The sequence below is a fragment of the Umezawaea sp. genome (assembly GCF_036375055.1).
GTDB lineage: Bacteria > Actinomycetota > Actinomycetes > Mycobacteriales > Pseudonocardiaceae > Umezawaea.
This window is the reverse complement of sequence record NZ_DASUSQ010000146.1, coordinates 1-95,731: the sequence shown is the minus strand read 5'-3', so window position 1 is coordinate 95,731 and position 95,731 is coordinate 1. Positions and strand designations below refer to the sequence as shown.

101 protein-coding genes and 1 pseudogene are annotated in these 95,731 nt (G+C 73.0%); 45 read left to right on the top strand and 57 right to left on the bottom strand.

Annotated elements, in window-relative coordinates; all coding sequences use genetic code 11:
- Positions 1-253 precede the first annotated feature (253 nt).
- The 10 genes from VFZ92_RS36215 to VFZ92_RS36170 all read right to left on the bottom strand — a co-directional run bounded on the left by VFZ92_RS36215 (position 254) and on the right by VFZ92_RS36170 (position 7,973).
- Positions 254-937: a hypothetical protein gene (locus VFZ92_RS36215; RefSeq protein WP_330881464.1), complete on the bottom strand. Its 684-nt coding sequence runs from the start codon at positions 935-937 to the stop codon at positions 254-256.
- Positions 938-1,000: 63 nt separating this feature from the next.
- The gene (locus tag VFZ92_RS36210) at positions 1,001-1,747 is read right to left on the bottom strand and encodes a type 1 glutamine amidotransferase domain-containing protein (RefSeq protein ID WP_330881462.1); all 747 of its coding nucleotides are present in this window, start codon (positions 1,745-1,747) and stop codon (positions 1,001-1,003) included.
- A 29-nt stretch (positions 1,748-1,776) separates the two neighbouring features.
- Positions 1,777-2,502 carry a dihydrofolate reductase family protein gene (locus VFZ92_RS36205; RefSeq protein ID WP_330881460.1) on the bottom strand — a complete coding sequence of 242 codons (726 nt, stop codon included), beginning with the start codon at positions 2,500-2,502 and terminating at the stop codon, positions 1,777-1,779.
- A 68-nt stretch (positions 2,503-2,570) separates the two neighbouring features.
- Positions 2,571-3,800 (bottom strand): RNA polymerase sigma factor, encoded by a 1,230-nt coding sequence (locus VFZ92_RS36200; protein ID WP_330881459.1) that lies wholly within the window; start codon positions 3,798-3,800, stop codon positions 2,571-2,573.
- Positions 3,797-4,159, bottom strand: a complete 363-nt coding sequence (locus VFZ92_RS36195) for a YciI family protein (RefSeq protein WP_330881456.1) — start codon at positions 4,157-4,159, stop codon at positions 3,797-3,799. Before VFZ92_RS36195 ends, VFZ92_RS36200 begins: the two co-directional genes overlap by 4 nt.
- The gene (locus VFZ92_RS36190) at positions 4,156-4,308 is read right to left on the bottom strand and encodes a hypothetical protein (RefSeq protein WP_330881454.1); all 153 of its coding nucleotides are present in this window, start codon (positions 4,306-4,308) and stop codon (positions 4,156-4,158) included. Before VFZ92_RS36190 ends, VFZ92_RS36195 begins: the two co-directional genes overlap by 4 nt.
- On the bottom strand, positions 4,305-5,645 hold the full coding sequence (locus VFZ92_RS36185; RefSeq protein WP_330881452.1) for an NtaA/DmoA family FMN-dependent monooxygenase: 1,341 nt from the start codon (positions 5,643-5,645) through the stop codon (positions 4,305-4,307). The genes VFZ92_RS36190 and VFZ92_RS36185 overlap by 4 nt, the downstream gene beginning before the upstream one ends.
- Positions 5,646-5,652: 7 nt before the next feature.
- Complete coding sequence (locus VFZ92_RS36180; RefSeq protein ID WP_330881450.1) at positions 5,653-6,813, bottom strand: LLM class flavin-dependent oxidoreductase; 1,161 nt, start codon at positions 6,811-6,813, stop codon at positions 5,653-5,655.
- 98 nt (positions 6,814-6,911) lie between these two features.
- On the bottom strand, positions 6,912-7,310 hold the full coding sequence (locus VFZ92_RS36175; RefSeq protein ID WP_330881470.1) for an SRPBCC family protein: 399 nt from the start codon (positions 7,308-7,310) through the stop codon (positions 6,912-6,914).
- Between the two features lie 51 nt (positions 7,311-7,361).
- Positions 7,362-7,973 carry a TetR/AcrR family transcriptional regulator gene (locus VFZ92_RS36170; protein WP_330881448.1) on the bottom strand — a complete coding sequence of 204 codons (612 nt, stop codon included), beginning with the start codon at positions 7,971-7,973 and terminating at the stop codon, positions 7,362-7,364.
- Positions 7,974-8,158: 185 nt separating this feature from the next.
- Here VFZ92_RS36170 and VFZ92_RS36165 point away from each other — a divergent pair, with 185 nt between their 5' ends.
- On the top strand, positions 8,159-8,320 hold the full coding sequence (locus VFZ92_RS36165; protein ID WP_330881446.1) for a hypothetical protein: 162 nt from the start codon (positions 8,159-8,161) through the stop codon (positions 8,318-8,320).
- Here VFZ92_RS36165 and VFZ92_RS36160 read toward each other — a convergent pair.
- Together VFZ92_RS36160 and VFZ92_RS36155 are read right to left on the bottom strand one after the other, a co-directional pair.
- Positions 8,284-9,495 carry an RNA polymerase sigma factor gene (locus tag VFZ92_RS36160; RefSeq protein WP_330881444.1) on the bottom strand — a complete coding sequence of 404 codons (1,212 nt, stop codon included), beginning with the start codon at positions 9,493-9,495 and terminating at the stop codon, positions 8,284-8,286. The genes VFZ92_RS36165 and VFZ92_RS36160 overlap by 37 nt on opposite strands.
- The gene (locus VFZ92_RS36155; protein WP_330881442.1) at positions 9,492-9,863 is read right to left on the bottom strand and encodes a YciI family protein; all 372 of its coding nucleotides are present in this window, start codon (positions 9,861-9,863) and stop codon (positions 9,492-9,494) included. Before VFZ92_RS36155 ends, VFZ92_RS36160 begins: the two co-directional genes overlap by 4 nt.
- A 109-nt stretch (positions 9,864-9,972) precedes the next feature.
- On the opposite strand from VFZ92_RS36155, the gene VFZ92_RS36150 reads away from it, so the two are divergent.
- Entirely contained in the window at positions 9,973-10,410 is a 438-nt protein-coding gene (locus VFZ92_RS36150) for an SgcJ/EcaC family oxidoreductase (protein ID WP_330881440.1), read from the top strand.
- A gap of 51 nt (positions 10,411-10,461) precedes the next feature.
- Here VFZ92_RS36150 and VFZ92_RS36145 read toward each other — a convergent pair whose 3' ends face one another.
- The 5 genes from VFZ92_RS36145 to VFZ92_RS36125 form a co-directional block, all read right to left on the bottom strand.
- On the bottom strand, positions 10,462-11,235 hold the full coding sequence (locus VFZ92_RS36145) for an ATP-binding cassette domain-containing protein (protein ID WP_330881438.1): 774 nt from the start codon (positions 11,233-11,235) through the stop codon (positions 10,462-10,464).
- A complete protein-coding gene (locus tag VFZ92_RS36140; protein ID WP_330881436.1) occupies positions 11,232-12,251 on the bottom strand; it encodes an ABC transporter permease in 1,020 nt (339 codons plus the stop codon). Before VFZ92_RS36140 ends, VFZ92_RS36145 begins: the two co-directional genes overlap by 4 nt.
- Before the next feature lie 5 nt (positions 12,252-12,256).
- Positions 12,257-13,297: a substrate-binding domain-containing protein gene (locus tag VFZ92_RS36135; protein ID WP_330881434.1), complete on the bottom strand. Its 1,041-nt coding sequence runs from the start codon at positions 13,295-13,297 to the stop codon at positions 12,257-12,259.
- Positions 13,298-13,829: 532 nt separating this feature from the next.
- The gene (locus VFZ92_RS36130; RefSeq protein ID WP_330881432.1) at positions 13,830-14,672 is read right to left on the bottom strand and encodes an oxygenase MpaB family protein; all 843 of its coding nucleotides are present in this window, start codon (positions 14,670-14,672) and stop codon (positions 13,830-13,832) included.
- A gap of 42 nt (positions 14,673-14,714) precedes the next feature.
- Entirely contained in the window at positions 14,715-15,962 is a 1,248-nt protein-coding gene (locus VFZ92_RS36125; protein ID WP_330881430.1) for an SLC13 family permease, read from the bottom strand.
- Between the two features lie 145 nt (positions 15,963-16,107).
- Between VFZ92_RS36125 and VFZ92_RS36120 the strand changes: the two genes are divergently transcribed.
- Positions 16,108-17,358, top strand: coding sequence for a cation:proton antiporter (locus VFZ92_RS36120; RefSeq protein WP_330881428.1), 1,251 nt, complete (start codon positions 16,108-16,110; stop codon positions 17,356-17,358).
- Here the strand turns inward: VFZ92_RS36120 and VFZ92_RS36115 are convergent.
- Entirely contained in the window at positions 17,345-18,286 is a 942-nt protein-coding gene (locus VFZ92_RS36115) for an isopenicillin N synthase family dioxygenase (protein ID WP_330881426.1), read from the bottom strand. The genes VFZ92_RS36120 and VFZ92_RS36115 overlap by 14 nt on opposite strands.
- Before the next feature lie 176 nt (positions 18,287-18,462).
- Here VFZ92_RS36115 and VFZ92_RS36110 point away from each other — a divergent pair, with 176 nt between their 5' ends.
- Positions 18,463-20,403: a S8 family serine peptidase gene (locus VFZ92_RS36110; protein ID WP_330881424.1), complete on the top strand. Its 1,941-nt coding sequence runs from the start codon at positions 18,463-18,465 to the stop codon at positions 20,401-20,403.
- A 166-nt stretch (positions 20,404-20,569) separates the two neighbouring features.
- Positions 20,570-20,848, top strand: a complete 279-nt coding sequence (locus VFZ92_RS36105; protein ID WP_330881422.1) for an isoamylase — start codon at positions 20,570-20,572, stop codon at positions 20,846-20,848.
- 7 nt (positions 20,849-20,855) lie between these two features.
- On the opposite strand, the gene VFZ92_RS36100 is transcribed toward VFZ92_RS36105, so the two are convergent.
- Complete coding sequence (locus tag VFZ92_RS36100; RefSeq protein ID WP_330881420.1) at positions 20,856-21,305, bottom strand: STAS domain-containing protein; 450 nt, start codon at positions 21,303-21,305, stop codon at positions 20,856-20,858.
- Between the two features lie 262 nt (positions 21,306-21,567).
- Between VFZ92_RS36100 and VFZ92_RS36095 the strand changes: the two genes are divergently transcribed.
- Entirely contained in the window at positions 21,568-22,206 is a 639-nt protein-coding gene (locus VFZ92_RS36095) for a MerR family transcriptional regulator (RefSeq protein ID WP_330881417.1), read from the top strand.
- Here the strand turns inward: VFZ92_RS36095 and VFZ92_RS36090 are convergent, their stop codons facing one another.
- On the bottom strand, positions 22,207-23,022 hold the full coding sequence (locus tag VFZ92_RS36090; RefSeq protein WP_330881415.1) for a pentapeptide repeat-containing protein: 816 nt from the start codon (positions 23,020-23,022) through the stop codon (positions 22,207-22,209).
- A 102-nt stretch (positions 23,023-23,124) separates the two neighbouring features.
- Positions 23,125-24,066, bottom strand: a complete 942-nt coding sequence (locus tag VFZ92_RS36085) for an alpha/beta hydrolase (RefSeq protein WP_330881413.1) — start codon at positions 24,064-24,066, stop codon at positions 23,125-23,127.
- 140 nt (positions 24,067-24,206) lie between these two features.
- Here VFZ92_RS36085 and VFZ92_RS36080 point away from each other — a divergent pair, with 140 nt between their 5' ends.
- Complete coding sequence (locus VFZ92_RS36080; RefSeq protein WP_330881411.1) at positions 24,207-25,505, top strand: NAD(P)/FAD-dependent oxidoreductase; 1,299 nt, start codon at positions 24,207-24,209, stop codon at positions 25,503-25,505.
- A gap of 52 nt (positions 25,506-25,557) precedes the next feature.
- Positions 25,558-26,664: a M20 family metallopeptidase gene (locus VFZ92_RS36075; RefSeq protein ID WP_330881409.1), complete on the top strand. Its 1,107-nt coding sequence runs from the start codon at positions 25,558-25,560 to the stop codon at positions 26,662-26,664.
- A 6-nt stretch (positions 26,665-26,670) separates the two neighbouring features.
- Here the strand turns inward: VFZ92_RS36075 and VFZ92_RS36070 are convergent, their stop codons facing one another.
- From VFZ92_RS36070 to VFZ92_RS36035, 8 genes are all read right to left on the bottom strand, one after another.
- The gene (locus VFZ92_RS36070; RefSeq protein WP_330881407.1) at positions 26,671-27,135 is read right to left on the bottom strand and encodes a MarR family transcriptional regulator; all 465 of its coding nucleotides are present in this window, start codon (positions 27,133-27,135) and stop codon (positions 26,671-26,673) included.
- A gap of 216 nt (positions 27,136-27,351) precedes the next feature.
- A complete protein-coding gene (locus VFZ92_RS36065; RefSeq protein ID WP_330881405.1) occupies positions 27,352-28,257 on the bottom strand; it encodes an ornithine cyclodeaminase family protein in 906 nt (301 codons plus the stop codon).
- Between the two features lie 4 nt (positions 28,258-28,261).
- Positions 28,262-29,338: an alanine racemase gene (locus VFZ92_RS36060; RefSeq protein WP_330881403.1), complete on the bottom strand. Its 1,077-nt coding sequence runs from the start codon at positions 29,336-29,338 to the stop codon at positions 28,262-28,264.
- Positions 29,335-29,955: a helix-turn-helix transcriptional regulator gene (locus VFZ92_RS36055; RefSeq protein WP_330881401.1), complete on the bottom strand. Its 621-nt coding sequence runs from the start codon at positions 29,953-29,955 to the stop codon at positions 29,335-29,337. The genes VFZ92_RS36060 and VFZ92_RS36055 overlap by 4 nt, the downstream gene beginning before the upstream one ends.
- Entirely contained in the window at positions 29,952-31,058 is a 1,107-nt protein-coding gene (locus tag VFZ92_RS36050) for a threonine synthase (RefSeq protein WP_330881399.1), read from the bottom strand. Before VFZ92_RS36050 ends, VFZ92_RS36055 begins: the two co-directional genes overlap by 4 nt.
- A gap of 52 nt (positions 31,059-31,110) precedes the next feature.
- Positions 31,111-31,854 carry an SDR family NAD(P)-dependent oxidoreductase gene (locus VFZ92_RS36045; protein WP_330881397.1) on the bottom strand — a complete coding sequence of 248 codons (744 nt, stop codon included), beginning with the start codon at positions 31,852-31,854 and terminating at the stop codon, positions 31,111-31,113.
- Between the two features lie 61 nt (positions 31,855-31,915).
- A complete protein-coding gene (locus VFZ92_RS36040; RefSeq protein WP_330881395.1) occupies positions 31,916-32,794 on the bottom strand; it encodes an alpha/beta hydrolase in 879 nt (292 codons plus the stop codon).
- Positions 32,791-33,777 (bottom strand): hypothetical protein, encoded by a 987-nt coding sequence (locus tag VFZ92_RS36035; RefSeq protein ID WP_330881393.1) that lies wholly within the window; start codon positions 33,775-33,777, stop codon positions 32,791-32,793. Before VFZ92_RS36035 ends, VFZ92_RS36040 begins: the two co-directional genes overlap by 4 nt.
- Before the next feature lie 105 nt (positions 33,778-33,882).
- On the opposite strand from VFZ92_RS36035, the gene VFZ92_RS36030 reads away from it, so the two are divergent.
- The 3 genes from VFZ92_RS36030 to VFZ92_RS36020 are packed head-to-tail and all read left to right on the top strand — an operon-like array spanning position 33,883 to position 36,879.
- Positions 33,883-34,353, top strand: a complete 471-nt coding sequence (locus VFZ92_RS36030) for a (2Fe-2S)-binding protein (protein ID WP_330881391.1) — start codon at positions 33,883-33,885, stop codon at positions 34,351-34,353.
- The gene (locus tag VFZ92_RS36025) at positions 34,353-36,377 is read left to right on the top strand and encodes a xanthine dehydrogenase family protein molybdopterin-binding subunit (RefSeq protein WP_330881389.1); all 2,025 of its coding nucleotides are present in this window, start codon (positions 34,353-34,355) and stop codon (positions 36,375-36,377) included. The genes VFZ92_RS36030 and VFZ92_RS36025 overlap by 1 nt, the downstream gene beginning before the upstream one ends.
- A gap of 34 nt (positions 36,378-36,411) precedes the next feature.
- Entirely contained in the window at positions 36,412-36,879 is a 468-nt protein-coding gene (locus VFZ92_RS36020; RefSeq protein WP_330881387.1) for a MarR family winged helix-turn-helix transcriptional regulator, read from the top strand.
- Positions 36,880-37,035: 156 nt separating this feature from the next.
- Here VFZ92_RS36020 and VFZ92_RS36015 read toward each other — a convergent pair whose 3' ends face one another.
- Positions 37,036-38,055 carry an AraC family transcriptional regulator gene (locus VFZ92_RS36015; RefSeq protein WP_330881385.1) on the bottom strand — a complete coding sequence of 340 codons (1,020 nt, stop codon included), beginning with the start codon at positions 38,053-38,055 and terminating at the stop codon, positions 37,036-37,038.
- A 47-nt stretch (positions 38,056-38,102) separates the two neighbouring features.
- On the opposite strand from VFZ92_RS36015, the gene VFZ92_RS36010 reads away from it, so the two are divergent.
- The 3 genes from VFZ92_RS36010 to VFZ92_RS36000 are packed head-to-tail and all read left to right on the top strand — an operon-like array spanning position 38,103 to position 41,863.
- A complete protein-coding gene (locus VFZ92_RS36010; protein ID WP_330881383.1) occupies positions 38,103-39,575 on the top strand; it encodes an NAD(P)/FAD-dependent oxidoreductase in 1,473 nt (490 codons plus the stop codon).
- Positions 39,575-41,245 carry a GMC family oxidoreductase gene (locus VFZ92_RS36005; protein ID WP_330881381.1) on the top strand — a complete coding sequence of 557 codons (1,671 nt, stop codon included), beginning with the start codon at positions 39,575-39,577 and terminating at the stop codon, positions 41,243-41,245. The genes VFZ92_RS36010 and VFZ92_RS36005 overlap by 1 nt, the downstream gene beginning before the upstream one ends.
- Before the next feature lie 9 nt (positions 41,246-41,254).
- Positions 41,255-41,863 (top strand): acetoacetate decarboxylase family protein, encoded by a 609-nt coding sequence (locus VFZ92_RS36000; protein WP_330881379.1) that lies wholly within the window; start codon positions 41,255-41,257, stop codon positions 41,861-41,863.
- Positions 41,864-41,920: 57 nt separating this feature from the next.
- On the opposite strand, the gene VFZ92_RS35995 is transcribed toward VFZ92_RS36000, so the two are convergent.
- Positions 41,921-44,506: a glycoside hydrolase family 9 protein gene (locus VFZ92_RS35995; protein WP_330881376.1), complete on the bottom strand. Its 2,586-nt coding sequence runs from the start codon at positions 44,504-44,506 to the stop codon at positions 41,921-41,923.
- A gap of 192 nt (positions 44,507-44,698) precedes the next feature.
- On the opposite strand from VFZ92_RS35995, the gene VFZ92_RS35990 reads away from it, so the two are divergent.
- Positions 44,699-45,583: a nucleoside hydrolase gene (locus VFZ92_RS35990; RefSeq protein ID WP_330881374.1), complete on the top strand. Its 885-nt coding sequence runs from the start codon at positions 44,699-44,701 to the stop codon at positions 45,581-45,583.
- A gap of 28 nt (positions 45,584-45,611) precedes the next feature.
- On the opposite strand, the gene VFZ92_RS35985 is transcribed toward VFZ92_RS35990, so the two are convergent.
- The 7 genes from VFZ92_RS35985 to VFZ92_RS35955 form a co-directional block, all read right to left on the bottom strand.
- Entirely contained in the window at positions 45,612-45,974 is a 363-nt protein-coding gene (locus tag VFZ92_RS35985) for an Asp23/Gls24 family envelope stress response protein (protein WP_330881372.1), read from the bottom strand.
- Positions 45,971-46,147: a hypothetical protein gene (locus tag VFZ92_RS35980; RefSeq protein WP_330881370.1), complete on the bottom strand. Its 177-nt coding sequence runs from the start codon at positions 46,145-46,147 to the stop codon at positions 45,971-45,973. Before VFZ92_RS35980 ends, VFZ92_RS35985 begins: the two co-directional genes overlap by 4 nt.
- Positions 46,148-46,201: 54 nt before the next feature.
- Positions 46,202-46,663, bottom strand: coding sequence for an Asp23/Gls24 family envelope stress response protein (locus tag VFZ92_RS35975; RefSeq protein WP_330881368.1), 462 nt, complete (start codon positions 46,661-46,663; stop codon positions 46,202-46,204).
- 61 nt (positions 46,664-46,724) lie between these two features.
- On the bottom strand, positions 46,725-47,057 hold the full coding sequence (locus VFZ92_RS35970; RefSeq protein WP_330881366.1) for a hypothetical protein: 333 nt from the start codon (positions 47,055-47,057) through the stop codon (positions 46,725-46,727).
- Positions 47,054-47,407 (bottom strand): Asp23/Gls24 family envelope stress response protein, encoded by a 354-nt coding sequence (locus VFZ92_RS35965; protein WP_330881364.1) that lies wholly within the window; start codon positions 47,405-47,407, stop codon positions 47,054-47,056. The genes VFZ92_RS35970 and VFZ92_RS35965 overlap by 4 nt, the downstream gene beginning before the upstream one ends.
- Positions 47,408-47,419: 12 nt before the next feature.
- On the bottom strand, positions 47,420-47,953 hold the full coding sequence (locus VFZ92_RS35960; RefSeq protein ID WP_414720103.1) for an Asp23/Gls24 family envelope stress response protein: 534 nt from the start codon (positions 47,951-47,953) through the stop codon (positions 47,420-47,422).
- The gene (locus VFZ92_RS35955) at positions 47,950-48,507 is read right to left on the bottom strand and encodes an RNA polymerase sigma factor (RefSeq protein WP_330881360.1); all 558 of its coding nucleotides are present in this window, start codon (positions 48,505-48,507) and stop codon (positions 47,950-47,952) included. The genes VFZ92_RS35960 and VFZ92_RS35955 overlap by 4 nt, the downstream gene beginning before the upstream one ends.
- A 219-nt stretch (positions 48,508-48,726) precedes the next feature.
- Here VFZ92_RS35955 and VFZ92_RS35950 point away from each other — a divergent pair, with 219 nt between their 5' ends.
- A complete protein-coding gene (locus VFZ92_RS35950) occupies positions 48,727-48,933 on the top strand; it encodes a CsbD family protein (RefSeq protein WP_330881358.1) in 207 nt (68 codons plus the stop codon).
- Between the two features lie 282 nt (positions 48,934-49,215).
- On the opposite strand, the gene VFZ92_RS35945 is transcribed toward VFZ92_RS35950, so the two are convergent.
- Entirely contained in the window at positions 49,216-49,692 is a 477-nt protein-coding gene (locus tag VFZ92_RS35945; protein ID WP_330881468.1) for a CGNR zinc finger domain-containing protein, read from the bottom strand.
- 109 nt (positions 49,693-49,801) lie between these two features.
- On the opposite strand from VFZ92_RS35945, the gene VFZ92_RS35940 reads away from it, so the two are divergent.
- On the top strand, positions 49,802-50,665 hold the full coding sequence (locus tag VFZ92_RS35940) for an alpha/beta hydrolase (protein ID WP_330881356.1): 864 nt from the start codon (positions 49,802-49,804) through the stop codon (positions 50,663-50,665).
- On the opposite strand, the gene VFZ92_RS35935 is transcribed toward VFZ92_RS35940, so the two are convergent.
- Entirely contained in the window at positions 50,662-51,291 is a 630-nt protein-coding gene (locus VFZ92_RS35935; protein ID WP_330881466.1) for a TetR/AcrR family transcriptional regulator, read from the bottom strand. The two genes, VFZ92_RS35940 and VFZ92_RS35935, sit on opposite strands and share 4 nt — an antisense overlap.
- 97 nt (positions 51,292-51,388) lie before the next feature.
- Here VFZ92_RS35935 and VFZ92_RS35930 point away from each other — a divergent pair, with 97 nt between their 5' ends.
- From VFZ92_RS35930 to VFZ92_RS35905, 6 genes and pseudogenes are all read left to right on the top strand, one after another.
- Positions 51,389-52,135: an enoyl-CoA hydratase/isomerase family protein gene (locus VFZ92_RS35930; RefSeq protein ID WP_330881354.1), complete on the top strand. Its 747-nt coding sequence runs from the start codon at positions 51,389-51,391 to the stop codon at positions 52,133-52,135.
- On the top strand, positions 52,128-53,531 hold the full coding sequence (locus tag VFZ92_RS35925; RefSeq protein ID WP_330881352.1) for an AMP-binding protein: 1,404 nt from the start codon (positions 52,128-52,130) through the stop codon (positions 53,529-53,531). Before VFZ92_RS35930 ends, VFZ92_RS35925 begins: the two co-directional genes overlap by 8 nt.
- Positions 53,528-53,935 (top strand): thioesterase family protein, encoded by a 408-nt coding sequence (locus VFZ92_RS35920; protein ID WP_330881350.1) that lies wholly within the window; start codon positions 53,528-53,530, stop codon positions 53,933-53,935. Before VFZ92_RS35925 ends, VFZ92_RS35920 begins: the two co-directional genes overlap by 4 nt.
- A complete protein-coding gene (locus VFZ92_RS35915; protein WP_330881348.1) occupies positions 53,932-55,518 on the top strand; it encodes an amidohydrolase in 1,587 nt (528 codons plus the stop codon). Before VFZ92_RS35920 ends, VFZ92_RS35915 begins: the two co-directional genes overlap by 4 nt.
- Entirely contained in the window at positions 55,506-56,111 is a 606-nt protein-coding gene (locus VFZ92_RS35910) for a GNAT family N-acetyltransferase (RefSeq protein ID WP_330881346.1), read from the top strand. Before VFZ92_RS35915 ends, VFZ92_RS35910 begins: the two co-directional genes overlap by 13 nt.
- Before the next feature lie 303 nt (positions 56,112-56,414).
- A pseudogene (locus tag VFZ92_RS35905) lies at positions 56,415-56,504 on the top strand (IS5/IS1182 family transposase); the annotation flags it as partial.
- A gap of 111 nt (positions 56,505-56,615) precedes the next feature.
- On the opposite strand, the gene VFZ92_RS35900 reads toward VFZ92_RS35905, so the two are convergent.
- The 4 genes from VFZ92_RS35900 to VFZ92_RS35885 all read right to left on the bottom strand — a co-directional run bounded on the left by VFZ92_RS35900 (position 56,616) and on the right by VFZ92_RS35885 (position 60,113).
- Positions 56,616-57,251, bottom strand: coding sequence for a transposase (locus VFZ92_RS35900; RefSeq protein ID WP_330881344.1), 636 nt, complete (start codon positions 57,249-57,251; stop codon positions 56,616-56,618).
- Between the two features lie 24 nt (positions 57,252-57,275).
- Positions 57,276-58,022 carry a phosphotransferase family protein gene (locus tag VFZ92_RS35895; RefSeq protein ID WP_330881342.1) on the bottom strand — a complete coding sequence of 249 codons (747 nt, stop codon included), beginning with the start codon at positions 58,020-58,022 and terminating at the stop codon, positions 57,276-57,278.
- A gap of 188 nt (positions 58,023-58,210) precedes the next feature.
- A complete protein-coding gene (locus tag VFZ92_RS35890) occupies positions 58,211-59,080 on the bottom strand; it encodes a hypothetical protein (RefSeq protein ID WP_330881340.1) in 870 nt (289 codons plus the stop codon).
- A gap of 130 nt (positions 59,081-59,210) precedes the next feature.
- Positions 59,211-60,113 carry an AraC family transcriptional regulator gene (locus VFZ92_RS35885; protein WP_330881338.1) on the bottom strand — a complete coding sequence of 301 codons (903 nt, stop codon included), beginning with the start codon at positions 60,111-60,113 and terminating at the stop codon, positions 59,211-59,213.
- Between the two features lie 129 nt (positions 60,114-60,242).
- Here VFZ92_RS35885 and VFZ92_RS35880 point away from each other — a divergent pair, with 129 nt between their 5' ends.
- From VFZ92_RS35880 to VFZ92_RS35870, 3 genes are read left to right on the top strand one after another with little or no spacing between them, the layout of a single operon-like run.
- Positions 60,243-60,719 (top strand): (2Fe-2S)-binding protein, encoded by a 477-nt coding sequence (locus VFZ92_RS35880; RefSeq protein ID WP_330881336.1) that lies wholly within the window; start codon positions 60,243-60,245, stop codon positions 60,717-60,719.
- On the top strand, positions 60,716-61,708 hold the full coding sequence (locus VFZ92_RS35875; RefSeq protein WP_330881334.1) for a xanthine dehydrogenase family protein subunit M: 993 nt from the start codon (positions 60,716-60,718) through the stop codon (positions 61,706-61,708). The genes VFZ92_RS35880 and VFZ92_RS35875 overlap by 4 nt, the downstream gene beginning before the upstream one ends.
- The gene (locus VFZ92_RS35870; protein WP_330881332.1) at positions 61,705-63,903 is read left to right on the top strand and encodes a xanthine dehydrogenase family protein molybdopterin-binding subunit; all 2,199 of its coding nucleotides are present in this window, start codon (positions 61,705-61,707) and stop codon (positions 63,901-63,903) included. Before VFZ92_RS35875 ends, VFZ92_RS35870 begins: the two co-directional genes overlap by 4 nt.
- A 40-nt stretch (positions 63,904-63,943) precedes the next feature.
- Here VFZ92_RS35870 and VFZ92_RS35865 read toward each other — a convergent pair whose 3' ends face one another.
- Complete coding sequence (locus VFZ92_RS35865) at positions 63,944-66,070, bottom strand: heavy metal translocating P-type ATPase (protein ID WP_330881330.1); 2,127 nt, start codon at positions 66,068-66,070, stop codon at positions 63,944-63,946.
- Positions 66,071-66,200: 130 nt separating this feature from the next.
- Here VFZ92_RS35865 and VFZ92_RS35860 point away from each other — a divergent pair, with 130 nt between their 5' ends.
- Entirely contained in the window at positions 66,201-66,986 is a 786-nt protein-coding gene (locus VFZ92_RS35860; RefSeq protein ID WP_330881328.1) for a DsbA family protein, read from the top strand.
- 16 nt (positions 66,987-67,002) lie between these two features.
- On the opposite strand, the gene VFZ92_RS35855 is transcribed toward VFZ92_RS35860, so the two are convergent.
- Complete coding sequence (locus VFZ92_RS35855; protein WP_330881326.1) at positions 67,003-68,886, bottom strand: cytochrome c oxidase assembly protein; 1,884 nt, start codon at positions 68,884-68,886, stop codon at positions 67,003-67,005.
- Between the two features lie 80 nt (positions 68,887-68,966).
- On the opposite strand from VFZ92_RS35855, the gene VFZ92_RS35850 reads away from it, so the two are divergent.
- Positions 68,967-69,773, top strand: a complete 807-nt coding sequence (locus tag VFZ92_RS35850; protein WP_330881324.1) for an alpha/beta hydrolase — start codon at positions 68,967-68,969, stop codon at positions 69,771-69,773.
- Positions 69,770-70,951 carry a PP2C family protein-serine/threonine phosphatase gene (locus VFZ92_RS35845; RefSeq protein WP_330881322.1) on the top strand — a complete coding sequence of 394 codons (1,182 nt, stop codon included), beginning with the start codon at positions 69,770-69,772 and terminating at the stop codon, positions 70,949-70,951. Before VFZ92_RS35850 ends, VFZ92_RS35845 begins: the two co-directional genes overlap by 4 nt.
- On the opposite strand, the gene VFZ92_RS35840 is transcribed toward VFZ92_RS35845, so the two are convergent.
- Positions 70,938-71,411, bottom strand: a complete 474-nt coding sequence (locus VFZ92_RS35840) for a hypothetical protein (protein WP_330881320.1) — start codon at positions 71,409-71,411, stop codon at positions 70,938-70,940. The two genes, VFZ92_RS35845 and VFZ92_RS35840, sit on opposite strands and share 14 nt — an antisense overlap.
- 92 nt (positions 71,412-71,503) lie before the next feature.
- On the opposite strand from VFZ92_RS35840, the gene VFZ92_RS35835 reads away from it, so the two are divergent.
- The 5 genes from VFZ92_RS35835 to VFZ92_RS35815 all read left to right on the top strand — a co-directional run bounded on the left by VFZ92_RS35835 (position 71,504) and on the right by VFZ92_RS35815 (position 76,627).
- Positions 71,504-72,187 carry a response regulator transcription factor gene (locus tag VFZ92_RS35835; RefSeq protein WP_330881317.1) on the top strand — a complete coding sequence of 228 codons (684 nt, stop codon included), beginning with the start codon at positions 71,504-71,506 and terminating at the stop codon, positions 72,185-72,187.
- 6 nt (positions 72,188-72,193) lie between these two features.
- Entirely contained in the window at positions 72,194-73,453 is a 1,260-nt protein-coding gene (locus VFZ92_RS35830) for a HAMP domain-containing sensor histidine kinase (RefSeq protein ID WP_330881315.1), read from the top strand.
- A gap of 86 nt (positions 73,454-73,539) precedes the next feature.
- Entirely contained in the window at positions 73,540-73,992 is a 453-nt protein-coding gene (locus tag VFZ92_RS35825; RefSeq protein ID WP_330881314.1) for a PepSY domain-containing protein, read from the top strand.
- A gap of 211 nt (positions 73,993-74,203) precedes the next feature.
- Positions 74,204-76,303, top strand: coding sequence for a putative bifunctional diguanylate cyclase/phosphodiesterase (locus tag VFZ92_RS35820; protein ID WP_330881312.1), 2,100 nt, complete (start codon positions 74,204-74,206; stop codon positions 76,301-76,303).
- 54 nt (positions 76,304-76,357) lie between these two features.
- On the top strand, positions 76,358-76,627 hold the full coding sequence (locus VFZ92_RS35815) for a hypothetical protein (protein ID WP_330881310.1): 270 nt from the start codon (positions 76,358-76,360) through the stop codon (positions 76,625-76,627).
- Here the strand turns inward: VFZ92_RS35815 and VFZ92_RS35810 are convergent.
- Both VFZ92_RS35810 and VFZ92_RS35805 read right to left on the bottom strand, forming a co-directional pair.
- Positions 76,579-77,031 (bottom strand): response regulator, encoded by a 453-nt coding sequence (locus tag VFZ92_RS35810; protein WP_330881308.1) that lies wholly within the window; start codon positions 77,029-77,031, stop codon positions 76,579-76,581. The genes VFZ92_RS35815 and VFZ92_RS35810 overlap by 49 nt on opposite strands.
- Before the next feature lie 67 nt (positions 77,032-77,098).
- The gene (locus tag VFZ92_RS35805) at positions 77,099-77,443 is read right to left on the bottom strand and encodes a MerR family transcriptional regulator (RefSeq protein ID WP_330881306.1); all 345 of its coding nucleotides are present in this window, start codon (positions 77,441-77,443) and stop codon (positions 77,099-77,101) included.
- 141 nt (positions 77,444-77,584) lie between these two features.
- Between VFZ92_RS35805 and VFZ92_RS35800 the strand changes: the two genes are divergently transcribed.
- The 3 genes from VFZ92_RS35800 (at position 77,585) to VFZ92_RS35790 (ending at position 81,867) form a co-directional block, all read left to right on the top strand.
- The gene (locus VFZ92_RS35800) at positions 77,585-77,953 is read left to right on the top strand and encodes an STAS domain-containing protein (protein ID WP_330881304.1); all 369 of its coding nucleotides are present in this window, start codon (positions 77,585-77,587) and stop codon (positions 77,951-77,953) included.
- 258 nt (positions 77,954-78,211) lie between these two features.
- Positions 78,212-81,067, top strand: coding sequence for an AfsR/SARP family transcriptional regulator (locus VFZ92_RS35795; protein ID WP_330881302.1), 2,856 nt, complete (start codon positions 78,212-78,214; stop codon positions 81,065-81,067).
- A gap of 101 nt (positions 81,068-81,168) precedes the next feature.
- Positions 81,169-81,867 carry an SDR family oxidoreductase gene (locus tag VFZ92_RS35790; RefSeq protein ID WP_330881299.1) on the top strand — a complete coding sequence of 233 codons (699 nt, stop codon included), beginning with the start codon at positions 81,169-81,171 and terminating at the stop codon, positions 81,865-81,867.
- On the opposite strand, the gene VFZ92_RS35785 is transcribed toward VFZ92_RS35790, so the two are convergent.
- Positions 81,849-82,226 (bottom strand): helix-turn-helix domain-containing protein, encoded by a 378-nt coding sequence (locus tag VFZ92_RS35785; protein WP_330881297.1) that lies wholly within the window; start codon positions 82,224-82,226, stop codon positions 81,849-81,851. The genes VFZ92_RS35790 and VFZ92_RS35785 overlap by 19 nt on opposite strands.
- An 87-nt stretch (positions 82,227-82,313) precedes the next feature.
- Here VFZ92_RS35785 and VFZ92_RS35780 point away from each other — a divergent pair, with 87 nt between their 5' ends.
- The 3 genes from VFZ92_RS35780 (at position 82,314) to VFZ92_RS35770 (ending at position 84,492) form a co-directional block, all read left to right on the top strand.
- Positions 82,314-82,709 (top strand): nuclear transport factor 2 family protein, encoded by a 396-nt coding sequence (locus tag VFZ92_RS35780; RefSeq protein WP_330881296.1) that lies wholly within the window; start codon positions 82,314-82,316, stop codon positions 82,707-82,709.
- Positions 82,710-82,775: 66 nt separating this feature from the next.
- On the top strand, positions 82,776-84,008 hold the full coding sequence (locus VFZ92_RS35775) for an SLC13 family permease (RefSeq protein ID WP_330881295.1): 1,233 nt from the start codon (positions 82,776-82,778) through the stop codon (positions 84,006-84,008).
- Between the two features lies 1 nt (position 84,009).
- Positions 84,010-84,492, top strand: coding sequence for a universal stress protein (locus tag VFZ92_RS35770; RefSeq protein WP_330881294.1), 483 nt, complete (start codon positions 84,010-84,012; stop codon positions 84,490-84,492).
- Here the strand turns inward: VFZ92_RS35770 and VFZ92_RS35765 are convergent.
- On the bottom strand, positions 84,390-85,010 hold the full coding sequence (locus VFZ92_RS35765) for a hypothetical protein (RefSeq protein ID WP_330881293.1): 621 nt from the start codon (positions 85,008-85,010) through the stop codon (positions 84,390-84,392). The genes VFZ92_RS35770 and VFZ92_RS35765 overlap by 103 nt on opposite strands.
- A gap of 163 nt (positions 85,011-85,173) precedes the next feature.
- On the opposite strand from VFZ92_RS35765, the gene VFZ92_RS35760 reads away from it, so the two are divergent.
- On the top strand, positions 85,174-86,325 hold the full coding sequence (locus tag VFZ92_RS35760; RefSeq protein ID WP_330881292.1) for a hypothetical protein: 1,152 nt from the start codon (positions 85,174-85,176) through the stop codon (positions 86,323-86,325).
- Here VFZ92_RS35760 and VFZ92_RS35755 read toward each other — a convergent pair.
- From VFZ92_RS35755 to VFZ92_RS35730, 6 genes are all read right to left on the bottom strand, one after another.
- A complete protein-coding gene (locus VFZ92_RS35755; protein ID WP_330881291.1) occupies positions 86,309-86,860 on the bottom strand; it encodes a hypothetical protein in 552 nt (183 codons plus the stop codon). The genes VFZ92_RS35760 and VFZ92_RS35755 overlap by 17 nt on opposite strands.
- Positions 86,857-88,200 (bottom strand): hypothetical protein, encoded by a 1,344-nt coding sequence (locus VFZ92_RS35750; protein ID WP_330881290.1) that lies wholly within the window; start codon positions 88,198-88,200, stop codon positions 86,857-86,859. Before VFZ92_RS35750 ends, VFZ92_RS35755 begins: the two co-directional genes overlap by 4 nt.
- Entirely contained in the window at positions 88,197-88,988 is a 792-nt protein-coding gene (locus VFZ92_RS35745; protein ID WP_330881289.1) for an ABC transporter ATP-binding protein, read from the bottom strand. The genes VFZ92_RS35750 and VFZ92_RS35745 overlap by 4 nt, the downstream gene beginning before the upstream one ends.
- An 11-nt stretch (positions 88,989-88,999) precedes the next feature.
- Positions 89,000-89,812: a zf-HC2 domain-containing protein gene (locus VFZ92_RS35740; RefSeq protein WP_330881287.1), complete on the bottom strand. Its 813-nt coding sequence runs from the start codon at positions 89,810-89,812 to the stop codon at positions 89,000-89,002.
- Positions 89,809-90,363, bottom strand: a complete 555-nt coding sequence (locus VFZ92_RS35735; protein ID WP_330881285.1) for an RNA polymerase sigma factor — start codon at positions 90,361-90,363, stop codon at positions 89,809-89,811. Before VFZ92_RS35735 ends, VFZ92_RS35740 begins: the two co-directional genes overlap by 4 nt.
- Positions 90,364-90,577: 214 nt before the next feature.
- Positions 90,578-91,576, bottom strand: a complete 999-nt coding sequence (locus VFZ92_RS35730; protein ID WP_330881283.1) for a LacI family DNA-binding transcriptional regulator — start codon at positions 91,574-91,576, stop codon at positions 90,578-90,580.
- Between the two features lie 145 nt (positions 91,577-91,721).
- Between VFZ92_RS35730 and VFZ92_RS35725 the strand changes: the two genes are divergently transcribed.
- The 4 genes from VFZ92_RS35725 to VFZ92_RS35710 all read left to right on the top strand — a co-directional run.
- Positions 91,722-92,801, top strand: coding sequence for an ABC transporter substrate-binding protein (locus VFZ92_RS35725; RefSeq protein ID WP_330881281.1), 1,080 nt, complete (start codon positions 91,722-91,724; stop codon positions 92,799-92,801).
- A 1-nt stretch (position 92,802) separates the two neighbouring features.
- Positions 92,803-94,314: a sugar ABC transporter ATP-binding protein gene (locus VFZ92_RS35720; RefSeq protein WP_330881279.1), complete on the top strand. Its 1,512-nt coding sequence runs from the start codon at positions 92,803-92,805 to the stop codon at positions 94,312-94,314.
- Positions 94,311-95,276: an ABC transporter permease gene (locus VFZ92_RS35715; RefSeq protein WP_330881277.1), complete on the top strand. Its 966-nt coding sequence runs from the start codon at positions 94,311-94,313 to the stop codon at positions 95,274-95,276. The genes VFZ92_RS35720 and VFZ92_RS35715 overlap by 4 nt, the downstream gene beginning before the upstream one ends.
- Positions 95,277-95,332: 56 nt before the next feature.
- Positions 95,333-95,731, top strand: a 399-nt coding sequence (locus tag VFZ92_RS35710) for an ABC transporter permease (protein WP_414720104.1), incomplete at its 3' end; no start/stop codon positions are given.

The window sequence follows — 95,731 nt, the reverse complement described above, 5'->3', positions numbered from 1 at the left end:
GGCCTGGCTTCCGTGACAGCCGGGATGCCGCGACAGCCGGGCTTCCTCGGCAGCCGGGCTTCCTCGGCAGCCGGAATGCCTCAGCGACCGGAATGCCTCAGCGTCCGGCGTTCCGGGGCTTCTGGGGTTCCGCGGCGGTCGGGCAGGCACACCACCGGCATCCCGGCTCGGGCTGCCTCCCGTCAGCACCGCCCGCGCGTTTCACCGGGCACGGAGTCGAACCCCTGCGCGCCGGGGAGTCTCCGGGCAGGTGTCACGGGCGGGGGAGCAGTGCGGCCACCTCCGCCACGGCGTCGAGCACGTCCGGTGCCACCGCGCCGGTCGCCGTTTCGGCTTCCGCGATGGTGATCTCCTTCCCCTTGACGTCGGACCCGTAGTTGAGCCCGGTGAACCGGATGTCCGCCACGTCCAGCAGCGAACCCGCGAGCGGGCGGATGTCCCCGCTGCCCGGTCTGTCGATCACGGACTTGAAGTCCGACACCTCGCGTCTCGTGCGGAAACCCACCCACGCCACCGAGACGACCGCGCTGTTGCCCACGCCGTCGAGCACGGTGAACAGCACGCGGTCCAGCGACGTGCAGGGCGTGTGCAGGAAGAACTCCCGCACCTCGCCGTGCGACGCGACGAGGCACTCCGCGTCCTGCCTCACCGCCCTCTTCCCCTCGCGCAGACCCATCCGCCGCCAGGCCGCCCCGGAATCGCCCTTGCGCGCGGCCTTCCCGCTCTCCGCCTTGCGCACCACGAGGCTCTCACCGGCGGACGCTCCGCCGCCCGCCGCTCCGCCGCCGCCCGCCGAGGTCAGCACGCCCGTGCTGGTGCCCGTCGCGCCGGCACCGAACACACCCAGCGCCACCACCGCCACGCCCACCGGCGCCAGCCCGCTGCCTGCCTTGTCCGAACCGCCCCCGGCACCACCGATCCTGCGTCTGTTCGCCATGCGTCGATGGTCGCGACGAGCACCGACAAGAAAACGCGATTCGGCGGGTACCAACCCCCGGATTCACTCGTTCGGGTCGAGGAGTTCGAGGAAGCGGCGGCTGAACAGGTACGCGTCGCCCGGCCAGCGGGCCGACACGTAGTTGCCGTCGCGCACCGCGAACGCCGGGCCGTCGTCGGTCGCGGTGCCGCGCTCGGCCAGCGCCAGCGGGCCGCGGTCGAACCGGGTCGGCGAGTCCAGCGCCGCGACGACCTCGTCCTGCACGTACGCCGGGTACGTCCGGTAGTAGCGGCCACGCCGCCACGCGGTCAGGTAGTAGGCCGTGCGCTCCAGGTACTTCGGCAGGCACGTCGTGCGCCGGTCGGCGATCACCGACCGGCCGGTCGCCGGGTCGATCGTGCGGGCGAGCACGAGGACGCCGTGGCAGATGGCCCCGACCGGGCGGCCGAGGCGCCAGAACGCCAGCACGTGCGCCCGCAGCTCGGCGCTGCCGAGGTACTGCCGCATCCCCGGCGCGTGCCCGCCGGGGAGCAGCAGGCCGTCGTGGGCGTCGGGTTCGAGGTCGGACCACCTCACCGGGCTCCGGTAGGCCTCGTCGTCGAGCAGTTCCCGGTAGAACCGCCGCGGCTCCGGTTCCGCGCCGAGCTGACCGAACAGGACGCCGGTGAGCAGCAGCGGGTCGGCGGCCGGGGTCGTGCCGCGCTCGGTGGCGAACACGACCTCGTGGCCCGCGTCGCGCAGCAGCCGCCACGGCACGGCCACCTCGGTCACGTCGAAGTCGCGGTCGGGCAGCGGAACGAGGACTCGCATGGTGGTTGTCTACCAAACCCGCGCCGTCGTCAGGCGCGTGGAGCGGGGTCGGTCGTCGCAACGACCTCGACGGGACCGCCGCCGCGACCGCGGTCGTCGAGCACCAGCGGCGCGCGACCGCGCACCGAGTAGCGCAGGTGCGTGACCCGCGGGGTGTGGACGACCCTGGTGGGCACGAGTTCGACGGCCTCCTTGGACGGCAGGTCGAGGACGTCCAGCAGGCGCAGGCCCCTGCCGAGCACGACCGGCACCACGTGCAGTTCCAGCTCGTCCAGCAGACCGGCGTCGAGCACCTGCCGCACGAGGTCGCCGCCGCCCGCGACGGCGACGTCCTTGCCGTTCGCCGCGGCACGGGCCCGCTCCACCGCGGCGGCGACGCCGTCGGTCACGTAGGTGAAGCTGGTGCCGCCCCGCCGCCGCAGCACCGGGCGGGGCCGGTGGGTCACGACGAAGACCGGCGCGCGGAACGGGGGTTCGTCGCCCCACGGCCCCTCGCCGCCGTCGGCCATGCGCCGCCCCATCACGTACGCGCCCGCCGACGCGAAGGTCTCCGCGATGATGTCGGAGTTCACGTCCGGCTCGCCGCCCGCGAAGCCCTGGCGTTCGCGCCACGCCGACGCCTCGGCCGCCCAGCGCGTGACGCGGAAGAAGCCCGCGGCCTCCTCCGAGGCCAGCCAGTCACCCCCGCCGTCGTGCCTCGGTCCGGCGTAGAAGCCGTCCAGCGACACGGACACCTGCGCTGTCACCCTGGTCATGTCGAACTCCTCGGTCCACGGCGCCCGGTGGGCGCGTTCGCAGTGGATCGGAGCCGTCGCGGCGACTTCTACGTCCGGTTCGTCAGGACTTCCTCGGCCCGTCCCAGCAGGAACCGCCGCTCGGGGTGGCTGCCCGCCAACCGGGCCGCCTCCTGGAAGCACGCGGAGGCCGCGGACCGGTCCCCGGCCTGGTCGAGCAGGTGGGCGCGAACGGCCAGCAGGCGGTGGTTGCCCGCGAGGACCCCGGTCTCCAGGTCGCGGACGGCCTCCAGCCCCGCCGCGGGGCCGTGGACCATCCCGAGCGCGACGGCCCGGTTGAGCGACGCGACCGGGTTGGGCGCCAGTCGGTCCAGCAGGTCGTACAGGGCGAGGACCTGCGGCCAGTCGGTGGTCTCGACGGAGTCCGCCTCGTCGTGCAGCGCGGCGATGGCCGCCTGCACCTGGTACGGGCCGAGCGGGAGCGTCGCCAGGCTGTGGTGCAGCAGCGCCGTCGCCTCGGCGATGGCCGTGCGGTCCCAGAGCGACCGGTCCTGCTCGGCCAGCGGGACCAGGACGCCGTCCGGCCCCGTGCGAGCCCGGCCGCGCGCCTCGGTGAGCCGCATCAACGCGAGCAGGCCCGCGGTCTCGCCGGAGTCGGGGAGGCGGTCGCGCAGGTCGCGGGTGAGCCGGAGGGCCTGCCGGGTGAGGTCGACCCGGTGCAGGTCGGGACCGGCGCTGGCGCTGTAGCCCTCGTTGAACACCAGGTACAGCACGTGCAGCACGACCCGCAGCCGAGGCTCGGGTTCCGGCGGCAGCTCGAACCGGGCCCCCACCTCGCGGAGGCGCTGCTTCGCGCGGGAGATCCGCTGGCCCATGGTCTTCTCGGGCACGAGGAACGCCGCCGCGATCTCCGGCGTGGTGAGCCCGCCGACGGCCCGCAGCGTCAGCGCCACCTGCGACGGCTCCGTCAACGCGGGGTGGCAGCACAGGAACAGCAGTTCGAGCAGGTCGTCGCGCACCGGTTCCGCGTCCGCGGGCGCGGCGACCAGCGCGTCGCGCGGGGTGGCGTCCAGCACCGCCAGCTCACGCCGTTCGCGCGCGGCGTCACCGCGCACCTGGTCGACGTACCGCCGCTGGGCGACCGTGGTGAGCCAGCCCCGCGGGTGTTCGGGCGCACCGGCCCGCGTCCACGCCTCCGAGGCGGCGATCAGCGCCTCCTGCACGGCGTCCTCGCAGCGGGCGAAGTCGCGGTGGCGGCGCACGAGCGTGCCGAGCACGCGGGGGGCGAGGTCCCGCAGGAGGTCCTCGACCGCGGTCACCGGCCGCGCACCATCAGCGGCCACACCTCCAGGCCGCCGCCGACCCCCTCGGCGAAGCGGATCCCCGGATAGGACTTCGCGATCTCCAGCGCGCGGTCCTCGCTCTCGACGTCGACCACGAACATCGAGCCGACGTACTCCTTCGCCTCCAGGTACGGGCCGTCGGTGACGACCGGCGCGCCCGCCCCCGTCCGCACGGAGCGCGCCCGCGGGACGAGGCCCTCGGCCATGACCAGCTCGCCCGACTCGCGCAGCTCCTGGTTGAACGCGTCGACGCGGTCGATGAGCGCCGCGAGGTCGGCGGGCGGGAGGCTGTTCCAGACGGTCTCGTTGCCGTAGATCAGCATGAGGTACTTCACGGCCCCATCGTGCCGGCGCGGGCGTGGACGGGCGCGGCGGCACCCGGTGTGCGGGCGATGACGAACGCCCGGCCCCCGGACTCCGCGAGGTGGGCGTGGGCGCCGGTCAGCGAGTCCAGGACCGCGTCCTCGGGTGGTAGCGGCGTCACGGGCGCAGACCGAGGTGCGACCGCAGGGTGGTGCCCTCGTACTCGGTGCGGAACACGCCGCGCTCCTGGAGCAGCGGCACGACCTTGTCGGCGAACTCGTCCAGCCCGCCGGGGGTGATGTGCGGGACCAGGATCACGCCGTCGGAGGCGTCCTCCTGCACCGCGCGGTTGATCGTCTCGGCGACGGTCGCCGGTGAGCCGATGAAGGTCTGCTCGCCGGACACGTGGATGGCGAGGTCGCGGATGGACAGACCCTTGGCCTCGGCCAGTTCCCGCCACTGCCGGGCGACCGCGAACGGGTCGCGGTGCTGCCGCACGCTCGCCCTGCCCTTCACGACGGTGTTCTCGCCCGCGACCGGGTCGACGTCGGGCAGCGGGCCGTCCGGGTCGTAGCCGCTGAGGTCGCGGTTCCACACCTCCTCCAGCAGGCGGATCGCGGTGGGGCCGCTGGTCTGCTGCCGCCGCACCTCGGCCGCGAGGTCCTGGGCCTCGGCGTCCGTGTCGCCCAGCACGAAGGTCGCGGCGGGCAGCACCAGCAGGTCCTCGTGCTCGCGCCCGTACCTGGCCAGCCTGCCCTTGACGTCGGCGTAGAACGCCTGGCCAGCGGTGAACTCGCCGTGCCTGCTGAAGATCGCGTCCGCGGTGGCGGCGGCGAACTCGCGGCCGCCGTCGGAGTCACCGGCCTGGAAGATCACCGGACGGCCCTGGGGGCTGGTGGGGACGGCGAAGCGCCCCTCGATGGCGAAGTGGTCGTCGTGGTGGGTGAACGCCCCGGCGGCGGGATCGCTCACGAACCGGCCGCTCTCCCGGTCGGCGAGCACCTCCACGCCGTTCCACGAGTCGAACAGCTCCCACGCCGTGCGCATGAACCGCTCGGCCCGCTCGTAGCGCTGGTCGGCGGGCAGGAACCCGCCGCGGCGGAAGTTCTCGCCGGTGAACGCGTCCCACGACGTCACGACGTTCCACGCCGCCCGCCCGTCGGACAGGTGGTCGAGCGTCGCGAACTGCCGGGCCACCTCGTAGGGCTCGTTGAACGTGGAGTTGATCGTCCCGGCCAGCCCGAGCCGGTCGGTCACGGCGGCGAGCGCGGCCAGCACGGTGAACGTGTCGGGCCGCCCGACCACGTCCAGGTCGTGGATCCGGCCCGCGTACTCGCGCAGCCGCAGCCCCTCGGCCAGGAACAGGAAGTCGAACTTGGCGCGCTCCGCGGTCTTCGCGAGGTGTTCGAACGAGCTGAAGTCGATGTGGCTGCCCGACCGCGGGTCGCTCCACACCGTCGTGTTGTTCACGCCGGGGAAGTGCACGGCCAGGTGGACCTGCTTGCGCGGCTTGGTCATGTCGTCCTCACGCGGGGGCGTAGCGGTTGGCGGGGCGGGGCAGGCCGAGCAGCCCGCGCAGGGTGCCGGCCTCGTACTCCGTGCGGAAGGCGCCGCGGCGCTGGAGCTCCGGCACCAGCGCGCGGGTGATCGCCTCCAGGTCGTGCGGCACGGCGCCGGGCCGCAGCCGGTACCCGGTCAGCCCCGCCTCCCGCCACCCGAGCAGCAGGTCCGCGAGTTCGCCCGCCGTGCCGGTGAACACCAGCGCGTCGGAGGTGAAGTCCTGGCCCGCCAGGGAGTCCAGCCGCTCCTTGCGCGACGCCGCCGCGCCCGGCACGTCGTCCAGGAACACCACCAGTTCGCCGAACACGTGCGACACCCCCGCCACCTCGGCGAGGATCCGGTGCACGTCGGCGGTCTCGAACGGCGTCACGTGCACGACGTCGGCCGCCCGGACCGCCAGCCGGTAGGCCGGACCGGCGTGCGCCAGCACGCTCACGACCGGCTGCCCCTGCGGTGGCCTCGGGGTGATCGACGGACCGCGCACGGAGAACCAGCGGCCCTCGAAGTCGATCCGGTGCAGCTTCTCCCGGTCCACGAACCGCCCGGTGGCGGTGTCGCGGATCTCGGCGTCGTCCTCCCAGCTGTCCCACAGCCGCCGGACGACCTCGACGTGGTCGGCCGCCTCCTCGAACAGGTCCACGAGCAGGGGGTCGGTCGGGTCGACGCCCTCCAGCACCGGCACGTCGCGGCGGCCGAAGTGCCTGGCGTCGCTGGACCTCGCGGACACCACGGGCCGGAACCCGGCCCGCCCGAGGCTCACGTGGTCCACGGTCGCGACGGCCTTCGACAGGTGGAACGGCTCGGTGTGCGTCACGACCGCCGACGGCACGAGTCCGATGCGGCTGGTCCTCGGCGCGACGCGCGCGGCGATCAGCACCGCGTCCAGCCGTCCGCGCACCTGGTCGACCCGGTCGTCGTGCCCGTCGAGCAGCGTCGACTGCGGGCCGAGGGAGTCCTCGATCGTCACGAAGTCGAGCAGCCCCCGCTCGGCTTCCCCGACGAGGTCCGTCCAGTACCGCCCGGAGAACAGCTCCCGCGGCCTCGCGTCGGCCTCGCGCCAGGCGGCCGGGTGCCAGCCCGCGCCGTCGAGCGCTACCGCGAGGTGCAGTGGTGACCTGCCTGGCATGCCGACCCTCTTCTCACCCGAACTCGCCGTCCCCGCCAGGGTCGCAGCGAGGAGGGGGATCGCGCTGCGACGTCCGGGATGCGGGAGACCTGGTCGGGTCAGACTTTTCGTGCTAGCGCCAGCGCCATGACCTGCGAGCCGCGTTCGACGCGCAGCCGGACCTCGGGCGCGCGGTCGTCCGGCAGCACGTCGGTGGTCCACACGACCAGGCTGCCGCCCGGCCCGTCGGCGAACACCTCGAACGAGGCGTGGTGGTGCTCCAGCTCCGGCCGGGAACCCTCGACGACGGCGTACGCGAGCCGTCGCGCCCGGTCGTCCACGGTGACGATCAGCTCGTGCACGACCCAGCCGTCGGCCATCGTCAGGTACCGGTGCGAGCCCTCGACCCTGGTCGCCGTCACGTAGCCGGGGATGAGCCGCTCGTGCACCGCCCCCACCTCGCGCAGGCCCGCCCACACGTGCTTCGGGTGGGCGTCGACCGTGAACGACTGGCGGATGGTGGCGATGCGGTCAGCCTACCGGTCCTCCGCGAGGGGCCGGGCGCCGCGTCACGGCCGCTTGAGCTGCTTGCGGTTGGCCGCCAGGACCTCGTCGGACAGCGCGGGGTCGTCCTCGGCGACGGCGCGGGAGACCACCATCGCGCCGACCATCTGGCAGAACAGGGCCACCGCCTGCTCGCGCGCCTCCGCGGGGGTCGGCTCGGCGCCGGACTGGCGCGCGCGATCGAGCACCATCTCGGTGATGCCGCTGAAGTACCCGTCCAGCCCGCGTCGGTACTCGGCCTGGAACGCGGCGCCGTGGCGGCCCGCGTCGGCGGCCAGGGCGGCCGAGGGGCAGCTGGTCTCCGGGTGGTCGCGGTGGTCGGCCGTCAGGTACCCGTCGACCAGGTCGTTCAGGGCCGCCCGCGCGGAGCGGGGGTGTGCCCCGCGGACGGCGGCGAGCGCGGCGAGCGAGTCGGCGAAGCCCTGGCGGTAGACCTCCAGGGCGAGGTCCTCCTTCGAGGAGAAGTGGTTGTAGAAACCCCCGTGCGTCATGCCGGCGGCCTTCATCAGCTCCTCGATGCCGATCCCGTCGACGCCGCGCAGCCGGAAGCCCTCGCCCGCGGCCCGGACGATCTTCTCGCGGTTGAGCTTCTTCTGCTCCTGGGTGATGCGTGGCACCTCGGACACCTCCTCGACAAGACGGCACCGCCGCGCGCCGGGGTCGGCTTCCGGCCCGTCGCGATGATATCCGACATCAAAAGGGGCGCTCCTGCTCGACTGGCAATGAGGTAAGGCAACATCAAAGAGCGAATCGGCGGCCCGTCCCCGGCCCCGGACGCCCTCGAACACGGCAGGAGAAGCACGTGAAGGCCCTCGCCTGCGCGAAGGTCCACCCGCCCGACGCGTTCGCCGGGCTCGGAGGGGTCGACCTGGTGCTGTCCACGGCGGGGACCGTCGGCGACGCCGGGAAGACCGTGATCACCGTCCGCTACCGGGGGCGCGAGCGGGCCCTGACCTCCAGGTAGCGCCGCTCCGGGAGGCTCGACGTCGTCCGCGCCGCCCTGAGGTAGTGCTCCCGCGCCGCGCCGTGGTCGCCCGCCAGGTCGAGCAGGTGGGCGCGCACCGCGTGCACGCGGTGGTGGCCCGCCAGCGCCCGGTCGGCCTCGGCAGCGGCCAGCAGCGCCAGCGCGGGCAGCGGGCCGTGGACCATGGCGTGGGCCACGACGCGGTTGAGGGTGACCATCGGGCCGGGAGCCGCCGCGTCGAGGAGGTGGTAGAGGCCCAGGATCTGGCGCCAGTCCGTGTCCTCCGCGCGCTCGGCCTCGTCGTGCACGGCGGCTATCGCGGCCTGGAGCTGGTACGGGCCGACGGGCGCGGAGGCGAGCGAGGCCGTGATCAGCTCCACGCCCTCGGCGATGGCCCCGGCGTCCCACCTGCCGCGGTCCTGCTCGGCCAGCGGCACCAGCGCGCCGTCGTCGAGCGTCCTGGCCGGACGGCGGGCGTCGGTGAGCAGCATCAGGGCGAGCAGGCCGGTCACCTCGCCGTCGTCCGGCAGCCGGGCGTGGAGCTGCCTGGTCAGCCTGATCGCCTCGGACGTGAGGTCGACGCGGTTGAGGGACGGCCCGGAACTGGCGGTGTAGCCCTCGTTGAAGACCAGGTAGAGCACCTGGAGCACGGCCGAGACCCGGTCGGGGAACTCCTCCGGCGGCAGGTGGAACCGGGCGCCGCTCGACCTGATCCGCTGCTTGGCCCGGCTGATCCGCTGGCCCACGGTCGACTCCGGCACGAGCAGCGCGCGGGCGATCTCGGCGGTGGTGAGCCCGCCGACCGCGCGCAGGGTCAGCGCCACCTGCGACGCCCCGGTCAGCGACGGGTGGCAGCACAGCAGCAGGAGCGCCAGGGTGTCGTCCACGGCGGGCGGCGGCTCCGGGTCGGGGACGGCCCGCGCGGCCACCGCCTCCTCGCGGCGCCTGCGGGCGCTCTCGGAACGCCACAGCTCCGTCCGGCGGCGGGACGCGACGGTGACCAGCCACGCCCTCGGGTTGTCCGGGACGCCCTCGACTGGCCACTGGAGCGCCGCCGCGAGCAGCGCTTCCTGCACGGCGTCCTCGCACGTGTCGAACCCGCCGTAGCGGCGGACGAGCGCCCCGAGGACCTGGGGCGCGAGGTCGCGCACCAGGTCCTCGAACGGTGTCCTCACAGGTCCCAGGCGCTCATGTCGAGCACCGGCCGCACCTCGACCGCGCCGGTGGCCGCGTCCGGCGTGCGGGCGGCGATCTCGACGGCGCGCTCGTAGCTCTCGACGTCGACCAGGTAGAAGCCCGCCAGGTGCTCCTTGGCCTCGGCGAACGGTCCGTCGCTGGTCAGGGTCTCGCCGCCGCGCACCGACACCGTCCTCGCCAGTTCCACGTCGGCCAGGCCCTCCGACACGACCAGCTCGCCGGACTCGGCCAGCGCCTCCGTCAGCTCCAGGTGCCCCTTGCCGAGGGCGTACCGCTGGTCGTCGTCCATGGTCTCCCAGAGCGCCCTGGACCTCGGGTTGCTGTGGATCAGGATCAGGTACTTCACGGCTGCCTCCGACGCGGTTCGAGGATGTCCTCCACCCGTTGTGTCGAAGCCGGGCGGCTCGCTTCGACGTCTCCGGTGACATCGATCCGGACGACCCGAGGAGCACATCATGACCAGCGACGTCGAGCAGATCCAGACCGTGGTGAAGGCCGTGGAGGCCGCGATGGAGGCGAAGGACGTGGACCGCCTGCTGGCCCGCTACACCGCCGACGCCGTCACGTTCGACCTGGCGCCGCCGCTGCGCCGCGTCGGGCAGGAGGCGCTCGACGCCGAGGGCCTGGCCGCGTGGTTCGCGGGGTTCGACGGCCCGGTCCACTACGCGGTGGTCGACCTGGAGGTCACCGCGGGGGAGGACGTGGCGTTCTGCCACGCGCTCAACCGGATGGCGTCCACGCCGAACGGGTCGCCGGAGGGGTTCGTGATGTGGTTCCGGATGACCGCGGGCCTGCGCAAGGAGGACGGCCGGTGGCGCATCGCCCACGAGCACACGTCCACGCCGTTCCACATGGACGGGTCCTTCCGGGCCGCCACCGACCTGGAGCCGTAGGCGGGGGTCCGTTCGGGACCGCCGCGCGCGGTCCCGAACGGGGTCGGGCCGTCAGCTCGCCCCGTCCTCGACCTCCACCGCCCCGGTCATGATCGCCACCGCGTCGGACATGGAGATCGACCGCGGGTCCACCACGGCCTTGCGGCGGCCGAGCCGCTGGATGTGGACGCGGTCGGCGACCTCGAACACGTGCGGCATGTTGTGGCTGATCAGGATCACCGGCAGGCCGCGGTCGCGCACCTGGAGGATCAGGTCCAGCACCGCCCGCGACTCCCGCACGCCGAGGGCGGCCGTGGGCTCGTCCATGATCACGACGCGGCTGCCGAACGCCGCCGCGCGGGCGACGGCGACGGCCTGGCGCTGACCGCCGGACAGGGTCTCCACGGCCTGACCGGGGTTCTGGATGGTCATGATGCCGAGCGCGTCGAGCTGCCGCTTGGCCTCCTCGCGCATCCCGCCGCGGTCGAGCATCCGGAACACCGAGCCGAGCACACCGGGACGGCGGCGTTCGCGGCCGAGGAACAGGTTCGCGGCGATGTCCAGCGACGGCGCGACCGCGAGGCTCTGGTGCACCGTCTCGATGCCCGCGGCCCGCGCGTCGACGGGGTTGGCGAACGACACGGGCTCGCCGTCGAGCAGGATCGTGCCCTCGTCCGGCACGACCGCCCCGCACAGCGCCTTGATGAGGCTCGACTTCCCGGCGCCGTTGTCGCCGATGACGGCGAGGATCTCGCCCTGCTCCAGGTCCAGGTCGGCGCCCGCCAGCGCGGTGACCCTCCCGTACCGCTTGACCAGTCCCCGTGCCCGCAGGATCGGCGTGGTCATGGCTTCACCTTCCGGATCCACTGGTCGATCGAGACCGCGGCGATGATCAGGACGCCGACCGCGAACGTCTGCCACAGCACGTCCACACCCGCCAGCGCCAGGCCGTTGCGGAACACGCCGACGATCAGCGCGCCGATCAGCGACCCGACGATCGCGCCGCGCCCGCCGAACAGGCTGGTGCCGCCGATGACGACCGCCGTGATGGAGTCGAGGTTCTCGAACTGGCCCGCCTGCGGGCTCGCGGAGGCGATGCGCCCGATGAGGATCCACGCGCCCAGCGCGTAGATCGCGCCCGCCGTGGCGTACACGCTGAGCAGCACGCGCGTGGTGCGGATGCCGGACAGGCGCGAGGCCTCCGGGTCGTCGCCGGTCGCGTAGACGTGCCTGCCCCACGAGGTGTTCGTCAGCACGAACGCCATCGCCGCCACCAGGAGCACCATGATGACCGACCCGTGGGTGATCCGGGTCGTGCCGACGCTGAACGTCTCACCGGTCCACAGCAGCAGCGACGGCATGTCGCCGCCGCGGATCGTCGCGCTCTCGGAGTACCAGAGGTTCAGCGCGAAGAACACGTTGAGCGTGCCGAGGGTGACGATGAACGGCGGCAGCGCGAGCCGCGTGACGAGCAGGCCGTTGACCAGACCGCACACGGTGCCGAGCACGAAGCCCAGCAGCAGCGCGGGAAGGCCGGGCAGCCCGGTCTCGGCGGCGACCTTCGCCATCACGATCGACGTGAGGACCATGATCGCCCCGCAGGACAGGTCGATGCCCGCGGTGAGGATGACGACGGTCTGGCCCACGGCGAGGGTGCCGACGACCGCGACCTGTTGCAGGATCAGGGAGATGTTGGCCGGCTGGAGGAACCGCTCGGACAGCAGGGCGAACACGACGATCGCGATCAGCAGGACGACCGCCGGGCCGATGGTGGCCCTGGCGTGCAGGAGGTGTTGCAGGCGCGACAGCGGCGACCGCGAGGTCCGCTCGTCGCCGGTCGGCGCGGGTGCGGTGGTGGTCATGGCGGTCAGCCCCAGCAGTTCTGCAGGCCCCAGGCGGAGTCCTTCGACTCCACGCCGGGGACGGGGTGGTCGGTGATGAGCGTGACGCCGGTGTCGACGAAGGCCTTGCCCGCCGTGTTCTCCGGTTTCGTCCCGTCCTCCGCGAACCTCGACACCGCCTCGACGCCCATCTGCGCCATCTTCACCGGGTACTGCTGCGAGGTCGCGCCGATGATCCCGTCCTCGACGTCGCCGACACCGGGGCAGCCGCCGTCGACGGACACGATGACGACGTCCTTCTCCTTGCCCGCCGCCTTGAGCGCCTCGTACGCGCCCGCCGCCGCGGGCTCGTTGATCGTGTAGACGAGCGTGATGCCCGCGTCCTTCTGGAGCAGGTTCTCCATCGCGGTGCGCCCGCCCTCGGGGGCGCCGTCGGTGACGTCGTGGCCGACGATCCTCGGGTCGGACTCGTCGCCGATCCGGCCCTTGTCCTTCACGTCGACGCCGAAGCCCTCCAGGAAGCCCTGGTCCCGCTGCACGTCGACGGACACCTGGTTCGGGCTCAGGTCGAGCAGCGCGATCCTCACCGGCTTGCCCGACCGCTCGAACGTCGTCTTCGCCCACCTCCCGATCAGCAGGCCCGCCTGGTAGTTGTCGGTGGCGAACGTGGCGTCGGCGGCGTCGGCGGGCTCCAGCTGCGTGTCCAGCGCGATGACCAGCAGTCCGGCCTGGCGGGCCTTGTCCACCGACGGCACGATGCCCTTGGAGTCGTTCGGCGTGATGAGCAGGCCCTTGGCGCCCGCGCCGATCAGGTTCTCGATCGCGTCCACCTGGGACTGGTTGTCGCCGTCCTGCCTGCCCGCGAACGCCTGGAGCTTCGCGCCCGTCGTGCCCGCGGCCTGCTCGGCGCCGTCCTTCATCTTGACGAAGAACGGGTTGGTGTCGGTCTTGGTGACGAGCCCGACCAGGACCTCGCCGCCGGAGGAACCACCGCCGCACCCCGCTGTCGGCAGCAGCAGCGCGGACAGCGCCACCACCGCCGCGGACGCCCGCCCGTTCTTGGTCATCTTCGCCTCCCGAACGTTGTCGACGGCACCGTCGATGAATCGGTCAACCAGGCGTGTTCGAGCCGATCCCGATGTTTCGCGCATTGACGACTTCGTGACAAGCGCGGCTTTTTAACAGTGCGAATTCGGCTGTTCAGCGGTACGGAACGGTGAATCGGCCCGGCCGAAGTGAATTGCGGGTCATGAGCGGACAAGAACCGCCGCACGTCTTGCCCGAGTTCGCCGCCGACCGGTAGTCACAGGGGGGAACCCCGCCACCGGTCGGACGGAGGTCAGCCCGTGACCGCTGCTCAGCGCATCCGAGGCGTCCTGGTGGCGATCACCGCGGCCGCCACCCTCGCCACCGGGTCGTCCACCGCTCCCGCCCCGGAGGCGGTGCGATCGGAATTCCCCTCTCCGCCGACGTTCCGCGGCGGGTTCACCGCGGACTGGCTGTTCGAGTGCCCCGACCTCGCGGTACCCGGCGGGCCGCTTCGGCCTCAACGCCCACGCGTCCACCGCGCTGTTCCAGGGCGTCCGCCTGTGCTGAGCCTCAGGTCGCCAGCGTCCACCGCAGCCCGCGGACCAGCCCGTGGCCCGCGACCCGGATCGCGGTGGCCTCGGTCAGCGGGAGGTAGGGCAGGCGCAGCGGGAGCCGGGCCCACGGCGGGAGCATGGCGATGGCCGTCGCCGCCAGCACGGCGTAGGGGGGCCGGGCCACGAGGGGGAGCGGGGCCTTGAGGACGAGGAAGCGGGCGGCCTCGCGGGCCTCCGCGGTGCCGCGCAGCTCCGGGCGGTAGGCGGCGATGCGGTCCGCCAGCTCCGCGGTGGTGCGGGGCGGGTCGGGGACGCCGAGGGCCTCGGCGACGCGGGCGGTGTCGGCCACGTAGCCGTCCCGACCCTCCTGGTCCAGCGGCGCGCGGCCGTAGGTCTGGTGCGCCAGCAGGAAGCTGTCCACCTCGGCGATGTGGACCCAGGTGAGCAGGTGGGGGTCGTCGGCCCGGTACTCGCGGCCGTCGGGCGCGGTGCCGCGGACCCGGCGGTGGATGCCGCGGACCCGGTCGACCGCGCGCTGGGCGTCGGGCGCGGCGCCGAAGGTGGTCATGGCCAGGAAGGTGCTGGTGCGCTGGAGCCTGCCCCACGGGTCGCCGCGGTAGTCGGAGTGGCCCGCCACGCCCGCCATGGCGAGCGGGTGCAGCGACTGGAGCAGCAGCGCCCGCAGCCCGCCGACGAACAGGGACGCGTCGGCGTGGACGCGGCGGATCGGCCGGTCCTCGGCGAACCAGCGGGGGCCGGGGGTGTCGTGGACCCTGGAGCGGATCTCACGGGCGTTCGGGCCCGCGACCCTGGCGAACAGGTTCGACGCCACCCTGGTCCGCGCGGTGTTGAGGTCCATGGTTCCCATGGTGCCCCCGCCGGGCCCGGTCCACCTGACGGGTCAGCCGAGGTTCGGCACGACGAACAGCAGCCACACCACCGGCGGCGCCACCGCGACGACCAGACCGCCGTAGACCAGGAGCTGCTTGAAGAACCGGTCGCGGTCCACGTCCTTCGCGTTCGCCAGCACCAGCGCGCCGTTGGTGGAGAACGGGCTCACGTCCACCACCGTCGCGGACACCGCCACCGCCGCGACCATGCCGATCGGGCCGACGGTGCCGAGCGCGAGGAACGGCACGGCGAGCGGGATGAGCGCCCCCATCAGGCCGACGGAGGAGGCGAACGCCGACACGATCGCGCCGATGTAGCAGAGCAGCAGCGCCGCCAGGACCGGGACGCCGACGCCGGTGACCGCGTTGCCGACGAAGTCGATCGTGCCCATCGCCTGGAGCACCGCGACGTAGGTCAGCACGCCGCAGATCAGCAGCACGGTGGGCCAGGTGATCTCGCCGACGGCCTGGCGGCTGCTCTCCGGCCAGACCAGGCTCAGCACGGCGGCGAGCGTCAGCGCGGTGAGGCCCACGTCCAGGTCGAACACCAGCGTACCGACGACCAGGGCCACCAGGCCGACCAGCGTGGCGATCCTCGGCGGGTCGAGCCGGGGGGAGTCGTCCGGCTCCTCCGGGGCGGTGGCCCCCGCGGCGAGGGCGAGCTGCCGGCCGCCCAGGACGAGGAACAGCACCACGGCGATGGCCAGGTTCACCCCGAGGCTCGCCAGGAACAGCACGAGCGGGTCGCCGGGGATGTCGTTGCGCTCGACGAGGCCGTTGACGATCGACCCGTACACGCTGATCGGCGAGAACCCGCCCGCCTGCGCCCCGTGGACGACCATCGCGCCCATCAGCAGCGGGTTGATCCCGTAGCGGGCGGCGAACCCCAGCGCGATCGGCGCGACGATGGCCACGGCCGCCGGGCTGACGGCGCCGATCGACGTCAGCACGCCGGTGATCACGAACATCACCCACGGGATCAGCGCGATCCGGCCCCCGACGGCCCGCACGGCCGCCGACACCAGCCAGTCGGTCGTCCCGTTGGCCCTGGCCAGCGCGAACAGGTACGTGACGCCGACCAGGACGACGAAGATGTCGCCGGGGAACTTCGCGAAGATGCCCTTGGCGTCCAGCCCGCCCGCCAGGGTGCCGACCAGGAACGCGGCGGCGAACGCCAGCGCCCCCATGTTGGTCGACCGGGTGGTCGCCAGCACGAAGACGAGCGCCAGCACGACGATCGAGATGACCTGCGCCGTCATCGGAGTCCCCTCGACAGGCCGAACGCGCCGACTCCTCACCTTCGAGGTGATCAGTGATCCGTGTCAACCCGACCACCCCGGACGTTTCGCCGAGCGTCGAACGGGCTAACCGGACAGAATTCCTCCACACGGCGAAAGGGGCTTCGTGGCAGACGCGGGCCCGGTGGTCTTCGCGGCGGCAGGCGTTGCGACGCTCGCCGCCGCCCTGCTGCCGAGAGTGTTGAGCAAGGCGCCCATCTCGATGCCCATGGTGTTCCTGGGAGCGGGTGCGCTGTCCTTCACGGTCATCGACCCGCTGCCAGACCCGGACCCCGTGGCGCACTCCTCGGTGGTGCTGCACCTGACCGAGATCTGCGTGATCATCTCGCTGATGGGCGCCGGTCTCGCCCTGAACCGACCGCCGGGGCTGCGCCGGTGGGCGACCACGTGGCGGCTGCTGGGCATCACCATGCCCCTGACGATGATCGCCGTGGCGGTCCTCGGGTGGACGGTGCTCGGGTTCGGCGCGGCCGGGGCGGTGCTGCTCGCCGCCGCGCTCGCGCCCACCGACCCGGTCCTCGCGACCGAGGTGCAGGTCGCCGAACCCGTGGAGGACCCCGAGGAAGACAGCGACGACGAGGCGCGGTTCGCGCTGACGTCGGAGGCCGGGCTCAACGACGGCCTGGCGTTCCCGTTCACCTACCTGGCCATCGGCCTCGCCGCGACCCCCGACGACTGGCTGCCGCACTGGCTCGCGGTGGACGTCGTGTGGCGGCTGGCCGCGGGCGTGGCGATCGGGCTCGGCGCGGGGTGGCTGCTGCGCAAGCTGTTCTTCGCCCCGGAGTCGGAGAAGTTCCGGCTGGCCCACCACGCCGAGGGGTTCGTCGCGCTGGCGGCCACGTTCCTCGCCTACGGCGTCGCCGAGCTCGCGCACGGGTACGGCTTCGTCGCCGTGTTCGTCTGCGCCTGCACGATCCGTTCCGCCGAGCGGTCCGACGGCTACCACCGCGTGCTGCACCAGTACGTCGAGCAGATCGAGCGCCTGCTCACCGTGGTGATCATCTTCCTGCTCGGCGGCGCCGTGGCGACCGGTCTGTTCGCGGGCGTGCACTGGCGCGAGATCCTGGTGGCGCTGCTGGTCCTGCTCGTCGTGCGGCCCGCGGCGGGCCTGATCGGACTGGCACGGGGCCGCACGGGGCCGCGGGAACGGGTGGTGGTGTCGTTCTTCGGCGTGCGCGGTGTCGGCTCGGTGTTCTACGTCGCGTACGCCCTGGAGGCCGCGAAGTTCCTGGAGGAGGGCGCGGTGTGGCGGGTGGTCGGCCTGGTCGTGGTCGGCTCGATCGTCGTCCACGGCATCACGGCCACCCCGGTCATGCGCTTCCTGGACCGCAAGCGCGAGGACGTCACGTCACCGTGATCGCGTCCAGCTTCTCCTTCAGGTACTCCGACGCCACGACCTCCGGGTGGCTGCCGTCCAGGGCCGCGATCCGGGCGTCGTGGTCGCACTCGTAGAAGAAGATCAGCGACACCAGGTCCTCGTCCGGCGCGGAGGCGGCGGGCGGCAGGACCCGGTGGCGGGTCGAGCGCCAGCGGTCGCCGGTCCAGCGGGCCATGAGGTCGCCGATGTTGATCGTGAACGCGGCCGGGTCGAACGGCGCGTCCTCCCACTCGCCGTCGGGGGTGAACACCTGGAGCCCGCCGACGCCCACCTGGCGGTCCAGGACCGTGACGGTGCCGAAGTCGGTGTGCGGCCCGATGCGGAACTGGCCGTCCTCCGGCTCGCCGACCACCGCGATCGGCGGGTACCAGTTGATGTTGAACGTGTACGTCGGATGTCCGGTGTGGTCGGTGAAGAAGCCCTCCGGCAGGCCCAGCGCCACGGCGAAGATCGTCAGCAGCTCGTCGGACAGCCCGCGCATCCGCGCCACGTACTCGATCGAGGCCTCGGCGAACCCCGGCACCTCGTCCGGCCACCGGTTGGGCTGGAACCAGAAGCCGTCGACCTCCGGGTCGCCGACGGGGGCGTCCGCGCCGACCGAGTACGACTCCTTGAGGTCCGGGGGCGTCTCGGTGCCCTCGGCGCAGGCGTTCGCCTCCGCGCCGGGCGGCAGCCAGCCGCGCCCGCCGACCGCGACCGCGTACCGCTGCTTGACCGCTCGCGGCAGCGCGAAGAACCGGCGGGACAGCGCACGGGTGCGGGCCCGCAGCTCGTCCGGGACGCCGTGCCCGGTGACCAGCAGGAAACCCGAGTCGCGCAGCGCCGCGTCGATCCGCGCCGCCACGGCGGCGCGGCCGTCCGGCGTGCCCTCGAACCACGGGGTCAGATCCACCAGCGGAACCGTCATGGGGTCCATGAAACCGCATCCGGGACCGGACTTCGCGCCGAGTTCCGCCCGGCCTCACTGAGACGCGCACCCGTCGTTCGGCGGATGACCCGCCTGATATCCGTCCGATACGTTCGGATCACGTGCCCTGGTCCACCCTCCGGTCAGGGCAACCCCTGCCGTACTGGAGGTTGTTGATGCTGCGCACAAAACGCGGCCTGCTCGCGGGTGCGTTCTTCGCGGTGCTGCTCGTCGCCGCGGGAGGTGTGACCGGGGCGCGGTCCGCTCCGGCTCCCGCCGACGGCGGCCCCCAGTTCATCAGGCTGGCCGGTCGCACGTTCGACCCGCTCACCGCGCAGAGCACGGCGGCGAGCGTCGGCAACGGCGCGTACCTGGTGCAGTTCAAGGGAAGCCTGACCGACGCGCAGCGGCGCAAGCTGCGGACGATGGGGGCGAGGATCGGCACGTACGTGCCCGACCTCGCCTACGTCGTGCGGATGAACGACCGCACCCGCGCGCAGGTCGCGAAGCTGCCGTTCGTCCGCGCCACGGCGGACTTCCTGCCGTCGGACAAGGTCGACGTGACGACCGCCGCCGCCGGGCGGTACCTCGTGACGCTGGCCGAGCAGGACGTGCGGGACCAGAAGGCCGTCGCCGACCGGATCACCGCGCTCGGCGGCGCGGTGGAGGACGTCTCGGTGAGCGGCCAGCACCTCACGGCGGTGCTCGGCGCCGACCAGGTCACGGCCGTCGCCGGACTGCCCGAGGTGATCGCGGTCGGCGCGGAGTCCGCTCCCGAGACCGACATGGCCATCGCGCGGGAGACCAGCGGTGCCAACGCGATCCAGACCGCGGGCGGCTACACCGGCCGCGGCGTGCGGGGCGAGGTGATGGACGGCGGCCTGCGCGTCACGCACCAGGAGTTCGCGGCCCAGCCGCCGGTCGCGCACGGGCCGAACTCGACCGACACCAGCCACGGCACGTCGACCTACGGCGAGATCTTCGCCTCCGGCGTCAGCGCGGCGCACCGGGGCATGCTGCCCGACGCGCAGGGCATCTTCGCCACCTACTCGGGCAAGGACCGCTACGCGCACACCAAGGAGCTGGTCGACCCGGCCGGGCCGTACCGCGCGGTGTTCCAGAGCAACAGCTGGGGCGACGCGCTCACGACGTCCTACACGTCGATCTCCGCGCAGATGGACAAGATCGTGTTCGACCACGACCTGCTGATCTGCCAGTCGCAGAGCAACGCGGGCACCCGCAGCTCCCGGCCGCAGGCGTGGGCGAAGAACGTGCTGTCGGTGGGCGGGCAGTACCACTTCAACACCGCCGACCGGGCCGACGACAAGTGGAACGGCGGTGCCAGCATCGGTCCCGCCGCCGACGGCCGGATCAAGCCGGACATCTCCAACTACTACGACCGCATCGACACGACCTCGTCGAGCAGCAACACCTCCTACACCTCGTCGTTCGGCGGCACGAGCGGCGCGACGCCGATCACCTGCGGCAACGCGGGGCTGCTGTTCCAGATGTGGGCCGACGGCGTGTTCTCCGGCGGTCCGGGCAAGGCCGGTGACGTGTTCGCCTCCCGCCCGCACGCGGCCACGGCGAAGGCTCTGCTCGTCAACACCGCCAACCAGTACGCGTTCAGCGGGACCGCGCACGACATGACCCGCACCCACCAGGGCTGGGGTTCGGCGAGCGTCGGCAACCTGCACGAGCGGGCGAGGGCGAACGGCTGGGCGCTGCCGGTGCTGGTCGACGAGACCGACCTGCTGGCCACCGGGGAGAGCAAGCGGTACACCGTCGACTCCGACGGCAGCGCGCCGCTGCGCGCCACGCTCGCCTACACCGACCCGGCGGGCACTCCCGGCGCGGCGCAGGCGACGGTCAACGACCTGACGCTGAAGGTCACCGCGCCCGACGGCACGGTCTACTTCGGCAACAACGGTCTGTCCACGGGGGTCTGGTCCACGCCGGGCGGCGCGGCCAACACCGTCGACAACGTGGAGAACGTCTTCGTGGACGCTGCCGCCGCGGGCACGTGGACGGTGGAGGTGGTCGCGACGCAGGTCAACGCCGACGGCCACGTCGAGACGGCCGCCACGGACGCGGACTACGCGCTCGTCGTGTCGTAGCGGGACGGTCGGGCTCCCCGTCGCGACGCGGTCGCGGCGGGGAGCCCAACCGTGGAACACCACTCCGCCGTGGTCGGCCGGTCCCACGTCCGGGTGAGCCGTGTGGCGGCGTCCGCCGGGCCGGGGCAGGGTGGTCGGTGACTTCGACACAGGAGGAAACCGCCGCATGATCCGCGTCAAGCCCTCGACCGGCGGCCAGGTCAACATCACGTTCGTGCTGTCCGATCCCCCGCCGGGGCACACCAGTGTCGTGGGGTGCTTCAACAACTGGACGCCGGGCAGGCACCGGCTGGTCAGGCGCTCCAACGGCACGTGGTCCACCGCGGTCAGGGTCGAAACCGGAGCGACGCTGTGCTTCCGCTACCTGGCCAGCGACGGCGTGTGGTTCGACGACCGCGACACCGAACTCGCCCGTGACGACCGGGGGCAGCTGATCTCGGTCTAGGGCTCGGTCAGGCCCGGTGGGTCCCGGCGGCGCGCGGTGCGGTTCCGGGGCTCGCCGTGCTCGCGGTGCTCGCCGCGAAGTCCAGCGACACGCCCGCGGCGAGCGCCAGGAACGTCGACCGGTGCAGTTCCCAGCGGTTCTCCAGGCCGCAGGTCGTGAGCACCTTGAGCACCGCGGGGGAGCAGACCAGCGCCTGCGGGTCTCCGGCGACCAGGGCGTCGATCCCGGCCGCGGCGAAGAACGTGATCCCGCTGAGGTCGACCACGACCGAGGTGAACCACAGCCTCGCGTGGGCGATCCGGTCGGCCAGGAGCCCGGCCGACGTCGCGTCCACCTCGCCCCGCGCGGTCACCACACCGGCATTGGCGGGCGGAGCGGGGTGGATGGTGACGGAGAGGCCCCTGAAGGGCGGGATCCGGGACGTCGCCGACGGCCCGGCCGCGAATTCCAAGCTCATGTGCGTGCCAACTCGGGTTTTCGCCGCCGTGTTCCCGAATGAGACGACTTCGTCGAACCTGGACAACGGTCCCAGTTTATCGTTTCGTGATGTGATTGGCAATGCGCTTCTCGGTCACTGAATCGTCAGGTGGTGGGAGTACGACGCATTTCTCCGGCGAATTGGCGGACGGTTCCGCAGGGTGTGCGTAAAACGGATAGCTTGACTATCCGTAATCGGCGATACACTGTGCACCGGGTGAGAACTCGAAAGGGAGGCCCGGATGCGCATGGCCGAACTGAGCGCCGAGTCAGGTGTTCCAGTCGCCACGATCAAGTACTACCTGCGTGAGGGCCTCGTGCCCGCCGGTGAGCTGACCAGCCCCAACCAGGCCCAGTACCAGGCGAAGCACCTCCAGCGCCTCAAGCTGGTGCGCGCGCTGCTGGAGGTGGGCGGCCTGTCGATCGTCGACGTCCGCGACGTCGTGCGCGCCATAGACGACCGGGCTCCGACGCACGAACTGCTCGGCGTCGCCCAGCACGGCCTGTTCGTCCGGAAGAACGAGGTCGACGAGGAGAGCCGCGCGTGGGCGCAGGGGCTCATCGACGAGATCGCGGCCCAGCGCCAGTGGCGGCTCGAACCCGACGACCCGTACGCCAAGTCGTTGGTGAGCCTGCTGTGCACGTTCCGCGACCTCGGCCACGCGCACCTGCTCGGGATCTTCCCGCACTACGCCGAGATCGCCGACGCCGTCGCCCAGGTCGACCTCGAAGCCATCGGCGACCTGCCGACGCCCGAGCAGATGGTGGAGAGCGCCGTCGTCGGCACCATCCTGGGCGACGCCGTCTTCATCGCGCTGCGCCGGATCGCCCAGCAGTTCGCCTCGCGCAAGATGTTCGGCGACGGGGACGCGCCCGCGTGATCACCAGTGCGCCGGCCTGCTCAGCGCGGGCGGCAGTGCCGTGCGCGCGTCGCCCCTCGCGGCGTTCACCTGCGCCTGGGTGAGGAAGATGCTGCCGGTCAGGTCCGCGCCGCGCAGGTCGGCGTCGCGGAAGTCGGCCCCGATCAGGTCGGCCAGGCGGAGGTTCGCGCCCCGCAGGTCGGCGCCGATCAGGTAGGCGCCGCGCAGGTTCGCGCCCCGCAGGTCCGCTCCCGACAGCTTCGCGCCGATCAGGTCCGCGCCGCGGCGGACCTTCCGGTTCTTCGGCTTCGGCGCGCCCGCCCGCACGAGTTCGCTGGCGCGCAGCAGGAGCGCGTTCACGCCCTCGCGGTGGCCCGGCACGTCCAGCGCGCCGAACGCGTCGGGGCTCGTGAGGGTCATCCGCTCGGTCTCGTCGAGCGCCGCCCGCAGGTCGGCGTGCAGCGGCTCGGCCGCGCGCAGCGCCAACGCCTCGGTGAGGTAGAAGAGCAGCTCGTGCAACTGGCGCATCACCGGGAACACCGCGAACATCCGCTTCGCCGTGTCCGTCGAGTCCCGCCAGCTCTCGCCGCCGAACGTGACCCGCGAGGTCTTCTGCCCGGCGCCGAAGCAGTCGAACACGGTGCAGCCGGTGAAGCCCCTCGGCCGCAGGTCGGTGTGGATGGCGCAGCGGTGGTCGGCGAGGAGGTTGCGGCACGGGTCGCCTGCGTCCTTGTCGACGGCGAAGTCCGCCGACTTCGCGAAGGCCAGTGCGACGCAGCAGAGGCCGAAGCAGTTCGAGCAGTCGGCGCGGAGATCGGACGGGGTGGGCTCGGACAACGGGCTCTGGTCTCCTGGGAGGACGTGCCTACGGTGTTCCCAGGGTAGGTGAACGCCGGGGCCGCCCGGCCGACGGCCGGGCGGTGGGCGGGCGTCGTCGGCTCAGAGGGCGGCCTTGAGGAAGGCGATGGCCTGGGCGATGGCGGCCCTGGCGGCGTGGGTCCCGCTCAGCGCGTTCAGCATCACGAAGTCGTGGATGATGCCCTGGTAGCGGACCGCGGTGACCGGCACGCCCGCGGCGCGCAGCTTGGTCGCGTAGGCCTCGCCCTCGTCGCGCAGCACGTCGGCCTCGCCGGTGATGACCAGTGCGGCCGGCAGTCCCGCGAGCTGCTCGGTGGTCGCGCGCAGCGGCGACGCGGTGATCTCGGCGCGCTGCGCCGGGTCGGTCGTGTACTGGTCCCAGAACCACTGCATGGCGTCGCGGCGCAGGAAGTAGCCCTCGGCGAACTCGTGGTAGGACGGGGTGTCGAACGCGGCGTCGGTCACCGGGTAGAACAGCACCTGCCCGGTGAACGCCACGTCGCCGCGCTCCTTGGCGAGCAGCGTGAGCGCGGCGGTCATGTTGCCGCCGACCGAGTCGCCCGCGATGGCGACGCGGGTGCCGTCGAGGTCCTTGCCCGCGCCGTGGGTGCCGATCCACCGGGCGACGGCGTAGTTCTCCTCGATGGCGACCGGGTAGCGGGCCTCGGGGGAGAGGCTGTACTCCGGGAACACGACGGCCGCGTTGGCGCCGACCGCGAGTTCGCGGACCAGGCGGTCGTGGGTGTGGGCGTTGCCGAACACCCAGCCCGCGCCGTGGATGTAGAGGATGACCGGCAGCACGCCCGTGACGCCCTCGGGGCGCACGATCCGCACCTTCACCTCGCCGGACGGTCCGCCCTCGACGACCAGGTCCTCGATGTCGACACCCGGCTTGGCGACCTCGCCGGACTGCACCTCGTCCACCGTCGTGCGGCCCTTTTCGGGGCCGAGGTCGAAGAGGTACGGCGGCTTGGCGGTGGCGTCCGCGAAGTCCTGCGCGGCCTGCTCCAGTACGACGGTCATGGCTGGCTCCCTCACTCGCTGCTCGAAGCTGACGTGGTGAACACTAGTCAGCAACTAACTCGTGCACAACTAAAACGTGCACAATGTGTCTCGGATCTCGCCGAGCTGCGGTCGACCTCCGGGTAGGCCAAGGTGAACCCATGGCTGAGTCGACCCGTGTCGTGATCGTCGGCGGCGGATTCGCCGGATTCCAGGCTGCCCGCTCGCTCTCCCGCGCCCTGCCGAAGGACGCGCCCGTGGAGATCGTGCTGGTGAACCGCACGGACTACTTCCTCTACCTCCCGCTGCTCCCGGAGGTCGCCGCCGCCGTCGTCGACCCCAGGCGCGTCACCGTGTCCCTGCCCGCCGCGCTCCCGCGCGTGCGGCTCGCGCTCGGCGAGGTCACCAGCGTTTCGCTGGAGGACCGCACGGTCGACTACACCGATCCCGAGGGCGGGACCCACGACCTGTCCTACGACCGGTTGATCTTCGCGTCGGGCAGCGCGAACAAGCTGCTGCCCATCCCCGGCGTCGCCGAGCACGCCCACGGCTTCCGCGGCGTGGCCGAGGCGCTCTACCTGCGCGACCACGTCATCCGGCAGGTCGAGCTGGCCGCCGCCACCGACGACCGGGCCGAGCGCGACGCCCGCTGCACGTTCGTCGTCGTCGGCGCCGGCTACACCGGCACCGAGGTCGCCGCGCAGGGGCCGCTGTTCACCAGCGCGATCGTCAAGCGGCACAAGGAACTCCGCGACCAGAAGATGCGCTGGATCCTGCTCGACATCGCGCCGAAGGTGCTCCCCGAACTCGACCCGAGGCTGTCCCGCGCCGCTGACAAGGTGCTGCGCAAGCGCGGCGTCGAGGTCGGCACGGGCACCTCGGTCAAGGAGGCGACCCGCGAGGGCGTCCTGCTCACCAGCGGCGAGTTCGTCGCCACCCGCACGCTCGCCTGGTGCGTCGGCGTCCGCCCCGACCCCGTCGCCGAGGCCACCGGGCTGCGCACCGAGAAGGGGAGGCTCTGCGTCGAGCCGAACCTCAGGGTCCCCGGCCACCCCGAGGTCTTCGCCTGCGGCGACGCCGCCGCGGTCCCCGACCTGACCCGTCCGGGAGAGGTGACGGCGATGACCGCCCAGCACGCCGCCCGCCAGGGCACGCTCGCGGGCAAGAACGTCGCCGCCTCCCTCGGCTACGGCGCGCTGCTGCGCGACTACAAGCACCACGACCTCGGCTTCGTCGTCGACCTCGGCGGCCTCGACGCCGCGGCCAACCCCCTGCGCATCCCGCTGTCCGGTTTCCCGGCGAAGGTCGTCACCCGCGGCTACCACCTGCTCGCCATGCCGGGCAACCGCATCCGCACGGCGGTCGACTGGGCGCTCGACGCGGTGCTCGGCCGCCAGTCCGTCCAACTCGGCCTGGTCCGCTCGGATGCGGTGCCGCTGGAAACCGCGAAGCCCCGCTAGGCGGCCGCGCGTTCTCGGCCGTCCGCCGGGTCGTTCGATTAGCCTGGGCCGCATGGACTACGTGCGTGCGTTGCCGGACCTGGTGGACGACATCGAGGAACTGGTGACGTGCGAGTCGCCGTCCGCGGACCTCGCCGCGGTCGCCGCGTCGGCCGACGTCGTCGCGCGGGTCGGGGAGAAGCGGCTCGGGGTGGCGCCGGAGCGGATCGTGGTCGACGGCGTGAGCCACCTGCGGTGGAAGTTCGGCGAGGGCCCGACGAAGGTGCTGCTGCTGTGCCACCACGACACGGTGTGGCCGTTCGGGACGCTGCTGACGCACCCGTTCTCGGTCCAGGACGGCGTGCTGCGCGGGCCGGGGTGCTTCGACATGAAGGCCGGTCTCGCGATGTCGGTGCACGCCGTCGCCGGGCTGGCGGACCGGGCCGGGGTGACGCTGCTGGTGACCGGCGACGAGGAGGTCGGCTCGCCGAGCTCGCGGGCGCTGATCGAGGCCGAGGCGGCGGGGTGCGTCGCCGCGCTGGTGATGGAGGCGTCGGCCGACGGGGGAGCGCTCAAGACCGAGCGCAAGGGTGTGTCGATGTACCGGGTGCGCGTGCACGGGCTGGCCGCGCACGCCGGGCTGGAGCCGGAGCGCGGGGTCAACGCCACCGTCGAACTCGCCCACCAGGTGCTCGCCGTGACCGGGCTGGCCGATCCGGAGCTGGGGACGACGGTCACGCCGACCGTGATGGCGGCCGGGACCACGGGGAACACGGTGCCCGCGGTGGGGGAGTTCGCGGTGGACGTGCGCGCTCGGTTCGCCCACGAGCAGGTGCGGGTGGACGCGGCGATGCACGCCCTGCGGCCGGTGCTGGCGGGGGCGCGGTTGGAGGTGCTGGGTCGGCCCAACCGGCCGCCGATGACGGCGGAGTCGTCGGACGGGCTGTTCGAGCGGGCCTCGGCGGTCGCCGTGCGGATCGGGCAGCCGCCGTTGGGCCGGGTCGCGGTGGGAGGTGGGTCGGACGGCAACTTCACCGCGGGGATCGGTGTTCCCACGTTGGACGGGCTCGGGGCGGTTGGTGGTGGCGCCCACGCCGATCACGAGCACGTGGTGGTGGCGGAGCTGCCCGCGCGGACGGCGCTGCTGGCCGAACTGGTGGCGGACCTGCTGCGGTCCTAGCGGGTCCTAACCCGTCCTGTCTATCGCTCGGGCCAGTTCCGTCAGGGCGTCCACCACGGTGGTGCGGCGCTCCGGTGGGATCTGGTCGAGCGCGTGGCGTTGCAGGGTGCGCATGCGGTTGTCGGCTGCCTGCCAGGCGGATTCACCGCGTGGGGTGAGGGTGACCAGTACCGTGCGGTCGTCGCCGCTGATCCGCTTGCGGGCCACGAAGCCCCGGTCCTCCAGCTGCTTGAGCGCTCGGGTCGCGGTGGGCTGGGCCACGCCCGCTCGGGTGGCCAGTTTGCCCACGGCCATGGCGCCCTGCTCGGTGAGCGGGGTGAGGAGCACCAGCTGGGAGTCCGACAGCTGGTCGGGGCCTGTCGCTGTGGCCGCGAGGCTGCTGCGGTTGCGGTGCATCAGCGCGTAGAGCCGGTTGCACGCCTTGGTGAAGTCGTCGACTTCCTCGTCGGTGAGATCGGCTGTGTCGGGCATGGGTCCAGTAAAGCACAGGGCGTGCAATCGTATTGCTTGCTATGTGTGGCGGGTGTCCGTTGTGGTGGGACGGTCGGTGTGGCTTGGTACCCCTGGGTTCGACCTCGTGGTCGGGGCTGTCGGGCAGGGTGTGCCACCCTGCCCGACCTGCCGGGGCGAGGGACGGGTCCCCTGGTGGAATCGACCTCGGTCGCGTGCTGTGCGGGCCCTTGCGCCCTACTGCTCGGCCAGAAGGGCCGTGGCCGTGTAGAGGTCTTGCAGGGCTATGCCCGAGCTGTCGAAGATGGTGATGGAGTCCTCGTCCCGCCTGCCGGGAGCGGTGCCGGTCAGGACGTTGCCCAGGGCGGTGATGCGGTGCTGGGTGGTGGTGTGCTGGAACTCGCCGATCGTTCGTGACTGCGGTGGTAGGTCGCAGAAGAGGGCCGCGTCGTCCAGCAGGGCTGGTGGTAGTTCCTGTTTTCCCTTGGCGTCCGAACCCATGGAGGCCACGTGGGTTCCCCGCGTCACCCACTCGGCGTCGAAGAGCGGGGTTCGTGCTGTCGTCGCGGTGACGATGATGTCCGCGGCTCCCACCGCCTGTTCCGGTTCTGTCAGGGTCGCTGGTAGGCCTGCCTCGTGGAGCCTGTCCACCAGGGTGCGGCCGTGCTCCGGTGTTCTCGCCACCACGTGGATCGTGGTGAGGGTGCGGATCCTGGCCAGTGCCGTGCACTCGTAGTAGGCCTGGTGGCCGGTGCCGAAGATGGTGAGGGTGGTGGCGTCCGGGTTCGCCAGGGTGTCCGCCGCCACCGCGTCCGCCGCTGCCGTGCGGTAGGCGTTGACCGTGGCCGCTTCCACCACCGCGGCGATCTTCCCGGTTTCCTGGTCCAGCAGGAGGATGGTGGAGTTGTGCCTCGGGGTGGTGGTGTTGTTCGGCCAGTAGCTGCCGATCTTGACGCCCGCGACGTCCGTCGCCGCCGCTGACTTCACGGTAAACCTGTTGTGCGGCTGGGAGGCGTGCGCCGGTAGGGCGGGGAAGGTGGTGCTGGTGTCGGCCACCGCGGCGATGAGTGCCGTGCGGACGGCGTTGTAGGCCAGTTCCTCGGTGATCAGGGCTGCTGAGTCCTCTTCGGACAGGAAGCGCACGGGGTTACCAGCCGTTCAGTCGTGGCCACGTGGTGGTGGTCGTGGTCAGGTGGTAGTGGGTGTGTTGTGCCGCTGTCGCGCAGGCGTGGTTGGGGAGGATGCGGAGCTTGGTGCCCACCGGGAGGTCGGGGAGGGGAGAGCCCGTTCTGGTGGAGAGGACGCCGTGCTCCTGGCTGGCGGCCGTCATGAGCAGGTCCGGGATGGGGGTGCCGTCGACGTCGCAGACCAGGCCGTAGCCCTGGTCGGTTGGTTGGGCGGCGGTGCCCCTGTCGCGTGAGGTGGCCATCCAGCCCGCGTCGGTGAGGATCCAGCCCTTGTCCTCGCGGTGGCCGATGACCGTGGTGACCACGGAGAGGGCCAGGTCGTCCAGGGTGCAGACGCCGATGCCCGCCATGACGAGGTCGAAGAAGACGTAGTTGCCCGCCCTCACCTCGGTGACACCGGTGAGGTCGCGGGTGGCGTGGGCCGTGGGGGTGGAGCCGATGCTGACCACCGGGCACGGGAAGCCCTTCGCCCTCAGGGTTTCGGCTGCCGCGACGGCGGTGGCTCGTTCGTGTTCGGCCGCCGCCACCAGTGCTTCCACGGTGTAGCAGTAGTAGGACTCGCCCGCGTGCGTGAGGACGCCGCGCAGCGTGTCGCCCAGGACGGCCGCGATGGCGGGCAGCGCCGGGTCGTCCGGGGTGACGCCGCCGCGGTGGCCGTCGCAGTCGACCTCGATCAGGGCCGGGACGTTCGCTTCGCTGGTGCGGTGCGCCTGGTCGACGCTGTCCAGCAGCACGACCAGGTCCACGCCCCTGGCGCGCAGTGCGCGCACGCGGTCCAGCTTGTCCGGGGCGATGCCGACGGCGTAGACGATGTCGGTGAAGCCGTGGGCCGCGAACTCCTCGGCCTCGTGGAGGGTGGACACGGTGATGGGGCCGGTTCCGCCGTGGAACAGGAGCCTCGCCACGTCGACGGACTTCGCCGTCTTGACGTGGGGGCGCAGGGTCGAGCCCAGTGCGGTGATGTGGTTGTCGAGGCGGGCGATGTTGGCCTCGACCTTGGTCGGGTCGACGAGCAGGTGCGGGGTGGTCATGGTCATCTCACGTAGTTGTAGACGGTGGCGCGGGAGACGCCGAGGATGTCGGTGAGCACCGGGACCGAGTGCTTCACGTCGAGGTAGCCGTTCTCCTTGAGGGAGCGCAGCAGTTCCTTCCGGTCCTTCGCGGTGAGGCTGCGGGGGGTCTGGCCCCTGGTGGCGGCGAACTCCTCCACCAGGGTGCGGAGTTCGTCGACGGTGCGGGCGCGCAGGTTCTCCGTCAGCGGCTGCTGCTGCTCGTCGGTGCTGACGAGGTTGTGCAGGCTGCGGGCGACGGTGGCGAAGAGGGACACGTCGAGGTTGAGGCAGAGGGCGGCGACGTAGACGCCCTCGCTGTTCTTGATGCCGATGGACGTGCTCTTCGCCGGTCTGCCGTCGGGGAAGGTGTTGGGGTAGTTCTGGATGACGTTCGGGTAGTCCGGGTCCTGGATGCGGGCCACGCCGATCTCCGTCGCGGGATCGCCGACCCGGCGGCCGGAGAGGTTGTTCTCGATGACGCGGACCGTGTGCTCAGGGTCGCGGAGGTCGTGCAGGACCACCTCGCACAGACCGGGGAACATCCGGCCGATCGCGGTGGCGATCGTCTCCGCCTCGCGCAGCAGCAGTTCGTCCTCGGTCACGCGAACACCCCCGCAATCGTGGTCGGGGCCTTGAGACCCGAGCCGGTGAGGACGACGACGGTGGTCTCACCGGGCGCGAGGGCGCCCCTGGACCGGAAGACCTCGATGGCCGCCGCCGCCGTGGCGCTGGTGGGTTCGGCGTAGAGGCCGAGGGCCGCGAGGTCGCGGACCGCTCCGGCGATGTCCTCCTCCGCGATGGTGGCGACGTCGCCGTTCGAGCGGCGAACGGCGTCCAGCACCTCGGGCAGGCGGACGGGTTCGCGGATCGCGGTGCCCTCGGCGATCGTCGGCGCGAAGACCAGGTCGGCCGCGGTGCCGTGGAAGTGGGCGTCGATCGGGGCGCAGTTGCGCGGCTGGGCGACCAGGAGCCTGGGCAGGCGGGGGATGCGGCCCGCCGCCAGCAGTTCGGTGAAGCCGAGGTCGCAGCCGAGGACCGTGCTGCCCGCGCCCGCCACGGTGATGATGTTGTCCGGTGCGGTGAAGCCGAGGTCCTCCCACAGCTCGTAGGCGAGGGTCTTGGTGCCCTGGAGGAAGAACGGGTGCCAGTTGTGGCTCGCGTAGCACGTGTCCGCCGAGTCGCGGAGCGCCTGCGCGGCGGTGGCCTCCCGGTCTCCCGGCACGAGGGTGACCTCGGCGCCGTAGGCGCGGCTCTGGAGGACCTTGGCGGGGGACGTGCCCTCGGGGGCGAGGATCCTGGCCCTGATGCCCGCGGCGGCGCAGTAGGCGGCGACCGACGAGCCGCCGTTGCCGGAGCTGTCCTCGATGACGCTGTCCACGCCGGCCTGCGCGAGCAGGGAGATCATCACGCTGGTGCCGCGGTCCTTGAAGCTGCCGGTGGGGCTGAACCACTCCAGCTTGAAGTGGACCGGCGTGGTGCCCCACGTGCGCTCCAGCAGCGGCGTGCAGCCCTCCCCGAGCGAGATCGGCCGTTCGATGCCACCGGGGAGGGCGGCGCGGTAGCGCCAGAGCGAGCGGGTGCGCGTGTCGACGTCGTCCGGGCCGATGCCGGGCGACGGGGTCACCGTCAGCGGTGCCCCGTCGTCCCCGCGCCAGCGCCGGGCGTCGATCGGGTAGGTCCGGCCGGATCGCGCGTCGAGGTACATGGGCACCCTTCGTCTGGACGTTTGGTCCAAGTATAGACGAAGGGTCTAGATGTCAGAGGTGGATGCCTCCCGAGACCTCCAGGCGCTGGCCGGTCACCCAGCGGCTGTCCTCGGACAGCAGCGACGCCACGACGCCGCCGATGTCCTCGGGGAGGCCGACGCGGCCCAGCGCCGCCTGGGACGCCAGCAGCGCGTTGAAGTCGGCGTTGTCGCGCACCGCGCCCCCGGCGAAGTCGGTCTCGACCGGCCCCGGCGCGATGGTGTTCACGGTGATGCCGCGCGGGCCGAGCTCCTGGGCCAGGTAGCGGGTGAGCACCTCGACCGCGCCCTTCATCGACGCGTACGCGGCGAAGCCCGGCGTGGTGAACCGGGCGAGTCCGGTGGACACGTTGAGGATGCTCCCGCCGTCGGCGAGGACCGGCAGGAGGCTCCGGGTGAGGAAGAAGACGCCCCTGAAGTGGACGTTCATCAGCTCGTCGAACGCCTCCTCCGTGGTGTCGGCGAACGACAGGTGGTGGGCGACGCCCGCGTTGTTGACCAGGAAGTCGACCGTGTCGCGGTCCCACGTCTCCTTCAGGACCCGGCGGACCTCGTCGGCGAAGCCCGCAGGCTCGGCGACGTCCAGGCGCAGGGCGACGGCCGTGCGGCCCAGCGCGCCGATCTCGGCGACGACGGCGTCGGCCTCCTCGGCGTTGGAGCGGTAGGTGATGATCGAGTCGACACCCCTGCGGGCGAGGGCCAGTGCCGAGTCGCGGCCGAGGCCCCTGTTCCCGCCGGTGACGATGGCGATCTTCATGGTGGTTCCTTCCCGTGGTTCTCGCTTGCACCACGAGCGTCGTCGCTCCGGGCGGCGGCGTTCACCGCCCGCTCGTCCCCGGATCGGCGGTCCGGGGCTGGGCCAGCGCCTCGGTGCTCGCCGCGACGATCGCCTCCTGGGCGGTCTCCCTCGACGTGGTCGGCACGCCGTCGCCCGGCTGGTCGCCGTAGTCGCCGAAGAACGCGTGCACCGCGCCGGGGACCTGGACGTACCGGGTGTCCGGCGGCAGCACCGCGCGCGAGTCGGCCACGTCCGCCGGTGTGGTGAAGCCGTCGCGCTCACCCGAGATCGACCAGACGTCCAGGTCCGCGCGGCCGGACAGGTCGTCCACGGGGTAGGAGGCCCACAGCAGCAGACCGCGCACGCGGGGATCGCCGGTCGCGGCGTACCGGCCCGCGGCGACGCCGCCGAGCGAGTGGCCGCCGACGGTCCAGTCCCGGACGTCGGGGTGCGCGTCGAGCACGTCCTCCGCGGCGCCGGGGGTGAGCAGGGCGAAGTCGAACGGGGCCTTGACCACGACCACGAGCGTGCCGCGCTCGGCCAGCGGGCTGAGCAGCCGCAGGTAGGCGCGGGGGTCCACGCGGGCGCCGGGGTAGAACACCAGGCCGTCGCGGACCGGCTCCGAGGGGACCAGTTCGACCGTGGTCGCGTGGTCGACCGTGCGCGCCGTCCCCGCGAGCGCCGTCGCGGGGAACGGGCGCAGCCACACCAGCGGTGCCAGGAGCAGTGCGACAGCGAGCAGGACGAACCAGCGCGGACGCGGCGGGCGCACCGCCGCGGCGACCCCGGCGCAGGCGACGAGCACCAGCACGACCAGGTAGGCCGGGTGGGCGTGGGTGGTGGTGGACCAGCGGGTCGCCAGCAGCCACGCGGGCACGCCGAGGCACGCGACCGGGGTCGCCCAGCGGAGGTGCCTCACCGGAGCGCGGCGGCCAGGCGGATGCCGACCCAGACCAGCAGCGCCACCACGGCGGTCACCAGGTACTCGATGGCGGGGATGCGGACGATCTCGTCGATCCGGTCGAAGCCGCGCCACGAGTACACCGCCACGACCCCGACGGCGAACACCGCCGCCACGTACCAGCGCGCGGTCGTGGACAGGCCGACCCCGTGCAGCTGGGTCAGCACGAACACGCCCAGGAAGCCGAACAGGAACATCGGCCAGATGCCGTCCGGGCCGGAGTTCATCACCGCCACCAGCGTGCCGTGCACGGCCACCATCAGCTCCAGGGTGAGGGTCCACCAGCGGTTGGTGTGAGCGCGGGTGAGGAAGAGGCTGCCCTGGAGGAGCAGGAGGAACATGTAGAAGAAGCCGATGAGGTGGCCGCTCGTGTTCTCCATCGGGTGGTACCAGAACGTGTAGATCGCGGCCCAGCTGAACAGGTAGCCGTGGTACTTGCGGGTGAACCCGACGACGTCGGCGGGGAACGGGCGGCCGTGGCCGGCGAAGAGGCCCCGCCTGCGGCTCTCCATCAGCAGCACGACGACCAGCAGCAGCACCACCGAGCCCTGCGAGCTGAAGATCGACACGTCCTGCGCGGTGCCGTCGTAGAAGACCTGCGTCTGCACGGCGTGCAGCAGGACGAAGCCGAAGTTCACCGCGAGCGCGACCACGTTCACCGGGTGCAGGCCGCGGGTGTGGCGCTTGACCCTGGTCTGCGCGTGGTGGATCAGGCCCCACGCCGCGAGCTGGTGCGCCGCGTAGCCCACCCAGGCGGACGCGCGCGTCCACGCGGTCGGCTCGGGCAGCTTCCAGTAGTACCAGGACGCGCCCTGGTCCGGTAGCAGGACGACGCCACCCAGGCGGGTGCCCGCCAACCAGACCAGTCCCGTCAGCACGGCGCTGGCGAGCACGCCCCACAGCAGCGCGCGGTTCGAGTCGAGACGCATATCGTTCAGCACGCTGAGCATTATGCAGATGTTCAGCTTGCTGAACAAACCCTTCCTGTGGGAGCGTGCTGGGGCACCACCACAGGTGGCACGTCCGACGACGAACGGGAGCACGCGGTGGGTACACACCGGTTGCGGGTCAACGGTTCCTGGCACGAGGTCGATCTGCCCGACGACACCCCGCTGCTGTGGGCGCTGCGCGAGGACCTGGGGCTGACCGGTCCGAAGTACGGGTGCGGGGTCGGCGCCTGCGGGGCGTGCACGTCCATTGTGGACGGATCGGCGTTCCGGCCGTGCACGACGAGCGTCGCGGACGCCGCGGGCGGGGACATCACGACCATCGAGGGCCTGTCACGCCGGGGCGACCACCCCGTCCAGCGGGCCTGGGTGGAGCAGGACGTGGCCCAGTGCGGCTACTGCCAGCCCGGCCAGATCATGACGACGGTCGCGCTGCTGGCCGAGCACCCCGACCCGAGCGACGCGGACATCGACGAGGCGCTGCGGGACAACGTGTGCCGGTGCGGGACCTACGCCCGCATCCGCGTCGCCGTGAAGCGCGCGGCCCAGCTCGCGAGGGGTGGACGCTGATGCTCGACCGACGCTCCTTCCTCACCGCCGCCGGGCTCGGCGCGCTGGTCGTGGCGCTGCCGGTGCCCGCGCTCGCCGACGCCGCGGGCCTGGTCCCCACCGTCTTCGTGCGGCTGGACGCGGACGGGCGGATCACCGCCACCGCACCGCGCCCGGACACCGGCCAGGGCGTGCGGACCGTCGTCGCGATGCTGGTGGCCGAGGAACTGGCCGTCGACCTGGACGCCGTGCACGTCGAGCAGGCGCTCGGCGACACGGCCCGCTACGGGTCCCAGGTCGTGGCGAACTCCTCCTCGCTGCGGCTGATGACCGAGCCGCTGCGCCGGGCCGCGGCGACCGCGCGGTGCCTGCTCGTGGCCGCCGCCGCGGCCAGGTGGGGCGTGCCGGTCGAGAGCTGCCGGGCGCGCGACGGGTTCGTCGAGCACCCGCGGCGCCGGAGGCTGCCGTACGCGGCGCTGGTGGCCGACGCCGCGGCGCTCGACCCGGCGACCGTGCCGGTGACCCTCGTGCCGCGGCGGGAGTGGAAGGTGCTCGGCCGGGGAGCCGGGCGGATCGACGCCCACGACATCGTCACCGGCAAGGCCCGGTACGGCATCGACGTCGTCCGGCCCGGCCTGCTGACCGCCGTGGTGGCGCGCCCGCCGTGGATCGGCGCGGTGCCCGACGTGGTCGACGACGCGGCGGCCCGCGCGGTGGCCGGGGTGGTCGACGTGGTCCGGGTCGACGGCGGGATCGCGGTCGTCGCCGGATCGGCGCCCGCCGCGCTGCGCGGACGGGAGGCGCTGGCCGTCACGTGGACCGGCGGCACGCCGACCGCCGACAGCCGGGAGTGGCTGGAGGACCTGGCGGGCGCGCTGCCCGCGACCGAACCCGCGCCGGGACCGGTGGCGCTGCGAGCCGAGTACCGGCTGCCGCTGCTGGCCCACGCGCCGATGGAACCCATGAACGCCACCGCCGACGTGCGCGCGGACGGCGTGTCGCTGTGGGTGCCCACGCAGGACCCCGGCGGGCTGCGGACCAGGCTGGCGCAGACCCTGGGCCTCGACCCGGCGCTCGTGCGGGTGGAGCCGACGCTCGCGGGCGGCGCGTTCGGCAGGCGGGTCGAGTCGGACTTCGTCCTGGAGGCCGTCGCCTGCTCGCGGGCCGTCGGCAAGCCGGTCAAGGTGCTGTGGACCCGCGACGACGACACCCGGCACGACTCCTACCGGCCGATGTCCGTGCACCGGCTGAGCGCGGTGGTCGACGCCGAGGGGCTGCCGACGTGGCGGTCGCACGCCGTGTCGACGTGGCCGCTGACGACCTCGCCGCCGTTCGCCAACCCCGCCGTGGTCAAGGGCAGCGGCGACCACTTCCCGTACACCGTGCCGGGCGCGGTCGTCGTGGGACTCACCCCCGCCCCGCTGCGCACGGCGTTCTGGCGGGCGGTCTACGCGGGCCAGTTCGGCTACGCCGAGGAGTGCTTCCTCAGCGCGATCGGCGACCGCGGCGGCTGGGACCAGGTCGCGCTGCGCAGGCGCCTGCTGCCCGCCGACTCGCGGCTGCGCCGGGTGCTGGACGTCGCGGCGAACCGCGCCCGCTGGAGCGCGTCGCGGCACCGGGCCCGAGGGGTCGCGTGCCACCTGGACTACGGGTCGGCCATCGCGGTGGTCGCGGTCGTGGAGCTGGAGGACGGCGTGCCGCGCGTCCGCCGGGTGACGGCCGCGGTCGACGTCGGCGCGGCGCTGCACCCGTCGGGTGTGCGGGCGCAGGTCGAGGGCTGCGTGGTGGACGCCGTGTCGACCGTGCTCGGCGCGCGGATCACCGTGCGGGAGGGGCGGGTCGTCCAATCGTCCTTCCGGGACTACGCGTGGGCCAGGATCGACCGGGCACCGGAGGTCGACGTGGTGCTGGTGCCGTCCGACGCGCCGATCGGCGGGCTGGGGGAGCTGGCCTACCCGCCCGCCGCCGCGGCCATCGCGAGCGCCGTCGCCGTCGCCACCGGGCGGCCGGTGACCGGGATGCCGGTGAACACCGACGTCGGCTGACGGCCTCGTCCGGCTCGTCTGCGAAGATGACCCGATGGCCGAGCCGGACGAGCAGGTGCGCGACATGCGCTCCGACGTGCACTCCTGGCCGACGGGGCGGCTGCTGTCGGTCGCCGCGCGGATGCTGGAGGGCCGGTTCGACACCGTGCTCGCGGGCCTCGACCTGACCCACGCGGGCATGATCATCCTGCACCACGTGGTGGAGGCGCCGCTGGCGCAGCGCGAGTTGGCCGTGCTGTGCCGGGTGACCGACCAGACCATGAGCCGCACCACCGAACGCCTGGAGCGCTCGGGGTTCATCCGGCGCTACTCCGACGAGCGCGACCGCAGGCGCACCCTCGTCGCGATCACCCCCGCCGGGCGCAGGGTGCTCAAGGCCGCCCGGCGCGAGGAGCGCGAGTCCGAGGTGCTGCTCGGCGCCGTCGACGACTACGACCGCTTCCGCGAGCAGTTGATCGCGCTCATCGCCGTCGTGACCGACAAGAGCGGTTCCGCCGGGTGATCGTTGCCGTGCGGAGGTTTCCGCGGCCGCGATGGTCCGTTCTCCGGCCGCCGGCGTCCTGTGCGGTGTCCGTGCTCCTGCCCAGCCCGGAGGTGGCTCCACTGTGGAGCCCGGACCGAGACCTCCGCCCTGCCAGGAGAACGCGGTGTTCGGTCGTCACGCCCGTCGCGCGTACGCGGCGGGCGTGACCCCCTTCCACCGCTTGAACGCGTGGATGAAGCTCGACGCCTCCGCGTAGCCCAGGCGCAGCGCCACGTCCTCGACGGCCAGCGTGGCCAGCAGCTCCTGCGCCAGCACCTCGCGCACCTCGTCCAGCAGCTCCTGGTAGCTGGTGCCGGACTCCGCGAGCCTGCGCCGCAGCGTCCGCGTGCTGATCGTCAGCTCGCGGGCAACGTGGTCCATCCCGACCGCGATCGAGCCGGGGCGGCTGAGCAGCTCGCGCACCTCGTGGGCGATCCCGACCCGCGCCCGGCGGCGGGCCACCAGCTCGCGGCACTGCGCCTCGCACGCCGCCACGGTGTGCGGGTCGGCCTGCGGCAGCGGCCGGTGCAGGAACGCCGAGTCGAAGCTCGCCACCGTCGCGCGCCGCCCGAACCGGGGCAGCAGACCGAACACGCGCTCGTGCCCCGTCACGTCGGACGGCTCGGGGAAGCGGAAGTCGACGGCCAGCAGCGGCACGCCGCCGGGCAGCAGCTCGCCGATGACCGTGTGGATGGCCGCGAGGTCGCGTTCCACCAGGAACCGGGCCACGGGCGCGGGCAGGGCCGAGTCGTCCAGCTCGATCCGCACCCGGCCGTCGACCAGCGACGCGCGCGGGATGCTGAACGTGAAGCTCAGGTCCAGGTAGCGCAGCGCCACGTTCACCGCGTCCAGCACCGTCGGGCTGCTGATGAACGCGTAGCCCAGGATGCCGAACGTCGTCACGTGGTACCGGCCGCCGAGCGCGGGGCCCGCGTCCGGCATCAGCTCGGCCAGCGTGCGGACCACCCGCAGCTCCTGCGCCGCGGCGACCTCCCCGACCGGGTCGGTGAGGTCGGCGGGGGAGATGCCGCTGTCCGCGAGCAGCGTGCCCGCGTCGATGCCGTGCTCCGCGCCGAACCGCACCACGAGGGCCACACCGGCCACGCTGCGCCGGAAGTCCCAGTGCCCGATCACCGGTTCCGCGAGAGACGTCATGGCCGCCATTGTCGATTCCGCGTCCGCTCCTGTCTTGAGCCGGCCGGGTGGAGCTCCCTAGCGTCGATCGGGTGAACCACTCGTCACGTCCCCGTGTCGTCGTCATCGGAGCGGGCTTCTCCGGCATCGGCGTGGCGCTGGCCCTGCGGCGCGACGGCGTGGACGTGACCGTGCTGGAACGCGCCGACGACCTGGGCGGCGTGTGGCGGGACAACACCTACCCCGGTGCGGCCTGCGACGTGCCGTCGTCGCTGTACTCCTACTCGTTCGCCCCCAACCCGGCCTGGCCGCGCCGGTACGCCGAGGGACCCGACATCCACGCCTACCTGAAGCGGGTCGGGGCCGAGGTGCTCGACCGGATCCGGTTCGGCGCCGACGTCGTGGCCGCGGTGTTCGACGAGGCCGCGACGGTGTGGCGGGTCGAGCTGGCGGGCGGCGAGGTCGTGGAGGCCGACGTGCTGGTCTCGGCCGTGGGCCAGCTCTCCCGGCCGGTCGTCCCCGACCTGCCCGGCGCGGCCTCGTTCCGCGGCCCGGCGTTCCACAGCGCCCGCTGGGAGCACCGGCACGACCTGCGGGGCAAGCGGATCGCGGTCATCGGCACCGGCGCCAGCGCCGTCCAGTTCGTCCCGCGCCTGCAACCCCTCGCGGGCAGGCTCACGGTGTTCCAGCGGACGGCGCCGCACGTCGTGCCGAAACCCGACCGGCTGTACCGGCCGTGGCACCACCGGCTGTTCCGCACCGCGCCGCCCGCCCAGCGCGCGGGACGGCTGGGCACCTGGCTCGTCGGCGAACTCCTCACGGCGGCCCTCACCTCGGTCCAGCCGCTCGGTGTGCTGGTCGCGGGCCTGTCCCGGCTGCACCTGCGCCGCCAGGTGCCCGACCCCGTGCTGCGGGCGCGGCTCGTGCCCGCCCACCGGGTCGGCTGCCAGCGGCTGCTGTTCTCCAACGACTGGTACCCCGCGCTGGCCGAGCCCAACGTCGACCTGGTCACCGAGAAGATCACCGAGCTGACCCCGACCGGCGTGCGCACGGCCGACGGCGTCGACCACGAGGTGGACGTGGTCGTGTACGGCACGGGGTTCGCGGCGACCGACTTCCTCGCCCCGATGCGGATCCGCGGTCGCGGCGGCCGGGAGCTGGCCGACGAGTGGGCGGGCGGCGCACGGGCCCACCTGGGCATGACCGTGCCGGGTTTCCCGAACTTCTTCGTCCTGTACGGGCCCAACACGAACCTGGGCGGCAACTCGATCGTGTACATGATCGAGTCGCAGTGCGAGTACGTCCGGCAGGCGGTGCGGCACCTGGCGTCGGTGCCCACCGTGGAGGTGCGCCGGGAGGTCGCGGAGCGGTTCGACGCCGAGACGCAGGACCGCCTGGCGCGCACGGTGTGGACGAGGTGCGCGAACTGGTACCGCGACGCCACCGGGCGCGTCGTCACGAACTGGCCCGGCTCGGTGTGGGAGTACCGCCGCCGCACCTCGCGGGTCGACCACCGGGACTTCCACCACGGGGGCGCGTGATGAGCGACTACGACGTGCTGGTGATCGGCTCCGGGTTCGGCGGCAGCGTCACGGCGTTGCGGCTGACCGAGAAGGGCTACCGGGTCGGCGTGCTGGAGGCCGGGCGGCGGTTCGCCGACGACGAGTTCGCCACCAGCTCGTGGCGGCTGCGCGACTACCTGTTCGCGCCCCGGCTCGGGTGCCTCGGCATCCAGCGGATCGACCTGCTGCGCGACGTGCTGGTGCTCAGCGGAGCGGGGGTCGGCGGCGGTTCGCTGGTCTACGCCAACACCCTCTACGAGCCGCCGGAGCCCTTCTACCGCGACCCGAGGTGGAGCGGGATCACCGACTGGCGGGCCGAACTCGCGCCCTGGTACGACCAGGCGAGCCGGATGCTGGGCGTCGCCGAGTACCCGCGCGCCACCCCGGCCGACGACGTGCTGCGCGCCGTCGCCGACGACCTCGGCGTCCGCAGCCACCCGGCGCGCGTGGGCGTGTTCCTCGGTGAGCCGGGGAGGCGGGTGCCCGACCCGTACTTCGGCGGTGTCGGACCGGAGCGCACCGGCTGCACGCACTGCGGCGAGTGCATGACCGGCTGCCGCCGCGGCGCGAAGAACACGCTGGTGAAGAACTACCTGCACCTCGCCGAACGGGCGGGCGCGGTCGTCCACCCGCTGACGACGGTGGTGGACGTCCGGCCGGTCCGCGGCGGCTACCGCGTCGACACGCGCGCCACCGGCGTCCTGCCCGGCGGGCGGAAGGCGTTCACCGCGCGGCAGGTGGTGTTCGCCGCGGCGTCCCTCGGCACGCAGCGGCTGCTGCACGACCTGCGCGACCGGGGCAGCCTGCCGGGGCTGTCGACCCGGCTGGGCGTGCTGGCGCGCACCAACTCCGAGGCCGTGCTGGGCGTGCGGGCCCGCACCGACGGCGTCGACTACTCGCGCGGCGTCGCGGTCACGTCCTCGATGCACCCGGACGAGCACACCCACGTCGAACCCGTCCGCTACGGGCGGGGCAGCAACCTCATGGGCCTGCTGATGACGGTCCTCGTGGACGCCGAACCCGGCACGCCCCGCTGGCGGCTCGGCGCGCGGGAACTCCTGCGGCGGCGGCACGACCTGCGCAGGCTCCTCGGGCCGAAGCGCTGGTCCGAGCAGACGGTGGCGCTGCTGGTGATGCAGGACCTGGACAACTCGCTGACCACCCGCACCCGCCGAGGGGTGTTCGGCAGGCGGCTGACCAGCTCACCCGGCGAGGGCGACCCCATCCCGACGTGGATCCCGGCCGGGCACGACGTGGCCCGCCGCGTCGGGGCGAAGATCGACGGCGTGCCCGGCGGCGCGTGGACCGACCTGGCCGACATCCCGATGACCGGCCACTTCATCGGCGGCTGCGTCATCGGCGCCACCGCGTCGACCGGCGTGGTCGACCCCTACCACCGGGTGCACGGGTACGACGGCCTGCACGTGGTCGACGGGTCGACCATTCCCGCCAACCCCGGCGTGAACCCGTCGCTGACGATCACCGCGCTCGCCGAGCGCGCGGCGTCGCTGTGGCCCAACCTGGGCGAGCCCGACCCGCGTCCGGCACCCGGTTCGCCGTACGTCCGGGTCGCGCCGGTCGCGCCCCGGCACCCGGTCGTGCCGCGCACCGCTCCCGGCGCGCTGCGCCTTCCCCTGACCCCGAAGTGAGGACCCTCCGTGGACGTCGACTACCCGCCCGAGCCGTGGGACCTGCACGGGCACGGCTGCGTGTCGCTGTGGACCGTGCGCGTGCGCGACCTGCCCGCGCTGCCCGACGGGGTCCGACCGGTCACGGCGTTCGGCCGCGCGCTCGTGACGACGGCGTTCGTGGACTACCTGCCGGGGAGCCTGCTGCCCTACCACGAGCTGCTCGCGGGCGTCCTCGTCCGGCGCGGCGCCCGGCCGGGGCTGTCGATCACGCACATCTGGGTCGACAGCCCGGAGTCGAGGGCGGGCGGTCGGCGGCTGTGGGGCATCCCCAAGGAGTTGGCCGACCTCACGATCGTCCCCGCACCCGCGTTCAGCGCCGCCGCGACCGGCATCGGCGAAGCGCGGCACACCTCGGGCGGTCGTGGTGTGCCGGTGCTCGTCTCGGGGCCGGTCTTCCAGGCGCTGGACGGCGCGCTCGCCCGCACCCCGGTGCGGGCGAGGGGCCGGGGGCGGTTCGCCGGTGTGCGCTGGAGGATCGCCCCCGACGGGCCCCTGGGCTGGCTGCACGGCCGCGAACCGTTCCTGGGGCTGTCGGTCGTCTCGTTCCGGCTGCGCTTCGGGCCGCGGGCCCGGTAGCCCCGGCGCCCGCGGCGTCCGGCGGAGACCCGGTGGTCTCCGCCGGAAGCCGGTCGGTCAGCCCGTCGAGCACACCTTCCCGTTGATCCGGAACGTCGCCGGATCAGCGTCGCCCGCACCCGCCGAGGCGACGAAGCCCAGGTGGGTCGAGGCGCCCGGAGCCAGCTTCCCGTTCCACGACAGGCTGGTGCCGGTGACCTCCGCACCCTCCTGCCGCCAGGTCGCCGACCAGCCGTTGGTGATCTTCTGGCCGCCGGGGAAGCCGAAGCCCAGCGTCCAGCCGTCCCACGCCTCGTCGCCGGAGTTCCTCACCTCGATGCTCGCCGTCTGGCCGGACGCCCACTTCGTCGACCGGTAGGAGACCTCGCAGCCGGACCCTCCCCCGGACTTCTCCGCGGCCCAGTTGGCGACCCACGCGAGCGCGGAGTTCCAGTTGACCGTCACCTCGTTGAGCGAGTACGCCTCGATGTGGTCCACGAAGCACTTCTGCGGCTTGCAGCCCTGGAGCAGCCGGGCCGCGATCGGGTCCTGGAGGGCGCTGTTCGGACCGCCGGACAGCACGCCGGGCGGCGCCGTCGGCAGCGACGGTTCGAGCTGGTTGGCCCAGTGCCGGTGGTGCACGTTGCGCACCGGCTGGTCGCCGTAGCCCGTGACGTAGGAGTAGCCCGTCGGGTTGCGGCCCAGCAGGTAGCCCATGGTCTCGTAGACGCCCTCCCGGTACTTCGCGTCACCGGTGAAGTCGTTGGCCAGCGCCAGGACCACCGCGTTGTTCGCCACCAGGCCGTTCGAGCCCCAGTCGTAGGAGCCGTCGGTGGTCCGGTACGGCGCGGGGTAGCCCTGCGTCGCGATCTGGGCCAGGTGCGCGTCCGCCGTCGTGGTGAACGCCGACCGGATCGCCGCGACGTCCGCGCGCGGCAGGCCGTTCGGCACCACCGCGAGCGTGATGTCGCCGAGCGGGCCGGTCGAACCCCAGTCGAAGCCCCGCGTGTTGAGGCTCGCGCCCCTGAAGTGCGGGGAGCCCGTGACGTCGGCGCGGTAGGCGTCGGCGCCGGTCGTCGTGAACAGCTCGGCCGCGGCCCAGTAGAACTCGTCGGACACCGTGGCGTCGGAGTAGCTGCCGCCGCCCGTGCCGTCGTTGGGATCGGCGATCAGGTTCGGGTTCGCCTTCGCCGCCGCGTAGGCCTTCTTGGCCGCGGCCAGGTTCTTCGCGGCGAACGCCGGGTCGATCGTCTTCCAGATCCGGGCCGACTGGGCGGCCACCGCGGCCATGTTCAGCGTCGCCGCCGTGCTCACGGCGGACAGCCTGCGCGGTTGCGGGTCCTGGTCGGGCAGCGTGGGCAGACCGGTCCAGTTCGCGTCGTGGATCTTGTGGTGCACCAGTCCGCTCGGCGCCTGCATCTTCAGCAGGAACTCGACCTCCCAGCGCGCCTCGTCCAGGACGTCCGGCACGCCGTTGGCCCGCTCGGGGATCGCCAGCGTCCCGTCGCCCAGCGCGTCCGCGTCGCCGAACGCGACCGCGCGCTCGTAGGTGTCGAGCACCTGCCACGCGGAGATGCCGCCGTTCACGACGTACTTGCCGTGGTCGCCCGCGTCGTACCAGCCGCCGCGCACGTCCAGCGTGTAGCCGCAGTTCAGGTCCGCGCGGCACGGCACGGCGTCGTCACCCTGGTTGGGGGCGACGTTCACGTGGCCCGCGGGCCTGGCGTAGGTGTCGCCGACGTACCGCGCCTCGATCGGGGTGCCGCTGCGCTGGTGGTAGTAGAACGCCAGCGAGTCGCGGCGGAGCTTCGCGTACGGGTCGGCGGTGATGTCGAACGGGAAGCTCTCCTCGTCGCCGACCGCCAGCGTGTAGCCCGTGCCCGCGGTCGTGAACGACGAGAAGTCGATCACGTGCGTGCTGTCGCCCGACGCGGCGTCGGCGCCCTGCGGCCTGCTCTGGCCGGTGGCGGCGGTGGCGCCGGAGGAGTCGCGCAGGGTCCAGGCCACCGGCGTGGTCGAGTCGCTGACCAGCGTCGCGTGCTTGGGCAGGTCGGGCAGGTAGCCGACCTGGTTGACCTGGATCTTCTTCGTCGGCGTTCCGGGAGCGCCGCCGGGCGGGACCACGCCGCCGATCAGGGAGACGTTGTCGACGCAGACCGTGTTGTCGAACGACTGGCCGCCGAGGTGGAAGGTGACCTGCCCGCTGCCCGCGTCGGGGAAGTCCAGCGTCGAGGTGAACGTGTAGGTGAACCGCTGCGAGGCCGCGGTGACGTCGAAGTCCTGCTTCGCGATCTGCCGGTACGGGGCCACGCCCTCGCCCGCCACCGCCGAGACCCGCTGCGGTGTCGTCGCGCGCGCGTCGAACGCGAACGTGTAGGACTGACCCGCCTCGAACGGCACGCCGTTCTGGCCGATCAGGGCGTCCCAGGGGTTCGTCGTGCCGCCCGTGACGGCGGTGCAGAACTCCCCGTCGGTGACGCGACCGGACGTGCCCGCGCCGTTCCACCAGGGGTCGGCTGAGCCGCCGGAGAAGGTGCCGTTGACCAACCGCTCGTAGTCGGCCGCGTGGGCCGCGTAGCCGGTGCTGCCGCTGACGACCAGCGCTAACGCGATGGTGACCGCCTTGGCCGCACGGCGCCATCGCCGTGGCGAGTGGGGTGCCATGTAGTGATCTCCTCGAACCGCGGCACGTCGTGCAGGGGTGCCGTGCCGTCCGCTCTGACGGCGAGCGCCCCGTTTCTGGGAGCGCTCCCAGAAACATAGGGCCAGGTGCCGGGTCTGTACAGGGCCCAGTGGGTGGAGTCGACTCGAACGGCGGGACCACCGGCCCGACGCCGGGTGCAGCAGACTGGGGGCATGACGATCCCGTTGATCATCGACACCGATCCCGGCGTGGACGACGCGTTCGCGCTGGCGCTCGCGGTGCGCAGCCCCGAGGTGGACCTGCTCGGGGTCACGACCGTCTTCGGCAACGTGTCGATCGACCACACCACCCGCAACGCCCAGCGACTGCTCGCGCTCCTGGGGAGCACCGCCCCGGTGGCCAGGGGAGCCGACCGGGCGATGGGCGAGATCAGCAGGCCCGACGCGCGGCTCGTGCACGGCGACGACGGCCTCTCGGGCAAGGCGCTCACGCTGCCCGTGAACGACCGGATCGACGCCCGCGACGCCGTGGAGTTCCTCCGCGACACGATCGACGCCAGCGCCGAGCCCGTCACCGTCGCGGCGATCGGCCCGCTCACGAACATCGCCCGCCTCCTCGACACGCACGCGGGCCGGATCGGCAGGCTGGTCGTCATGGGCGGCGGCATCGCGGGCGGGAACGTCACGCCCACCGCGGAGTTCAACATCTGGAGCGACGCGGACGCCGCGCGGCGGGTGCTCGCCGAACGCCCCGTGCTGGTCCCGATCGACCTGACGCGCAGGTGCGCCGTGGACGGCGCGTGGCTGGAGTCGCTGACGGGTGAGGTGGGCACCACCCTGGAAGGCCTCACCACGCGGTACCGCGAGTTCTACCTGGAGGCGAACGGCATCGACGGCATCCTGGTGCACGACGCCGTCGCCGTGGCGGAGGCGATCAAGCCGGGCATCCTGACCACGCGGGAGCACCTGCTCGACGTGGACACGTCGGACGGCGACGGACGCGGGTCGCTCGTGCCGGGCGCCTACCCGGTCGACGTCGCGGAGGACACCGACGTCGAGGCGCTGCGCGCGTTCCTGCGCGACCGCCTGTCGGTGTAGCGTCCGGAGTGGACGGTGGCGCCCGGTGCTACCGGACCCCGGGACCCGGTGCGGTCGTGGTGGGCAGCGAGGTGACGGTGATGTCCACTCCGGACACGGTGAGGCCGGTCAGCTCCTCCACCCGCGTCATCAGGTGGGCGCGGACGTGGCTGGTGGTCGCCGCCACCGAGCGCGGGTAGTCGACCGACAGGCGCACGGTCAGCACGGCGCGGGACCCGGTGACGCGTGCGGTGACCCGGACCGGTTCGTCGGAGCCGACGGCGACCCCCAGTACGCGGTGGGTCGCACCGCCACCGCTGACGCCGTCGACCTCCGACACCGCTCGCGCGGCGAGCCTCTCGACCGCCCGCGGTGAGACGGTGGTCGTGCCCCGCTCCAGGGCGAGGGTCATCCCCTGTCCCTCGTGGTCAGCTGGGACAGGTCGAGCTTGCCGTCCGCCACGAGGCCCGCGACCAGGCCCAGCGCGCCGAAGGCGAGCACGATGAGGAAGGCGCTGAAGCCGCCGAACGCGGCGGCGAAGCCGAGTGCGAGGCCGAACAGCAGTCCGAGTGCGGTGGCGGTCATCTGACCGTGTCCTCCTGGGATCGGCGGTGCGTCGGGCCCTGCCGGACGGTGCGGCTACTGGACGCGGGAGGTGGTGGGCTCGGAGGTGGGGGAGTCGTCGTCGCCGGGGATGTGCACGTCCACGACGGCGATGTTGACCTCGACGACCTCCAGCCCGGTCATCCGCTCGATCGAGGTGATCACGTTGCGGCGCACCGACCGCGCCAGGTCGGCGATCGGGACGCCGTACTCGACGAGCAGCTGGAGGTCGACGGCCGCCTGCTTCTCGCCGACCTCGACGGACACTCCCTGGCCCGCGCTGGCCGACGCGCCGGGGATGCGTTCGCGGATGGCGCCGAACGCGCGGGACGTGCCGCTGCCCAGGGCGTGCACGCCGCTGACCTCGCGCGCCGCCAGGCCCGCGATCTTCTGCACCACGGTGTCGGCGACGGTGGTCGTGCCGTGCTCCGTCACCAGCGTGCCGCTCGCCGGGACGACGGCGGCCGTCGGACTGGTGGTGGCGGTCGGTTTGCTCATCGTCGCGCTCCTCGGGTCGTGGATGGCTTCTCCTGCTAGGACACCGGCTCGGACGGGAACGTCACGGCCCCGATCGAGTGGCGCGGGTCTCACTCCGCAGTGCCGACGCGTCCAGGTCGGTCACCACGATCCGCAGCGCGGCCCCGGCGAACGGGCCGTGCCGCAGCACCTCGGTCAGCACGGCGGTGGCCTCGGCCAGCAGCGGCGGCAGCGGCAGGGAGGTCGCGACCACGCGCACCTCGACCACGTCGGGGCGGAGGTCGACGGCGAGCGTGTCCCAGTCCCACGGCACCCACGACGTGGAGGGCTTCACCGCGGGCGTCGCCGGGCGCAGACCCCGGACGCCGCGCAGCGCGGCGAGCAGCTTCTCGGCCGGTTCCGGAGAGGTCGTCACGACAGCTCGATGTCCAGGACGAACACGGCCACCGCCGCGACGGGCAGGCCCGTGGCCTCCGTGACGGCCGCCGCGACCGCGCGCTGCACGGCCCGCGCCACCGCGACCGCCTGGTCCACGGCCGAGGTCACGACGTCGACCTCCACCCAGACCCGGCCCTCCACCCGCACCCGCACACCCTCGGTCGGCACCGGTTCCAGGCCCTTGAACCGCTGGCGCGCGGTACGCGCCACCGAGCCGACCAGGCCCGCGACCCCCGGTTCCAGCCGCACCACCCCGGCGACGCCGCTCGCCGCGTGCGCGGCGACGGCGGCCACCACCGGTTTGGCGATCACGTGCTCCGCAGTCATGTCACTCGTTCCTCAGAGGTCGTACAGGTCTTCGACGGTGATGTCCAAGCGGTTCACCCGCACGCCGACGCGCGCGGACGCCGCCGCTGTCACCCTTTCGCGCACCACGTCCACCACATCGACGGTGAGGTTCACGTGGCTGACGGCCAGCTTCAGCGCCACGTCGATCACGTCGATCCGCGCGACGACGTGGCAGTGCCGCGCCCGGACCCCCGGGACGGTGTCGGCGGCGAACCTCAGCACGGCCGCGATGGCCCGCCCGCTCACGTGGATGGGACCCGCGTCGTCGCTCGGCACCGGCAGCACCTCGCCCCGCCGGACCTCGGCCCTGACCGCGGACATGATCCGGCCGAACAGCGCGCGCGACGGCTCCTCGGTGTCGAGCGCCATCTCCTCGGTGGCGGCGCGCAGGGCCCGCAGGCTCTCGCGGGCGCCCAGGCAGTGCGGGCACTCCAGTTCGTGCGCGTCGATCTCGTCGAGCCGGTCCCACACCGCCTCGACGTCACGACCGCAGGGCAGCAGGTAGCCCTGATCGGTCTCGTTCATCGCCATGGCGCCATCACCTCCGCGAGTTGCACCCGTGCGCGTGCGATCCGGCCGCGCACCGCCGTCACGCCGCTGCCGATGTGCTGTGCGATCTCGTCGTAGGACCGGCCGTGGACCTCGCGCAGCAGCCAGCACGCGCGCTGCTCGTCCGTGAGCTGGAGCAGCGCCCGACCGAGCGCGGCCATCTGCTCGCCGACCTCGGCCGACCGCTCCGGCAGCGGACCAGGGGCCTCGTGCTCATCGGGCTCCACCTCCGTCCGCGGCTTGCGGGCGCGGATCACGTTGAGGCACCGGTTCGTGGTGGCCTTGTAGAGCCACGACACGAACGCCGCCCCGTCCTGGAGCTGGTCCAGCCTCCGCCACGCGGTCAGGAACACCTCCTGCACCACGTCCTCGGCGTCCGGCCGGCTCGCGAGCATCCGCTGCGCGAACCGGTACATCCGGCCCTGGTAGCGCAGCACCAGCACCTCGTAGGCGCGCACGTCGCCATCCCTGGCACGGGTGACGAGCGTGGCGTCGTCCAGCGGTGCGCTGACGACCTCGATGTGCGTCATCCACGACCTCCGACTGCGCACGGCATCGGCGAGTTCCTTTCCCACGGCTCTGGTGAGGACACGGCCGGGGCGAAAACGTCACGGCCCCACCCAGGATCGGTGACGGTGATCGCCGTCACCCGGTGGAGACCCGATCGTGGCGTGACGAACCCGCCGGGTCCCGTGTCCTCGTGGCGAGACGGTCACCCGCCGGGTGCCGAGGGTCGGAGGAGAGACGCGATGTCGTTGGGCGACAAGATCAGCAACAAGGCCGAGGAGCTCGGCGGCAAGGCCAAGGAGACCGCGGGCGGCGTGACCGGCGACGAGGAGTTGAAGGCCGAGGGGCGGGCCGACCAGGCCTCGGCGGGCCTGAAGGGCGTCGTGGAGGACGTGAAGGACGCCGTCGGCGACGGCGTCGAGAAGATCAAGAACGTCTTCTCCAAGTAGGACCCCCGGTCGGCGGGCCTGTCGGGGGCCCGCCGACCGGATCCGTCCTCGGCGGACGGTGTCGGGGGAGAAGCGGTCGCGCGTCAGCGCGCTCTCGCCGTCGCGCGGCCGGAAGACCCGCACGAGGGCCATCGGGTCGCCGTCGGGCGCGGCCTGCGCCTCGGCGTTCCGGGTCAGGCCCGCGTGGACGTGCCGTTCGAGGATCTCCTTCGGTGTCACGGTGGAACCCCCTCGCGACGGAGCGGCCGGACGCTCCAGTCCTCCGGGTCGGGACCGCCGCCGTCACGCCTCCCGCGCCTGAGCGCGCTGGTGGTGGCGTCGTGCCTTGAGGCGGTTGCCGCAGGTGGCCATGGAGCACCAGCGGGCGCGGTTGGCGCGGCTGCGGTCGAGCAGGAACAGGCGGCACTCGTCGTTGCCGCACGGGCGCAGCCTGCCGGGGAACGCCTCCTGGACGGCCGCCCACGCGAGCACCATCCGGGCGGGCAGGTCCGCGCCGACGAGCGCCCACGTCACGCCCTCGTGGTCGAGCCGGGGGACCTGGTGCACGCCGTCGAGGGCGTCCACCAGCACCGACGGGTCCGCGGCCCCGCGTGCGACGGCCTGGAGCCGGTCGCGGATCCGGCGGAGGTCGCCTGCCCGCGCGCCGCCTCCGCCGTGCTCGCGGGCCCACTCCTCGGCGGCGGTGTCGTCGGCCCACGCGTCGGTCGGGACGCCGTCGACCACCGGGGTGCTGTTGAGCAGCGCGAGCAGCGCGTCCACGTCGTCCACCCCCACATCTAACCACACTGGTTAGCTTGACAGGTTAGATCGTGGCGTGCTCCGATGTGGCGGCCAGGCTAACCAGACAAACCATGTGAAGGGGTTAGGCATGACCTCGGTCCACCACCGCACCGCCACCGTGCACGGCCGGTCGCTCTTCTACCGCGAGGCGGGCCCGGTCGACGCGCCCGCGATCGTCCTGCTGCACGGCTTCCCGACCAGTTCGCACATGTTCCGCCACCTGATCCCGCTGCTCGCCGACCGCTACCGCGTGATCGCGCCCGACCTGCTCGGCTTCGGCCACTCCGCCGCGCCGTCGGCGGACGAGTTCGACTACGCGTTCGACGCGCTCGCCGACCTCACCGAGGGGCTGCTCGACCACCTCGGCGTCGAGCGGACCGCGATCTACGTGCAGGACTACGGCGCGCCCGTGGGCTGGCGGCTCGCCGTGCGGCGGCCGGACCGGATCACCGCGATCGTCACGCAGAACGGCAACGCCTACACCGAGGGCCTCGTGCCGGAGTTCTGGGCGCCGGTCCAGGCGTACTGGGCGGACCCGAACCCGGACACCGCCGCGCCCGTGCGCGCGGCCCTGAGCCTGGAGGCCATCCGCTGGCAGTACACCCACGGCGTGCCGGACGTGAGCCTGGTCAGCCCGGACACGTGGGCGCACGACCACGCGCTGGTGTCGCGGCCGGGCAACGCCGAGGCCCAGATGGCGCTGTTCCTGGACTACCGGACGAACGTCGACCTGTACCCGAGGTTCCACGAGTACTTCCGCGCGAGCCAGGTGCCGCTGCTGGCCGTGTGGGGCGGCAACGACGAGATCTTCGGCCCGGACGGCGCGCGGGCGTTCCGGCGCGACCTGCCGGACGCCGAGGTGCACCTGCTCGACGGCGGCCACTTCCTGCTGGAGAGCCACCTCGACGCGGTGGCCGGGTACACCAGGGGCTTCCTCGGACGCGTGCTCTAGGGCCAGATCTCGTCGACGATGGCGCTGATCCGCCGGACGGAGTCGACCTTGAAGACCGGCGGCGGGCCCGCGGCGCCGAGCACGCCGAGCGCCATCTCGGCGTAGCGCAGGGCCAGGTCCTCCAGGGGGATCGGCCCGTCGGGAGCGTACCAGCGGGCGATGCCGCCGCACATCTCCAGCAGCGCGAGCCTGGCGACCCTCGGTGCGCGGACGTGGAACGAGCCGTCCGCGCACCCGGCGTCGATGGCGTCCTGCCACAGCGCCTCGTAGCGGTCGCGCAGCGCGACCACGGCGGCCCGCCGGTCGGGGGACAGGGAACGCATCTCGTCGTCGACGACCCGCGTCTCCAGCCGGTGCGTCGCGTGCGTGAGGACGTGCAGCTCCACCAGGCCGGTGATCCGGCTCGACGGGTCGGCCCCGGTGAGCCGCTCGCCTGCTCTGAACAGGCGGTCCAGGCTCTCGGTCATGATCGAGACGAGCAGGTCCTCCTTGGTGCCCATGTAGTGGTAGAGCGTCGCGGAGGACAGGCCCGCGCGTTCGGCCAGGTCGCGGATGCCGGTGCCGTGGAAGCCGCGTTCGGCGAACAGCTCGATCGCGGCATCCCTGACCCTCGTTCCGGTGGGAATCACAGCGCACCTCTTGACCACGTCGGCGGAGTCGTCCTACGGTCCCCAGTATGCCCGATCGATCGATCGATCGGGAGCCGGCCTGGAGGAGCGTTCCGTGGTTGTCGAGTACGAGTGCCGCGACGGAGTGGCGCTGATCCACCTCAACCGGCCCGAGCGGCTCAACGCCGTGGTGCCCGCGCTCACCGACGGGCTGGTCGCCGCGCTGACCCGCGCCTCGGCCGACGGCGCCGGGGCCGTGGTGCTCGCCGGTCGCGGTCGCGCGTTCTGCGCCGGGCACGACCTCAAGGAGCCCGAGCCGGTCGAGACGGTGCTGGAGACCAGGGCGCGGCTGGAGGCCATCCAGGACGTCACACGGCTGGTCCGTCGGTTCCCCGGCGTCGTGATCGCCGCCGTGCACGGGTACGCGCTCGGCGCGGGCTGCGAGTTCGCGCTCGCGTGCGACCTGGTCGTGGCGGACGAGCACGCCCAGTTCGGGTTCCCCGAGGTCAGCGTGGGACTGAGCGTGACCGGGGGGATCTCCCTGCTGCTGCCGCGGCTGGTCGGGCTGGCCAAGGCGAAGGACCTGCTGCTGCTCGGCGAGCGCGTGCCCGCGGGCGAGGCCAAGGCCATCGGGCTGATCAGCCGGGTCGCGGCCGCGGGCGAGCACGAGAAGGTCGCGCTGGACCTGGCGGGTCGGATCACCGCCCGGCCGAGGGTCGCCGTGAGCCTGGCCAAGCGGGTGCTGGACCTGGGGCTCGACGCCACCCTTGAGGAAGCGCTGGCCACGGAGGTCGACCACGCCCTGCTGACCAGCTTGTCCGGGGAAGGGGACGCGCCGCGTGAGGAGTTCGGACGTGACTGATCTCGTCGCCGCCGTGCGCCGGGCGGCCGACCTGTGGCCGGAGCGGATCGCGTGGACGTTCGACCCCGGTGTCCGCCTCACCTTCGGCGACGTGGACCGGCTCAGCGCCGGGTACGCGCAGGCGCTGCGGCTCAGGGGCGTCGGCGCGGGCGACCGGGTCGCGGTGCTGCTGCGCAACCAGCCCGAGTTCCCGCTGGTGTGGCTGGCGCTGGCGCGGCTGGGCGCGGCGATGGTGCCGGTGAACACCCGCTACCGGACCGTCGACGCCGAGCACCTGCTGCGCGATTCGGCCGCGGTCGCCGTCGTGACCACGGAGGAGTTCCGGCCCCTGGTCGAGTCGCTCGGCGTCGCGGTGCTGCCGCTGGAGGACCTGGCGCCGGTGGAGGGGTTCGAGCAGCAGCCGGTCGACCCCGGCGCGGCGGTGAACATCCAGTACACGTCCGGGACCACCGGGTCGCCCAAGGGCTGCGTGCTGTCGCACCGGTACTGGACCACCCTCGGTGCCAGCCTGGTCGAGGAGTTCCCCCGGCTGGTCGCGGCCGACGTGATGCTGACCGCCCAGCCGTTCTACTACATCGACCCGCAGTGGAACGTCGTCTCCGCGCTGCTGGCGGGCGCGGAACTCGTGGTCCTGGACGGCTTCCACCCCTCGTCGTTCTGGGACAGGGTGCGCGAGCACGGGGTCACCTACTTCTACTGCCTCGGTGCGATGCCGACGTTGCTGCTGCGCATGCCCGAGTCGCCGCTCGACCGGGAGCACCGGGTGCGGGCGGTGCAGTGCTCGGCGATCCCGCCGTCGCTGCACGCCGTGCTGGAGGCCCGCTGGGGCGTCGGCTGGTACGAGGCGTTCGGGATGACGGAGACCGGCGCGGACATCCGCGTCGGCGCCGAGGAGCACGACGAGCTGGTCGGCACCGGCTGCCTCGGGCGGCCCGCGGCGCACCGCGAGGTGAAGATCGTCGACGGCGAGCTGCTGCTGCGCGGGCCGGGCATGATGGACGGCTACCTCGGACTGCCCAGCGTGCTGCGCGACGGCTGGTTCCCGACCGGCGACCTGGCGCGGCTGGACGAGCAGGGGCGGGTCTACCACCTGGGGCGGATCAAGGACATGATCCGGCGCAGCGGCGAGAACATCGCGGCGCAAGAGGTGGAGGAGGTGCTGCTGAGCCATCCCGCCGTCGCGCTCGCGGCCGTGGTCGGCGTGCCGGACGAGATCCGCGGCGAGGAGGTCAAGGCGTTCGTGGTCGGCGCGGTCGGCGAGGAGGAGCTGTCGGCGTACTGCGCGGAGCGGCTGGCGTCGTTCAAGGTGCCGCGCTACTGGGAGTTCCGCGACGACCTGCCGAGGACACCGTCCGAACGGGTCGCGAAGCACCTGCTGGATCGGAGCGCGCCGTGACCTTCTCGTGGGACAGCCCCGTGTTCTTCGACGAACTCGACCTGAACGGGACGCTGCACAACTCGCGGTTCGCCGTCCACGTCGAACGCGCCCAGTCGGCGCTGTTCGAGGAACTGGGCAAGGGGTGGGCGCGGTTCGGCGACCGCGACCCGGACCTGCACTACGCGGTGCGGGAACTGCACGTGGAGTTCCTGGCGGCGGTGACCGCGCCGGGGCCGATGCGGGTGGAGCTGACGTTCGACCGGATCGGGACCACCAGCGCGGTGTACGGGTTCCGCTGCGGTGGCGACGACGTGACGTACGCGAAGGGGTACCGGGTGATCGTGAAGACGGATCCGGCGACGGGCAGGCCTATGCCGTGGAGCGACTGGTACCGCGAGACCTTCCTGGAGAACCAGTCGTGATCGAGGCCGATCTGCTGCTGACGAACGCCGAGGTCGTGACCCTGGACGGTCCCGACGCGCGGTCGGTCGCGATCCTGGGCGACCGGATCGTGGCGCTGGAGGACGTTCCCGCGCGGGAGGTCGTGGACCTCGGCGGGGCCGTGGTCGTGCCGGGGTTCCACGACGCGCACAACCACATGGCGTGGTTCGGGCTCACGCTGTCCGAAGTGGACCTGCGGGTGCGTGACCTGGCCGAGCTGTACCGCGTGGTGGGGGAGAAGGCGCGGACCGTCGAGCCCGGCGAGTGGGTCGTCGGAGCCGGGTACGACCAGAACAAGATCGGCGGCCACCCGACGCGAGCGGAGCTGGACCGGGTCGCGCCGGGGCGGAAGGTGTGGCTGAAGCACACCTCCGGGCACATGTGCGTGGTGAACACGCCGGTCCTGGAGGCGTTGGGCATCACGTCCGGGCCGGTCGAGGTCGTCGGTGGCGTCGTGGGCGTCGACACCGGGCTGCTGGAGGAGCAGGCGCAGCAGCTGGTGAACTCGCTGGTGCTGCCGTACCCGGTGGACACGCTGGTGGACGCGATCGACCTGGCCGGGCGGCAGTACCTCGCCGAGGGCATCACGAGCTGCGTCGAAGCGGGCATCGGCGGCGGCTGGATCGGCAAGTCCCCGGTGGAGGTCGCGGCCTACCAGGCCGCTCGGGACCAGGGGCGCCTGCACGTCCGGGTCGAGCTGATGGTGGCGGTCGACGCGCTGCGGTCGCTGACCGCGCACGCCACCGACGGCCTGTCGCTGGGTCTCGACCTGGGGATCCGCAGCGGGTTCGGGGACGACTGGCTGCGCATCGGGCCGGTGAAGGTGTTCTCCGACGGCTCGCTGATCGGGCACACGTCCGCGATGTGCCAGGACTTCGCCGACACACCGGGGGTCCGCGGCTACCTCCAGGGCGAGGCGGCCGACCTGACGGCGACGATCATCGCGGCGCACCGGTCGGGCTGGCGGGTCGCCACCCACGCCATCGGCGACGCGGCGATCGACCTCGTGCTGGACGCGTACGAGTCGGCGGCGGTCGGGTTCCCCCGGTCCGCGCCGCGGCACCGGATCGAGCACTTCGGCGTCGCGCGGCCCGATCAGGTGGCGCGAGCGGTCGAGCTGGGCGTGGTCCCGGTGCCGCAGGGGAGGTTCGTCAACGAGATCGGCGACGGGATGATCACCGCGCTGGGGCCGGAGCGGGTGAGGTGGGCGTACCGGCAGCGGTCGCTGCTCGACGCCGGGCTCGTCGTGCCGGGCAGCTCGGACCGGCCGGTGGTGCGCGGTGCCCCGCTGCTCGGGATGCACGACATGGTGAACCAGGAGACGTCGTCCGGGGCGCCGTTCAACCCGGCCGAGGCGGTGAGCGGCCTCGAAGCGTTGCGCGCCTTCACCTACGGGTCGGCCTACGCGTCGTGCCAGGAGCACGTGAAGGGCACGATCACACCGGGCAAACTGGCCGACCTGGTCGTGCTCTCGGCCAACCCGGCGACCGTGGACCCCGCACGCATCAAGGACATCTCGGTCCTGCGGACGATGGTGGGAGGCGTGTTCCGGTGGAACTCGTGACCTCGGAGTCGTTGGAGCCAGGCGACCTGGAGGTCGTGCGGGCGATCTACGAGGACGGATTCCCACCGCACCTGCGGGCCCCGTTCGACTCGCTCCTGACCGACCAGGCGTTCGTGCTGGTCGACGACACCCCCCTCGGCTTCGCCGTCCTACGGCCGCTGGCGTCCACGGGCTGGGTCTTCCTGCGGTTCTTCGTGGCGGCCAGCAGGGGCCGCGGCGTCGGCTCGCTGCTGTGGTCACACCTGACCGCGACCATGGCCGAGGCAGGCTTCACCAGGATGGTCCACGACGTGGAGGACCCATCAGAACCCGACGTACCCGAGGCCGAGGTGGAGGTACGCATCAAACGCATCTCGTTCTACGAGAAGAACGGTGCCCTCCTCCTGCCGGTGACGTCCTACCTCCCACCACACGGGGACGAGGAACCACACGCACTACGACTGATGGCGGCGGACCTGACCACCTCACCGACCGAACCAATCACAGGCCAAGACCTCCGCGCGCTGGTGGAGGCGGTCTACGAACACCGCTACGGCCTGCGCCCCGACGATCCCGCCGTACGCCGCACCCTCACGTCGAGCGGCCTGGCGTAGCCGCTCTTCGCGCCGGCAGGACGTCCACGCCTGTTCGGGAGGCCTTCGCACCACCGACAGGACCAGCGCGAGACGGCCGCACCTTCCTCGACCCCAGGACGTCCACGATCGGGTGCTTCGGCGGCATCTGCGTCGGAAGGTGCCAGCGGTGGCCGAGGAGCCGCACCTCGCAGCGCTCCTGGCCAATCGACAGCGCTGGTCACCACCTGTGCAGCGCGACACACCACCTGATCGCCGACAGGCACGGCCTTCCCGCTGATGTCGCTGATCGACAAGGCTCCCTCGGTGCGGTTGCCGCATGACAAGGGCATCACACCGTTGATCGCTCGTCGTGGTGTCGAGCACGGGTCCGGTCTGGGCGTGCATCGCGAGGTGGTCGAGCAGAGCTGTGCCGTAACCACGCTGGTGCCTGCGTTGACGGGTGCCGGCTGAGCAAGCTCGGACACCGCCGTTGGCAAGACCCTCTGCGATCGAGGCGCGCTCGTGCTTGGGGGCACGGTCTCGTCATCGGGCGACCGACGCCGCGGATCCCGAGATCAAGCTCCTCGGTGTAGCCGGTTCACCGGTCCGCGACTTCGGCAGCCGACCCATGAGCCGCGCCTGGTCCACCACGCACGATCCGGCCGCCCCCGGTGGGGGACGCGGTGGTGCCGGTGCGGCGGGCGTCGGCGGCGTGCTGGTGTGCTGGTGTGCCCGCACGATGCCGGCATCCACCGACACCTCGCGGTCGAGTTCGCCGATCGCCTCGGTGATCACCCGCACCTCCCCGGCCAGCGTGGTGAGGGTGCCGTTACGGGACCAGCGCCGGACGCGGGGCACAGACCGTCTTCCCGGCCTGTGGTGTTGCGGCAGGTCCCGCCAGGCGACACCTGTCGTGGCCTTGAACAGCGTCCCGTTGATCACCCGACGGTCGTCCGCCCGCGGACGGCCTTGCGCGCCCGAGACGGGCGGCAGCGGCTCGATCGTCTGCCGCTGCTCGTCGGTCGACCCGTGCCTGCGGACGAACCCAAGGTCAAAGCAGATCGGCCACACCCACTGTGAGGACAGGCCCCAGCGCCAGTCGCCCGTCTGGGACCCTGTGACCACGACGATGCTTCGGGCAGGGGTCAGCTCCGCGATCGGGCAGAACCGGGCCGTCACCGTGGTCCTGCCCCCACGAACGACCTAGGGTTCCCGCATCCGGGACCTGAGCACGTCGAACTCACATCCCGGCGCGTCCGGGTCGAAACCGTGCTCGATCAGCCAGCGCGACCCCATCAGGCTGCGCAGTGACCACCAGGCGCGGATCACGTCTCGGTCCGCGTCGTCGCCGTAGCCTGCCAGCAGGTCGTCCAGGCGTTCCTCGTGCCCGAGCGTCAGGGTGGCGAGGTCGGACATGGCGTCGCCGGGGGCGGCTTCGGACCAGTCGATGACGCCGGTGACCTCGTCGCCGTCCACGAACACGTGGGTGATTTGCAGGTCGCCGTGGATGAACACCGGTTTCCACGGGCGGAGGGCGGCTTGGGCCATCTCGCGGTTGCGGTGGATCACCTCGGCGGGCAGGACGGCGTTGGCCAGCAGCCACGCGCACTCGCTGTCGAGTTCCGCCGCCACGTCGTCCAGCCTGCGGCCCGGCCACGGTGGCAACGGCGCGTCGTGGAGCTTCCTGATGGCGGCACCCGCCGCGGCCCACGCCGCCGGTGACGCGGTCGACGGTTCGCCGAGGACGCCTAGCGCTGTGCCGGGCACGGCGGCGATGGCGAGCACGGGCGGCTCGCACCAGAGGACCGGCGGGGTCGGTACCGGGACCATGGCCATCGCCCGGACCTCGATGTCGGCGTGCGCCGGGTCGCTGTCGACCTTCAGGAACACGTCGCCGACGCGCAGCGTCGCGCGCTGGCTGTGGGCGACGACGACGTCAACCTTGTCCATACCGGCCATCCTGGCGGGGATGGACAAGGTTGTCGTCGGATTTTCCAACGGCTGCCTCGGGCACCACCGTCCACAGCCGATCCCCTGGCACCGGGGTGCGACCAGCGGGGTGGATCGTGGCCGTGCGCGAGTCGCGGGGGGCGACCTCGTCAGCGACCCCCCGGCGCGTCGACGTTCGCGGTCGTGCGTCAGCGACCGCACGTCCGCTCAGCGCTGCCAGGACCAGGGCTTGCGATGATCAGGCCGTTGGGGACCCACGGACCCGGGTAGGCGAGGCGGCGGGGACGTGAGGACCGCAGCGGGGAGTTGGTGTGCCAGGTCGCCGACAGGGACGGGCGGCCGGAGGAGCGGGGTGGGCGGGCGGTGAGGGTCAGGCGGGTGGTGACCGCCGAGGTCAGGTAGAGCGCTGCCGCGAGGAGCAGGCAGGATCGTGGGGACAGGAGGGTGAGCGGTGCGCCGCCCGTGGCGAAGCCGGTGACCTGCACCAGGCCCCAGAGCATGGTGCAGACCGAGCGGCCCAGGACGTAGCCGTCCCTGGTGAGGATCTCGTCGGGCAGGCCTCCGCGCACGCCTCCACCCAGTGACGCCACCAGGCCCGGTAGGGCAGACACCGCCGTGGTGGCGGCGAAGGCGACGGCCAGGGGGGACAGGACCGCGCGCGGCGGTAGGCGGTCGGCACCCGGGAGCAGGAACGCGCCTCCGAGCAGTGGCGCCGGCTGCGGGCCGAACATGCTGATCGCGGAGAGGAGCGGGGAACCGGTGGCTCGGCAGACCAGCGTGCCGAGTGCCAGGCCGCCGATCGTCTGGGCGGCGGCGAAAGCGGTGAGGGACAGCAGGAACGGGGTGAACTCCCTGGTGCGGAACAGGGCGCGGTAGCTGCGCGTGCGTGGAATCGTGGTGGGCGCACCGGCGGCACGTCGGCACTCGCGCCAACCCGAACCGCACCGCACCGCACCGGACCGCACCGCACCGGACCGCACCGGGCCGAGCCGGGCCGGGCCGGGCCGGGCCGCACCACGGTCGACCAGGGCGGGCAGTCCGCGCGGGACGGCTTCCAAGGGGCTTTGACGGTCACCGGCACCGCGAACCCGTGGAAGGTCGCGGTCACGCTGCCCGCCGGGGCGTCCTCGGCCGTCACCCGCGCCGCGACGGCCCGCGCCAGGGGGAACCGGCCACCACGGGCGGGCGTCAGATCCGCCAGGACTCGGACGTGGCCCGTGCGCGGTGCAGGCGTGCCGCGTCGCGGCCCGGTGGCTCGCCGAAGAAGCGCCGGTACTCGCGGCTGAACTGCGACGCGCTGTCGTAGCCGACGGCGTGGCCCACGGCCGCGACGTCGTCCGGTTCGGCGACCAGGCGGGCGCGCGCCTCCTGGAGCCTGATCCGCTTCTGGTACTGGATCGGGCTCATCGTGGTGATGGCGCGGAAGTGGCGGTGGAACGAGGTCACGCTCATCGCCGCCGTCCTGGCCAGGTCCTCGACCCGGAGCTGGTCGGCGTAGTGCGCGCGGATCCACTTGGCCGCCTTGGCGATCTGGGCGAGGCGGCTGTCGGTGAGGCCGATCTGGCGCACCATCTCGGCCTGCTCACCGTTGAGCAGCCGCCACAGGATCTCCCGCTGGATCGCCCCGCCCAGCACCGGGATGTCGGCAGGGCGGTCGACCAGCCGGAGCAGGCGCACGATCGGGTCCAGCAGGTCGGTGGGCGCGTCGGTCAGGGTGATGCGCGCTGTTCCCCGTCCCCTGGCGCGGTCGGCGGGCTGAGCCAGCAGCAGTTCGGCGACGGCGGCCGGACGCAGCGACAGGCCGAACGCGAGGAACGGTTCGTCGGGCGTGGCGTGGACGATGTGGGCCGTGAGCGGCAGTTCGACCGGCACCACGAGGTACTGCCCCGCGCCGTAGTCGAACACCGTGTCGGCCAGCACCGTGCGCTTGGACCCCTGCACGACCACGGCGAGCGCGGTCTCGCAGATCACCCCCAGCGGGTCGGTCGGCGTGGAGGACGCCATCAGCGTCACGTCGGGCAGTGCCGCCAACCGCTCGGGGTGGTCGACGTGGCGTTCGATCAGCCTGCGCAGTTCGGGGAGCGGTTCCACAACCGGGCACGGTACTCGCGGCGCCGGCAGGATCGTGCAAGGGATTGGCAGCGCTGGTCTACACGCCCCGCGCCCCGCGATGATCGAATCGTGGGTACCGATTCCCAGGCAGCGGAGGAAGAACTACCCATGGACGTCACCGTGAGGCTCGCCATCAACGGACGGGTGGCGGAGTTGGAGCTGGACAACCGGGTGACCCTGCTCGACGCGGTGCGCGACCACCTGGACCTGACCGGTACGAAGAAGGGGTGCGACCAGGGCGCGTGCGGCGCGTGCACCGTCCTGCTCGACGGCAAGCGCGTGGTGTCGTGCCTGGTGCTGGCGGCGCAGTGCGACGGCCGGGAGGTGACGACCGTCGAGGGCCTCGGCGCGCGGGGGCGCAGGCACCCCGTCCAGGAGGCGTTCGTGCGCCACGACGCCTTCCAGTGCGGGTTCTGCACGTCCGGTCAGATCATGTCCGCGGTCGCGCTGCTCGACGAGGGCCGCGCCGGGTCGGACGAGGAGGTCCGCGAGTTCATGAGCGGCAACCTGTGCCGGTGCGGGGCGTACCCGAACATCGTCGCGGCGATCCGCGAGGTCGCGCGGGTGGACGGTGAGCGGCGGTGAGCGGGTTCGAGTACGTCCGCGCGGACGACCTCGACAGCGCGGTCGCCCTGGTGAGCGGTGACCCCGGTGCCGCCTACCTCGCGGGCGGGACGACGCAGCTCGACCTCGTGCTGAAGGACCGGGTCGTGCACCCGTCGCGCCTGGTCGACATCGGCAGGCTGCCGCTGCGCGGGACGACCCTCGACGGCGACCGGCTGCGGGTCGGCGCGCTGACCGCGATGGAGGAACTGGCCGCCGACCCCGTGCTGGCGGCCCGGCTGCCGTTCGTCCGGGAGGCGCTGCTGGCCGGGGCCTCCACCCAGCTGCGGAACATGGCCACGATCGGCGGGAACCTGCTCCAGCGCACCCGGTGCCGCTACTTCCGCGACCCGGACGTGCCCGCGTGCAACAAGCGCGCGCCGGGGTCGGGGTGCGCGGCGGTGACCGGCGCGGCGCGGATGCACGCCATCCTCGGCGCGAGCGCGAACTGCGTCGCGCTGCACGCGTCGGACCTGTGCGTGCCGCTGACGGCCCTCGACGCCCAGGTGCACGTCCAGGGCGTCGACGGACGGCGGGTCGTGCCGCTCACCCGGTTCTACGTGCTGCCGGGCGACCGGCCGGACGTCGAGAACGTGCTGGCGCACGGCGAGGTCGTCACGCACGTGGACCTGCCGCTGCTGCCCGCGGGCACGGCGTCGGGCTACCTGAAGGTGCGCGACCGCGCGTCCTACGAGTTCGCGCTCACCTCCGCCGCCGCGGCCCTGCTGGTCGTGGACGGCACGGTCGAGCGGGCCAGGGTCGCGCTGGGCGGTGTGGGCACCGTCCCCTGGCGGGCCGTGGAGGCGGAGGCGGTGCTGGTCGGCGCCCCCGCGAGCGTCGAGACGTTCCGGGCGGCCGCGGAGGCCGCGATCCACGACCCGTTCACGGTTCCGGGCACCGAGTTCAAGGTCGAGCTGGCCAAGCGCACGGTGGTGCGGGTCCTGTCGACGGTCTCGGGGGTGCGGTCGTGAGCGGTGGACTCGTCGGGCTCCCCCTGGACCGGGTCGACGGACCGGTCAAGGTCACCGGGGCCGCGCGGTACCCGTCGGACGTGTCGCTGCCCGGTCAGGCGCACGCCGCGCTGGTGCGCTCGACCGTCGGCGCGGGCCGGATCAGCCGGATCGACACCTCCGCCGCGCTGGCCGCGCCGGGCGTCCTCGCGGTGATCACGCACGAGAACGCGCCCGAGCTGGCCGACGCGCCCCCCACGGCGCTCGGGCCGCCGCCGCGCTTCCCGCTGGCCGACGACCGGATCGTCCACTTCGGACAGCACATCGCGGTCGTCGTCGCCGGGACGCCGCAGCGGGCGGCTGAGGCGACCCGACTGGTGGAGGTCGAGTACGAGCGGGTCGAACCCGTGCTGGGACTGGACAACCCGTCGGCCGCGGTCGAGCGGAACGCCTGGGGCGTGGAGGTCGACCACGGCGACGCCGAGGGCGCGCTGGCCACCGCCGAGGTCGTCCACGACGAGACGTTCACCACCGCCGCGGAGACCAACAACCCGCTGGGCCTGTTCGCCACGGTCGCCCAGTGGCGGGACGGCGGCCTCGTCGTCCACGACTCCACCCAGTGGCCGATGATGGCCCGCCGCACGCTCGCCGGGGTGTTCGGCCTCGCCGAGCGGGACGTGCGCGTGCTGGTGCCCTACCTGGGCGGCGGGTTCGGCGCTGGCCTGCGCACGTGGGCCCACACGATCCTGGCGGCGCTGGCCGCGCGGGTGGTGGACCGGCCGGTGAAGCTGGTGCTGACCCGCCCGCAGATGTTCACCTCGGTGGGCCACCGGGCGGAGTCGCGGCAGCGGCTGCGGATCGGCGCGACCGCCGACGGGAGGCTGCTCGCGATCGACCACGACTCCGTCGCGGCGCTCGGCGCGGAGGAGGCGAACTTCTCGGCGATCGTCATGGGCACGGCGCACGCCTACGACTGCGCGAACGTGGCCACGCACGACCGGCAGGTGCGGCTGAACATCCCGAACCCCGGTTTCCTCCGGGCCCCCGGCCACGCCGAGGCCAACTTCGCCGTCGAGTCCGCGCTCGACGAGCTGGCCCACCGGCTGCGCGTCGACCCGGTCGAGCTGCGGCTGCGCAACCACGCCGACGCGCACCCGCGGTCCGGTCTGCCGTGGTCGAGCAACGCGCTGCGGGAGTGCTACCGGGTCGGCGCCGAGCGCTTCGGCTGGTACGACCGCGACCCCGAGCCGCGCTCCACCCGCGACGGCGACCGGCTGGTCGGGTACGGCATGGCCGGGGTCACCTTCGGCTGGTACGCGGCGGCCTGCGAGGCCACCCTGTCGATCACCACCGCCGGGACGGCCGTGCTCCGCAGCGCCGCGACGGACGTCGGCACCGGCACGTACACCGTCTCCGCCCAGCTCACCGCCGAACTGCTCGGCCTCGGCGTGGACCAGGTCCGCGTCGAGATCGGCGACAGCGACCTGCCGCCCGCACCGCAGTCCGGCGGGTCGGGGCTGGCCGCCGCACTGTCCGGCGCTGTCCAGGCGGCGGCGGACAACCTGGTGCGGGCCTTCCTGGACCTCGTCGCCGACGACGGGGAGTCCCCGCTGCGCGGCAGGGGTCCGGACGAGGTCGGCGCCGCCGACGGGGGCCTGCACCTGCTGGCGGACCCCGGCACGGGCGAGAAGTACGCCGACGTCCTGGCGCGCCACGGGCTGGACGTCCTGACCGCGCACGGCGAGGTCGAGTTCACCGAGGCCGCGCGCACGTCGGGCCTGGCGGCGGCCGGGGCGTTCGCCGCCCACTTCGTCGAGGTGCACGTGGACGAGGACCTGGGCGTGCTGCGCGTCGCCCGCGTGGTGTCCGTCGTGGACGGAGGACGCATCCTCAACGCGAAGACGGCGCGGAGCCAGGTCGTCGGCGGCGTCGTGATGGGCATCGGCATGGCCCTGTTCGAGGACACGGTGTTCGACGCCGACACCGGCCGCGTGGCGAACGCGACCTTCGGCGACTACCTGGTGCCCGTCAACGCCGACGTGCCCGACATCGACGTCACGTTCGTCGGCGGGCCGGACCGCTTCAGCCCCACCGGGGTCAAGGGCATCGGCGAGGTCGGGCTCGTGGGCGTGGCCGCGGCCGTCGCCAACGCCGTGCACCACGCCACCGGCAGGCGGATCCGCGACCTCCCCATCACGATCGACAAGATGCTGTAGCCGCGCGGCCCGGCCACCCGAGCGGGGGTGGTCGGGCCGCTCACTCGAACGTCCGCAGCCTCATGCTGTTGGACACCACGAACACCGACGACAGCGCCATCGCCGCCCCGGCGATGAACGGGTTCAGCAGCCCCAGCGCCGCCACGGGCAGCGCGGCGACGTTGTACCCGAAGGCCCACACCAGGTTCTCCCGGATCACGCGCAGCGTCCGCCGGGCCAGCCGGATCGCGTCGGGCACGGCGTCCAGGCCCTCCCGCACCAGGATCACGTCGGCGGCGGCCAGCGCCACGTCCGTCCCGGCGCCCACCGCCAGCCCCAGGTCGGCGGCGGCCAGCGCGGGCCCGTCGTTCACGCCGTCCCCGACCACGGCGACCCGGTGCCCGGCGGCCCGCAACGACCGGACCAGCGCGACCTTGCCCTCCGGCAGGACGGCGGCGTGGACCTCGTCCACCCCGATCGCGTCCGCGACGCACCGGGCCGCGCCCTCGTTGTCCCCGGTGACCAGCACGGGCCGAACCCCCAGCGCCCGCAGCGACCGCACGGCCGCGTCGGCACCGGGCTTCACCTGGTCGCTCAGCGCGACCAGCCCCTCGACCCGCCCGTCCCACCCCACGACGACGACCGTCCACCCGGCCGACTCCCACCCCGCGGCCACCGCCGAGACCTCGGCGGGGAACACCCACCCGTCGAACAGCGACGCCCGGCCGACCACCACCTCGCGCCCCTCGACCACCCCGACGGCCCCCAGCCCCGGCAGCGCCCGGAACCCGGACACCGGGGGGAGCGGGGCACCGGCCGCGGCCACGACCGCCCGCGCGATCGAGTGCGAGGACGCGGCCTCCACCGCGCCGGCCGCGCGCAGCACGTCACCGAGGACCTCCCGCACCACCATCCGCCCGGTGGTCACCGTCCCGGTCTTGTCCAGCAGCACCACGTCCACCCCTCGGGTGGCCTCCAGCGCCCGCGGCCCCCGGATCAGGATCCCCATCCGCGCGCCGCGGCCGGTGGCCACCAGCAGCGCGGTGGGCGTGGCGAGCCCCAGCGCGCACGGGCAGGCGATGATCAGCACGGCCAGCGCCGCGCCGAACGAGTCCACGCCGGGGTTCCCGAGCAGCAGCCAGGCGACCAGCGTGAGCAGCGCCAGCACCAGCACCACCGGGACGAACACGGCCGACACCCGGTCCGCCAGCCGCTGGGCGCGGGAGTCGCCGGACTGGGCCTCCTCCACCACCTTCGCCATCCTGGCCAGGTAGGAGTCCGCGCCCACCCCGGTGGCCCTGACCACCACCCGGCCGTCGAGCGCGATCGTGCCGCCGACGACCGCGGCCCCCGCCTCGACCTCGACGGGCAGCGACTCGCCGGTCATCATGCTCACGTCCACAGTGGAGCGTCCGTCCTCCACCACCCCGTCCGCCGCGATCCGCTCGCCCGGCCGGACCACGAACAGCGCCCCGACGGCCAGGTGCTCCACCGGCAGCCGCACCTCCACGCCGTCCCGCAGGACCGCCACGGAGGACGCCCCCAGCAGCGACAGCGCCCGCAGCGCGTCACCGGCCGTCCGCTTGGCCCGCGCCTCGAAGTACCGCCCCGCCAACAGGAACGTCGTCACCCCGGCCGCGGTCTCCAGGTAGATGCCCCGCCCACCGCCGAACAGCCCGACCAGCGACCACCCGAACGCGCACAGCACCCCCAGCGACACCAGCGTGTCCATCGACGCGCCCCCGTGCCGCAGGTTCCGCGCGGCCGCCCGGTGGAACGGCCACGCCGACCACGTCACGACCGGCAGCGCGAGCGCCAGGCACACCCACTGCCAGCCGGGGAACCGCGCGCCGGGCACCAGCGACACCACCAGCGACAGGTCCCCCAGGGGGAACGTGAGCACCACGGCCACCACCAGCCGCCGCCACAGCGCCCGGCTGGGGTCCGGCGGCGGGGCCGACACCGGCGAGGCGGTGTACCCGGCGTCGGCGACGACCTCGACCAGGCGCGACAGGTCCACATCGGACGGAGCCGTCACGGTGGCCCGCTCGGTGGCGTAGTTGACCACGGCGACCACCCCGTTCACCCGATTGAGTTTCCGTGAGACCCTCGACGCGCAGGCCGCGCAGGTCATCCCCCCGATCGCCAACTCGACCTGCCGGGTCGTGCTTTCCTGGATGGTGTCCACGGTGGTGCCTTCGGGTTCGCCGGTCGGGTCCACCACAGGTCGGGTGCGGACCCGCCGGAGTTCCCCGGAACTTCGGGCGCCGTCGGGCCGACCGGTGGGGGTAGGCGAGAACAGGAGAGCGGGAAAGCAGATGAGCAGCAAGAACGCCACGCGGAAGCGTGGCAGCAAGGCCGTGGCGCAGGCCAGGGGAGCCGGGGGCAACCGGGTCGCGGTCATCGCGGGTGTGGTGGTCGTGGCGGTGCTCGCGGCCGTCGTGGTCGGTGCCGTGATCTTCTCCGGCAAGGAGGAGGCCGCCCAGACGAGGGGCACCGGGATCCCCGTCGTCTCGGCGGGCCTGTCGGGCGTGCCCGCGGTGCTGGAGGAGCGGACCGGCACGGTCGTGCTCGGCAAGGCCGGGGCTCCGGTCGTGGTCGACGTCTACGAGGACTTCCTGTGCCCGATCTGCGGCACGTTCGAGGAGCAGTACGACGAGCAGATCGACGAGGCGCTGACCAGCGGGAAGATCAAGGTGCGCTACCACGTCGTGAACCTGCTCGACGCGCAGTCGAAGCCCGCGGGCTACTCGCTGCTGTCGGCGAGCGCCGCGCTGTCGGTGGCGAAGAACAGCCCCGACAGGTTCGCCGACTTCCACGCCAGCCTCTTCGCCGCCCAGCCGCGCGAGGGCGGTCCCGGTTACACCGCGGACCAGATCGTCGCGCTGGGCAAGGACCTCCAGGTGGGCGGCAGCTTCGAGCAGGACGTCCGGGGCGGCGCGTTCGACGAGGCCGTGAAGACCGCGTACAAGGCGGCGAGCACGGATCCCGCGTTGCAGCGCACCCAGGGCGGCCAGTCCTACTTCGGCACGCCGACGGTGGCCAGCGGCGGCGCGCTCGTGGACATCTCGAACGCGAACTGGCTCGCGGACCTGGTCGGGTGACGGGCCGGGAGGCCCGTCACCCCCGACGGGCCTCCGCGAGGCTCGCCAGCATCGCGTTGTAGGCGGCCAGGTCGTCGTCGGAGTGCCGGTCGGACCGGCGGGCCTCCCGGTCGTCCGCCCGCGACCACTGCACCAGCAGGGCGATCACCACCACCAGCATCGGCAGCTCGCCGGACGCCCAGGTGATGCCGCCGCCGAGGCGCTGGTCCGCCAGGAGGTCCGCGACCCACGGCAGGTCCAGCGAGCGGTAGAAGTTCGCGCCGATGACCTCTCGCGCGGACATGAGCACCACGCCGAAGAACGCGTGGAAGGGCATGACCGCGAACAGCATCCCGAGCCTGCCCAGGTGCGGCAGCCTGCGCGGACCGGGGTCGATGCCGATCACCGTCCAGTAGAACAGGTAGCCGGTCACCAGGAAGTGCGTGTTCATCAGGACGTGCGCCCAGTGGAACGGCAGCGCGGCGCCGAACAGCGGTGACAGGTACAGCCCGTAGTAGGAGCCGACCAGCAGCACGCACGCCACCGCGGGCGTCGTGAGCACCCGCGACACCCGGCAGTGCAGCAGCGCGAGCAGCCACTCGCGCGGACCGTGCTCACCCGTCGGCAGCGCCCGCAGCGCGAGGGTCACCGGTCCGCCGAGCACCAGCAGCACCGGTGCCGTCATGGTCAACGCCATGTGCGCCACCATGTGCACGCTGAACACGCCCGGCGCGTACCGGCCGATCGCCGACGACGTGGCGAGCAGCAGGACCGCGCAGCCCAGCAGCCACGCCGTCGTGCGCCCGACCGGCCAGGCGTCGCCCCGGCGGCGCAGCACCCGCACGCCCACCAGGTACCCCGCCGCCAGCACCAGCGCCGCCGTGCCGAGCACGAGGTCGAACCGGACCGAGAACGGGTCGAACGGCGTCGACAGGTCGTAGCCGATCAGCGTGTCCACCGCCGTCGCCGGGTCGGCGAAGAACTCCGGCGGCGGCTGCCGGGCCAGACCGACGGACACGCCGACGCTCACCGCCAGCAGGGCGAGGTCGACGCCCGCCAGGTGCACCGGGCGGGTCGCGCGGCGGCGCAGCGCCACGGCCACCAGCCCGAGCGCCGCGAGCAGCAGCACCTTGCCCAGCAGCAGCCCGCCGTACAGCGTCGTCAGCAGGTCGGCGGGAGCCACCAGCACGAGGCCCTGCACGACGCCGGAGAGGGCCAGCACACCCCAGCAGGCCGCGGCCACCGCGCGGTAGCGGCGGCGGGCGAGGTCGGCGTGCCCGGTACCGCGCCGGACGTGCGCGAGCAGCACCACCAGCGTGCCGAGCCACACCGCCGCCGCCACCACGTGCGCCGCCGCCGCGTTCGACGCGAGGTCGTGGTCCTCGCCGACGGACGCGTGACCGGTGACGACCGGGGGAAGCAGCGCGAACACCGCCCCGGCCAGCAGGGCCACCGCGGTCGGCCAGGTGAGCGCCACCCGGCAGCCCACGGCGACCACCAGCACCACCGCCGCCGTGACGGCCCAGGCCTTCGGACCCTCCAGCGCGGCGAGCAGTGCACCGTCCACTTCGGACAGAGGTTGGCCGGACGCGTCCGCGACGCCCAGCGGCACCAGGGCGACCGCCGCGGCGCACCACGCGGTCGCGGCCCGTCCCGCGGTGCGCAGCGCCGCGTACCCGCCGACGTCGAGCACCCCGGATCGGCCCGGTGGCACCAGGAAGGCGGCGAACACCAGCGCCCCGACGCACAGCGCGCCCGTGGCGTCGGCCACCAGCCGCGCCACGGCCGTGGCGTACCGGACGAGCGCCCCCGGATCGCTGTCGCCGAGCGCGGCGTGCCCGTCGCCGCCGATCACCGCGACCACCACGACGACCACGGCCGCCGCCGCGAACCAACCCGAAGCCCTGAACAGTGCGCGCACGACAACCGGTCGAGGGCGGGGGCCCGCCGGTTCCGGACTGTGACCACGCGCACCACGAGGGGGAGTGGCAGGATGCAGTCGTGGACGTACGCGCGAGGAACAACGTCGTGGTGAAGGGTCGCGAGGACGGACCGGTGCTCGTGCTCGCCCACGGCTTCGGCTGCGACCAGAACCTCTGGCGGCTCGTGGTCCCCGCGCTGGGCGAGCACTTCAGGGTGGTGCTGTTCGACCACGTCGGGGCAGGCCGGTCGGACCTCGCGGCCTGGGACGAGCGCCGGTACTCCTCGCTCGACGGGTACGCCGAGGACGTGGTGGGGGTCTGCCGCGACCTGGGGGCGGGCCCGGTCGTGCTGGTGGGGCACTCGGTGAGCGCCATGATCGGCGTGCTGGCCGCGGTCGCGGAGCCGGAGCTGTTCTCCGGGCTGGTGCTGCTCACCCCGTCGCCCCGCTACGTCGACGAGGGCGACTACCGCGGCGGGTTCAGCGCGGCGGACATCGACGAGCTGCTGGACTCGCTGGACAGCAACTACCTGGGCTGGTCCGCCGCGATGGCCCCGGTGATCATGGGCAACCCGGACCGCCCCGAGCTGGGTGAGGAGCTGGAGAACAGCTTCTGCCGGACGGACCCGCGCATCGCGCGGGTGTTCGCGCGCACCACGTTCCTGTCGGACAACCGGGCCGACCTGGAGCGCGTGACCGTGCCGACGCTGGTCGTCCAGTGCGCCCACGACGCCATCGCGCCACCGGAGGTCGGGGCGTTCGTCCACGACCGGATCCGCGGCAGCGAGCTGGTCACGCTGGACGCGACCGGGCACTGCCCGCAGCTCAGCGCGCCGGAGGCGACCGCCGCGGCGATCATCCCCTTCGCCGTGAGAGCGAGCGGATGACCGGGGAGCCCACCACGGCGCTGCCGCGCGAGAGCCTGGAGGACCTCTACGAGAACGCTCCGTGCGGGTACCTGTCCACGTCGCTGGACGGGCGGATCGCGCGGGTCAACGCGACGCTGCTGTCCTGGCTCGGCTACTCCCGCGAGGAGGTCGTCGGCCGTCGCCGGTTCACCGACCTGCTGACCGTCGGCGGCCGGATCTACCACGAGACGCACTTCGCGCCGCTGCTGCGGATGCAGGGCGAGATCGGCGGGGTCGCGCTGGAGCTGGTCGCCGCCGACGGGCGCAGGCTGCCCGTGCTGGCCACGTCCGTGGTCCGCCGCGACGAGGACGGCGAGCCGGTGGTGATCCGGACGACCCTGTTCGACGCCCGCGACCGCCGGACCTACGAGCAGGAGCTGCTGCGGGCCCGCCGGGAGGCCGACCGCGAGCGGGACCGGTACCAGCGGCTCGCCACGACCCTCCAGCGGTCGCTGCTGCCGCCCGCCCTGGCCCACGTGCCGGGGGTGGAGGTGGCCGCGTACTACCACCCGGCGTCCGTCGACGAGGTCGGCGGCGACTTCTACGACCTGTTCCCGCTGGCCCAGGACCGGTGGGGGCTGTTCCTCGGCGACGTGTGCGGCAAGGGAGCAGGGGCCGCGGCGGTGACGTCGATCGCCCGCTACACGCTGCGGGCCGCCGCCGTGCACGACTCCGATCCCCGCGCCGTGCTGCGCACGCTGGACACCGTGCTGCGGCAGGAGGACGGCCGCCGGTTCTGCACGGTGGTGTTCGGCGTGCTCACGCGCACCGCCGACGGCTGCACCGTCGCGCTGGCCGGTGGCGGGCACCCCCCGGCGCTGCTGCTGCGCGCGGACGGCACGGCGCACCCGCAGGACCTCGTCGGCGGCCAACTGGTGGGCGTGCTGCCGGACGCCCGCTTCGTGGCCCGCACCGTGACCCTGGGGCCGGGCGACACGCTGCTGTTCTACACCGACGGCCTCACCGAGGCGCGGATCGCCGCCGACCGCTCCCGCTACGGCGACGAGGCGCTGCTGGACTTCGCCGCCGCCATCGCCCCGATGGGCTCGGCGGACACCGTGAAGGCGGTCCGCGGGCTGCTGACCGGGTTCGGCACCGGGCTGGACGACGACACCGCCGTGCTGGCGCTGGGCGTGCCGCCGGTCAGCGGTGCCTGACCTCGGCCTTCGGCACGCCGTCCACGCAGCGCAGCCGGACCTCCACCCTGGCGCGGCCGGAGAAGAACCTGATCGACGGGTGGTGGGCACCGGGGTCGGGCCGCGTCTGGAAGCCCTGGGCGGGCATGGCGGAGACGACCTCGACCTCGCCGCCGGTGCAGCGGGCGATGATCGACCCGCCGGGGCTGGTCAGGACCACCGGCTCGACGGCCGTCGCGGTGGTGGTCGTCGTCGGGGCCGGTGCGGACGAGGACGTGGTCGGCGGGGTGGGGGCGGCGGGCGTCGCCGACAGCCGCGCGTCCACCTCGGCCTGGCTGAGCGGCTCCTGGCCCGCGCCGACGATGCCGCTGCCGATCGCGTCCACGGCGGTCGTCCCGACGACCGTCGCGGCTCCGAGCGCGACCGCCCAGGCGAGCACCACCGTGAGCGCTCGGGTGCGGCCGGACCAGTGACGGGACACCGGACCAGTAAACCGCCCCCGCCCGTTAAGGCGCTCCTAACGGACTCCTAAGGCACCCGCGCGGGGGCACCGGGTGCCCTACCGTTCCGGGCATGGCACAGGTGCTGCTGATCGAGGACGACCCGAGGATCCGCACCGCGCTCATCCGCGGGCTCTCCGACCGCGGCCACGCCGTGACCTGGGCGCCGACCGCGCTCGCGGGCCTGGAGCGGGCCGTCGGCGACCGCCCGGACCTCGTGGTGCTCGACCTCGGGCTGCCCGACCTGGACGGCGTCACCGTGCTGCGGATGCTGCGCGGGGTGAGCCGGGTGCCGGTCGTCGTCGCGACGGCGCGGGACGGCGAGGACGAGATCGTCGCGGTGCTCGACGCGGGCGCGGACGACTACCTGGTCAAGCCGTTCGGCGCGGCGCAGCTCGACGCCCGCGTCCGGGCGGTGCTCCGGCGCGGCGGCGAGCACACCGAGGACGGCGCGGTCGTGGTCGGCGGGCTGCGGATCGACCCGAGGTCGCGCCGGGCGAGCCTGGACGGCCGCGCGCTCGACCTGACGCCCCGCGAGTTCGACCTGCTGCTCTACCTGGCCAACCGCGCGGGCGAGGTGGTCGGCAAGCGCGAGCTGCTGACCGAGGTGTGGCGGCTGCCCTACGGGGGCCCGGACAAGACGGTCGACGTCCACCTGTCCTGGCTGCGCCGCAAGCTCGGCGAGACCGCGCAGGACGTCCGCTACCTGCACGCCGTGCGCGGGGTCGGGGTTCGGCTCAGCGCGCCGGGGGAGTGACCGCCCGTGCGACGACGGGTGCTGCTGCTGGTCGGCGCGACCACCTCGCTGGTGCTGGTGGCGTTCCTGCTGCCGCTGGCGCTGCTGATCCGCGACGTGGCCGCCGACCGGGCCGTGCAGGCGGCGACCGTGCGGGCGCAGTCGCTCAGCGCGCTGGTCGCCACCACCGACGCCGCCGCGCTGTCGCTGAGCGTGCGGCAGGTCGACACCGACGCCACGGTCTTCCTGGCCGACGGCAGCACGCTGGGCGCGACCGCGCGGCGCACCTCGCTGGTGGAGCTGGCCTTCCGCGGCACCAGCGCGACCGGTGACGTGCCCGGCGGCCGGGAGATCGTGTTCGCGGTGGCGGGCCCCACCGGCACGATCGGGGTGATCCGCACGTTCGTGCCCGACGCGCGGCTCACGGCCGGGGTCGACCGGGCGTGGCTGCTGCTGGTCGGCCTCGCCGTGGCGCTGCTCGCGGTCAGCCTCGTGGTCGCCGACCGGCTGGCGAGGTCGCTGGTGCGGGCCACCATCTCGCTGGCCGCCGTGTCGCACCGGCTGGCGCGCGGTGAGCTGGACGCCAGGGCCGATCCGGACGCGCCGGGGGAGATCGGCGTCGTGGCGACCGCGCTCAACGGGCTCGCGGGCCGCATCGCCGACCTGCTGCGCGAGGAGCGGGAGACCATCGCCGACCTGTCCCACCGGGTGCGGACCCCGCTGATGGCGCTGCGGCTGGACGCCGAGGCGCTGGGCGACCCCGCCGACGCCGACCGCATCGGGGCGGGCGTCGACGCGGTGCAGCGGGCCGTGACCCAGGTGATCGAGCAGGCCCGGCGGCGCGGTGTCGACCCGGCGGGCGGCTGCGACGCCGCCGAGGTGGTGCGGGAGCGGGTCGCGTTCTGGCTCGTGCTCGCCGAGGACACCGACCGCGGGGTCGGCGTGGACGTGCCGGAGGGGCCGCTCCCGGTCGCCGTCGCGAAGGCCGACCTCGAAGCGGGCGTGGACGCGCTGCTGGGCAACGTGTTCGCGCACACCCCGGACGGCACGGACTTCCGCGTCGCGCTGCTGGCCCGTGAGGACGGCGGGGCCAGGCTGGAGGTGGCCGACGCCGGGCCGGGGACCGACGCCGCCGCCGTGCGTCGCGGGAGCAGCGGGTCGGGGTCCAGCGGGCTGGGGCTCGACATCGTGCGGCGCACCGCGGAGCAGGCGGGCGGCGGGCTGCGGATCGGCCCGTCGGAGCACGGTGGTCTGCTCGTGACCGTCGACCTCGGACCGCCCCCTTAGGAACCCGTTAACCCCGCGGCAGCGCGCCGCTAGGCCTCCGCCCGGCACCGTCGCTCCTGTCCAGCCACAACGGAAAGGGGCCGATCGTGTCGAACTGGAACAGGGCCGCCCTCGTGGGCGGAACGCTCGCGCTGCTGGTGACCGCGGGGACCGCGGCGGCGGCCTTCACGGGCTCCGACGGCACCGTCGCGACCACCGGCGGGACGTCCACCTCGGTCAGGTCGACCACCGCGTCGGCGCCGCCGTCCACGTCGACCTCCTCCGCCGCCCCGTCCTCGTCGGCCGCCGCCGGGCTGACGGCGGAGGAGGCGGAGCGGAAGGCGCTCGACGAGGTGGGCGGGGGGCGCGTGGAGCGCTCCGAACGGGAGTGGGAGCACGGCCGGTGGGTGTGGCACGTGCGGATCGAGGGGCAGGACGGACGCCGCCACGACGTGCGGGTCGACGAGGAGACCGGGGAGGTGTGCGCGGACGGACGGCCCCACGGCCCCGGTCGTGGTCACGGTTCCGGCCGGTGGGGTCGAGGCGGTCGCGGTTACTAGTCCGCCGCGGCGGAAGGCCTGGCCAACGGGCCTTCCGCCGCACTTCTGGTCTACAAAGGATGGTCCTTCCGGTCGTCACCGGTCGTTCGATCACCCTGGTGGCGGTTGTCCCGGTCGTGCGACGATTGCACCTTGCGAGCCTTCGCACGAAAGGTGTCGGCCGCGCCACGACCTGGGGGTTTCGGCGCCGACCGCGGAACCGGTGGACGAGGTGGCGACAGCGCGGGACAAGGTTGAACTACGGGGAGTACGCCTGCTCACCAGCGCGTTCGCCTGGATGGGCGGGCTCGCACTGCTGGCGGCGCTCGTCGGCACGGGGCAGGGGCCGCTGCACCACCCGCTGGTGGCGCTCGCGGTCGTGGTGCTCACGACGTGGGTGGTGAGCCCGGACGGCGACGCGTGGTGGGTGGCCGTCGCGGAGGGCGTGGTCGCGGTGTCGGCGTTCCTCGCGCTGCCCGGCCCGCAGCCGGTGATCGGGTTCCTCTTCGGCGTGACCGTCCGGCGGTCGCTGCGCGGCGGGACGGCGTGGTTCCCGCTCAAGGCGACACCCGCGCTGCTGGGGTACGTGGTCGGGCTCGGCGCGGCCATCGGGCTGGGTCTCGACTCGCAGCCGCACGGCATCGACGCGCTGGTGGGCAGCCTCATGCCGCTCGTGGGCCTGGTGATCGGCTCGGGGGCGCTGTACAAGGTCGTGGGCGCGGCCGAGGCCGCCGACTCCGCCCACCTGACCCTCTCGGCGGTCGTGCAGGCCAGCCCCGTCGGCCTGGTGCTGCTCGGCCGCGACGGCGTGCCGCGGCTGCACAACGACCGCGCGCGGGCCCTGCTCGACTGGTCGGAGCCGGGCGCGGTGCCGTGCCCCCACGGCCCCGACATCACCGCCTGCGACCACGGCTGCCGCACCGCGTCGGACCCGGTGGAGGTCCGGGTCGGCCGGACCGGGGTGCTCGCGCTGCACCCCACGCCCGTCGACCCGGACCGCACGCTGGTCGCCGTGGTGGACGTGAGCGCCCGGTCCCGCCGCGAGGAGGCGCTGCGCACCCGTTCCGAGCGCGACGAGCTGACCGGGCTCGTCGGCCGCGCGCACTTCCTGCACCTCGTCGACCAGGCCGTGCCCGGCGACGGCGGCCCCGTCGGCCTGCTGGTCATCGACCTCGACCAGTTCAAGGAGATCAACGACACCGAGGGCCACGAGGCCGGTGACGAGTACCTGGTGTCGGCCGCCGACCGCATCCACTCGGCCGTCGGCCCCGGCGCGGTCGCCGCGCGGATAGGGGGTGACGAGTTCGCCGTCCTCGCCCCCGGCCACGACACCGCCGCCGGCGTCCGGCTCGCCGACCGGATCCTCGACGCGCTGGCCGAGCCGCTGTCCGCGTTCGGCTACGAGCTGGTGATCCGCGCCAGCGTCGGGATCGCGGTGGCCGAGCGCGACGGCGTCGCGGCCGACCTGCTGCGCGACGCCGACACCGCCATGTACGTCGCCAAGCGCGAGGGCGGCGCCCGCCACCGGCTGTTCCACCCGGAGATGGGCGAGCAGGCGCTGGCGCGGCAGCGCGACAAGGTCGACCTGCGCGCCGCCATCGACAGCGGCCAGCTCGTCCTGCACTACCAGCCGATCGTGGACCTGGCGAGCGGTCGCGTGACCGGCGCCGAAGCGCTCGTCCGCTGGCAGCGCCCCGGCCACGGCCTGCTGAGCCCGGTCGAGTTCATCGGGCTCGCCGAGGAGACCGGCCTCATCGTGCCGCTGGGCAACCGCGTGCTGCTCGACGCCTGCGAGCAGGCCGTGCGCTGGCAGGAGCGGTCCATCGGCGTCACGGTCAACGTGTCCACCCGCCAGCTCTCCCAGGCGGGTTTCCTCGACACCCTCGACCAGGTGCTCACCACGACCGGCCTGCGCCCCGGCGGGCTGACGATCGAGGTCACCGAGTCGGTGTGGGCCGACGAGGTCGCCATGCGCACCCTGATGGCCGTCCGCGACGCGGGCGTGCGCGTGGCGCTGGACGACTTCGGCACCGGCTACTCGTCGCTGAGCTACCTCCAGCGCTACCCGTTCGACGTCGTGAAGATCGACAAGTCGTTCACCGCGGAACTGGGCGAGTCCGGCCGCACGGCGGGCGTCGTCCGCTGCATCATCGACCTGACGAGGGTCCTGGGCGCGGTGGCGGTCGCCGAGGGCATCGAAACCCCCTCCCAGGCCGAGTGGCTGAGGGCGGCGGGCTGCGACTACGCGCAGGGGTACCTGTTCGGCAAGCCGGACGTGGCGGAGAACTGGGACGTGCAGCCGTCGGTGGTGTGGGCGGCGGAGCGGGAGTGACCGCGGACCGGGCTCCTGACCTCCGCCGGGCCCGGTCGCGCGCGGGACTAGGGCGTGACCGGTGCGTTGGTCAGGCCCTTCACCGCCCCGGTCACGGTGTTCGAGGCGTGGACGACGTCGGGCATCGCCGCGCGCTTCGACACCGGCGTGACGTCGACGGCGTACTGGCCGACGCCGCCGAGGTCGGACCGGTCGTTCCGCCACGCGGTGCCGCACCCGTGGGGCAGCGCGGGCGTGCCGGTGGCGGTCGAGGTGACCGCGCGGCCCGGCGTCCACTACCGCGGGCGGGCGACCACGGTGATGAAGAAGTCGTCGATGTGCTGAATGGCCGTCACGAACGCGTCGAAGTCGACCGGTTTGGTCACGAACGCGTTCGCGTGCAGCTGGTAGCTGCGCAGCACGTCCTCCTCGGCGCCGGACGTCGTCAGCACGACCACCGGGATGCGGCGGAGGTCCGCGTCCTGCTTGATCTCCGAGAGGACCTCGTGGCCCGCCATGCGGGGGAGGTTGAGGTCCAGCAGGATCAGGTCGGGCCGGGGCGCGTCCGCGTACTCGCCCTCCTTGCGCAGGAACGCCAGCGCCTCGACGCCGTCGCGCACCTGGTGCAGCCGGTTGACGATGCGGTGGCGCTCGAACGCCTCCTCGGTGATGAGGGCGTCGCCGGGGTCGTCCTCGATCAGGAGGACGTCGATCGCCGGTGCGGCGGGAACCATCACGGCGGCGTCCATTCCTGGGATCGGCACGAGCCTGTGGGGGCCATCGTGCCACGTCGGGGTGGTCCGTGACGGTCGTGGCTCACCCCGGTCCCTCCCGTCGCGACCGCTCCAGCACCTCGTTGGCCCGCAACGCTTCGGCGAGCTGGTCCTCCAGGGCGACGATCCGGCACGCGGCGTCGACCGCTGTGCCCCGGTCCAGCAGTTCCCTGACGCGGCCCGCGAGCTCCAGCTGGTAGCGGGAGTAGCGGCGGTGGCCGCCCTCGGACCGCTGCGGGGTGATGAGTCCCGCGCTGTCCAGGCTGCGCAGGAAGACCTGGGTCACGCCGAGGATCTCGGCGGCGCGGCCCATCGAGTAGGCCGGGTAGTCCTCGTCGTCGAACCTGCTGTTCGCGTCCTGGTCGGGTGTGCCGGGTGTCGGGTCCATAGGGCCTTTCCGAGTGGCGCGGGAGCGTAGCTCAACCCGCTGGAAAACAAACTCTATGCGGATCGTCGATCAATGTCTACTATCGCCGCTGTAGATTTCCGGGACGAGGCCCCAGGGCCACCCAGGCGAGGAGAGATCGTCATGCGCACGGTTCCCGGACAGGACCCCGACGCGGGCGTCTCGTGGCTGGGCGTGGACCACCGGGAGGAGCGGGGAGCGGTGGTGGTCGCCGTCGCGGGCGAGGTCGACGTGGTCACGGTGCCGGACCTGGAGGAGCGGATCGACGCGGTCGTGCGGGAGGACCTTCCGCTCGTCCTCGACCTGGCGGGCGTGACGTTCCTCGACTCGACCGGGCTCAGCGCGCTGGTGCGCTGCCACCGGCGGGGGCTGCTCGGCGGCGGGTTCCGCCTCGTCGTCGCGAACCGCGCGGTGTCGCGACCGCTCGAACTCACCGCGCTGGACGACCTGCTGGAGGTCTACCCGACGCTGGAGGCCGCGCTGGAGGGCTGACGGCACCATTGGGTCCACAGTGGACTGATGGGTCTCGTCGTCCGGCGGGCGCGGCGGTCCGGGTCGGTCTTTCCCGTTGTCCGCGAACGGGACCAGACCTCTGCCGCAAGTGGTCCGGTGTGCCCGTTCGGGCAGAAACTTGCTCGGAACGCAATCGAGTCGGTCGATCGGCCGAAGCCGCCCCCGCTCTTTGGTACCGTGTGATAACCCCGTTTTCGTCGGGGGGTGACGCGCCGTGAGCGGCGAGGAGGCCGGTAGTTGACGGGACGCGGTGCCGCGCTGGTGCGCTTCACCGTGCTGGGGCCCGTCCGGGCGTGGCGGGACGACGTCGAGATCGATCTGGGCGCACCGCAGCAGCGCCTCGTGCTGGCGTTCCTGCTGGCGCGCGGGGGTAGACCGGTGGGTCTGGGCGAACTCGTCGACCTGCTCTGGGACGAGAACGCGCCGAGCAGCGCGGTCAACGTGGTGCACCGGTCCGTCGGGCTGCTGCGCCGGATGCTGGAGCCGGGTCTGCCGCCGAGGGCCGCGGGCGCCTGGCTGCTCCGCAAGGCCGGGGGCTACCAGCTCGGGGTCGACGAGGACTCGCTGGACCTGCTGCGGTTCCGGGCGCTGGCCGCCGAGGCCGGGCGGTTGGCCGCCGCCGGTGACCACGCCGCCGCGGTGCCGCTGTTCGCCCGCGCCTTCGCGCTGTGGCGGGGCCGCAGCGCCGAGGGGCTCGTCGCCGGGTCGCGCGCGCTCGCGCTGTTCGCCGCGATCGACAACGAGCGGCTCGCACTGGCCAGGACCGCCGCCGAGACCGCGCGCAAGGCCGGGATGGCCGAGGAGCTGCTGCCCGCCCTGCGGTCCGTCGCGGCGCGGGCCAGGCTGGACGAGGCGCTCCAGGCCCAGGTCATGCTGCTGCTCGCCGCGGCGGGCCACCAGGCGGAGGCGCTGGGGATCTACCAGACCGTGCGCACGCGCCTGTCCGGGGAGCTGGGCATCGGACCCGGTCCCGCGCTGCGCGAGGCGCACCAGCGGGTCCTGGCGCAGGAGGTCGCGCCCGTCGTGCGGGCACCCGCGCGGTCCGAGGCGCCGTCGGTGTTCCGCGTCGGCATCCGGCCCGCCCAGTTGCCCGCCGACCTGCCCTCGTTCAGCGGTCGCCGCCCGGAGCTGGAGGCGCTGCGCGCGCTGGTGCCCGAGGACCCGGCCGCCTCGCCGTCCACGGTGATCTGCGCGATCGACGGGATGCCCGGCACCGGGAAGACCACCCTCGCGGTGCACTTCGCGCACGCGGTGTCCGAGCTGTACCCCGACGGGCAGCTGTACGTGAACCTGCGCGGGTTCGACCGCAGCGGAGCGGTGCTGGACCCCGGCGAGGCGCTGCGCGGGTTCCTGGGCGCGCTCGACGTGCCGCCGACCAGGATGCCGTCCACCGTGGACGAGCAGACGGGCCTGTACCGCAGCCTCACTGCGGGCAGGCGGATGCTCGTGGTGCTGGACAACGCGCGCGACGCCAACCAGGTCCGCCCCCTGCTGCCCGGCTCGGCGACCTGCCTGGTGGTCATCACCAGCCGCGACAGGCTGACCGGGCTGATGGCGACCGACGGGGCGCACCTCGTGTCGCTCGACGTGCTGGGCGCCGCGGAGGCGAGGGAGAACCTGGTGCGCCGGATCGGCGCCCGCCGGGTCGGCGCGGAACCGCACGCGGTCGACGACGTGGTCCGGTTCTGCGCGGGCCTGCCGCTCGCGCTCAGCCTCGTCGCCGCGCGGGCCGCCGCCCGCCCGGAGTTCCCGCTGGCCGCGATCGCCGACGAGCTGAAGGACAGCGAGGGCAGCCTGGACGCCTTCGACGACGGCAGCAGCGGCGACGTGCGGACCGTCTTCTCCTGGTCGTACCGGATGCTCGGCGAGCGCGCCGCGCGGCTGTTCCGCCTGCTGTCGCTGCACCCCGGACCGGACGTCTCGCTCGCCGCCGCCGCGAGCCTGCTCGGCGCGGACGCCAGGGAGACCCGCCGCCTGCTGTACGAACTCGTCCGCGGCAGGCTGGTCACCGAGCACGTGCCGCGCCGGTACGCCGCCCACGAGCTCATCCAGGTGTACGCCGCCGAGCTGAGCCGGGAGCTGGACTCCGACTCGGACCGCGCGGAGGCGCTCGACCGGTTGCTCGACCACTACCGGCAGACCGCGCACCGGGCCAACGTGCTGCTCAGGCCGAGGATGATCCCGGAGAGCCCCGGCGAACCGCTGCCCGGCGTGCGCCCGGAGCCCGTCGAGGACGACGACCGGGCGACCCGCTGGATGGCCGCCGAGCACCAGGTGCTCATGGCCGTCGTCCGGCACACCGCCACGACGGGCCGTCCCGCCTACGCCAGGGGTCTCGCCCTGTCGATGCAGCAGTACCTCCAGTACCAGGGCCTGTGGCACGAGTGGGACTCGATCATGTCCGTCGTGGTGGCCGTGTCCGAGATCGAGGGCGACCAGCTCGGCCGCGCCCTCGCCATGCGCAGCCTCGCCGGGGCCCGCCACTACCTCGACCGGCCCGCCGAGGCCATCGCGCTGCTCAACCGCACCCAGGAGATCTTCCGCCTCCTCGGGCTGACCTACGAGCAGGCCCACGTGCACAGCGGGCTCGGGTCGATCCTCTCCCGCGGCCGCAGGCTCGCGGAGGCCGCCCACCACCACGAGCTGGCCCTCGCGCTCTACGCGGAGGCGGGCGACCTGCACGGCCAGGCGAACTCGTTGCAGGGCATCGCCTGGGCCCGCAGCCACCTCGGGGAGCACGGCGAGGCCGTCGCGCTGGCCAGGAAGGCCATGACGATCTTCCGGGAGCTGGAGGACGGCAACGGCGAGGGCAACTGCTGGGTCGTGCTGGCCGAGTCCTACCGGCTGCGCGGCCGGTTCGACCGGGCCATCGCGTACCGGCGGCGGGCCGTCGAGCTGTACCGGAAGGCGAACATCCCGGTGTACGAGGCCGAGGAGCTGGTGGAGCTCGGCGACACGATGATGGAGGCGGGGGACCGGTCCGGGGCGCGGGAGGCGTGGCTGCGGGCGCTGGCGATCCTGGAGGAGCTCAAGCTCCCCTCCGTCCGGCTGATCACGAACCGGCTGCTCGACCAGCACCAGCCCGCGGGCTGACGCACCCCGTCCCACCGCTCGCGTGAGATCCGGGCTACACCTGAGTCGGAACTTCCAATCCAGGGAGTACGGTGGAACCACCAACTCGGATGGGAGTCGACATGGACCTCGCAGGCCGCACCGCACTCGTCACCGGTGCCAACCGCGGACTCGGGCGGCACTTCGCCGAACAGCTGATCAAGAGGGGAGCCACGGTCTACGCGGGTGCTCGGAACCCTGCGTCCGTCGACCTCCCCGGAGCCGTCCCGATCGCGCTCGACGTGACCGACCCCGAGTCGGTCGCCGCCGCGGCACGCGCCACCTCGGGAGTCTCGATCCTGATCAACAACGCAGGGTCGTTCACCGGGGCGTCGCTGGCCGACGGCTCGCTGGAGGACATCAGGCTGGAGATGGACACCCACTACTTCGGCACGCTGCTGGTCACCAGGGCGTTCGCGCCGCAGCTCGCCGAGCACGACGAGAGCGCGGTGCTGAACGTGCTCTCGGTCCTGTCCTGGGTGACCAGGCCCGGTTTCAGCGCCTACGCGGCGGCGAAGTCGGCCGCCTGGTCGCTCACCAGCGCGCTGCGCATCGAACTGGCCGGGCAGGGCACGGGGGTCAGCGCGCTGCACGTCGGGTTCCTCGACACCGACATGGTCGGGCACGTCGACGCGCCCAAGAGCGACCCGGCCGTCATCGCGGCCCTCGCGCTGGACGGCGTGGAGGCGGGGGAGCCCGAGATCGTGGCCGACGACCGCAGCCGCGCCGTCCAGTCGCGGCTCTCGGGCGGCGTGGCGGCGCTCTACCCCCGGTCCGCCTGAGCGTCGAACTCGTCCCGCGCCTCCAGCACCTCCGGGATGTGCTCCTCCGCCCAGCGGCAGAGCGCCTCCAGCGGACCGCGCAGCGTGCGGCCGAGCGGGGTCAGCTCGTACTCGACCCTGGGCGGCACCTCGGCGTGGGCGGTGCGCCGCAGCAGCCCGTCGCGTTCGAGGTCGCGCAGCGTCGAGGTGAGGACCTTGCCGCTGATGCCGTCCAGGGCCTCGCGGACCTCGCCGAACCGCCGGGGCCCGTCGGCCAGGGTGATCACGACCATCGCCGTCCACTTGTTCGCGATGCGGGCCAGGGACGTGCGCGACGGGCACGTCCTGGTCAGCACGTCCCAGCGCGGAGTGTGTGACATGGCTCGCATCCGTCCAATGGTTACCTTGAGGTAATTGATTACCAAAAGAAACCATAGCTCCCTGCAACGACAACAGGGAGGCTCCACATGTCCGACCAGAACACCGCCGTCGTCCGGAAGTACTTCGACGCGCTCGCCGCGGGCGACCTCGACACCGTCGGCGCGCTGCTGTCGCCGGACGTCGTCTGGCACCAGCCGGGCGCGAACCGCTTCTCCGGCACCCGCTCCGGCGCGGGCGAGGTCTTCGCCATGATCGGCGGGATGGTGGAGAGCAGCCGCGGCACCTTCCGGATCGACCGCGTCGACCACCTCATGGGCAACGGCGACCTGGTCGCCGCCACCATCCACTTCGTGGCCGAGCGCGACGGCGCGTCGCTCGCGCTGGACGGGGTGGACCTGCTGCGGATCGCCGACGGCGTGATCGCGGAGGCGTGGCTGTTCGGTTCGGACCAGGACGTCGAGGACGCCTTCTGGGGCAGCTGATCTGCCGGTCGGCCACCCGCGCTGGATGATGTCCGTCGTGCGGGGAGGTGCGAGCTGAACACCGTCGTGTCCGTGGTGCTGCTGGTGGCGGTGCTGGCGTTCGCCGTCGTCCGGCCGAGGGGGTGGCCCGAGGCGGTGGCGGCGGTGCCCGCGGCGCTCGTGGTGCTGGCGACCGGCGCCATCTCGGTGCCGCACGCGGTCGCGGAGGTCGAACGGCTGGCTCCGGTCGTCGGCTTCCTCGCCGCGGTGCTGGTGCTCGCCCGGCTGTGCGCCGACGAGGGGCTGTTCGAGGCGGCCGGGTCGCTCATGGCCCGGCTGTGCGCGGGGAGCCCGAAGCGGTTGCTGGGCTCCGTGTTCGGCGTCGCCGCCGCCATCACGGCCGTGCTCAGCCTGGACGCCACGGTCGTGCTGCTGACGCCCGTGGTGTTCGCCACCGCGTCCAGGCTGGGCGCACGGCCCAAGCCGCACGTGTACGCGTGCACGCACCTGGCCAACTCGGCGTCGCTGCTGCTGCCGGTGTCGAACCTGACGAACCTGCTGGCTTTCACCGCGGCGGGCATCTCGTTCACCCGCTTCGCCGAGCTGATGGCGCTGCCGTGGCTCGCCGCCATCGCCGTGGAGTACGCGGTGTTCCGGCTGTTCTTCGCCACCGACCTCGCGGCGGGCGCCGACGCGGGCCTGCCGGTGCCCGCCCGCCCCGCGCCGCGGTTCGTGCTCGTCGTGCTGGCGCTGACCCTGATCGGGTTCGCGGTCACCTCACCGCTCGGCGTCGACCCGGCGTGGGCGGCGTTCGGCGGGGCGCTGGTGCTGGCCGTGCGCGCCCTCGTGCGCCGCACGACCGCACCCCGCGCGCTGCTCGGGTCCACGAGCGTCCCGTTCCTCCTCTTCGTCCTGGCACTGGGGATCGTCGTCCGCGCGGTCGTCGACAACGGGCTGTCCGACGCCGTCGGCCACCTCGTCCCGAGCGGCGGCTCGCTGCTCGCGCTGCTCGGCCTGGCGGCCGTCGCCGCGGTCCTCGCCAACCTGATCAACAACCTGCCCGCCGTGCTGGTGCTGCTGCCGCTGGCGGCCTCGGGCGGGACGGGCGCGGTGCTGGCCGTCCTCATCGGCGTCAACATCGGCCCCAACCTGACCTACGTGGGGTCGCTGGCGACCCTGCTGTGGCGCCGCATCCTGCACCAGCACGACACGAGCACCGACCTCGCCGAGTTCACCCGGCTCGGCCTGCTCACCGTGCCGGTGTCCCTCGTGCTCTCCGTCCTGGGACTCTGGGTGGGGCTGACCGTGATCGGAGGCTGAGGTGGACGTCGTCGTCTGGGTCGTCGAGGGCACCTGGCGGGCCTGCGTGCACGCCGCGCGGAACCTCACCCCGCCCGGCTCGCGGGTCGTGCTGCTGCACGTGACCGCGCCGGACGTGCCGGGTGCGGCGCACGGCGCGTTCGCGGGGCTGCTCGGCAGGGGCCACCCCGAACGCGATCCCGGTCTCCAGGTGGAGGAGTTCGCCGAGGTCGCCGCGCGGCACCTGCTCGACGTGGCCGCCGCGGAGCTGGAGCTGCCCGCCACCGCGGTGAACCGCCACGGCCGCCCCGAGGAGGAGGTCGTCGCCGCGGCGGAGGGCGCGGGCCTGCTGATCGTCGCCCGCGACGGCGACCGCGACCGCCTCGGCCCGAGGAGCCTCGGTCACGCCACGCGCTTCGTCGTCGACCACGCCCCGTGCCCGGTGCTGCTGGTGTGGCCGGAGCAGGCACCCGGCATCGAGTCGATCCCGCCGCCACCGCGGTGAGCAGTCCGCCGCCGTCGGGCACACCTTGGCGTCCGGGCTGCTCCACACCGACCCGTTCGGGTTCGGCTCGACCCCGCTGTCGGACGCCTGGTCGTGTTCACGACCTCGTCCGACGCCTCAGGCTCACCGCCGCCCGCGCTCGCGGCGAGGACGTCGGTCACGTGGTGCACGACCGGGCCCGCGTTGCCGGGCGCCGGGTCGTTCACCACCGACACGGTGTCCTCGAACGTCACCAGGCCCAGTTGGTGGTCGCCGCCCGACGCCGCCACGACGTCGTTGACGATGCTGTTGACGCCGGTCTTGATGGTGGCGATGGTGCCGCCCGTGCTGCCGGTGTCGTCCAGCGCGAACGCCACGTCCAGCGGGCCGCACCGGCTCGCGGCCGGTGCGGGGGCCGCCGTGGTGGAGGGGGTCGCGACGACGGTGCCGAACCCGGCCACCACCGCGCAGGCCAGTGCGGCGAACGCGCGCCGTCGTCCACGTCGACGAACGGAACCCAGCAGCCCATCTCTTCTCACTCGCGGGAAACGCCGTGTCCCGGCTGGTGTGAATGAAAGGACTGTGTGGTCTGTTCGTTGACGGGGGGATTTGCTTTGTCGGGTGGCGTGCGAGGGGGTCACCCGGATGGTCGTTGACGGTGGGCGGTGTCGTGGTTGTTGACCATGTGTCACTGTGTGCGGTGTGCGAGCGGGGGATGCGGCGGTCGACGTGGTCGTGCCGAGCCTGTTGGTGTCCGTCGACGACCTCACGCCGGTCGGATCGGTGGTCCTGCTGTGGGCCGTCGGTCAACTCGTCGTGGGACACGACCGGCACTTCGACCCGGCGGAGTTCCGCCGTGGGGCGAGGAGGGTGCTCGCCCGGTTCGGCCCGGACGGGGCCACGCCCGAGGAGGCCGTTCAGAGCCTCGTGGGCGCGAACCTGTGGGAGGGGACCGGGTTCACCCGGAGGGTGGCCGGTCTGCTGCGGAACCGGGTGCTGCGGGCGCAGGTGGTCGACGTGGTCCGCGACCGGTCGGTGGTCGTCGACGTCGACGGGCTGCTGGCCGAGGTGGGGCTGTCGGGCTGCGACTCGGTGCTGCCGACCGCGTTGGAGATCATCGAACCGCTGGTCGGCCAGGAGATCCGGACGGTGACCGGCGCCCCCAACAGGGTGCTGGCGCTGAGGGGTTCGGTGGCGGTCGTGGCCACCGACGCGTCACCGGACGGTGAACCGGTCCCGGTGCTCATGGTCCAGAACGGGCTCGACCTGCTGCGGCGCGACGGTTCCGTCGGCGTCACCGTGCGGGAGCTGGGCTACCGCAGCGCGTTCGTCGGCGCCGTGCTGGCCACGCTGCCGGGTGCCGCGGCGTCGACGCGCCCGGCCAGGATCACCCTGACCGGGCCCGTCGACGTCCCCGTTCCCGACGACCCGCGGCTGGACGGCCTCGACGGGGTCGCCCTGCGGCCGTACCGCCGGGAGCAGGGCAGGCTGCGGCGGGCGCTCCTGGGCGACCGGGTCCAGGCGCCGTGCGACCTCTGCGGCCACCTGGTCCCGGCGGAGTTCCTGGTGGCGGCCCACGTCAAGCGCCGGTCGGAGTGCTCCCCCGCCGAGCGCGCGGACGTGCGGAACGTCGCGATGCTGGCCTGCGTGTTCGGCTGCGACCACCTCTACGAGGCGGGCCACGTGACGGTCGACGCCACGGGCACGCTGGTGGCCACGCCCGCCGAGACCGAGTTGACCGGCCTCGTCGGCGAGCACCTCCGCCGCCTGCACGGACGTCGGTGCACCGCCCACCGGGCGGAGTCGGAGCAGTACTTCGCCTGGCACCGCCGCGAGTTCAGCGCCTCGGTCTGAGCACCGCGTACGTCGCCGTGCCGACCACGGCCAGCACACCCGCCGTCCACGAGGCCACCGGGGTGTCCGGTTCCTGGAGCATCCACGTCAGCACCCGCGTGCCCACGTCGTCGGTCCGCGGGATGAAGAGGGCGACGGCGAGCCAGCCCAGGGGGAGGGTCCAGGCGTGGTGGCCGCCGAACACCGCCGCCGCCAGGGCGGTCAGGCCCGCCAGGCCCGCGCTGTCGCGGAGCACGAACGACACCGGGGCCAGGTCGGTGGTGAAGACCAGCAGGAGGGCGGCCGACACCGCGGCGATGAGGACCACGTGCGCGAGGCGGCGGGGGAGCCAGCGGATCGCCGCCGTGCGGTCCAGGTGCGGGTCCTGGCCGCTGAGACCGGTGGCCAGGACCGCGACGGCGGCGACCAGCGACAGTGCCGCCAGGTGCGGGTCCGGGGGGTCGGCCAGGGCCCACACGGCGAACGTCGTGACCAGGGCGGCCACCAGGGTCGCCGGGACCTGGCGGGAGCGGGCGTAGAGGGTCAGCCACCTCATCCGGTCAACGCCTCCCACTGGTCGCCCTCGCACGAGACGCCGATCCGGCGGGCCGCCTGGACGCGGGCCAGCTGCTCGGTCCCGGGCAGGGTGCGGAAGGTGGCCCACGTCCGCTCGGCGTCGGCCATCGCGCCGCCGTTGAGGTAGTTGCTGCCCACCAGCGGCTTCAGCTCGCCGGTGAACCAGGCCGCGGTCACGAGGCGCGCCACGTGCTCGCGCTGCACGACGACCCCGGCGGTGTTCAGGCCGTAGCACGGGGGGAGGCCCGCGCCCGCCACGAGGATGCGGGTGAGGTCGGTGCCGGTGGGCTTGGCGAACCGCCACTCGTCGAACACGTAGGTCACGGCGTCGGCGGAGCGGGGACGGGGGCCTATCCGGGGGACCTCCCCGGTGTGCTCGCGGACGGTGGTCGGCGCGTCCGGGAGCTTCGCCAGCAGCCGCAGGGCGTCCTCGCCCGGTCCGGCCAGGAGCGGCAGCCGGGCCTCGTGCACCCGCGACGCGCACACGTCGCCGTCGCACACCTGCTCGGCCGCCGCCGCGTCGACGACGTAGGTCTCCGAGGCGGTGGACGGCAGCACGGCGGTCGCCAGCGCGGCGCTCAGCGCCACCGGCAGCAGGGCCGCCAGGCGGGTGCGCACCGTGGAGGCGGTCGCCAGCAGGACGCCGGTCGCCGCCAGCCCGGCCAGCCACAGGGCCTGGCCCGCGTTCGCGGCCGGGGCGACCGCGGTGAACACGTTGTCCAACGGAGCGAGCGAGGGGGAGAGCAGCGAGACCCGGTAGGGGATGCCGTTGTCCTCGATCGACAGGGGGATCATCGCCACCAGCGCGACCACGGACAGCAGCGGCGGCACCAGCGGCGACGGGATCGTCCGCCCGATGCCCAGGCCGAGCCACGCCCCCGCGACCAGGCCGAGCACCCCCACCAGCGCGGTGGGCACCCAGGTGGCGGAGAGGTAGCCGTCACCCGCGAGCGCCTGCACGCCGCCGATCGCGGTCAGCAGCAGGTACGCGGTGGCCAGCAGCAGACCGATCGCGCCCGCGGTCCCGGCGGTCCGGTGCAGGGCGGGTCGGGGGGTGGAGGTGAGCAGTTCGACCATGCGCGAGCGGTGGTCGCGCAAACCCTGGAGGGCGCCCGCGCCGACCGCCAGCGGCCACAGGAACACCAGCATGAACCGGAGCCACCGGGTGGTGGCGTACAACTGCTCGTCCCACGCCACCGAGCCCTTCGTCCACGGCGCGCTGAGCAGGTAGAACAGGCCCAGCGTGAGCAGCAGCACGAGCGCGCTGATCCACGGCGCCACCGAGCGCCGCAGTTCGACACCGAGGATCCGCCGGTTCACCAGCCACCCCTTCCCTGGTTGAGGAGCGCGGTGTAGCCGCGTTCGATGGGGCTGTCGCCGACGTGCTCGGACGTGCCCGCCGCGGCCAGCTGCGCCGGGGTGCCCTGGAAGACGAGCTTGCCCTCGGCGAACAGCACGACGTCGGTGCACGCGGTGGCCACGTCCTCGACCAGGTGGGTCGACACGACGACGCAGCTGTCGGTGCCGAGTTCCTGGAGCAGTTCGCGGAACCGCAGCCGCTGCGCCGGGTCGAGGCCCGCCGTCGGCTCGTCGAGCAGCAGGACCGTCGGGTCGTTGACGATGGCCTGCGCGATCCCGGCCCGCCGCACCATGCCCCCGGACAGGGTCTTCATCCTGGAGTCGGCGCGGTCGGCGAGGCCCACCCGCTCGATGGCCCGCTGCACCGCGGCGGCGACGTCCCGCTTCGGCATCTCCTTGAGCCACGCCATGTACTCGACGAACTCGCGGACCGTGAAGCGCTTGTAGTACCCGAACTCCTGCGGCAGGTACCCGAGCCTGCGGCGCACCTCGCGCTGGTCGGCACGTCCCCCGACGGCCGTGCCGAGCAGTTCGAGCGCGCCACCGGCCGGGCGGAGCACCGTCGCCAGTGCCCTGATCAGGGTGGTCTTGCCCGCGCCGTTGGGGCCGAGCAGGCCGTGCACGCCGGTCCCGAGCGACAGGTCGAGCCCGTCGACGGCGACCTTGCGCGCCCCGGCGCGGACCACGAGCCCGGTCGCCTTGATCTCCCACGCGTAGGTCGTGGGTGCGGTGTCCACCGCGTTGGTCATCCTGTTCCCCTTCATCGGTGTGCGCCCAGGTCCGCGTAGGCGCCCCTGCGGACGGCCACGACGAGTCCCCCGAGCACGAAGAGCGCGCCCCACACGGGAAGTCCGTTCTCGTGCAGGACGACGGACGGCTGGTCCAGCGCCACGGGGGGCGCGACGATCACGACGGCCCACACCGCGATCAGCCCGGCGGCGGCGCGGGTGATGCCGACCAGGCCGCTGAGCGCGAGCGTGCCGGTGGTGAAGGCCAGGCACGGCACGAGCCAGAGCGCGGTGGAGGAGCCCCACCCCGCGACGAACAGCGTCGGGATCACCACCACCAGCACCGAGACCGTGCGCCGCAGCAGCAGGTACAGGCCCGCGCGGGGGGTCGACGCGACCACCTCGTGCATCGGGTCGAGCGCCTTGGCCCACGCCGCCGCGACGCCGAGCACCGGCAGCACCGGCGCGACGAGCAGCACCAGCGGGAGCTCGTCGCCGCTCGGCCCGGTGTTCCACCCGGCGAAGGTGTCGAGCAGCACCGCCAGGAGCGTGACGGCCATCGTCATCACCAGCCACGGCACCATCGTCGGGCTGATCCAGCCCGCGAGCCCGCGCAGCCGGTGCCGCCTCGGTCGGGGCTGCGGCACGAGCCGCGGTTCGAGGTCCGTCCAGACGGCGTCGAGCAGCGCGGACGTCGACCCCTCGACGGCGGTCGCGAGCCGGGCCCGGCACGCCGCGCACGACTCCAGGTGCGATTCGACGGCCCACACCTCGTCGGCCGGGATGTCCACCTCGCCCCGCGCGTAGCGGCCGACGAGCCGCTCACTGGGGTGTTCCACGGTCATGTCAGCGCCTCCCGCATCGCGATCCGTGCCCGCCGAGCGCGGGTCTTGACGGTGCCCTCGGGCACCCCGAGCAGGACCGCGGTCTCCCGCACGGTCAGCCCGTCGAGCACCATCGCCTGGAGCACCTGCCGCAGTTCCGGCGCGAGCCGCCGCAGCGCGTCACCGACCTCGTCGCCGACGACGTGGGCGAGCACCTCGTCCTCCGCCGCGGCGGAGGCGGGTTCCGGCGCCGCCGCGGCGGGCGGGACGGCGTGGTGCGCGCGTCTGCGGAAGGCGTCGATCAGGCGTCTGGCCGCGATCGTCCAGAGCCAGCCGACCGCGGTGCCACCGGCGCCCGCGCCCGCGAAGGCACCCGCCGCCCGCCAGACGGAGAGGTAGGTCTCCTGCATGACCTCGGCGACGACCTGGTCGTCCGAGCACCGTCGGCGCAGGCGGACCGCGATCCACGGCGAGGTTCTCCGGTAGAGCTCCTCGAAGGCGGCCCGGTCGCCCTTGGCGACCAGCCTGACGAGGTGCTCCTCATCGGTCGGTTCGGTCCTGATCGGTCCCACACCCCGCTAGACGCCCCGGTCGGGCTGGAGGTTCTCCGAAGAGTGTGTCATGGGTCACATGGTGCGGGTGCTTCGAAGGGAGGACGCGCGCCGCGGGGCGGTCCTGGGTGCCGGGAGCGGGGGGTGGGGTGCGTGCCTGCGCTCGGCCGCGCCGGCCGCCGGGAGAGCTCGCGAGCGGAGGCGGGGCGGAGGGGCCGCTCCGCCGCTGGTTCCGCTACCTGGTGCTTTCCCTGATCTCCAGGGAGAACGGGGTTTGCACGTCCTCCGGTTCCAGGTCCTGGCCGCCCTTGAGCCTGCGGCGGATCAGGTCTACCGCGCTGTGGGCGATCGCCGCCTTGTCCGGGGCGATCGTGGTCAACGAGGGCATGCTGTAGGCGCTCTCCTCGTTGTTGTCGAAGCCGACCACCGCCACGTCCCTCGGCACGCTGACGCCGTGTTCCGCCGCCGCTCGCAGGGCGCCTATGGCCAGCAGGTCGTTGAAGCAGAAGACCGCGTCCGGCGGGGTGGGCAGGGACAGGAGGTGGGCCATCGCGTCCGCGCCGTCGCGGCGGTGGTAGTTCAGGGCCTGGACGATGTACTCCTCGCGCACCGGCAGGCCCGCCGTCGTCAGGGCCGTCCGGTAGCCCTCCAGGCGCTGGGTGGCCGTGCCGCGGTACGGGTGGGCGCCGATGGCGGCGATGCGGTTGCGGCCCAGTTCCACCAGGTGGCGGGTGGCGACGGTGGCCGCCAGGACGTTGTCGATGCCCACGTGGTCGATCGGCACGTCCACCGAGTGCTCACCCAGCATGACCACCGGGATGCCGGGGTCGAGCTGGTCGAAGTCCCTGGCGTGCAGCGCTTCCGGGCTGACGATGGCCGCGTCGATCATGTGCGGGCCCAGTGCCGCGAGGGTGGCTCGCTCGCGGTCCCTGGTGCCGAGGGTCTGTTCGATCAGGACGTTCCACTCGTGCTCCCCGGCGGCCTCCAGGACCAGGCCCGCCATCTCGCCGAAGTACGGGATGCTCAGCTCGGGAAGCACCAGCGCGAGGGAGCCGGTCCGGCCGCGGCGCAGGTTGCGCGCTCCGATGTTCGGGCGGTAGCCGGTCGTGGCCAGAGCTTCCTCGACCCGGCGACGGTTGTCCGGTTTCACGAACTCGTAGCCGTTGACCACGTTCGACACCGTCTTGACCGACACACCGGCGAGCCTGGCGACGTCCTTGAGCGTGGCCAACAACGGCCTCCCATCGGCGTCGGTAGTTGGGGACCCGACGAATCCTAGCCGGTTCACCTGGGTCTTTACAACGTTGTACCAACGATGTAAATCTGTTGTCGCCCAGTCTCCGTGACGGGGCTCACGCCGTCCGACCGAGGAGCCACCGATGTCCACGCCGCCCGTGCGCCGCACCAAAGCCGCCCTGCTCGCGGTCACCACGCTCACCGTCGCGCTGACGGCCTGCACCAGCCGCGAAGCCGAGACCACCGGCCAGGCCAGTGCCGGCCCCGCCGCCTCCGCCGCCGCGTCCCAAGCATCGGGCCCCGGCTGCACGCTCGACAAGACCGGTTACCCGAAGGTGGACGTGAAGTCCGCGATCGTCGGCTTCTCCCAGTCGGAGAAGGAGGCCAACCCGTTCCGCACCGCCGAGACCCAGTCCATCAGGGACGAGGCGGCGAAGCTGGGGATCCCCGAGGACAAGCTGCTCGTCACCAACGCGCAGAGCGACCTGAACAAGCAGATCAGCGACATCAAGTCCATGTTGGACCGGGGTGCGCAGCTGCTGATCGTGGCGCCGCTCAACTCCGACGGCCTCCAGCCCGCGCTCGACGCGGCGAAGGCCAAGAAGGTCCCGGTCGTGACGATCGACCGCAAGGTGACCTCCACGCCCTGCACCGACTACCTGACGTTCATCGGCTCCAACTTCGTCGAGCAGGGCAAGCGCGCCGCGGTGGAGATGGCCCGCGTGACCAACGGGACGGGCAAGGTCGCGATCCTGCTCGGCTCGTCGGGCAACAACGTGACCACCGACCGCGCCAAGGGCTTCAAGGACGAGCTGGCCAAGACCCCCGGCCTGACCGTGGTCGCGGAGCAGACCGGCGAGTTCGACCGGTCCAAGGGCCAGGCCGTCATGGAGCAGCTCATCCAGAGCAACCCGGACATCACCGCCGTGTACGCGTTGAACGACGAGATGGGCATCGGCGCCGTCACCGCGCTCAAGGGCGCGGGCAAGACGCCCGGCAAGGACGTCAAGATCGTCTCGATCGACGGCACCAAGAACGCGGTGCAGCTCGTCGCCGACGGCAGCTACAACGCGGTCGTCGAGTCCAACCCGCGCTTCGGCCCGCTGTCGTTCAAGGTGCTCCAGGACTTCGCCGACGGCAAGGAGATCAGCGAGAACGTGGTGATCTCCGACGACCAGTACGACGAGACCAACGCGAGCCAGAAGCTCGGGAACGCGTACTGACGTGGAACCGGTGCTGGAGGTGACGGACGTCGTGAAGGAGTTCGTCGGCGTGCGAGCGCTCGACGGGGTGTCGTTCACGGTGCGGCCGGGGGAGGTGCACGCCCTGGTCGGGGAGAACGGCGCGGGCAAGTCCACGCTGATCAAGGTGCTCACGGGTGTGCACCGCCCCGACTCCGGCGAGGTCCGGCTGCGGGGCGAGGTGGTGTCCTTCGACCGCCCGGTGCGGGCGCAGGAGGCAGGGATCTCCACGATCTACCAGGAGGTCAACCTCGTCCCGCTGATCAGCGTGGCGGGCAACGTGTTCCTCGGCCGCGAGCCCCGGACCCGGTTCGGGCTCGTGGACTGGGCGAAGATGAACCGCGACGCCGAGGAGCTGCTGTCGGGCTACGGCATCGACACCGACGTGAAGCGTCCACTCGGGACGCTCAGCGTCGGCGAGCAGCAGATGGTCGCGCTGGTGCGGGCGGTCTCGACCGACGCCGACGTGGTGATCATGGACGAGCCGACGTCGTCGTTGGAGCCGCGCGAGGTCGAGACGCTGTTCTCGGTCGTCGAACGGCTCCACGAGAAGGGCATCGCGGTCGTCTACGTCAGCCACCGGATGGACGAGCTGTACCGGATCTGCGACCGGGTCACCGTGCTGCGGGACGGGAAGATGGTCCACACCGGACCGCTGAACGACCTGTCGCGCATCGAGCTGGTGGCGCTGATGCTCGGCCGCAGCGTCAGCGACATCCGCGAGCACGGCGCGACCGCGTTCGGCGAGGATCACAACGCCGGGAAGGAACCGCTGCTGCGGGCGGAGAACCTGTCCAGCGGGGTGCGGCTGACCGACGTGTCGGTGTCGATCCGGCCCGGCGAGGTCGTGGGCCTCGCCGGGCTGCTGGGCTCCGGCCGCACCGAGACCGCGCGGGCCATCGTCGGCGCGCTGCCGCTCGACGGCGGCACGGTCCTGGTCGGCGGCAAGGCGCTGAAGGCCGGTGACGTCGGCGCGGCGATGCGCGCGGGCATCAACATGCTGGCCGAGGACCGCAAGGCCGAGGGGATCATCCCCAACCTGTCCGTGCGGGAGAACATCGTGCTCGCCGCGCTGCCCCAGCTGTCCCGCTTCGGCGTGGTCAGCAGGGAGAAGCAGGACCGGATCGTCGACACCTTCGTGAAGCGGCTGCGCATCAAGGTGTCCAACCCCGACCAGCTCGTGTCGGAGCTGTCCGGCGGCAACCAGCAGAAGGTGCTGCTGGCCCGCTGGCTGTGCACCAGGCCGAAGGTCCTGCTGCTCGACGAGCCCACCCGCGGCATCGACGTCGGCGCCAAGGCCGAGGTGCAGGCGCTGATCGACGAACTCGCCCAGGAAGGCTTGGCCGTGCTGCTGATCTCCTCGGAGATGGAGGAACTGATCGACGGGGCCGACCGGCTGGTCGTGCTCAAGGACGGGGCCGTGGTGGGTGAGCTGTCGGGAGACGACCTCACCCAGGACAAGGTGCTCGCCGCCATCGCGGGGGAGGCGCCGTGACCGCGGCGACGGCGACGGCGGGCGGGATCGACCGCGCCCGCGTGGCCCGGTGGCTCCAGGAGTACGGCGTCTACGTGGCCGTCGTGGCGCTGCTGCTGTTCAACGTGTTCTTCACCGCGAACTTCCTGACGCTGGGCAACTTCCGCACGCAGCTCGTGCAGGCCGCGCCGGTCTGCATCGTGGCGCTGGGCATGGCGCTGGTGATCGGCACCGAGGGCGTCGACCTGTCGGTCGGCGCCGTGATGGCGCTCGCCGCGTCGCTCATCCCGCTGTACCTGGGCGCGGGCCCGGTCCCGGCCGTCCTCATCGCGCTGGCGGTCGGGCTCGCGGCCGGGATGTTCAACGGCTTCCTGGTCGCCCACCTCGGCATCCAGCCGATCGTGGCGACACTGGCGCTGCTGGTCGGCGGGCGCGGGCTCGCGCTCGTGATAGCCGAGGGCCAGCTCGTGCAGCTGCACGACAAGTCGTTCCTCGAACTGGGCACCGGCGACCTCGCGGGCATCCCGATCAGCGTGTGGATCGCGGGCCTGCTGTCGGTCGTGGTGGCGCTGCTGGTCGGACGCACCACGTTCGGCCGCAGGCTGGTCGCGATCGGCGGCAACCGCACGGCGAGCGGGCTGGCCGGTCTGCCGGTGAAGTCCGTGCTGGTCGGCGTCTACGCGATCTGCGGCCTGCTCGCGGCCGTGGCGGGCGTGCTCGCGACCGCCCGGCTCAGCGCCAGCGACCCGGCCGACATCGGGCTGCTGATGGAGCTGTCCGCCATCACCGCGGTGGTGGTCGGCGGCACGGCGCTCACCGGCGGTCGGGTGCGGATCCTCGGCACGGTGTTCGGCGTGATCCTCATGCAGCTGGTGCGCGCCACGCTCATCAAGCACAACCTGCCCGACTCGACCGCGCAGATGGTCCAGGCCGCGATCATCGTCGTCGCGGTGTACGTCGCCCGTGAACGGAGCACCCGTTGACCGCCGTGATCACCGATCCTCCGGACACCACCGCCTCCACGACCCGGCGCGAGCTGATGACCGGCGTCCTGCAACGGCAGGGCGCGGCCATCGCGCTCGTGCTCGTGGTGGTCGTGGCGTGGTTCTCGTTCCCGCGCTTCGGCAGCCTGGACAACCTCCGCGACCTGGCGCTCCAGAGCTCGTTCCTGGCGGTGATCGCGCTCGGCATGACGTTCGTGATCATCACTGGTGGCATCGACCTGTCCGTCGGCTCGCTCTACGCCCTCGGCGGCGTGCTCGCGGCGTGGGGCTCGCAGTACGGGTTCTTCGCCGCGCTGCTGCTGCCGCTGGTGGTGTGCGGGCTGATCGGGCTGATCAACGGCCTGCTGATCGCCCGCACGAACATGGCGCCGTTCATCGTCACCCTGGCGTCCCTGCTGTTCGCCCGCGGACTTCTGCTCGCGATGACCGACGAG

Coding starts and splice junctions, on each gene's coding strand:
- VFZ92_RS36215 (WP_330881464.1), bottom strand. CDS start 937: ATGGCGAACAGACGCAGGATCGGTGGTGCCGGGGGCGGTTCGGACAAG.
- VFZ92_RS36210 (WP_330881462.1), bottom strand. CDS start 1,747: ATGCGAGTCCTCGTTCCGCTGCCCGACCGCGACTTCGACGTGACCGAG.
- VFZ92_RS36205 (WP_330881460.1), bottom strand. CDS start 2,502: ATGACCAGGGTGACAGCGCAGGTGTCCGTGTCGCTGGACGGCTTCTAC.
- VFZ92_RS36185 (WP_330881452.1), bottom strand. CDS start 5,645: ATGACCAAGCCGCGCAAGCAGGTCCACCTGGCCGTGCACTTCCCCGGC.
- VFZ92_RS36180 (WP_330881450.1), bottom strand. CDS start 6,813: ATGCCAGGCAGGTCACCACTGCACCTCGCGGTAGCGCTCGACGGCGCG.
- VFZ92_RS36150 (WP_330881440.1), top strand. CDS start 9,973: ATGACCAGCGACGTCGAGCAGATCCAGACCGTGGTGAAGGCCGTGGAG.
- VFZ92_RS36145 (WP_330881438.1), bottom strand. CDS start 11,235: ATGACCACGCCGATCCTGCGGGCACGGGGACTGGTCAAGCGGTACGGG.
- VFZ92_RS36140 (WP_330881436.1), bottom strand. CDS start 12,251: ATGACCACCACCGCACCCGCGCCGACCGGCGACGAGCGGACCTCGCGG.
- VFZ92_RS36135 (WP_330881434.1), bottom strand. CDS start 13,297: ATGACCAAGAACGGGCGGGCGTCCGCGGCGGTGGTGGCGCTGTCCGCG.
- VFZ92_RS36130 (WP_330881432.1), bottom strand. CDS start 14,672: ATGGACCTCAACACCGCGCGGACCAGGGTGGCGTCGAACCTGTTCGCC.
- VFZ92_RS36125 (WP_330881430.1), bottom strand. CDS start 15,962: ATGACGGCGCAGGTCATCTCGATCGTCGTGCTGGCGCTCGTCTTCGTG.
- VFZ92_RS36115 (WP_330881426.1), bottom strand. CDS start 18,286: ATGACGGTTCCGCTGGTGGATCTGACCCCGTGGTTCGAGGGCACGCCG.
- VFZ92_RS36110 (WP_330881424.1), top strand. CDS start 18,463: ATGCTGCGCACAAAACGCGGCCTGCTCGCGGGTGCGTTCTTCGCGGTG.
- VFZ92_RS36105 (WP_330881422.1), top strand. CDS start 20,570: ATGATCCGCGTCAAGCCCTCGACCGGCGGCCAGGTCAACATCACGTTC.
- VFZ92_RS36100 (WP_330881420.1), bottom strand. CDS start 21,305: ATGAGCTTGGAATTCGCGGCCGGGCCGTCGGCGACGTCCCGGATCCCG.
- VFZ92_RS36095 (WP_330881417.1), top strand. CDS start 21,568: ATGCGCATGGCCGAACTGAGCGCCGAGTCAGGTGTTCCAGTCGCCACG.
- VFZ92_RS36085 (WP_330881413.1), bottom strand. CDS start 24,066: ATGACCGTCGTACTGGAGCAGGCCGCGCAGGACTTCGCGGACGCCACC.
- VFZ92_RS36080 (WP_330881411.1), top strand. CDS start 24,207: ATGGCTGAGTCGACCCGTGTCGTGATCGTCGGCGGCGGATTCGCCGGA.
- VFZ92_RS36075 (WP_330881409.1), top strand. CDS start 25,558: ATGGACTACGTGCGTGCGTTGCCGGACCTGGTGGACGACATCGAGGAA.
- VFZ92_RS36070 (WP_330881407.1), bottom strand. CDS start 27,135: ATGCCCGACACAGCCGATCTCACCGACGAGGAAGTCGACGACTTCACC.
- VFZ92_RS36060 (WP_330881403.1), bottom strand. CDS start 29,338: ATGACCATGACCACCCCGCACCTGCTCGTCGACCCGACCAAGGTCGAG.
- VFZ92_RS36050 (WP_330881399.1), bottom strand. CDS start 31,058: ATGTACCTCGACGCGCGATCCGGCCGGACCTACCCGATCGACGCCCGG.
- VFZ92_RS36045 (WP_330881397.1), bottom strand. CDS start 31,854: ATGAAGATCGCCATCGTCACCGGCGGGAACAGGGGCCTCGGCCGCGAC.
- VFZ92_RS36025 (WP_330881389.1), top strand. CDS start 34,353: ATGCTCGACCGACGCTCCTTCCTCACCGCCGCCGGGCTCGGCGCGCTG.
- VFZ92_RS36020 (WP_330881387.1), top strand. CDS start 36,412: ATGGCCGAGCCGGACGAGCAGGTGCGCGACATGCGCTCCGACGTGCAC.
- VFZ92_RS36015 (WP_330881385.1), bottom strand. CDS start 38,055: ATGACGTCTCTCGCGGAACCGGTGATCGGGCACTGGGACTTCCGGCGC.
- VFZ92_RS36005 (WP_330881381.1), top strand. CDS start 39,575: ATGAGCGACTACGACGTGCTGGTGATCGGCTCCGGGTTCGGCGGCAGC.
- VFZ92_RS35995 (WP_330881376.1), bottom strand. CDS start 44,506: ATGGCACCCCACTCGCCACGGCGATGGCGCCGTGCGGCCAAGGCGGTC.
- VFZ92_RS35990 (WP_330881374.1), top strand. CDS start 44,699: ATGACGATCCCGTTGATCATCGACACCGATCCCGGCGTGGACGACGCG.
- VFZ92_RS35985 (WP_330881372.1), bottom strand. CDS start 45,974: ATGACCCTCGCCCTGGAGCGGGGCACGACCACCGTCTCACCGCGGGCG.
- VFZ92_RS35980 (WP_330881370.1), bottom strand. CDS start 46,147: ATGACCGCCACCGCACTCGGACTGCTGTTCGGCCTCGCACTCGGCTTC.
- VFZ92_RS35975 (WP_330881368.1), bottom strand. CDS start 46,663: ATGAGCAAACCGACCGCCACCACCAGTCCGACGGCCGCCGTCGTCCCG.
- VFZ92_RS35965 (WP_330881364.1), bottom strand. CDS start 47,407: ATGACTGCGGAGCACGTGATCGCCAAACCGGTGGTGGCCGCCGTCGCC.
- VFZ92_RS35960 (WP_414720103.1), bottom strand. CDS start 47,953: ATGAACGAGACCGATCAGGGCTACCTGCTGCCCTGCGGTCGTGACGTC.
- VFZ92_RS35955 (WP_330881360.1), bottom strand. CDS start 48,507: ATGACGCACATCGAGGTCGTCAGCGCACCGCTGGACGACGCCACGCTC.
- VFZ92_RS35950 (WP_330881358.1), top strand. CDS start 48,727: ATGTCGTTGGGCGACAAGATCAGCAACAAGGCCGAGGAGCTCGGCGGC.
- VFZ92_RS35940 (WP_330881356.1), top strand. CDS start 49,802: ATGACCTCGGTCCACCACCGCACCGCCACCGTGCACGGCCGGTCGCTC.
- VFZ92_RS35895 (WP_330881342.1), bottom strand. CDS start 58,022: ATGGACAAGGTTGACGTCGTCGTCGCCCACAGCCAGCGCGCGACGCTG.
- VFZ92_RS35880 (WP_330881336.1), top strand. CDS start 60,243: ATGGACGTCACCGTGAGGCTCGCCATCAACGGACGGGTGGCGGAGTTG.
- VFZ92_RS35860 (WP_330881328.1), top strand. CDS start 66,201: ATGAGCAGCAAGAACGCCACGCGGAAGCGTGGCAGCAAGGCCGTGGCG.
- VFZ92_RS35845 (WP_330881322.1), top strand. CDS start 69,770: ATGACCGGGGAGCCCACCACGGCGCTGCCGCGCGAGAGCCTGGAGGAC.
- VFZ92_RS35835 (WP_330881317.1), top strand. CDS start 71,504: ATGGCACAGGTGCTGCTGATCGAGGACGACCCGAGGATCCGCACCGCG.
- VFZ92_RS35810 (WP_330881308.1), bottom strand. CDS start 77,031: ATGGACGCCGCCGTGATGGTTCCCGCCGCACCGGCGATCGACGTCCTC.
- VFZ92_RS35805 (WP_330881306.1), bottom strand. CDS start 77,443: ATGGACCCGACACCCGGCACACCCGACCAGGACGCGAACAGCAGGTTC.
- VFZ92_RS35800 (WP_330881304.1), top strand. CDS start 77,585: ATGCGCACGGTTCCCGGACAGGACCCCGACGCGGGCGTCTCGTGGCTG.
- VFZ92_RS35790 (WP_330881299.1), top strand. CDS start 81,169: ATGGACCTCGCAGGCCGCACCGCACTCGTCACCGGTGCCAACCGCGGA.
- VFZ92_RS35785 (WP_330881297.1), bottom strand. CDS start 82,226: ATGTCACACACTCCGCGCTGGGACGTGCTGACCAGGACGTGCCCGTCG.
- VFZ92_RS35780 (WP_330881296.1), top strand. CDS start 82,314: ATGTCCGACCAGAACACCGCCGTCGTCCGGAAGTACTTCGACGCGCTC.
- VFZ92_RS35755 (WP_330881291.1), bottom strand. CDS start 86,860: ATGAGGTGGCTGACCCTCTACGCCCGCTCCCGCCAGGTCCCGGCGACC.
- VFZ92_RS35745 (WP_330881289.1), bottom strand. CDS start 88,988: ATGACCAACGCGGTGGACACCGCACCCACGACCTACGCGTGGGAGATC.
- VFZ92_RS35740 (WP_330881287.1), bottom strand. CDS start 89,812: ATGACCGTGGAACACCCCAGTGAGCGGCTCGTCGGCCGCTACGCGCGG.
- VFZ92_RS35725 (WP_330881281.1), top strand. CDS start 91,722: ATGTCCACGCCGCCCGTGCGCCGCACCAAAGCCGCCCTGCTCGCGGTC.